85 protein-coding genes, 3 tRNA genes and 2 pseudogenes (2 of these 90 cut by a window edge) are annotated in these 115343 nt (G+C 52.3%); 44 read left to right on the forward strand and 46 right to left on the reverse strand.

Annotated features, from left to right (window positions below):
• On the reverse strand, positions 1 to 63 hold the start of the coding sequence (locus tag F1728_RS20905; RefSeq protein WP_155365706.1) for a hypothetical protein. It extends 402 nt beyond the left edge of the window; 63 of the gene's 465 nt are visible here — the first part of the coding sequence; it begins with the start codon at positions 61 to 63; the stop codon falls past the left edge of the window.
• Positions 64 to 254: 191 nt separating this feature from the next.
• Between F1728_RS20905 and F1728_RS20910 the strand changes: the two genes are divergently transcribed.
• Complete coding sequence (locus F1728_RS20910; RefSeq protein ID WP_155365707.1) at positions 255 to 683, forward strand: hypothetical protein; 429 nt, start codon at positions 255 to 257, stop codon at positions 681 to 683.
• 119 nt (positions 684 to 802) lie between these two features.
• Here the strand turns inward: F1728_RS20910 and F1728_RS20915 are convergent, their stop codons facing one another.
• From F1728_RS20915 to F1728_RS20930, 4 genes are all read right to left on the reverse strand, one after another.
• Positions 803 to 1501, reverse strand: a complete 699-nt coding sequence (locus tag F1728_RS20915) for a hypothetical protein (protein WP_155365708.1) — start codon at positions 1499 to 1501, stop codon at positions 803 to 805.
• Positions 1502 to 1628: 127 nt separating this feature from the next.
• A tRNA-Asp gene (locus F1728_RS20920) sits at positions 1629 to 1702 on the reverse strand.
• Between the two features lie 268 nt (positions 1703 to 1970).
• Positions 1971 to 3170, reverse strand: coding sequence for a pyridoxal-phosphate-dependent aminotransferase family protein (locus F1728_RS20925; protein ID WP_145043255.1), 1200 nt, complete (start codon positions 3168 to 3170; stop codon positions 1971 to 1973).
• Positions 3171 to 3235: 65 nt separating this feature from the next.
• Positions 3236 to 3820 (reverse strand): hydrolase, encoded by a 585-nt coding sequence (locus F1728_RS20930; RefSeq protein ID WP_155365709.1) that lies wholly within the window; start codon positions 3818 to 3820, stop codon positions 3236 to 3238.
• 151 nt (positions 3821 to 3971) lie between these two features.
• On the opposite strand from F1728_RS20930, the gene F1728_RS20935 reads away from it, so the two are divergent.
• Both F1728_RS20935 and F1728_RS20940 read left to right on the forward strand, forming a co-directional pair.
• Complete coding sequence (locus F1728_RS20935) at positions 3972 to 5111, forward strand: formylglycine-generating enzyme family protein (protein WP_228030265.1); 1140 nt, start codon at positions 3972 to 3974, stop codon at positions 5109 to 5111.
• Positions 5112 to 5294: 183 nt separating this feature from the next.
• Complete coding sequence (locus tag F1728_RS20940) at positions 5295 to 6995, forward strand: 30S ribosomal protein S1 (protein WP_155365710.1); 1701 nt, start codon at positions 5295 to 5297, stop codon at positions 6993 to 6995.
• Positions 6996 to 7109: 114 nt separating this feature from the next.
• On the opposite strand, the gene F1728_RS20945 is transcribed toward F1728_RS20940, so the two are convergent.
• On the reverse strand, positions 7110 to 7856 hold the full coding sequence (locus tag F1728_RS20945; protein ID WP_228030266.1) for a sugar phosphate isomerase/epimerase family protein: 747 nt from the start codon (positions 7854 to 7856) through the stop codon (positions 7110 to 7112).
• A 409-nt stretch (positions 7857 to 8265) separates the two neighbouring features.
• Between F1728_RS20945 and F1728_RS20950 the strand changes: the two genes are divergently transcribed.
• Both F1728_RS20950 and F1728_RS20955 read left to right on the forward strand, forming a co-directional pair.
• Positions 8266 to 8670 carry a hypothetical protein gene (locus tag F1728_RS20950; protein ID WP_145043247.1) on the forward strand — a complete coding sequence of 135 codons (405 nt, stop codon included), beginning with the start codon at positions 8266 to 8268 and terminating at the stop codon, positions 8668 to 8670.
• Positions 8671 to 8857: 187 nt separating this feature from the next.
• Positions 8858 to 9367, forward strand: a complete 510-nt coding sequence (locus F1728_RS20955; protein WP_155365712.1) for a hypothetical protein — start codon at positions 8858 to 8860, stop codon at positions 9365 to 9367.
• Between the two features lie 10 nt (positions 9368 to 9377).
• Here F1728_RS20955 and F1728_RS20960 read toward each other — a convergent pair whose 3' ends face one another.
• Complete coding sequence (locus F1728_RS20960; RefSeq protein WP_155365713.1) at positions 9378 to 10805, reverse strand: sulfatase family protein; 1428 nt, start codon at positions 10803 to 10805, stop codon at positions 9378 to 9380.
• 254 nt (positions 10806 to 11059) lie between these two features.
• Between F1728_RS20960 and F1728_RS20965 the strand changes: the two genes are divergently transcribed.
• The 8 genes and pseudogenes from F1728_RS20965 (at position 11060) to F1728_RS21000 (ending at position 23678) form a co-directional block, all read left to right on the forward strand.
• Positions 11060 to 11632: a MarR family winged helix-turn-helix transcriptional regulator gene (locus F1728_RS20965; protein ID WP_155365714.1), complete on the forward strand. Its 573-nt coding sequence runs from the start codon at positions 11060 to 11062 to the stop codon at positions 11630 to 11632.
• Positions 11633 to 11699: 67 nt separating this feature from the next.
• Positions 11700 to 14477, forward strand: coding sequence for a TolC family protein (locus F1728_RS20970; RefSeq protein ID WP_155365715.1), 2778 nt, complete (start codon positions 11700 to 11702; stop codon positions 14475 to 14477).
• Entirely contained in the window at positions 14434 to 16326 is a 1893-nt protein-coding gene (locus tag F1728_RS20975; protein WP_194242460.1) for an efflux RND transporter periplasmic adaptor subunit, read from the forward strand. The genes F1728_RS20970 and F1728_RS20975 overlap by 44 nt, the downstream gene beginning before the upstream one ends.
• A pseudogene (locus tag F1728_RS32650) lies at positions 16323 to 17035 on the forward strand (ABC transporter ATP-binding protein). The gene F1728_RS20975 and the pseudogene F1728_RS32650 overlap by 4 nt, the downstream one beginning before the upstream one ends.
• Positions 17036 to 17081: 46 nt before the next feature.
• On the forward strand, positions 17082 to 18422 hold the full coding sequence (locus F1728_RS20985) for an ABC transporter permease (protein WP_155365717.1): 1341 nt from the start codon (positions 17082 to 17084) through the stop codon (positions 18420 to 18422).
• Positions 18423 to 18793: 371 nt separating this feature from the next.
• Positions 18794 to 20716 (forward strand): thioredoxin-like domain-containing protein, encoded by a 1923-nt coding sequence (locus tag F1728_RS20990; protein WP_228030267.1) that lies wholly within the window; start codon positions 18794 to 18796, stop codon positions 20714 to 20716.
• Positions 20717 to 20976: 260 nt separating this feature from the next.
• Complete coding sequence (locus tag F1728_RS20995; RefSeq protein ID WP_145043232.1) at positions 20977 to 21249, forward strand: 2TM domain-containing protein; 273 nt, start codon at positions 20977 to 20979, stop codon at positions 21247 to 21249.
• Between the two features lie 29 nt (positions 21250 to 21278).
• Entirely contained in the window at positions 21279 to 23678 is a 2400-nt protein-coding gene (locus F1728_RS21000) for a heavy metal translocating P-type ATPase (RefSeq protein ID WP_155365718.1), read from the forward strand.
• Between the two features lies 1 nt (position 23679).
• Here F1728_RS21000 and F1728_RS21005 read toward each other — a convergent pair whose 3' ends face one another.
• On the reverse strand, positions 23680 to 24546 hold the full coding sequence (locus F1728_RS21005) for an alpha/beta hydrolase (protein WP_155365719.1): 867 nt from the start codon (positions 24544 to 24546) through the stop codon (positions 23680 to 23682).
• A 250-nt stretch (positions 24547 to 24796) separates the two neighbouring features.
• On the opposite strand from F1728_RS21005, the gene F1728_RS21010 reads away from it, so the two are divergent.
• The 6 genes from F1728_RS21010 to F1728_RS21030 all read left to right on the forward strand — a co-directional run bounded on the left by F1728_RS21010 (position 24797) and on the right by F1728_RS21030 (position 30946).
• On the forward strand, positions 24797 to 26569 hold the full coding sequence (locus F1728_RS21010; RefSeq protein WP_155365720.1) for a carbamoyltransferase family protein: 1773 nt from the start codon (positions 24797 to 24799) through the stop codon (positions 26567 to 26569).
• A 102-nt stretch (positions 26570 to 26671) separates the two neighbouring features.
• Positions 26672 to 27013 (forward strand): SxtJ family membrane protein, encoded by a 342-nt coding sequence (locus F1728_RS32655; RefSeq protein ID WP_228030268.1) that lies wholly within the window; start codon positions 26672 to 26674, stop codon positions 27011 to 27013.
• A 26-nt stretch (positions 27014 to 27039) separates the two neighbouring features.
• Complete coding sequence (locus F1728_RS21015; protein ID WP_155365721.1) at positions 27040 to 27264, forward strand: DUF5989 family protein; 225 nt, start codon at positions 27040 to 27042, stop codon at positions 27262 to 27264.
• 273 nt (positions 27265 to 27537) lie between these two features.
• Positions 27538 to 28083, forward strand: a complete 546-nt coding sequence (locus tag F1728_RS21020) for a sulfatase-like hydrolase/transferase (protein ID WP_155365722.1) — start codon at positions 27538 to 27540, stop codon at positions 28081 to 28083.
• Positions 28080 to 29318, forward strand: a complete 1239-nt coding sequence (locus F1728_RS21025; RefSeq protein WP_155365723.1) for a sulfatase-like hydrolase/transferase — start codon at positions 28080 to 28082, stop codon at positions 29316 to 29318. The genes F1728_RS21020 and F1728_RS21025 overlap by 4 nt, the downstream gene beginning before the upstream one ends.
• A gap of 320 nt (positions 29319 to 29638) precedes the next feature.
• Complete coding sequence (locus F1728_RS21030) at positions 29639 to 30946, forward strand: Gfo/Idh/MocA family oxidoreductase (RefSeq protein WP_155365724.1); 1308 nt, start codon at positions 29639 to 29641, stop codon at positions 30944 to 30946.
• Between the two features lie 68 nt (positions 30947 to 31014).
• Here the strand turns inward: F1728_RS21030 and F1728_RS21035 are convergent, their stop codons facing one another.
• The 9 genes from F1728_RS21035 to F1728_RS21075 all read right to left on the reverse strand — a co-directional run bounded on the left by F1728_RS21035 (position 31015) and on the right by F1728_RS21075 (position 39169).
• Entirely contained in the window at positions 31015 to 32148 is a 1134-nt protein-coding gene (locus F1728_RS21035) for a leucine-rich repeat domain-containing protein (RefSeq protein WP_155365725.1), read from the reverse strand.
• 148 nt (positions 32149 to 32296) lie between these two features.
• Positions 32297 to 33715 carry a glycoside hydrolase family protein gene (locus F1728_RS21040; protein ID WP_155365726.1) on the reverse strand — a complete coding sequence of 473 codons (1419 nt, stop codon included), beginning with the start codon at positions 33713 to 33715 and terminating at the stop codon, positions 32297 to 32299.
• 37 nt (positions 33716 to 33752) lie between these two features.
• Positions 33753 to 34520 carry a FadR/GntR family transcriptional regulator gene (locus F1728_RS21045; protein ID WP_155365727.1) on the reverse strand — a complete coding sequence of 256 codons (768 nt, stop codon included), beginning with the start codon at positions 34518 to 34520 and terminating at the stop codon, positions 33753 to 33755.
• A 163-nt stretch (positions 34521 to 34683) separates the two neighbouring features.
• Positions 34684 to 36033: a glutamine synthetase family protein gene (locus F1728_RS21050; RefSeq protein WP_155365728.1), complete on the reverse strand. Its 1350-nt coding sequence runs from the start codon at positions 36031 to 36033 to the stop codon at positions 34684 to 34686.
• A gap of 55 nt (positions 36034 to 36088) precedes the next feature.
• Positions 36089 to 36544, reverse strand: coding sequence for a hypothetical protein (locus F1728_RS21055; protein WP_228030269.1), 456 nt, complete (start codon positions 36542 to 36544; stop codon positions 36089 to 36091).
• Between the two features lie 170 nt (positions 36545 to 36714).
• A complete protein-coding gene (locus F1728_RS21060; RefSeq protein WP_155365729.1) occupies positions 36715 to 37137 on the reverse strand; it encodes a cupin domain-containing protein in 423 nt (140 codons plus the stop codon).
• A 161-nt stretch (positions 37138 to 37298) separates the two neighbouring features.
• Positions 37299 to 38306 carry a Gfo/Idh/MocA family protein gene (locus F1728_RS21065; protein ID WP_155365730.1) on the reverse strand — a complete coding sequence of 336 codons (1008 nt, stop codon included), beginning with the start codon at positions 38304 to 38306 and terminating at the stop codon, positions 37299 to 37301.
• 33 nt (positions 38307 to 38339) lie between these two features.
• Positions 38340 to 38747 carry an HIT domain-containing protein gene (locus F1728_RS21070; protein ID WP_228030270.1) on the reverse strand — a complete coding sequence of 136 codons (408 nt, stop codon included), beginning with the start codon at positions 38745 to 38747 and terminating at the stop codon, positions 38340 to 38342.
• A 35-nt stretch (positions 38748 to 38782) separates the two neighbouring features.
• Positions 38783 to 39169 (reverse strand): globin domain-containing protein, encoded by a 387-nt coding sequence (locus F1728_RS21075; protein ID WP_155365732.1) that lies wholly within the window; start codon positions 39167 to 39169, stop codon positions 38783 to 38785.
• Positions 39170 to 39343: 174 nt separating this feature from the next.
• Between F1728_RS21075 and F1728_RS21080 the strand changes: the two genes are divergently transcribed.
• On the forward strand, positions 39344 to 40381 hold the full coding sequence (locus tag F1728_RS21080; protein ID WP_155365733.1) for a hypothetical protein: 1038 nt from the start codon (positions 39344 to 39346) through the stop codon (positions 40379 to 40381).
• Here the strand turns inward: F1728_RS21080 and F1728_RS21085 are convergent.
• The 3 genes from F1728_RS21085 to F1728_RS21095 all read right to left on the reverse strand — a co-directional run bounded on the left by F1728_RS21085 (position 40378) and on the right by F1728_RS21095 (position 42454).
• Entirely contained in the window at positions 40378 to 40869 is a 492-nt protein-coding gene (locus F1728_RS21085; protein ID WP_155365734.1) for a DinB family protein, read from the reverse strand. The two genes, F1728_RS21080 and F1728_RS21085, sit on opposite strands and share 4 nt — an antisense overlap.
• 68 nt (positions 40870 to 40937) lie before the next feature.
• Entirely contained in the window at positions 40938 to 41633 is a 696-nt protein-coding gene (locus F1728_RS21090) for a PIG-L deacetylase family protein (protein WP_194242461.1), read from the reverse strand.
• Positions 41634 to 41854: 221 nt separating this feature from the next.
• Positions 41855 to 42454 (reverse strand): response regulator, encoded by a 600-nt coding sequence (locus tag F1728_RS21095; RefSeq protein WP_145190201.1) that lies wholly within the window; start codon positions 42452 to 42454, stop codon positions 41855 to 41857.
• A 664-nt stretch (positions 42455 to 43118) separates the two neighbouring features.
• Here F1728_RS21095 and F1728_RS21100 point away from each other — a divergent pair.
• Complete coding sequence (locus F1728_RS21100) at positions 43119 to 44417, forward strand: Gfo/Idh/MocA family protein (RefSeq protein ID WP_149344271.1); 1299 nt, start codon at positions 43119 to 43121, stop codon at positions 44415 to 44417.
• Between the two features lie 589 nt (positions 44418 to 45006).
• Here F1728_RS21100 and ppk1 read toward each other — a convergent pair.
• The 3 genes from ppk1 to F1728_RS21115 all read right to left on the reverse strand — a co-directional run bounded on the left by ppk1 (position 45007) and on the right by F1728_RS21115 (position 49841).
• The gene (gene ppk1 / locus F1728_RS21105) at positions 45007 to 47127 is read right to left on the reverse strand and encodes a polyphosphate kinase 1 (RefSeq protein ID WP_155365736.1); all 2121 of its coding nucleotides are present in this window, start codon (positions 47125 to 47127) and stop codon (positions 45007 to 45009) included.
• A 75-nt stretch (positions 47128 to 47202) separates the two neighbouring features.
• A complete protein-coding gene (locus F1728_RS21110) occupies positions 47203 to 48762 on the reverse strand; it encodes a Ppx/GppA phosphatase family protein (RefSeq protein ID WP_228030271.1) in 1560 nt (519 codons plus the stop codon).
• Between the two features lie 56 nt (positions 48763 to 48818).
• The gene (locus F1728_RS21115; RefSeq protein WP_155365738.1) at positions 48819 to 49841 is read right to left on the reverse strand and encodes an ROK family protein; all 1023 of its coding nucleotides are present in this window, start codon (positions 49839 to 49841) and stop codon (positions 48819 to 48821) included.
• 372 nt (positions 49842 to 50213) lie between these two features.
• Between F1728_RS21115 and F1728_RS21120 the strand changes: the two genes are divergently transcribed.
• Both F1728_RS21120 and F1728_RS21125 read left to right on the forward strand, forming a co-directional pair.
• Entirely contained in the window at positions 50214 to 51674 is a 1461-nt protein-coding gene (locus F1728_RS21120) for a MotA/TolQ/ExbB proton channel family protein (protein WP_155365739.1), read from the forward strand.
• Between the two features lies 1 nt (position 51675).
• Complete coding sequence (locus tag F1728_RS21125) at positions 51676 to 52470, forward strand: hypothetical protein (protein WP_145442482.1); 795 nt, start codon at positions 51676 to 51678, stop codon at positions 52468 to 52470.
• Between the two features lie 116 nt (positions 52471 to 52586).
• Here the strand turns inward: F1728_RS21125 and F1728_RS21130 are convergent, their stop codons facing one another.
• The 7 genes from F1728_RS21130 to aroB all read right to left on the reverse strand — a co-directional run bounded on the left by F1728_RS21130 (position 52587) and on the right by aroB (position 58434).
• Positions 52587 to 53897, reverse strand: coding sequence for a PQQ-binding-like beta-propeller repeat protein (locus F1728_RS21130; RefSeq protein ID WP_228030272.1), 1311 nt, complete (start codon positions 53895 to 53897; stop codon positions 52587 to 52589).
• Between the two features lie 238 nt (positions 53898 to 54135).
• Positions 54136 to 54450: a DUF167 domain-containing protein gene (locus tag F1728_RS21135; RefSeq protein ID WP_194242462.1), complete on the reverse strand. Its 315-nt coding sequence runs from the start codon at positions 54448 to 54450 to the stop codon at positions 54136 to 54138.
• A 16-nt stretch (positions 54451 to 54466) separates the two neighbouring features.
• Entirely contained in the window at positions 54467 to 55177 is a 711-nt protein-coding gene (locus F1728_RS21140) for a YggS family pyridoxal phosphate-dependent enzyme (RefSeq protein ID WP_155365741.1), read from the reverse strand.
• Positions 55178 to 55301: 124 nt separating this feature from the next.
• Positions 55302 to 55703: a PilZ domain-containing protein gene (locus F1728_RS21145; RefSeq protein WP_149344283.1), complete on the reverse strand. Its 402-nt coding sequence runs from the start codon at positions 55701 to 55703 to the stop codon at positions 55302 to 55304.
• A gap of 197 nt (positions 55704 to 55900) precedes the next feature.
• Positions 55901 to 56494, reverse strand: a complete 594-nt coding sequence (locus F1728_RS21150; RefSeq protein ID WP_155365742.1) for a response regulator — start codon at positions 56492 to 56494, stop codon at positions 55901 to 55903.
• A 45-nt stretch (positions 56495 to 56539) separates the two neighbouring features.
• Positions 56540 to 56929: an Hpt domain-containing protein gene (locus F1728_RS21155; RefSeq protein ID WP_145190175.1), complete on the reverse strand. Its 390-nt coding sequence runs from the start codon at positions 56927 to 56929 to the stop codon at positions 56540 to 56542.
• Positions 56930 to 57261: 332 nt separating this feature from the next.
• Positions 57262 to 58434: a 3-dehydroquinate synthase gene (gene aroB / locus F1728_RS21160; protein ID WP_155365743.1), complete on the reverse strand. Its 1173-nt coding sequence runs from the start codon at positions 58432 to 58434 to the stop codon at positions 57262 to 57264.
• A gap of 209 nt (positions 58435 to 58643) precedes the next feature.
• On the opposite strand from aroB, the gene mfd reads away from it, so the two are divergent.
• The 4 genes from mfd (at position 58644) to F1728_RS21180 (ending at position 69776) form a co-directional block, all read left to right on the forward strand.
• Complete coding sequence (gene mfd, locus F1728_RS21165) at positions 58644 to 61979, forward strand: transcription-repair coupling factor (RefSeq protein WP_155365744.1); 3336 nt, start codon at positions 58644 to 58646, stop codon at positions 61977 to 61979.
• A gap of 187 nt (positions 61980 to 62166) precedes the next feature.
• The gene (locus F1728_RS21170; protein ID WP_194242463.1) at positions 62167 to 63438 is read left to right on the forward strand and encodes a peptidylprolyl isomerase; all 1272 of its coding nucleotides are present in this window, start codon (positions 62167 to 62169) and stop codon (positions 63436 to 63438) included.
• A 400-nt stretch (positions 63439 to 63838) separates the two neighbouring features.
• The gene (locus tag F1728_RS21175) at positions 63839 to 68860 is read left to right on the forward strand and encodes a hypothetical protein (RefSeq protein ID WP_155365746.1); all 5022 of its coding nucleotides are present in this window, start codon (positions 63839 to 63841) and stop codon (positions 68858 to 68860) included.
• Between the two features lie 289 nt (positions 68861 to 69149).
• Positions 69150 to 69776 (forward strand): peptidylprolyl isomerase, encoded by a 627-nt coding sequence (locus F1728_RS21180; RefSeq protein WP_228030273.1) that lies wholly within the window; start codon positions 69150 to 69152, stop codon positions 69774 to 69776.
• Positions 69777 to 69784: 8 nt separating this feature from the next.
• On the opposite strand, the gene F1728_RS21185 is transcribed toward F1728_RS21180, so the two are convergent.
• Positions 69785 to 70207: a GNAT family N-acetyltransferase gene (locus F1728_RS21185; RefSeq protein ID WP_145442472.1), complete on the reverse strand. Its 423-nt coding sequence runs from the start codon at positions 70205 to 70207 to the stop codon at positions 69785 to 69787.
• Between the two features lie 279 nt (positions 70208 to 70486).
• Here F1728_RS21185 and F1728_RS21190 point away from each other — a divergent pair, with 279 nt between their 5' ends.
• Both F1728_RS21190 and F1728_RS21195 read left to right on the forward strand, forming a co-directional pair.
• Positions 70487 to 70999, forward strand: coding sequence for an FKBP-type peptidyl-prolyl cis-trans isomerase (locus F1728_RS21190; protein ID WP_155365747.1), 513 nt, complete (start codon positions 70487 to 70489; stop codon positions 70997 to 70999).
• 62 nt (positions 71000 to 71061) lie between these two features.
• A complete protein-coding gene (locus tag F1728_RS21195) occupies positions 71062 to 71604 on the forward strand; it encodes an inorganic diphosphatase (RefSeq protein WP_145043160.1) in 543 nt (180 codons plus the stop codon).
• 93 nt (positions 71605 to 71697) lie between these two features.
• Here F1728_RS21195 and F1728_RS21200 read toward each other — a convergent pair whose 3' ends face one another.
• From F1728_RS21200 to F1728_RS21220, 5 genes are all read right to left on the reverse strand, one after another.
• Positions 71698 to 72894: a PDZ domain-containing protein gene (locus F1728_RS21200; protein ID WP_155365748.1), complete on the reverse strand. Its 1197-nt coding sequence runs from the start codon at positions 72892 to 72894 to the stop codon at positions 71698 to 71700.
• Between the two features lie 142 nt (positions 72895 to 73036).
• Positions 73037 to 73699, reverse strand: coding sequence for a hypothetical protein (locus tag F1728_RS21205; protein WP_155365749.1), 663 nt, complete (start codon positions 73697 to 73699; stop codon positions 73037 to 73039).
• Positions 73686 to 74216, reverse strand: a complete 531-nt coding sequence (locus tag F1728_RS21210) for an RNA polymerase sigma factor (protein ID WP_155365750.1) — start codon at positions 74214 to 74216, stop codon at positions 73686 to 73688. Before F1728_RS21210 ends, F1728_RS21205 begins: the two co-directional genes overlap by 14 nt.
• 393 nt (positions 74217 to 74609) lie before the next feature.
• On the reverse strand, positions 74610 to 75404 hold the full coding sequence (locus F1728_RS21215; protein WP_155365751.1) for an NIPSNAP family protein: 795 nt from the start codon (positions 75402 to 75404) through the stop codon (positions 74610 to 74612).
• 85 nt (positions 75405 to 75489) lie between these two features.
• A complete protein-coding gene (locus F1728_RS21220) occupies positions 75490 to 77160 on the reverse strand; it encodes a CocE/NonD family hydrolase (protein ID WP_228030274.1) in 1671 nt (556 codons plus the stop codon).
• A 375-nt stretch (positions 77161 to 77535) separates the two neighbouring features.
• Between F1728_RS21220 and F1728_RS21225 the strand changes: the two genes are divergently transcribed.
• Positions 77536 to 77608: transfer RNA gene (locus F1728_RS21225), tRNA-Thr, on the forward strand.
• Between the two features lie 51 nt (positions 77609 to 77659).
• Here F1728_RS21225 and F1728_RS21230 read toward each other — a convergent pair.
• The 3 genes from F1728_RS21230 to F1728_RS21240 all read right to left on the reverse strand — a co-directional run bounded on the left by F1728_RS21230 (position 77660) and on the right by F1728_RS21240 (position 85224).
• The gene (locus F1728_RS21230) at positions 77660 to 80182 is read right to left on the reverse strand and encodes a hypothetical protein (RefSeq protein WP_155365752.1); all 2523 of its coding nucleotides are present in this window, start codon (positions 80180 to 80182) and stop codon (positions 77660 to 77662) included.
• A gap of 249 nt (positions 80183 to 80431) precedes the next feature.
• Positions 80432 to 81823, reverse strand: coding sequence for a magnesium transporter (gene mgtE, locus F1728_RS21235; protein ID WP_155365753.1), 1392 nt, complete (start codon positions 81821 to 81823; stop codon positions 80432 to 80434).
• 296 nt (positions 81824 to 82119) lie between these two features.
• Positions 82120 to 85224, reverse strand: coding sequence for a TlpA disulfide reductase family protein (locus F1728_RS21240; RefSeq protein WP_155365754.1), 3105 nt, complete (start codon positions 85222 to 85224; stop codon positions 82120 to 82122).
• 256 nt (positions 85225 to 85480) lie between these two features.
• Here F1728_RS21240 and F1728_RS31795 point away from each other — a divergent pair.
• A pseudogene (locus tag F1728_RS31795) lies at positions 85481 to 85621 on the forward strand (H-X9-DG-CTERM domain-containing protein); the annotation flags it as partial.
• A gap of 122 nt (positions 85622 to 85743) precedes the next feature.
• Here F1728_RS31795 and F1728_RS21250 read toward each other — a convergent pair.
• Positions 85744 to 88422, reverse strand: coding sequence for a cation-translocating P-type ATPase (locus tag F1728_RS21250; RefSeq protein ID WP_155365755.1), 2679 nt, complete (start codon positions 88420 to 88422; stop codon positions 85744 to 85746).
• A gap of 373 nt (positions 88423 to 88795) precedes the next feature.
• Between F1728_RS21250 and F1728_RS21255 the strand changes: the two genes are divergently transcribed.
• The 4 genes from F1728_RS21255 (at position 88796) to F1728_RS21270 (ending at position 95092) form a co-directional block, all read left to right on the forward strand.
• The gene (locus tag F1728_RS21255) at positions 88796 to 90262 is read left to right on the forward strand and encodes a neutral/alkaline non-lysosomal ceramidase N-terminal domain-containing protein (protein WP_155365756.1); all 1467 of its coding nucleotides are present in this window, start codon (positions 88796 to 88798) and stop codon (positions 90260 to 90262) included.
• Between the two features lie 144 nt (positions 90263 to 90406).
• Positions 90407 to 92842: a PSD1 and planctomycete cytochrome C domain-containing protein gene (locus tag F1728_RS21260; protein ID WP_194242464.1), complete on the forward strand. Its 2436-nt coding sequence runs from the start codon at positions 90407 to 90409 to the stop codon at positions 92840 to 92842.
• 2 nt (positions 92843 to 92844) lie between these two features.
• Positions 92845 to 94308 carry a DUF1501 domain-containing protein gene (locus tag F1728_RS21265; RefSeq protein ID WP_155365758.1) on the forward strand — a complete coding sequence of 488 codons (1464 nt, stop codon included), beginning with the start codon at positions 92845 to 92847 and terminating at the stop codon, positions 94306 to 94308.
• A 349-nt stretch (positions 94309 to 94657) separates the two neighbouring features.
• Positions 94658 to 95092, forward strand: coding sequence for a hypothetical protein (locus F1728_RS21270; protein ID WP_155365759.1), 435 nt, complete (start codon positions 94658 to 94660; stop codon positions 95090 to 95092).
• A 620-nt stretch (positions 95093 to 95712) separates the two neighbouring features.
• Here F1728_RS21270 and F1728_RS21275 read toward each other — a convergent pair.
• Positions 95713 to 95786: transfer RNA gene (locus F1728_RS21275), tRNA-Val, on the reverse strand.
• Positions 95787 to 95971: 185 nt separating this feature from the next.
• Here F1728_RS21275 and F1728_RS21280 point away from each other — a divergent pair.
• The 5 genes from F1728_RS21280 to F1728_RS21300 all read left to right on the forward strand — a co-directional run bounded on the left by F1728_RS21280 (position 95972) and on the right by F1728_RS21300 (position 104406).
• Positions 95972 to 96949, forward strand: a complete 978-nt coding sequence (locus tag F1728_RS21280; RefSeq protein ID WP_155365760.1) for an NAD-dependent epimerase/dehydratase family protein — start codon at positions 95972 to 95974, stop codon at positions 96947 to 96949.
• Positions 96950 to 97222: 273 nt separating this feature from the next.
• Positions 97223 to 97432 (forward strand): hypothetical protein, encoded by a 210-nt coding sequence (locus F1728_RS21285; protein WP_145043124.1) that lies wholly within the window; start codon positions 97223 to 97225, stop codon positions 97430 to 97432.
• Positions 97433 to 97706: 274 nt separating this feature from the next.
• A complete protein-coding gene (locus F1728_RS21290) occupies positions 97707 to 99452 on the forward strand; it encodes an amidohydrolase (RefSeq protein ID WP_155365761.1) in 1746 nt (581 codons plus the stop codon).
• 227 nt (positions 99453 to 99679) lie between these two features.
• A complete protein-coding gene (serS, locus tag F1728_RS21295; RefSeq protein WP_145190109.1) occupies positions 99680 to 100960 on the forward strand; it encodes a serine--tRNA ligase in 1281 nt (426 codons plus the stop codon).
• Positions 100961 to 101268: 308 nt separating this feature from the next.
• Positions 101269 to 104406: a tetratricopeptide repeat protein gene (locus F1728_RS21300; RefSeq protein ID WP_155365762.1), complete on the forward strand. Its 3138-nt coding sequence runs from the start codon at positions 101269 to 101271 to the stop codon at positions 104404 to 104406.
• A gap of 6 nt (positions 104407 to 104412) precedes the next feature.
• Here the strand turns inward: F1728_RS21300 and F1728_RS21305 are convergent, their stop codons facing one another.
• The 3 genes from F1728_RS21305 to F1728_RS21315 are packed head-to-tail and all read right to left on the reverse strand — an operon-like array spanning position 104413 to position 108909.
• Positions 104413 to 104721 (reverse strand): putative quinol monooxygenase, encoded by a 309-nt coding sequence (locus tag F1728_RS21305; RefSeq protein WP_155365763.1) that lies wholly within the window; start codon positions 104719 to 104721, stop codon positions 104413 to 104415.
• 21 nt (positions 104722 to 104742) lie between these two features.
• Positions 104743 to 105138 carry a thioesterase family protein gene (locus tag F1728_RS21310; RefSeq protein ID WP_155365764.1) on the reverse strand — a complete coding sequence of 132 codons (396 nt, stop codon included), beginning with the start codon at positions 105136 to 105138 and terminating at the stop codon, positions 104743 to 104745.
• Positions 105139 to 105180: 42 nt separating this feature from the next.
• Entirely contained in the window at positions 105181 to 108909 is a 3729-nt protein-coding gene (locus F1728_RS21315; protein WP_155365765.1) for a S8 family serine peptidase, read from the reverse strand.
• A 370-nt stretch (positions 108910 to 109279) separates the two neighbouring features.
• On the opposite strand from F1728_RS21315, the gene F1728_RS21320 reads away from it, so the two are divergent.
• The 4 genes from F1728_RS21320 to F1728_RS21335 all read left to right on the forward strand — a co-directional run bounded on the left by F1728_RS21320 (position 109280) and on the right by F1728_RS21335 (position 113657).
• Positions 109280 to 109585 (forward strand): hypothetical protein, encoded by a 306-nt coding sequence (locus F1728_RS21320; protein WP_155365766.1) that lies wholly within the window; start codon positions 109280 to 109282, stop codon positions 109583 to 109585.
• Positions 109586 to 109781: 196 nt separating this feature from the next.
• A complete protein-coding gene (locus tag F1728_RS21325) occupies positions 109782 to 111521 on the forward strand; it encodes a SulP family inorganic anion transporter (RefSeq protein ID WP_155365767.1) in 1740 nt (579 codons plus the stop codon).
• The gene (locus F1728_RS21330; RefSeq protein WP_155365768.1) at positions 111521 to 112636 is read left to right on the forward strand and encodes a tRNA-queuosine alpha-mannosyltransferase domain-containing protein; all 1116 of its coding nucleotides are present in this window, start codon (positions 111521 to 111523) and stop codon (positions 112634 to 112636) included. The genes F1728_RS21325 and F1728_RS21330 overlap by 1 nt, the downstream gene beginning before the upstream one ends.
• A gap of 376 nt (positions 112637 to 113012) precedes the next feature.
• Positions 113013 to 113657 carry a hypothetical protein gene (locus F1728_RS21335; RefSeq protein WP_145043104.1) on the forward strand — a complete coding sequence of 215 codons (645 nt, stop codon included), beginning with the start codon at positions 113013 to 113015 and terminating at the stop codon, positions 113655 to 113657.
• Between the two features lie 44 nt (positions 113658 to 113701).
• Here the strand turns inward: F1728_RS21335 and F1728_RS21340 are convergent, their stop codons facing one another.
• On the reverse strand, positions 113702 to 115042 hold the full coding sequence (locus F1728_RS21340; RefSeq protein WP_155365769.1) for a replication-associated recombination protein A: 1341 nt from the start codon (positions 115040 to 115042) through the stop codon (positions 113702 to 113704).
• A gap of 280 nt (positions 115043 to 115322) precedes the next feature.
• Positions 115323 to 115343, reverse strand: the 3' portion of a protein-coding gene (locus F1728_RS21345) for a PVC-type heme-binding CxxCH protein (RefSeq protein WP_155365770.1). It continues 3327 nt past the right edge of the window; 21 of the gene's 3348 nt are visible here — the last part of the coding sequence; its start codon lies beyond the right edge, outside the window; the stop codon is at positions 115323 to 115325.

The raw sequence follows: 115343 nt of genomic DNA on the forward strand, positions 1-115343 counted from the left end.
GGACAGGGAGACGATCGCCCATCCATGGTTTCGTAGCTCATAAGAGATTATAACTTGCATCATCGTTATCCGGATACAGGATTTACCTCAGACTGATTTAACTTACAAACTTAACAGGGTTTATCCAACTGGATTGCTTACGCTCAACATCCCTCTCCAGAAAAACACGACATTCTCCTTGAATGAGCAGGCTGATGAGTTAGGATCACAAGCGTGATTCTTGAAAGCAGGCACATTCTTTCTGGAGAATGATGATGGATAGAATCGCCTTGAGTCTCATCGCCGTTCTGTTGATTGGTTTCGCCATTCTGATGGTAACTCCTCAGGATCAGAAATCAGCCAGCACGCAGACCGTGAAACTCCAGCGGCATACGATCAAACTGGAACGAGTAGAAAATGTACGCGTCACGCCAAACGGGACCCTGCGCTTTTCGCACAATAACGGAATCCACCTCCAGCAGACCCAGTACTTCATCAATCTCTACGCTGGTAATGTGACAGTGGTCCAGGACGCTGAGTTCGCCCGGGATCGAATTCAACTCACCGATACCCTTGTCGGCGGCCTGCAGATTACCCTGTCCCGTTCTCACGCATTGGATTTGGAAGAGTACACCGCCTCCGAAGATGATCTGGTTCACACAATCAGTAAGTCTGTGATTGAAACGTCTGCGGAAAATCGTTGAGCACCTGACGGGTAACGCAGAATTTGTTATTCTTGCACGATGGGTTTAGTGATAGAGCTCTCTAGAGTCGCTTGCAGGCTAATGATGCCTGCTGCAGCTTTTTATACCTGCAATTCACTTCATCCCTTGACCAGGCCCAGCGAACGCAATCCTCGTTTGAGGGGCCGTACCCATTGCGAGATGAAGTAAAACTTGAGTGCCCCTTTGAGATTGTAACGCCAGACCAGTTCTTCCTCATCCAGGAAATAAGCGTCTGAGTGTTTGACGAGTTGTTCGGCCTGTTTTTTTCGGATTTCAAAATAGCCAGCCACAGGATTGTCCGCCTCGAAAGGCTCGATCGCAATTTCCTCCAGCCGCGCCTGGTGTTTCTGATACAGGGCCTCGAACTCGTAGTTGGACCAGGTCGACTGTTCTACCACGCCGGAAATGTCCTGCGACCCAATCTCGTTGGTGGTAGCCAGTACGCGTCCATCGGTTGACTTAGTGAAGAACCAGATCGCTTTGTTCGGTATATTCAGGATCGTGCCACCACTGACAGTGGCGATCGTTGAGCAGTCGGGTGTGGTCCAGAAGTCAAAACGCACTTTATACATCTGGGCTTTGCCAAAATGACAGAGGCAGCCATGATCAAAGCCGAGCCGGAAGGCTTCGCTATTCGCTTTGGTTGCAGCATGGACGGGGGGATATTCCTGACCCGGATCTGGAAAGTAGAAGGGTTGGATCGACTGCTTCTCCCAGAGGCAGACCCCCACGATCATAATGAAAAAGCCACCCAGCAGGATGCCGATTGCGGCCAGCGTTAACAGAAAGTCGTCCATCACCCTCGCTCCCCGGAATGAACCAGTCATTGTTCAGCAACAGCTTATACCGTTGCAGACTGGTATCAAATGAAAAAAGGACATCGAATCAATGATTCGATGTCCTTTTACAGTTTTAACCAAAAAGCGAGGCCGACGGGACTTGAACCCGCAACCCCCGGATCGACAGTCCGGTACTCTAACCAATTGAGCTACGGCCCCTTTCAGGTGGTCGGAAATGATAGGCGATCATTTTGGTGATTGCCACTCATTCGACACAAAATTCGTGAGAATGTTCGAAAATTTTCTCACAAAACTGAAATGCAAACTTTCTGAGTCAGCTTTCAGGTTCGTCTCAATATAACGCGACTTTTGGTGGTCGGCAAGTCTCATGAGAGTCGTATCTTAGGAATCGGAATTCTTACCCGCACGCATCACAAAATCCTGCCGGGAATCGACCAGAATCTGAAAGTTCCAGCCCACCGGAAGGTCAGCCTGTGATAGTTGTGCGGTAAAAATCATTTGCAGCGGCAACGCTGGCCCCGGGGGTCAGCTCGTAACCCGCCTGCAGCAGACAGAGTTCCAGAGCCGAGAGGAACTGCAGCACGTTCGTATTACAGCTGCTTTCGCCCATCAGACCAATCCGCCATGTTTTGCCCTTCATGGGGCCCAGGCCTCCACCGATCTCAATTCCGAACCATTTCAGCAGTTGACCGCGGATGGTCGCATCGTCGATGCCATCCGGAATTTTGACGGCGTTCAGCATCGGTAACTGGTGATCTTCCGCAACGGCGAATTCAACTCCGATCGCCTTCAGACCTGCTTTGAGGGCACAGTGATTGGAGTAATGCCGCGAAAAGCGGTTTTCGAGGCCTTCTTCGAGGACGAGCCGCAGCGCCTGATGCAGGCCGTAATTCATGTTAATCGGTGCAGTATGGTGATAGGCTCGCGAATCTCCCCAGTAAGAACGAACCATCGACATATCCAGGTACCAGCTGGAGACCTTGGTCTTGCGGGCATCCATGGCGGCGACGGCACGTGAGCTGAAGGTCACCGGTGCCAGTCCGGGAGGACAGCTCAGACATTTCTGAGTGCCGCTGTAGGCAGCGTCGATGTTCCATTCATCCACTTTGACGGGCATCCCTCCGAGTGAGGTCACACAGTCGACCAGCAACAGAGCATCGGCTTCGTGGACTGCTTCCGAAATCTCTTTCAGCGGCTGAGCCGCTCCCGTGGATGTTTCCGCATGGACGATTCCCAGGACCTTCGGCTTTTCTTTCTCCAGAACTTCTTTGATCTCTTCGACTGAAAAGACTTCTCCGAACGGGCGTTCGATCTGAACAACTTCAGCTCCAATCCGCCCCGCCACATCCGCCATACGTCCGCCGAAGACGCCGTTGGTGCAGACCACGATCTTGTCGCCCGCTTCGAGCAGGTTCACCACACAGGCTTCCATCCCGGAGCTGCCGGTCCCGCTGACTGCGAGCGTCAGTTCGTTCCGCGTCTGGAAGATTTCCCGCAGCATGTCCTGCACTTCGTCCATGACTTTCAGGAAGTAGGGATCCAGGTGGCCCACAGTCGGTGCGCCCAGTGCGGCCAGCACACTGGCAGAAACATCACTGGGGCCAGGGCCCATCAGAGTGCGACGGGGAGGATGGACGGGAGGATGCTGGTGATGTTCGATACTCATGATTGGTACTCGTTCTGGTTAAATGGAACGCGGTCAGGTCTCTTAACGACGATACTCCAGGTGACTCATTTTTTTCCAGTCACCAGGCGACTTATCTGTTTAAATTCATCGGTGCCTGCCACCTCGCACCATTCAAACAGAATTGATTCAGTGGTAGTAATGCTGGCTCCCGAATTCTCCATCCGCTTGAGGGCAATTTCCCAGTCGAGCTGATTCCGGCTCGCGACTGCATCGACGGGGATTGTCACGCGATATCCCAGCGCGAGCAGATCGAGGGCCGTCTGCTGCACACAGATATGTGCCTCAATGCCGGTCAGCACGACTTTGGTTCTGCTGTCAGCCATGTTGGCAGCAGCGCTCCAGCCCAGACACTCGCTGGCACTGAAATGGAGTTTTTCCTGCGGAGCAGGCAGCATCTCTGCCAGCTCGGGAACCGTCGGTCCCAGCCCCTTGGGATATTGCTCACTGCAGCTTAATGGTATCTCAAACAGCCGGGCTGCCTGGATCAGTTGCTGAATGCGTGCCACCAGTTGATCCCCCTGGGGAATGACGGGCAGCAGTTTTTCCTGAACGTCCACGACGACCAGACGGCATTCCTGATGCGATAGCAGATCGATACTGCGGGGAAAAGAACGGGCTGATTCTGTCATGAACGGACCTGACTGGCGTTAAACAGGCGGAGCAGAAATTGGAAAGCCAGCCGGTAGAAATCCCGACTCCACTTTCGGATCAAGTCCTGCGCTGGTAAAATTCAGAGTTGAAAAGTGTACCCTAACAAAATCCCGATCTGTAGTGAAGCATATGACTCATCAGAAATCGTTCACGTCGATTGTCCCCAGTCAGGTCTGCCTGTCAGTTGTCTTGATGCTGCTGTTAAGTGTCAGTTCTCACGTGGTCATCGCCCAGCAACAACAGCAGCGGAAATCGAAAAAAACCTCAGGTGTCGTGGCCAGTTCAGACCTGGGGGAATTTGGAGACGTTCAGATTTTTAAGCGGAGTAAGGTGATCTTACCGGCAAATCTTTCCGGAACGATGCTGGATCGCGTACATCAGGGCTTTGTTCCCGGCAAGAAATCAATTTGGATGCAGGATCGGCTGGCAGAAATCGAACAGGCCCAGAAGGAGAAGGAAAAGCAAGCGGAAGAAGCAGCACAGATACGCTTGTTGAAACAGTTCGTGGATGAACTCGTGTTGATCACACCAGGCAAGGGGAAGTTTCCGAAATCTTTCAAGATGGGCTCTGAGAATGGAGAGCCATCTGAAAAGCCTGTACATGAAGTGACCTTCACCGAAGATTTCTGGATTTCAAAATACGAAGTTCCTCAGAATCTATATGAAGCCATCATGGGCCGTAATCCGAGTCGCTGGAAAGGCCCCCGCAATTCCGCGGAAATGTTCGACTGGAAGACCGCCAATGTGTTCTGTGATCAGCTGACACTTCAGCTCCGTAAGCATAGACTGATCAGGAAAGATCAAATGATCCGCCTGCCCACCGAAGCAGAGTGGGAATACTGCTGTCGGGCCGGCACCGACACTGCCTACAGCTTCGGAGATCAGGCTCAAAAACCGGGTGAAATGGGAAAAGAAGCCAGTCTACTCGATCCCTATGCCTGGCATACCGGAAATGCAGCCGGCAATGATCCTCCCGTCGGGGCACTCAAACCAAATCCCTGGGGGCTGTACGACATGCACGGCTATCTCTGGGAGTTCGTTGCCGATCCCTGGCACGATGATTATCAGGATGCGCCCACGGATGGCAGCGTGTGGGATACGATGCAAGAGAATCCACACCGCATTGCCCGGGGCGGCGCCTGGACAGATCGCTATGACCGGCTGCGATCCGCTTATCGGGCGAAGATCACACCCGAAACAATCAGTCCTGCACTCGGTTTACGCTGCGTAAAAGCCAGAAATGCAAAAGTGAAAAAATTGGAAAACTAGTCCCTGCGAATTGCAGGGGCACTGCAGCGGTGATACCCTTTTAATTAATTCAGATAGCAGGCAAAGAAGAAAATCGAAGTTTTGCTTCAGGGCAGGTTCCTGCCTGGGTCTGGTCCGGCGGTCCGTATCCATTCGTTTCTGTAATTTTAGAAGTAAGTAATTAGGCGAGAAAGTTGATCTCCCATGAGTTCAGAACAACCTTCAACTGAAGAAATCAAAACCAGCGAAGCGTCTGCAGAAATTCAGGCCTCTTCCGAACAGCAGCAGCCAGCCGAAAGCCAGCCTGCTGAACAGCAGGAAACAGAGTCTGCATCTGCAGGACAGGCTTCCGCTTCAGCAGAACCTGCTGCTGCGGAAAGCGAAGCCGCCAAGCCGGAACGCAAAGTTCAGTTGAATCCAAAAGTGGATCCCGCGCAGTTCAAAGCCATTCCTTCAGCTGGCGCCACACCAAGTGCACCCGTTAAAAAAGACGATGCTGAAGCTCAAGCTGAAGAAGAAGTCGAAGTGACTCAGGAACAGCTCCAGGAAGCAGCCATGATGCAGATTGCAGAATCTGCTAAACCGGTCGATATTCCGGATGACGTCGATGACCTCGGCGATGATCTGGAAGCGGAACTGGCAGCAGCCCTCTCCGGTCAGGGCGCACAGGAACTTCCCAAGTCATACAGCGAAGAAGAAGCTGCCGCAGACGCCGCCGTTGAAAAACCTGCCACAACTTCAGGCAGTTCGGAAGAAGGACTGGCGGAAGGCGATCGACTCAAGGGAATTGTGGAATCGATTAACAACGACGATGTCTTCATCGATCTGGGAAGCCGGGCACTCGGAACTCCCGGCATTGTTCCCCTGCGACAGTTCGGCGATAAAACCCCCGAAATCGGACAGGAAGTCGAAGTCAAAGTCACCGCAGTCAAAGAAGCTGAAGGCCTGATTCAACTCTCCCTGCCTCGCGGACATCACAAACCTGCCGGAGACTGGGATGCTGTCGCCGTCGGACAGGTGGTGGAATGCGTCGTCAACAAATCGAACAAAGGCGGCCTGGAAGTCAATGTCGGCAGCCTGCGAGGATTTTTGCCCGCCAGCCAGGCCGATCTGTATTTCGTGGGCGACCTCGAACCGTTTGTAGGTCAGAAGCTGACCGTGCAGATCACCGAAGTGAATCCCAAGAAACGCAACCTGGTAGTCAGCCGTCGCAAGTATCTCGAATCAGAACGCGAAGAAATTCAGAAGGAACTCTGGGAGAAACTGGCCATTGGTCAGGAGCTGACCGGAACCGTGAAGAATATCAAGGACTACGGTGCTTTCGTCGATCTGGGGGGCATCGATGGCTTCCTGCACATCGGCGAGATCAGCTGGAATCGCATCAAGCATCCCAAAGATGCGCTCAGCGAAATGCAGAAGATCAATGTCAAGATCCTCAAGATTGATAAGGAAAAGAACCGCATCAGTCTGGGCATGAAACAACTCCAGCAGGATCCCTGGCAACTGGCTGAAGATCGCTATGCCACTGGTTCAACAGTTACCGGTAAAGTAACACGTACGACAGATTTTGGTGCTTTCGTCGAACTGGAACCGGGACTCGAAGGGCTCGTTCACATCAGTGAGCTCGACCATCGTCGGGTCAAACGCGTTACCGAAGTGCTGACGACAGGCCAGGAGACGTCCGCGAAAGTGCTGGAAGTCGATCCGAACCGCAAGCGGATCAGCCTTTCACTGAAAGCGTTGACCGAGAAACCGGAAGACGCTGTTGAAGCACGGGCAGAAGAATCACAGCCTGCCTACGAGCGGAAACGCAAAGGTCCGCTGCTGGGAGGCAATGCCGACGAAACTAATTCTGGTTCAGGCGGCGGTGGTGGCCTGTTCGGTAATCCGGATGACTATAAATAAGTCATTCCCGCAAAGTTAAGTCAAATGAAAACGCCGTCTGGTCTTTAATCGAACAGACGGCGTTTTTTGTTTCAAATGACTTCGGCTCGATTTGAAGCGTTGAGTCGATGTCGCTCAGATCACGACTGATTCGAGCAGCATTCGCAGCTTGCGCAGTTCCAGAGCACGATCCACACCATTCAGAAGTGAGGGCAGCAGTTCTACTGACAGGAACTGGTTATAGTTTTGACGCTCCAGCATGCTGATCATTCTGCTGTAGTCAATTTCTCCCAGTCCCACCGGGACCTGTACCTGATCGCTGGTGGAGTCTCGCAGGTGCACATGGCAGACATAGGGGAACACCATGTCGTAGGATGTATTGCTATAGGGACCGCAGGTGTAATAGCTGGGGTCCAGAGTCAGACCCAGGCCTTTGACGGACTGGCAGAGTTCTGTTGCCGTGCGCGGGTCTTCTGTAAGTTGACCGGTTTTGGTTTTGATAGACAGTCTGATACCGTCACGACTGGCGATCTTCAACAGCGCTTTCAGACGATCAATTTCCGAGTTGAAAGGCGTCCCCAGCGGAGAAGCGGGGATTGTGATCTGTGCGATCCGCAGTTGTTTGGCGGCTTTGCACAACGACTGGAAGGCCGTCGGTTCGATATCGTTTTCCAGACAGAAGGCGATCGGCGTTAAGCGGGTCGCTTCCCGGAAACGTGAATAAAAATCCTCTGGCGATCGAGAGACCTCTGATGGTTTCAGGTGATCACTCTCTTCGTCCATCCAGATCTCGATCTTATCGTATTCCAGATCCGTCAGACGTTCACAACTGACTTCAAACGATTCATCTGAAAAACAACGTGATGATGCAGCTACAAACACGCCGAACACTCCCTTGTTGGCAAAGAACAAAGCGAAATGAGCACTCCGTCACTGACGATGGTCTTGCCTGAAAACTCAAACTTGTAAATGACCCAGACTCTCTATCTTCCATAGGGGCTGATAGAGAGTAGGAAACTGTGATAATTTATCCCGGTTTTGACGATTCTGCAAGGTCGATCAGATTTGAATATTACACTGGTTTTCCAATTCTTGGGGATTTTAACTATTGTTTGGCACACGTTGGCCGATAAAAGAAGTAAGTCATTTGCTGGCGCATATCCTGTATCTCTCTCTCAGGTCGCCGGCAGCAGCTTTCGCAGCAGGTAACAAATTGATCATAGACTGAGTGAAAATTGAGTTTCGCTCAAAACAGGAAACCAGGGGGGAAAGGAAGCCAATGAAGCCTCACATGTTATGTAAAATGGCCGCTTGTCTGATTCTGCCACTGTTTGTGGGATGTTCGAATAGTCAGGTCATTCGGGGTCAGTCGGCTGATGGAGAATTCCTGATGCAGCAACAGGCTCAGATGATGCAGCATCAACAGGCAATGCACCAGCAGTACGCCGGCCAGCAGGCTCCAATTCAGCAGATGGGACATCGTCGGCACGGTGGATACTGCCCTCCCGGCTACGGTAATGGCGGCTGGAAAACCGGTCACAAAAATACCTACCATTACAACAAACGCCCTAAACATTACCAGACCTATAAGTACGTTCCACCCGCGGCTGTCTATCCTCAGCAGAACCAGCCACTGGGAATCGTCCAGTATCCTTACTACACCCACAAAGGACCGGATGACTTCTTCCTGAAATAAAAACAGGCTGAACGAAAACCAGAATCATCAGAGCTGATCGAGTGCAAACCCGGTCAGCTCTTTTGCATTTCAGGGGAAATTGGGAATGAACCAGTTTGCCGGTTTGGGATATAATCTGTCTGACGCAGGCTGACTGCTGCATGGAAATGTGAATCCCGGTAACACCAGATTGTGAACAGCTCCGAATATGAATACTGAGAAACCCCAGAGTGCTGATGTTGTAAGAGCAATTGAATCACTGGCCCCGGATGATTACGGCCGGATGGCAATCCCTTGTGAGGTCGACGAAGAGCTACACGAACAGATTAAACGGGCATTGATCTGTGAACCCCGAACTAAACTGCTGCTGAACCAGTTTGGTTTTGACAGCCTCCTGCGGTTTATCGAACGCAAGTCCTCTGAATGTTTGCGTGATCCCGAATTCGACCATTGTCGGCAAGCTGCACAGGCGCTGGAAGTTCTCCTGTTTCAGCCGGACTACGACGAACATGTGGTCGAAGTAGCCCTGGCGCTGATTCAGGATTCCTATCAGCGACTGGAACCACCCCGCGCGGGGTTTGAGCCGGGCGAACTGCCCCTGTTCTGTGCCGCCTGGGATCGTCTGGGATCACAGCCGCATAGCGAAAATCACAGCGCGGAACACCATTTCCGGGTCGGCGAAGACCAGGATGGACCGCGGTATATCTGCTACTGGTAAGCCGGGCCGCTCACTTTTGAGTGAGCGGAATTTCCAGCTGTGAAGGCACCGGTTTTACCGTTTTGCGATGCTTCTCCGCAGCCGCTTTCAGTTCTTTGATAACCTCGGGATGATCCTTGGCGACGTCGTACTTTTCGGAAGGATCATGCTCCAGGTGGTATAGTACCGGCGGATCATGTTCCTTAAACGGTTCCCGGCCGTAAGCGGGTTTGGTGATGAAATGTGCTTTCCACGGTCCTTTGCGGATCGCCATCAGTTTTGTGCCGCGATAATAAACCATTTCATCGCGCGGGCCGGGACCACTCTGCGTCAGAACCGGAGTGAGGTCTACACCATCAACAACGCGATCTGTGGGGACAGCACCACCTGCCAGCTTGATTGAGGTCGTGTAGATGTCCATCGTGCTCCCCTGCTCCTGGGAAACCGTTCCCGCGGGAATATGACCGGGCCACCAGGCCAGTGTCGGCTCACGCATGCCCCCTTCCCAGGTGCTGCCTTTACCATCGCGTAACAGGCCAGCTGAGCCTCCCTGGGCGTCAAAGATGAGCCAGGGCCCGTTGTCGCTGGAAAACCAGACGATCGTATTCTGGTCTAAGCCCTCATCGCGCAGTGTCTGCAGTACCTGACCGACGCTCCAGTCAATCTCCTCGATGACATCGCCATACAGGCCCCGCAGACTTTTGTCTGCAAATGCCGGAGAGCGGAATAGCGGCACATGCGGCATATTGTGGGCCAGGTACAGGAAGAACGGCTGCTTCTGATCCTGTTTGATAAACTTGATCGCTTCTTCGGTATAGCGTTTGGTGATTGTGGTCTGATCGGCGGGTTGTTCGACGATATCCGTGTCCCGCATTAGGGGGACGTTCCAGTATTTGACCTTCGGATCGAGGAAGATCTTTCGACCCATCTTACGGTCAGCAACCCGGTCCATATCGTTGGAATAGGGAATGCCGAAATAGCTGTCAAATCCATTGCTGGTCGGCAGGAACTGAGGCAGATGACCCAGGTGCCATTTACCGACACACGCTGTACGATATCCGGCTGATTTCATCGCTTCTGCCAGTGTGACTTCACTGGCCGGAATGCCGCCCCCTGAATCGGGAAACAGCACTCGGCGTTTATCACTGCACATCCCTGAACGAATGGGATAGCGCCCCGTTAATAAAGCGGCTCGACTGGGAGTACAGACCGGAGCTGCTGAGTAAAACTGGGTGAATTTCATTCCCTCCTCCGCCATCTGATCCAGATGGGGAGTCTTAATTGTAGGGTGCCCGAAGCAGGCCAGATCCCCATATCCCAGGTCATCCGCATAGATCACAACCACATTCGGCTTTGATTCTGCATGGGCAGCATTGATGTGCATGAATGCGGCGAGCAGGGTGAATAGGGGGAATGAAAAGATAAGGTTCATTCGACGACTGAGTGCGCTTCGTGTCATGTAACTGGCTCTCCCGGAAGGGTTTCTGAATGCAAAGTGTAGTAGCGGATTTACTCGATTGTTCACTCCTGAGAGGGAAAGTGCAACCAGAAATCGGGCATTACTTATGTAAAACTTTGCGGGTTATGCCGATAACTCCTTCAGATACTAATACTTCATGTCCGAAATATGAAGAAGGGGTTTCGCGCCTCCCGGTGGAAAATAGCTACAGGCTCACTCATCAGACGCATATACAGAATTGAGGCTGACTCGATATGGAACAGGATCACCAACCAGCGACCATCTCTCCCACAAGCGAGAAAGACTGGAGATCACTGCAGCACCAGGAATTTGTCGAACAGGTCGATCTTTTGATCCGCACCGCTCACATGATCCGCACGGCATTGAATAACAGTTTTGCCCATCTGGAGATTAACGAAGTCCGGTATGCTGCCTTGAAGGTGATTGACGCCATTCGCGAATCCGGCTGCTCCCAGTCGGAACTGGCACGCAAACTGGGCCAGTCTGAATCCAACATCTGCACACTGATCGAGCGGATGGAAAGTGATCAACTGGTCGTACGCCGACAGTCTCAGCAGGATCGTCGAAAACGTGTCCTGCAGGTGACAGAAGAAGGCTATCTGATTCTGGAACGGGTGAAAGAGTACCACGGCAACGTTTCGCAACGTCTGCTGGCCGCACTCACTCCGGATCAGCGCCGTCAATTAACCGGGATGCTACAGACATTACTCAAAGCAGCCCAGGTTCAACGTTCGCAACGGGAAACAGTACGAACCGTTGCCGACTCCCCTTCCCCTTATGCCTTACGTGATATTCCTGCCGCCTGAATGGAAAGAGGAACTTTCCTCTCAGGACCACGGCTTTTGATAAACTCAGTGTCATGGATGCTCTTAAATGAGTCGCGCAAAATTCAATCCCCAATGTGAATCACTCAGAACAGCCCTGGCGGTAGCGCTACTGGCGGGGCTGTCACTGATTCAGGTCGGCTGCTCACCCACATTCTGGGCTGATCAGGCCAATGCGGATTCGTATGAAATTCTGGCAGAAAAAGCCGACGACCCAGCCTGGGAACTTCCCCGCTACGACGTCGAGCCCGATCCGCGTAGTCGTTTCTATGATCCCTATGATCCCAATCACGAACCGCTGCCTCCCGATGACCCTGCCGCCAATGTCTACATGCACTGGTTACAGTGCAAAAAGGGTTACAAAAGCTGGCACAAATTTGGTCGCGCACTCAGTATCGAAAACCCGGACTGGCTCGTGCAGTACGGTATCTCTCCCGAATTAAGTGCAGAAATGGCAGCGGCCGGGAATTCGCTGCCAGGTACGGAACTCCCTGCGCTCGAAGAAGTCACGCTGCAGGAAGCCATCGACATCGCGAACATTAACAGTCGCGAATATCAGTTCCAGATTGAAAACCTCTTCCTGTCTGCTCTCGATCTGACATTCGGGCGATTCCAGTTTGACGTGAAGTATCTGGGAGTCGGAGGACAGAATCCACAGGTCGATCTCAACCGGCGTCGCCTGTCTAACGGAACGCAGGAACTCGACCTCTCCAGTCGCATGGGGGTGAACCAGGTTTTGCCCAGTGGTGCCCAGTGGGCAGTCGAACTGGCAAACAATACGCTCTGGCTGTTCTCTGGATCGAATCAGACCACTTCCGTGAGTGTGCTTTCTTACTCGCTCGTTCAGCCGCTGTTGCTGGGAGCGGGCAGAAAGGTGGTCCTCAACAATCTGACTCAGGATGAACGTAACGTGCTCTATCAGACACGTACCCTGGCTCGCTTCCGAAAAATATTTTTCACCGATACCGTAGGCGGCGGCAATGGCTTCCTGCAATTGCTGCAGCAATTGCAGGTGATCTATAACGAACGTGGTAACATCAAACGACTCGAACGCCAGGTGGAAATTCTTCGCGCCCTGTCATCACAGAAACCCAAAGTGCAGCAGGAACGCCTGGAAGAACTGCCAGAGAACTGGATCATTCCTCCGGCACTCGTTGAGAAAATGGAATATGATGATGAAAGTCGGATGCTTTCCTGGAAAGGAGAGATGAGTGCTGAGGAAGAAAAAATGCTGCTGGCACTCAGTGATGCAGATTCTTATCAGGCAACCGTCAATGAACTCATCTCACGAATTCGAACCGAAGTCGTCACGCTGGATGTTGCTCAGCTGGAAACGCGATTGGCACAATCTGTTAATCGTTTGCGTTCCATCGAACGTCAGTTCCAGGATTCACTGGGCAGCTTCAAAATCTTCATGGGCCTGCCACCCGATATGCCTATGAGTATCGATGAATCACTTCTGAAACCATTCCAGTTGATCGATCCACTCCTGCCGGAAATTGAACAGGAAATTTACGATTACGTCGCGGTCTGGGCGAGTGTCTATGTTGAAGACTGGGAAGATCCCAACTTAGTTCCTCCCACAACAGCAGACATGCTGAAAGTCGTTGATGGTCTGGAGAAACTGATCAAAAAATTGCAGACCGATGCCCTGGTAACTCTCGAACAGGATATCGCGAACATTGACATGCTGCTCGGACAGAATACCGAGGGTGTTTCTGAAGACATTCTGGCACTACGAAAGCGTCGCTTCGAGACTGATGAAGACCGGGTGCGTGTCCGCCAGAGTTCCGCGAATGATATACGCTTGTATTCAGGCGTGCGGAAAGAGATCCGTGAATTGCAGAGTCGCCTGGATGGCCTGAGAGGCTTTCTGAGCGAAGATAATCTTACGAATGACCAGAAAAAGAAAATAATTCTGGAAATGGCCAACCTGCGGGAAGACATGCTCAGAATTTCACAGGGCTTGCAGGTGATTGAGATTGGACTGCGTGTGGAACTCATTACTCTGGAACCATTTAACATGGATATTGAGGAAGCGGTTCGCATCGGTCTGGATAACCGTCTGGACCTGATGAATGAGCGTGCTTTCGTGATGGATACCAGAAGATTGATGGAAGTGCGGTCTAATGAGCTCGAAGCGGTGTTAAATGTTGTAGTCGATGGAGACGTAAGTACTCCGCTCGGTAAAAACCGGCCTCTGGACTTCCGCGGTAGTCAGGCCAGTTTGCGGGCAGGGGTGGAATTTACGGCTCCATTGTCATTAGTACAGCAGAGAAATGCCTATCGGGAATCTCAAATCAATTACCAGCGACAACGTCGTGCCTTTATGGAGGCCCAGGATAATATCAAGTTTGACATCAGGCGCAGCTGGCGACAGCTGAATGTGTTGCGTCAGAACTTCGAAACATCTCGGGTCCAGATCCGCCTGGCTGCATTACAGTATGACAGTGCGGTGGAGGCTACTTCTGATCCTGCTCAGGCGGGGCGAAACCAGGGGTTAAACCTGTTAAATGCGTTATCATCAGTACTCGATGCACAAAACAGTTTAATCAGTAACTGGGTAAATTATGAACAAAACCGACTTAACATCTATCGAGATATGGGTATTATGGAGATAGATGCCAACGGCATTTGGGAAGATGATTTCTATCAACACCGCGCGGGAACGATAAGACCTACCAATGAGCACCGCCAACTCCCCCCAGAACCAACAGACTCAACAGGAATCACTGGAACAGAAGACATCCAACCAGTCGTCTTCCGACCAGCATCAGAACTCAATGCACTCTCCAAAGAAAACAAAACGACAGCGCAAGCTCCCTAATAAGGGAACGCTTTTCCTCCTCACAATTCTGATCGCGGGAGCTGTGGTACTACTGGTACCTGCAGTCCGCAGACCACTGTTCTCTGCCTTTTCCAGCGGACAGAAAAAGAACACCACGTATATCACCGATCAGGCGACACGCGGTTCATTCCGTGTGTCGGTTACGGAACGCGGTCAGCTCGACAGTCTGAATAACGTGACCCTGTCCAGTAAAGTCAAAGGCTTCACCACCATCATCAGCATTGTTCCGGAAGGAACGATGGTCAAAGCCGGTGAACTGGTGTGTGAACTCGATTCATCCACGCTGGTCGACAAGGAAAAACAGCAGCAGATTCAGGTGACGCAGGCCGAGGCGGAACTCAAACAGGCGGAAGAAAATGTCGCGATTCAAAAGACACAAAACGAAAGTGATGTCTCCGCAGCGCAGCTGGCACTCGATCTGGCGAAGCTCGATCTGGAAAAATTCCAGAAGGGGGAATCGCAGCGCGATCTGAATGTCAAAGAAGGTGCCGTCACCAAAGCACGTGAAGATCTGCAGCGGGCGGAAGAGAACTTCGAGTTTTCCAAACGCATCGCCAAGAAAGGCTATAAGAACCAGAATGATGTGGAAGCCGACCGGATCACCGTGGTCAAGGCCGAGATCGACCTGGAAATCGCCAAAGAAGATCTCAATGTGGAAAAAGAGTACGTTCAGCGGCGAAAAGAGAAAGAACTGATTGCAGACGTTGATGAAAAGAAACTGAATCTGGAACGCGTGAAAAGACAGGGCGTCGCCGCACTGGCCCAGTTCGATGCCCGACTTAAAGCCAGCCAGCTGACTTATGAAGTCGAACGCAGTGAACTGGACCGGATTCGGGAACAGATCGAGGCCTGCAAAATGATCGCTCCTCAGAACGGTCAGGTTGTTTACGCGAATCAGAACAGTGGCCGCCGCGGTAGCGGTGAAGACGTCATCGAAGAAGGGACGGAAGTCCGCGAGCGTCAGGCAATCATTCAACTGCCCGACTTCTCCAAGATGAAAGTCGACGCCCGGATTCACGAATCGAAGATCAGCATGATCGAAGAAGGCCAGGATGTCGATATCCGCGTGGATGCCTTCCCAGAACAACGTTACGCAGGCACTGTAGATCAGGTCTCTTCCGTGCCGATCTCCTCCAACTGGATGCGTCCCGACCTCAAAGAATACAAGGCGACAATTAAAATCGTTCCCAATGGTGCCGACATTTCTAAACTCAAACCGGGCCTCACAGCAGAAATTGAAATCCGTATTGAAGAGCGGGATAACGTGCTGCAGGTTCCCGTACAGTCGGTCATCACCATCGGCGAACAGCGTTATATCTTCGTCCTGACCCCCGGTAACACTCCTGTCCGACGTGAGATTCTGATCGGCCAGGCCAGTGATACCATGATCGAAGTGAAGGACGGCGTAACAGCCGGCGAGGAAGTCATTCTCAATCCGCGAACTCACTTCGCTGATGAGTTGATCGAACTCGAAGAGAAACTGGCAATGGAAAAGAAGAAAGCACAGAAAGAAGGCAGCGCTGCTGGGGCTGCTGCAGCCGGTGCGGGTAAAGGTCCCGCTGCCGGAAAATCGTCAGGTGCTGCAGGAGCCAGCAAGAAACCAGCCGGCGGTGGTCCAGCCAGTGGTGGTTTCCTGCAACGCTTCGACAAAGATTCAGACGGAAAAGTCTCTAAAGAAGAAGCCCCTGATCGTCTTAAGGAACGCTTTGACTCACTTGATACCAACAAGGATGGTTTCCTTGATGCCGGCGAGATCAGCAAGCTGCGTCCCCCCTCTGGTGGTGGCGGAGGTGGTGGACCTCGACCCGGGGGAGATCAGCGATCATGAGGCTGGCTGCTCAAGTTGTCGACCTCACCAAGTTTTATGATCTGGGCTCCGTAGTGGTGAAAGCGTTAAGAGGAGTCTCGACCGATTTTCCCGAAGGTGACTTCGTCGCCATCATGGGATCCTCGGGGAGTGGTAAAAGTACGCTGCTCAACCTGCTGGGTGCACTCGACCGCCCTACCAGCGGACAGTACTTCCTGGGAGGACGCGATGTCTCCACACTGGACGACGATGAACTTTCGCTGATGCGCAACGACATGATCGGCTTCATCTTCCAGTCCTTCAACCTGATTGCTCAGTATACGGTGCTGGAAAATATTGAAGTCCCCCTGCTCTACCGGGCCGGTTATCCCGCCATCGGACGTGAAGAACGCGAGTGGTGCACCGAACTCGCTCGCATGGTCGGGTTGGGAGATCGCCTCGATCACCGACCCTTCCAGCTCTCCGGGGGCAGCAGCAGCGTGTCTCGATTGCCCGGGCACTCGTGAATGACCCGCAGATTGTTCTCGCTGACGAACCCACGGGTAACCTGGATTCCGCCACCGAAGCAGAAATTATGGAGATTCTCCATAATCTGAATGGCCAGGGACGTACCATTATTATGGTGACTCATGAGCCCACAGTCGCCAGACAGGCCAAACGGCAGATCATGATGAAGGATGGTCTCATCGAAAGTGAGACGATTCAGGAACCCGTATTCTCCACCCACTAATCCCACATACCTTCGACCTCGTTTCCAATTACTTCAGGCCGCTCGCATGACCCGTATCATTCGCATTGTCAGACTCGCTATGAAAAGCCTGCTGCTGCATAAGCTGCGGTCCGGCCTGACCATGCTCGGGATTGTGTTCGGCGTCTTCTCTGTGATCGCCATGCTGGCCATTGGAGAAGGTGCCAGTGCCCAGGCGCAGAAACAGGTACTCGAACTGGGGGCAACCAACGTCATCGTCCGCAGTATCAAACCACCGGACGAAGTCGCACAGACATCCAGCAGCGCCCGTGTTCTGCAATATGGCCTGTTGCGATCTGATTACAAAATTCTGACAGAAACCCTGCCCACGATTGTCAACGCAGCCCCCATCCGGGAAGTCGATCGGGAAGTTCGTTATCTCAAGGAAGCCATGAATGCCCGCGTCGTAGGTTGCACCGCTGACTATATGGCGATGAATCATCTCGACCTGGCTGCAGGTCGTTTTCTGACCGCCAGTGATCAGAACAAACTGCTCAATGTCGCAGTGGTTGCCAACGAAGTTGCTAACAAACTCTTCAAGTATGAAAACCCGCTTGGACAATCGATTCGCATCGGTCCCATGTTCTACACCGTTGTGGGAGTGACGAAGGACCGCACCGCTTCTGCAGCCATCGGAGGCAGCCTCTCCGGGCAGGACTACAACAAAGACGTCTATATCCCCATCAAAACGCTGCAGGCGCGTGAAGGCGACCTCGATATCAAACGGCAGGCAGGGAGTATGACGGCCGAGCATATCGAATTGAATCAGATCACACTGCGTGTAAATGACAAAGACACGGTTCTTCCCACCGCGCAGGCGATTCGGGAAACGCTGGAGCAGTCACATCCCCGCAATAAAGATTATGCGGTTGTCGTACCGCTGGAACTGCTCAAGCAGGCAGAACAGATTCGTATGATCTTTAACGTCGTGCTCGGGTCTATTGCCGCCATCAGTCTGGTGGTGGGCGGCATCGGTATTATGAATATCATGCTGGCCACCGTGACCGAACGCACCCGTGAAATTGGTGTCCGCCGTGCACTGGGAGCCCGTCAACGAGACATCATCGAACAGTTCCTCACCGAGACGATCGTACTTGCAGGATCAGGCGGTCTGATTGGCGTTGCATTTGGTCTGCTGACCCCCGTCACCTTTCTGGGCATCCAGTGGTTCGTGCAGAACTTCGTGATGGAAGGAGGCACTGCAGGTTCGGATGTGGGCCGCATGTTCTTCGACCTGCAGCCACAGATCGCCTTCTGGAGTCTGCCGGTTGCCTTTGGTATCTCGGTGACTATCGGAATTCTCTCGGGAATTTACCCTGCAATCTCCGCTGCCAAACTCGATCCGATCGAAGCACTCCGTCACGAGTAATTCGGTGTCCTGGTCGCAACATAATCCGTGTCAGTGGGTTATGATCAATAAGCGAATCTGGATTGGTCCGTGAAATTTGTGAGCTGGGCTGTTCCCCTCACTGTCTGGGTCTCTACAATAAGAGAGTGCGCCTCGCGCAAGCTGATATCAGAATTGATAGACCCACCTCATAGACGCCAACCTAAACAGGAGAATCAGGCATGCCAGGAAAGCAGGCTTTTCTGAAACAATTCTACCTCCTCACCGTACTTCTTGTAGCATGGATGACTGTCTGCGGATCAGGATTGTCGGCAGTCCACGCAGATGAGAAGTCGCCCGCCCCAGCCAAAAAACAGACAGAAGAAAAAACAGATACAGAGTCCGGGCCGGTAATGAAGAATCCGTTCCCGAATCGTCCGCCGGCACCCAGCCTCGACGGCGGTACGGAATGGTTGAATTCTGCTGGTGAGATCACCCTCAAAGATCTGCGGGGAAAAGTCGTTCTCATCGACTTCTGGACCTACTGCTGCATCAACTGCATGCACGTTCTGCCCGATCTGGCTTACCTGGAAAAGAAATATCCGAACGAACTGGTCGTTATCGGCTGTCATTCTGCAAAATTCGATAACGAAAAAGAGACCGATAACATCCGCCGGGCCATTCAGCGTTATGAAATCAAGCATCCTGTGATCAATGATTCCAATATGACCGTCTGGCGCAAGTATGGCGTGCGTGCCTGGCCTTCGATGGTACTCATTGATCCGGAAGGTAATTACTGCGGTCACATTTCAGGAGAAGGTAATCGCGAACTGCTCGACAAAGTTCTGGAGCAGGTCATAGCCTATCATCGTGCCAAGGGAACGCTCGATGAAACTCCCGTGCACTTCGAACTGGAATCGACCAAGCTGAAACCGACGCCTCTGAAATTCCCAGGCAAACTGCTGGCTGACGAAGCGCACAACAGACTCTTTATCTCAGACAGTAATCACAACCGCATTGTCGTCTCTTCCCTCGATGGGAAACTGCTGGATGTGATCGGTTCCGGCCAGATCGGCAATAAAGACGGTGATTATAAAACCGCGGCCTTTGATCATCCCCAGGGCATGGCACTCGTCGGCAATACTCTCTATGTCGCCGATACCGAAAATCACCTGCTTCGCAAAATTGATCTCGATCAAAAACAGGTATCGACTCTGGCGGGCACCGGGGAACAGGCCCGTACCCGTAAGCCCGGTGGTAAACTGCGAACGACCGCGCTCAACAGTCCCTGGGCACTGGCCGAGATTGATGGCACGCTCTATATCTGTATGGCGGGCCCGCATCAGATCTGGTCGCACAAACTCGGCTCAGATGAAATCGGCGTCTACGCCGGCTCTGGTCGAGAAGATATCACCAACGGCCCTCTCGATACGTCTGCTTTTGCACAGACATCAGGTATCGCCGTTGATGGAGACATCTTCTATGTCGTCGACAGTGAAGGCTCTGCAGTACGCAAAGTGGACACAAAGCAGGGGACCGTCAGTACCATCGCCGGAACTTCCGACCTGGAACGTGGTCGTTCCCTGTTTGAGTTCGGGGACAAGGATGGCATCGGCGATAAGGCCCGTCTGCAGCATCCCCTGGGAGTTCTGTTTGATAACGGTCGCTTGTTTATTGCAGATACTTACAATCACAAATTGAAGACCATCGATCTCAAGACGAATGAAGTCAAAACATTTCTGGGAACCGGCAAAGATGGCAAGAGTCTGAAGCCTGCCGAATTTTCTGAACCGTCAGGCCTGGCCAAAGTCGGAAACCGTCTGTTCGTTGCAGATACTAACAATCACCGGATCTGTGTTGTCAATCTTGATAATGATCAGGTCAGTGAATTCAAAGTGCAGGGACTGACGCCTCCGGAATTACCAAAGACTTCTGGAGACAACTTTGCAGCCACATCGGCAGCTGCGCTCAACGCCTCCGCACAAACCGTCGCGGCAGGAAAGCCTATCAAGGTGACTGTCACTCCTAAACTCCCCACAGATTATAAACTTTCTCCATTGGCCCCCATTAAGTTTTCCTTGAAAGCGGCAGATGCTTCCGGAAAAACAGTCGTCTCAGGGAAGGGGACCGTCAAAGGAGATCAACTGGTTCTGGAGCTTCCGGCTCTGAATGCTGCCTCTGGAGCTTATCTACTGAATCTGCGCTTCGGCTACTGTCGCGATGGCGTAGGGGGCTTATGCAAACAGCATTCGACGCAGTGGAAGCTTCCGCTGCAGATACAGCAGGCAGGTAAAAACAGCCAGATCAGTCTCTCGCTGGATCTCTCCCAGGATTAAAGATCTGCAATTTTAAGTGACGACTGATAACGGTTGCTGAGCCTGCGTTGTGGCGGATCAGCAACCGTTTTTTATTGAGGGTAGGTGGTATTTCAAAAAAAAACTGTTCGAGTAAAGCTTTTGAATCAACGGAATCTGGACAGCCTCGGGTTGGCATGGGACTTGCATTTCAAAACAGGTGCAGGGATACCGCCCTTGGTCCGAGCTGTTTTTTTACGACAGACTGCGGTATAAATTCAGAGACTGACAGGAGAAGAATCATGTCTGAACAAGATGAAAATTACCAACTGGCAAAGGAACGGGTCGAGAAGAAAATGGGGTTCGCAATTCACGCCGGAGTCTACGTCCTCGTGAATGCTGGTCTGATCACCTTGAACCTGACTCGCTCTCCCGACAACTACTGGTTTATCTGGCCTCTGGGAGGTTGGGGGATCGGTCTGGTATTTCATGCCTTCAAGGTGTTTGGACCTGCCGGCTCAACAAGCCTGAAAGAGAAGATGATTCAAAAGGAACAGGCCCGACTCAAACAATGAGGTAAGCAGTCACAGAAAGCAGGTATTTAATGACGGCCACTGATCCGATTTGTCACATGCAGGTCGACGAATCGACCGCTCTCAACGCGACCGTGGACGACCAGACCTGGTACTTCTGCAGCCAGGGCTGCCGTGATAAATTTCTGGCGCAACATCAACATGGAGATGCTCCCGCCAAAGAGGAGTGCCACCACGAGCAGCAGTCCGAACCTCCACAGAAATCGGGCTGTTGTCATCATGAAGAGCACGGCGACGGCGATCATCAGCACCACGGGCAGCATCAGAAAGCCTCTGCAGAGGTTCCCGCTGGCACGATCTATTCCTGTCCCATGCACCCGGAGATTGAACAGGAAGGGCCAGGTAGTTGTCCTATCTGTGGCATGGATCTGGAGCCGATCATGCCGCAACAGGAAGACTCGGCTGAAGAGGTTGCCGAATATGAGCTGATGTCCCGCCGCTTCTGGGGTGGTCTGATCCTGGGACTTCCCGTCTTTCTGCTGGCCATGCTCCCCATGCTGGGGGTTCCCGTTCATGATTGGATATCCGCGAAAGCGTCAGGCTGGATCCAGTTTCTGCTCAGTACCCCGGTCGTGTTCTGGGCCGGCTGGCCCCTTTATCAGCGGGCTTATAAATCGATTGTGAGCATGAACCTGAATATGTTCACGCTCATCGGCATCGGAACGGGCACCGCTTACATTTACAGTGTGATCGCATTACTGGCGCCCGGGATCTTCCCCGAGTCGTTTCGACAACATGGCTCGGTCGAATTGTACTTCGAGGCGACCGTAGTGATTACGGTTCTCGTACTGCTGGGACAGATGCTGGAACTGCGGGCACGGAAACGCACAAATTCCGCGATCCGGGAACTGCTGGCTCTCGCACCTCCCACCGCGCATCTGATCGTCGATGGTGAGGAACGGGATATCCCCCTGGAAGAAGTCGAAGCGGGAAATCTGCTTCGCGTACGTCCCGGCGAAAAGGTGCCCGTGGATGGCGTCGTCGAAGAAGGTAAGAGCCTGATCGATGAATCAATGATTACTGGCGAACCGGTTCCCGTCTCGAAGGAGCAGGGGGCCGATGTCATCGGGGGAACGGTGAACCAGACTGGATCCTTTCTGATGAAAGCCGAAAAAGTGGGCGGGGAGACTCTGCTCTCACAGATCATTCAGATGGTCTCCACTGCGCAGCGCAGTCGGGCTCCCATTCAACGGGTCGTTGATTCCGTCGCTGCGGTCTTCGTACCGGTGGTGCTGGGTACGGCAGTTGTTACTTTTCTGCTCTGGAACTGGCTGGGACCTGAACCCAGGCTGGCGTATGCGCTCATTAACGCTGTGGCTGTGTTGATCATCGCCTGTCCGTGTGCACTGGGGTTGGCAACTCCAATGTCGATCATGGTAGGCGTCGGCCGTGGGGCGAAGCAGGGGATTCTGATCAAAAATGCAGAAGTTTTGGAGACACTTCAGAAAGTCGATACTATCGTGGTCGATAAAACAGGGACATTGACCGAAGGCCAGCCACGCTTAACTCAATGTGTGCCCGCGGGAGATCTGAGCGAAGATGAGTTGTTAAAGTGGTCCGCCGCCGTGGAACAGCATAGCGAACATCCTCTTTCGCAGGCCGTAGTGCAGGCTGCGAAAGAGCGAGAGATTCAGCTCGATGAAGTTCAGGAATTCGATTCCGTAACGGGAGCCGGCGTAAAAGGCGACGTCCAGGGGAAGCTTGTGTTGATTGGTAGTGCCGCGATGCTGGAAGACAATTCTATTAGTATCGATGACGCTTTGATGTCGCAGGCGAACGAACTCCGCGAGCAGGGGCAGGGGGTTATCTTTGTTGCCATTGATGGTACGTTTGCTGGCTTTCTTTCGGTCTCAGACCCGATCAAGGAAACCACCGAACCAGCGATTCGCAAGCTGCATGAACTCGGACTTTCGATTGTGATGGTCACCGGTGACAACGAGAAGACCGCCCGGGCAGTCGCCCGACAATTGAACATCGACGATGTCGAAGCCGGCGTCAAACCGCAGGACAAGTATGAAAAGATCAAAGCCCTGCGCGAAAAAGGTCACAAAGTCGCGATGGCCGGTGACGGAATCAACGATGCACCGGCACTCGCGGAAGCCGATGTGGGGATCGCCATGGGAACCGGCACCGATGTCGCCATCGAAAGTGCCGAGGTGACCCTGGTCAAAGGCGATCTGCGGGGCGTGGTCGATGCCATCGATCTGAGTCGGCTCGTGATGCGGAACATTCATCAGAACCTGGTCTTCGCCTTCGGCTACAATGCGCTCGGTATTCCGATTGCCGCAGGGATCCTGGTTCCCTTCTTCGGTATCCACGCACTGCTCAGTCCGATGATTGCGGCTGCCGCGATGAGCTTCAGTTCGATCTCCGTGATCAGTAACGCACTCCGACTGCGTGCCCGGCGCTGATTTATTTCTGTGCTGCGTCCTGTTTGCGCGCCTTGACGATGCGCCTGATCTCTTTCAACGCGAGCAGATGTCCGGGCTCCACCATCGTGCCATGCGTGAATCCATCCAGTTCAAACAGCTGCGTCTCTTTGTGGCCGATGACCTTCATCAGGCTGTTGAGATAAGCGTTTTCTTCATAACGCGTCGGAAATTCCAGTTCCCGGTCTCCTGTGATCAACAGGATCGGCGGTGCATCTTTGCGGGCATGGTATAGCGGTGCCATGTCATCAATAACGGGCTGGTCACGGCCTATGCCCATTTCTTCCCGGACTGTCATATGGGTGATGCAGTGTCCGCTGTAAGGGATCAGTCCCGCGATCTGATTGGCATCAATCTCGTGTGCCGCCAGCCAGCGTCGATCGAGGCCGAGCATACTGGTCAGATAGCCGCCCGCAGAATGTCCGGCCACGAAAATCAGGTTGGGATCACCACCATAGTTCTTGATGTTCTCAAAGGTCCAGGCAACCGCTGCGGCCGCATCTTCGAGGTACGCCGGCTTCTTCGCTTTGGGGAATAATCGATAGTTGACACCCACAACGGCAATCCCCTGATCCCGCAGCGCTTTGGGAATCTGCTTTCCGCCCCCTTTCAAACCCCCTCCATGAAACCAGACGACCGTGGGAAAGTTTTTAATCGTCGTGGGATAGTACAGGTCAAGTTTGCAGCGTTCACGCATGTATTCATCCTGCGCGGTGTCTGCCTCAGTCCGATAAGAAATATCAGCAATCGTTTTGTATTTCGACTCGCTCTCCTGCGCTGGTGCAGGGCGGGTTCCACAGATAACCAGGAGTAGAAGCAGCAGGGGGAGAGAAAATCGCAAGTGTCGCATATCGAAACCTCAAATGATTGTTGTCTCAGTGAGAAGCTGGGGGATGTCTGTCGAGGTTAAATTATAGATTACGTGCAGCCCTGATGACAGGCTGGTAGAGCTAGTCTCATCCGTGTTGTTGAGCCATTCCATCTTCAATTCCCCTCCGATCAGAGCATTCAGTCTTGCAGCTCGTTTGAGGTATGTAATACTGGAGCTTACTATTTTCTTCGCAGGGACTTTGTGTTCTGGCTCCAATCAGGCAGTTTTTATGACCGCTATTCTGGGCATTTCAGCATTCTATCACGACTCGGCAGCAGCGCTGATTGTCAATGGAGAAATTATTGCCGCGGCCCAGGAGGAGCGCTTTACCCGCGTTAAGCAGGATGCTTCGTTTCCCTCACAGGCGATTGAATATTGTCTACGGGAAGCCGGTCTTTCCGCAGATGAAATCGACTATGCAGGCTTCTATGAAAAACCGTTTCTGAAATTTGAGCGGCTGCTCGAAACCACGCTGGCTTTCGCTCCTTTTGGTTTTCGCGCGTTTCTGAATACGATTCCCAGCTGGCTACAGACCAAATTACATCTGCCCCGCATCATCAAATGGGAACTGCAGGGCAAATATCAGAAACGCATCGTCTTTTGTGAGCATCACGAATCTCACGCCGCCAGTGCGTTTTTCCCTTCTCCTTTTGAAGAAGCAGCGATCCTGACTGTCGACGGTGTGGGAGAGTGGGCTACCGCCGCTTATGGAGTTGGTAGGGGTAATCGAATCAAGATACAGAGTGAGTTGCATTATCCGCACTCACCTGGCTTACTGTATTCTGCATTCACTTATTACTGTGGCTTTCGCGTCAATTCTGGTGAATATAAGCTGATGGGGCTGGCGCCTTATGGAGAGCCGCGATTTGCTGATCTGATCCGGGAGAAGCTGGTCGACATCAAAGCCGACGGTTCGATCCGCCTGGATCTCTCTTACTTCAACTTCTGTCATGGGCTGACAATGACCTCCACCCGGTTTCACAAACTGTTTGGTGGTCCTCCCCGTCAACCAGAAACGGAGATCACACAACGACACAAAGATCTGGCGGCTTCAATTCAGGTTGTACTCGAAGAAATCCTCCTCAGGATGGTTCAACACCTGCATGCGAAGACGCAGCAGACGCGGCTCTGTATGGCTGGTGGTGTTGCTTTGAACTGTGTCGCGAATGGCAGGATCCTGCGGGAAGGGCCGTTTGATGAAGTCTGGATTCAACCAGCGGCCGGTGATGCGGGAGGCGCACTCGGAGTGGCTCAATTGATCTGGCATCAGCTCTTAAATCAGTCGCGAATTACTCACGCAACGGACCAGCAGCGCGGCAGTTTTCTGGGGCCACGCTTTGATGATGCAGAAATTCAGCAGTTTCTGGATCAGCAGCAGATTACTTACCATTGTCTCTCTGACGACCAGCAACTTTGTCAAGAAGTTGCCAGATTACTGGCGGAAGAAAAAGTCGTCGGTTGGTTCCAGGGGCGTATGGAATTTGGTCCCCGGGCTCTGGGCGGACGCAGTATTCTCGCCGATCCACGTAGTGCGCAGATGCAGTCGATGTTGAACCAGAAAATCAAATATCGCGAATCGTTTCGGCCCTTTGCTCCTGCAGTCTTGCGAGAACGTGTTACCGACTACTTCGATTTTCCCGAGCTATGCGAGAGCCCGTATATGCTGCAACTGGCGCAGGTTCAGCCACAAGCAAATATCCCCGCGGTCACTCACGTCGATGGTTCGTCTCGCCTGCAGACCGTCGATACCGAGCGGCATGGTCTCTTCTATCCGTTGATCTCTGAGTATGAAAAACTGACTGGAGTCCCCTTACTGATCAACACCAGTTTCAACGTACGCGGTGAACCTCCTGTGTGCACTCCCCAAGACGCGTGGCACTGCTTTATGTCGACCGATCTGGATGTACTGGTTCTCGAACATTTTGTGGTTATGAAATCGGAACAGTCAGCAGAACAGATGCAGGCAGCCCGAAAACAGCCAGTGGGCATGACACTCGACTGAAGACAACTCTGGAATGAATATAGACCGTATGACGCTCATCGAAATCAACTGGAATCCCCACAGACGCGAACTGCGCATGTTTGCAGTTGCGCTGACCTGTCTGTGTGTTCTGGGGGCGCCTTCAGTCTTCAGCGTGGGGTATCTGGTCTTCTCTCGAACACATTGTTCGGCGTTGCACTGGTTGTATTATGTGTCGCCTGGCTGACACCGCACTCGATGCGGCCCGTGTATCTCTTGTGGATGCTCCTGTTTTATCCACTCCGCTGGCTGGTTTCCTGCCTGTTAATCGCTGTGGTATATTATCTCGTGATCACACCTGTGGGGTTAATCATCAGACTGTCAGGTCGAAAGTTGATCGAGAAACAATTCGATTCCGAAACCAGCACGCACTGGAAACCCAAAACAGAAACACGGTCGCCCGAAGATTATTTTCGGCAGTTTTAATCGCGCTCAAATACTCAGGTCAGCAGATGACAGATTCAGACTCAACAGAACACGCAGCCGATGAGAAAACGCAGGCGGAATTTCAGACGCAGTCCAAACAGCCCGCGCCCGGAATTGTCGTCGAGTTCTGGGACTTTCTCTGTCACAACAAAAAGTGGTGGCTTGCGCCGATCATCATCGCACTGCTGTTGATTGGACTGCTGGTCTTCATCAGCGGCAGCGGACTGGCACCGTTCATCTATCCGATTTAAATCGAGCTTCGGTGAGGTGACCAGCGAAACGACTGCAGAACATCAGTCAGTAAGAGCGCGGCTGGTGCATGTTCATTCTCGCGGTGTTAAGGGGTTTCAGATCTCTCCTGATCTAAGGATGATTCCCATAAACTGTTTGCAGTGGGTAGACCAAAAGCATAGACTTGAGATTATACCAGGCGCCTCTTCCCGGGGATATTCTGTATCCCGATATCAGGGGGGCCTGCGTCCGGACTCTGCATCCCTTTTTTCCTTGCCTCTGGATTTAACAACATGAGAACTTTCTACGCTCGCTGTCTGGCAAGACTGCTGCTGGCACTCTGCCTCGGTTCCCCTGCTGCTCTGTCTGCCGCTCAGCATACCAACGTGATTCTGATCATGACCGATGATCAGGGGGGCTGGGACTATGGATTTCTGGGAAATAAAATTCTCAATACTCCTAATCTCGATAAGATGGCAGCCGGCGGCGCGCGGATGAGCCGTTTTTATGTGAGTCCCGTCTGTACGCCGACTCGGGCCAACCTGATGACGGGCCGCTATAACTATCGCACCCGTGCTATCGATACTTACATCGGACGAGCCATGATGGAGCCGGAAGAGGTCACCATCGCCGAGGTATTGAAACCCGCAGGCTACCGAACCGGAATTTTTGGGAAATGGCATCTGGGAGACAGCTATCCCATGCGTCCCCAGGACCAGGGCTTCCAGGAAGTGCTCGTCCATCGTGGCGGAGGTATTGGTCAGCCCAGCGATCCACCTGAAGGAGCTGGCAAATACACCGATCCGGTTCTGTTTCATAACGGCGAAAAAAACAGATGAAAGGTTATTGCACCGATATCTATTTCGACCATGCCATGAAATTCATCGAGCAGAACGAGGCGGATAACAGGCCCACTTTTATCTATCTGGCTACCAACGCGCCCCACGGACCCTTCGATGACGTTCCCGAGGAACTGCGAGAGAAGTACAAAGCGATGGATCTCAAAGACGCGTACGGTTATACCCTGAATCCCAAACGGAAAAATGAAAAGCTGTTCGATAAAACGTCACGCGTTTTCTCGATGATCGAAAATATCGACCAGAATATCGGACGCCTGTTTGCCCGTTTGAAGGAGATCGGCGCCTATGACAATACACTGGTGTTGTTCCTGAACGATAACGGTCCCAACGGTCCACGGTATGTGGGTCCGCACCAGGGGGCGAAAGGAAGTGTCAATGAAGGGGGCATACGCTCTCCACTGCTGGCACACTGGCCCGCTCAACTCACGCCGGGAACCGTCAATGGTCGGATTGCAGCCCACTACGACATCTTCCCCACAATTCTGGCAGCAACTGGCGTTTCCAAACCGGAAGCGTTGAAACTGGACGGAAGAAACATTCTCCCGCTGCTCAAAAATGAAGCCGAAAACTGGCCAGAGCGAGCGTTGTTCCTGCAGTGGCATCGAGGCGATGAACCGACACCGCGGACGAATGCCGCGGTCGTGACACAGAATTACAAGATGACTTTTTCCAAACCGGATGTACCCGGCAAACTGTTTCAGCTGAGCGACGATCCGGGCGAGCGTCAAGATCTGGCACAGACGAAACCAGCAGTCGCCAAACGGCTGACAAAACAATATGACCAGTGGTTTGCCGATGTGAGTCATACCCGGCCCGATAATTACGCTCCGCCGCGCATTCATGTCGGTAATCCCAAAGAAACGACAACGGTTCTGACGCGTCAGGACTGGCGTTACTCCGGCCCCAAAGGGAAAGGCTGGACGCGCGATGCCCGTGGGGTCTGGCTGATTACAGTGGAGGAAGATGGCACCTATGACCTCAAGGTGCAGTTCTCGAAGTCACAGCCACCCATGCAGGCCGAGCTGACGATGAAGGTCGGGAACGACCTCTTTCATTCGGTTGTCTCCGCAGACCAGTCCGAACATGTTTTCAAAAATGTCACCTTGCATAAAGGGGATCAGACGGTCGATGTCAAAATCGTCGAGGGGGATGTCGAACGCGGTCCTATGATGGTCTACCTCATCCAGAAACCGACAGGAAATGCTGCACAGTAACAGGTTCAGAGTGCTGTTTCAGAAGCGTCAGTACAGGCACCTGGATTCTCCCGGAAACTGTAAAAGATTGCTCAACTGGAATGGTCTTGAGTCAGGATACCATTTACTATAAATAAGGAATCTTAAATTATAGATGCGCTGCTCCAGAGTGAATCGAAGTAGAATAAACGGCTGAAATCTCCAGCGGATTCAAGCCAGAAGCGTAAGATGTCTGGGGCAGACCTGGTGCGAACCGGGAGAATTGACTTTTGAACGTCAATTAATCATCACTCCACAGGCCGAGACGAACCGCGGCCTTCCTCTGTTTATGGGACTGATTAATGCAAAAGAATTCAAACTTTAGCCGTCGTGAGTTTCTGAAAAGCACGACTGCCGGCGCCGCCGCAATTTCTACGGGACTCTGGACGGGGCTGGCTCCCGCTGCTTCGAAGTCCGCGAATGAAAAACTGAATATTGCCTGTATCGGGACTGCGAACCGCGCTGCAGCCGATGTCGCGGGTGTCAAAAGTGAGAACATCGTCGCCCTGGTAGACGTTGACCAGAATTACCTGGATCGTGCAGGATCGAGCTTACCGGATGCGCGTCGCTATGCAGACTACCGCGAGATGCTGGAAAGCGAAGATGGTAAGATTGACGCCGTCGTCATCGGCACCACCGACCATCATCACGCACCCGCCACGATTCGCGCTATTCGCAAAGGGCTCCATGTTTACTGTGAAAAACCGCTGACCCACACCGTTCAGGAAGCACGTATCATTGCTGAAGAGGCGAAGAAGCACGGCGTTGCCACACAGCTGGGAACTCAGATTCACGCCGGCGACAATTACCGTCGCGTTGTTGAGATTGTTCGATCTGGAGTTCTGGGCGATATCGGTGAAGTTCACGTCTGGGTAGGAAAAGGCTGGGGCGGCGGCGATCTGCCGACTGAAACTCAGGATCCTCCGAAGAACCTGAACTGGGATCTCTGGCTCGGTCCTGCACCTGAGCGTCCTTATGCCGCCGGTCGTTATCATCCCGCACAGTGGCGTCGCTGGTGGCAGTTCGGCCAGGGAACACTGGGTGATATGGCCTGCCATTACATGGACCTCCCCTTCTGGGCACTCGACCTGCGTCATCCGACGCACTGTGAAGCCGAAGGCCCCGAAGTCCATCCCGAAGCCTGTCCACACGGTTTGACCGTTCGTTACCAGTTCCCCAAACGGGGCAGCCTGGTACCCGTCAACCTGACCTGGTACGACGGAAACATGATTCCCAAGAAAGTCGCCGGTCAGCGTGTACCGGGAAGTGGTGTGATGTTTGTCGGTACTGAGGGATCCATGTTTGCCAACTACGGCAGCTATAAACTGTTCCCGAAAGAAAAGTTCGGCGACTTCAAACCACCAAAAGAGTCCATTCCGAATTCAATCGGTCATCACGCCGAATGGATCAAGGCCTGCAAGGATGGTTCTCCCACCACCTGCAACTTTGATTACTCTGGTGCCCTGACTGAAGCGGTTTTGCTGGGCAATGTGGCTTATCGTTCGCAGTGTGCCCTGGATTGGGATGCAGCGAACCTCAAAGCAACGAACTGTCCTACAGCCGACAAGTTCATCTCGAAAGAATACCGCGACGGCTGGGAAGTCGTTTAATCCCGCGGTCAGCGCAAAGACAGGCCCGGCTTCCAAATTGGGAAGCCGGGCTTTTTTTACAGATTAAATTACTCGCCGGGAATGTATTTCAGCTGAATCCTGGTATTCGGCAGTTTCTTTTTCAGCTCTTTGACGCCTGCTTCAGAGACCGCCGTCCGTGTGACCGTCAGCTCTTTGAGGCTGGTCAGTCCCTCCAGTGCCGGTAATCCCGCATCAGACACGGGGGTGGAACCCAGGTGCAGAAATTCGAGCTGATGCATGTCTTTGAGGTATTTCAGCCCGGCATCGGTGACCTGTGTGTTATCCAGGTTGAGCCATTTCATTTTGGTCAGCCCCTGTAACGGCTTGATGCCCTCGTCGGTCAGCGCGACGCGCCAGAGATTCAGTTTCTGCATTTCCTTCAGTCCCGAGAGGTGCTGCATACCGGGGTCGGAGAGCAGGCTGTTCTCGCTCAGGTCAAGTTCAACCAACTGTGGAATTTTCGCGAGGGCCGCCAGTCCTTCGTTGGAGATCTGATTTTGTGCCAGGCGGATTTTTTTCAGCTTGGGAAACGTGGTCAGTGTCTGCAACGCTTTGTCATCAATCAGTGTTTTCGCGAGGTAGATTTCTTCCAGTTTCTGAAGATCTTTCAACTGAGTCAGACCATCGTCGCTGACCCAGAGGAAGTCGAGCATCAGCGCTTTGAGGTTGGTCAGCTTGTTGATGTTCGGCATGGCTTCATCATCGATGTCTTCATTACCCGACAGACGCAGTGCCTTGAGCTTGGAGAGCCCCGTCAGGTAAGTGATCGACTTATTGGCTAATGAGCAGTCACGTGCATCCAGATTCTCCAATGATTTGACCTGCCCCACGAGTTCGAGGACCGCATCATTCAACGGTGTTTCATTGAACAGCAGCGATCGCAGTCGCGTTAACTGGGTGATCGCCTCGAGTGTTTTGGCATCATCGATTACGGTGCCGCGCAGATTGACTTCGATGACATAGCCGTCTTTATCCAGTTTCAGTTTCGCACCAGCGGCTTTGAGGGATTCAGCCGCTTTGAGCTCACTCTCGGGCACGCTGGCTTCCGGTGTCTCTTGAGTCGCCTGTTCGGTTGGTGCTGTTTCTTGGGAGGCCGGCTTCTCAACTTCTCCCTGTTTCGCACAACCGTTGATCAGGGTAAGGCAGCAAACGAGAATCATCGCTTCTCGAATTGGTTTCATGGTTTGATCCTTCAAGCATAAGTAGCAAAAAAAGTCTTCTGACCCTAAGCATACCGACTCTCGGGAAGACTCAAAACCGATGGCAAGACTGCATTTCCGTTTTTTGTACAAATCTGGCGTAAGTACAAGACTTTGGTGGGGCTTCACGCTACCGGGCGGGATTGAATTTCAAAGCATAGAGGTCGGCATCGTGCATCACAAAACGCAGACGGACCGGCTTTCCCGAGAGTGAGGAAACATCAGTCCCATCCTTCCAACGCACGGTACGGGCAATATGGTCGCCGTAAATCGGTTCGCAGTCGGCCAGCGTGAAGCCGGGCAGGGGATTTCCTTCAACATCCTGAATTTCCACTTGAATCTGTCCGGCAGCACTAGTTGAATAATTGATCTCCAGTTCGTTGCCGGTGAAGGTCAGCAGTTTGGTGATCAGCGTTCCCCCTTCCAGCGGGGCATTGACGGAGGCGACACCGTCCAGTCTGAGTGTATAACGTCGGCCCCCTGTCAGGAACAGTGACATTTCTGCAGGGCCCGTCTGATGAATGCCGATTGCGGCGTAGTTCGCACGGTTCGCCCAGCCATCCTGACCAATCCCGGGGCGAATGAATGACTGGGTGAATTCCCGATCAAAGGGAGCTGCACCGCGGGCACTCATAAACAGAATGTCGGTTGCAGAACCCCGCTTGGCCATGAAGCGGGTGGGGAGCGCGAAGTAGATGTGCGGCGCACGAAAGTAAGGCTGAGTACAGGCGGTATAGAGATGCTCGTTGGGAAGATTGGCGTGCATTTCCTGGAAGGGAGTCCAGTGGATGAAATCCTGCGATGTCGTGCGGGCAATACCACGATAACCTTTGATGAACCGTCTGAAATAACAGACGTATGCATGCTCACTTTCAGACCAGAATGCGTAGTTCTGTGAATCGAAGTACTTGCCCCACGCCTCCGGGATCACCGGATCCGCCTGCAGCGGTTTCCAGTGAATCCCATCCGGGGAGACAAACGCTTTCAGGCCTCCCGGTCCCCGGCGTTTGCGGACTTCGAGATGCTGATTCGGCTGATAAGCGAGCCCACCCAGCGCCTTATATTTTTCGGTCTCAGGTACACCGGGTCGGGTATCGATGAAAGGAGTGAAGTTGTGATTCACCAGAAATTCATTCATCAGGACCACGTTACCTGCAGGGAAGGTGGGATGGTCCGGGTAGATTCCCAGGTCTGGCAGGGTCCAGTGAATCCCATCCTTACTTTCCGCATACAGGGTGACTTCGCCGTCATGATATTGTTCCCAGCCTTTTTTCCAGTGATTGCCCGGCTGGGTATCGCCCCGATAATAAAATTGAAATTGATCATCTGCTTTGAGAACCGTGGCATAATGGCCGTGCGGACGTGGCGGATCAACTGCCGGCATGAGCTGAGGTGTGTGCAGCTTGAGTTCTGTGTCGATCAACTCACCGACCAGAAAGCGATCGACAAACAGTTCCCGGCGGGAACCAATCTCGCGAACCGGCTCTTCAGCGAAAACAACTGACCAGGCAGGAAGCAGCAAAACAGCACACAGGCAGAGGATCTTCATGGTGGCGGACCTCGTCTCTGGTTGGGGCAGAATGAATTTATTCGAAGGAATCGTCAGACGGGGATGTATCTGAAACTTCGAATGTATTCAGCATCGAATGAATCGGTTTCAGATGCGCTGTCAGACTTTGGATGGCTATATTGCAGTCGCGATCTCGGAGCGCATCAACGACGGCCTGGTGTTCGTCTACCATCTGGAATGTCGGTAACGGGAAGAAGTCGATTCCCTGTTGAAAATACTTCATCAATACCTGGTGGAACTGTGTGATCAGTTCCTGGTTGGCAGCCTGCAGGAGGGCTTCGTGGAACAGCAGATCTTTTTCGACAAACTTTTTCAGGAGCAGTCCGTCTGACAGCTGATCGTTCTCCAGCAGCAGATGTTGCTCGTCAACGATCTCCTGCAGTCGATCCAGTTGCAAGTCCGTGATGTTCTGAATTACCATCGGAATGGAACCGAGCTCGATCACCACGCGCAACTGGGCCACTTCCCGCCAGCCTTTTTCACACGTTGTCTGGGGAACCAGAACTTTGCGCAAGACTGATTGAATATCTCCCTCTGCCACAGAAAGGCCCACTTTGGGGCGACCGGTGATGACTCCCAGTCCGCGTAAGTTTCCGACAGCTTCACGAATCACTGAGCGAGACACCCCGAATTCTTCAGTCAGCTTTTCGACAGTTCCCAGATAACTGCCGGGCACCAGCTTCTCTCTCTGGATGCGGAGGCAGATCTGTTCTGCGATTTCTGAGCTTTTGGGAAAAGAGGTTGCCCAGCTATCAGAGTTCAATAGGTCGGTCGGATCTGGCATGTTTCACTTCTCAAGTTTCAACGGGGAGTGAAAGGCTCTGGTGGGGCACAGTTGAGTGAGCTTCATCGAGTAATCATATGCTGATGAGAATTTAATAGAAAATCAACACAACCGCGAAAAAAGTCTGCGGAGGTAGTGGTTATCGATACAGGCATGTGAGTGGTTAAAAGCGGAAGAGATAGGCTGTCTGTTCCGCGGCGTGTTCCAGAGAATTGATCATTTCAATCTCCGCACGCTTCATTGTGAGGTAGTCTTGAATCCGTGATTCACCGAAGTGACGTTGAAACAGGGAGTCTGCTTCCAGGGCAGACAATGCTACCGATAGATCAGAGGGATAGCGCGTCATGCCGCGCGATTCTCGTTCCGCTTCGCTCAATAATGCCGGATCGGTCATGACAGGTTCACCGGGAGAAGCACCCCGGTCGATTCCATCCAGACCGGCACTGAGCAATGCTGAGAGCGCCAGGTAAGGATTGCATGTCGGGTCAGAAGGTTTGAATTCTACATTAACAGTGGCGGATTCCTGCCCCAGAAAGCCGGAGGCCGCACGGAGTGTTGCTTCGCGATTGTCTGGCCCCCAGGAGGCATAACAGGAACTCCAGCAACGTTCGACGAATCGACTATAGGAATTGGTAGTTGGTGCTGTAAACGCCATGACTGCTGGCAGGTGATTCAGAACTCCTGCTGTGAACTGCAGAGCCAGTTCTGAAAGTCCAAAAGCGGCATTGGGATCATAAAACAGATTCTGTTCGCTCTCTTTATCCCAGAGGCTGAAATGGATATGACAGCCATTTCCGGCTGAATCAGGCGACGCTTTAGGCATGAAGGAAATCCGGAAGTCATTCGCCAGGGCGACACCGCGCACGGTTTCTTTGAAAATGACCTGCTGGTCCGCGGAAAGCATGCCGGCCTGATGGCGAATGGGGATTTCATGCTGACCATGGCCCGCTTCCGGGTAATACTTCTCAACCTGCACGCCCTGCTGTTCCAGTGCAGAGAGGATTGGCAGAATGTAGGGGCTGGCCATATCCATGGCTGCGGAACTGAAGCAGTTCGTCTGATCGAGGGGCTCCCAGATGCCATTCACATTGCGATAGATAGTAAACTCGTTTTCAAAAGCCGCCCTGAGGACCAGTCCGCGTTCAGAAAGTCTGTCGAGAAACGTCTGCAATAAATGTCGCGGACAGAGTTCCCAGGGATCTCCCTGGATCGTATTCAGGTTAGAGATCATCCGCGCATGGCCTGGCAGGTAAGGGAGTACCTGAAAGGTATTGATGTCAGGACAAATCCGTACTTCACCCACGGGTTGAAACTGGCTTTCCGGAGGCAGGTGATCGAAGACCGTTACCGAAGCCTGGGCCTGTGTCAGGCCCAGGCCGTGTGCGAGCACATCATCGATACTACCGGGCAGAAACGCTTTGCCCCGCGCGATACCATCGGGGCCGACATAAATCGCCCGCACCAGTTCCACGTTGTATTCCCGCAGCTGTTTTTCCAGTAGATCGCGCTGCATCTGCGTCTCTCTGTTGTCTGAAGTGATAGTAGAGTGAAAAGAGTGATGTCCTGAGTTAGCGCATCACGACTGCCGTCTTTTTAATCTGTTTATGGCAGGCGATGCAGGTCATCGTCAGATGCAGATAGCTGAGCGAGACTCCATCAATATTTTTCTTTTTCGCATAATCCTGCAGCTCTTTAGCCGCACTGCGAAATTCGGCACTCTGTTGCGCAAAAACCGGACCTTCCACGACTTGCCACTGAGTCGCGTTACTCATATCAATCAGCTTTTGCGCGCCTTTCTGGATCTGTTGGAAGTCCTCTGTCATCATGCCTTCCAGAACCTGTTTGGAACTATCCAGTTTGGCCTGCATGAATTGAGACACTTTTTCCTGCGCAGGAATTTTCTTCTGATTTTTCGCAGCTACGGGAGCCAACTCAGTGGCGTTGGCGGGAGAAAGAGTTGAGTGGCGATCTCCACTGCTGGTGACCAGAACTCCACAGACGAGAATAAACAGGGTATTGCGCATAGCTGCTCCTCCAATGGTGCCTCAGGAAAGAAAGGTACCTGCGGTGTTTCAAAACAGATCACAGGCCCTGACTGAATTCTAAAAGATTCATTCAGATTCTGGAAAGGTGAATCAGTGAATTTTCACAATCCACTTCTCAAGGCTCCAATGTGAGCAGCACGGCCTGGGGATCAGATTCTCTTACCTGCGTTCCAGGCGGGAGGGTCACTCGCTGGAAAGGATTCATCTGCCGCCTCATCAATGGCATTCATGGGACGCTTGCCTGATATGTCGGAGATGATCGTCAACAGCAGCGACGCGGATTCCAGACATTCAACTGCATGTGGTTCAGCGTGAGGTAGATGCAATAACTTGCCTGCGGTCAGCTCATGTGATTCACCCAGGCAGTTGAATTTTACGCGGCCTTCGAGGCATTGAATTGTGATAATGCCGGGCGCTGTGTGCTCAGGCAAAGATTTTCCAGACTGTAAAACCAGGCGAATGACCTGGAACTCTTCCGTTTTGACCAGCGTGGTTGTTTTAGCTGACTCCAGATCCGCCCCCAGCGGGCTTACGTCAACCACTTCACCCGCTTTGGCATGTGAAAGTGTCATGACTGCTATCCTTCTGTTAGAGTCTATGGCTTCTTCAGTAATCCAGTAGTGATTACCAAATCAGGCACGCGAACTGTAAAGCTGGCGGGTGCCTGTATTCATTGTAAGGCTCCAGACGCGTACAGAAAAGGGGCGATTGCCAAAAGGGGCCGAGAAGCCGTTTAACTTTGCTGCATCTGCTGCACACCCCTCTCCAGAATCTGCTGCGCTGACAGGCTGATCTTGGGATCACACAATTCCCAGGGGGTTTCGCCGGTCCGGATACAATGTGCAAAATGTTCCGTCGCTGTCTGCAGGGTAAGCACTGGACACTCGACTTTCACCTCTGTTCCCAGAGGTTCGTCTTCGGTAGCCAGCATCAGTCTTCCTTTTTTATGCGGTTCGACAATCAAGGTTCCCTGGGTGCCATAGATCGCGGTTGCGTAAGCTGTCAGTTTACCGACTTGTGACCAGGACCCTTCCGCGGTTGCAATCCCGTGCGGGTACTGCATGACGATCAGCGCATTGTCTTCTACACCAAGCGGGGCAGGGCGGTACTGTCCTCCCAGGCCGGTGACTGAATCCGGTTCTCCCAGCAGATTACTGGCCAGGACACAGCCGTAACAGCAGTAATCCATCATGGCGCCGGCACCATTCAGCTCTGCATCAAAGAGCCATTCACAGAAATAATCGCTGCAGCCCAGTTCTTTAGGGCCGGCATGGGCGGCCCGGTATTTCACCTGCCAGAGGTCTCCGATGCCACCCGCTTTGGCAAAGGCAATCGCATGTTGCATCTGGGGCCACCAGGCGAAAGGCCAGTTGACCATCAGGCACAGATCTTTTGCTTGAGCTGCAGTCAGCATCGCTTCAGCCTGCGCGAGACTCGCAGCCATCGGCTTTTCGATCATCACGTGCAGCCCCCGTTCCAAGGCCAGTAGTGTCAGTTCCGCCCCGGCTTTGTTACTGCTGAAAATGAAGACGCCATCCAGCTCCTGTTCGCTCAATAGTTCTTCAGGTGTTTCATAAACGGGGCATCCAAATTCGCTCTGAATGCGTTCCCGCAAGGCCTGATTGGTATCAAAGGCTCCCACGAGTTCCGCATTTGCAGAATGCGTCAACTGGGGCAGATGATCCCAGACGTGGTCATGAATTAAGCCGAGAACTCCGATGCGTACTGGTGATTGTGACATGCTGTAGCTCTATATTTAAAGGAGAAGGATGAGTTATTGATTTTCCTGCTGAAAGAATTCGGTGAAACTCTGTCTGATCTGTTCGATTTGCGTTTCCGTATAGTCGAGTCGTTCTGCCTTTCCCCAGACGGGAGCCGGCCAGTAAGGATCAGTATGTTTCCGCCCAATCACATGAATGTGCAACTGGCTGACCACATTGCCCAGCGTGGCGATATTTAATTTATCCGGTTCACAGTGTTGTTGCAGGTAACGGGCAACCAGATTCACCTCGCTCAGAATTGCGGTCTGCTGTGCGAAGGGGAGTCGCGTCAGCTCAATATCCTCGCAGTGGGGAACCAGAATGAACCAGTCGACCAGCGCATTGTTCATCAACAACAGTCGCGATTCCGTCAGCTCAGAGATGGGGTGGCAGTCTGCCTGCAGGCGTGCGTCCAGTTCCATGGGAATTCCTTTTTCATGAACCATGTTTTACTTGTTTAACCGGCCCGGTTAATCAGAAAGGTCGCCATCTGGTCGAAAAACATTTCCAGAGTCTGGCGAATTTCCGCGGGAACTTCTGTCTCAGTCATGGCGGCAGTCATCAGCTCCATCCAGCGATCTCGGGCACTCTGGTTGATCGCAAACGGCGCGTGACGCATACGGAGAGCAGGATGTCCCCGCTCCTTTAGATAACGCTGTGGGCCACCGAGTCGATATACCAGAAATTCTTTCAGGCGATATTCTGCGCCATCCAGATCATCTTGCGGGTACATGGGGTTCAGAATGTCGTCCGTTTTCACTCGACGATAAAAGGCAGCGATCAGCTGCTCCAGTTGGACTTCCCCCAGATGGTCAAAGATTTCTTCCAGTGCGATCTGATTCATCGAGCTTCGCGTTTCCTCTATGGTGCCGTATATTTCTCTCTGTACTTAAAATTTGGCAGAACGTAGTAGGGCCTGCCGTTGAATTGGTGTATCTTAGGTTTTACAGGTTCAGATTCCTACCCTCCCGTAGTTCTGAGCTGGATGCACTCTTAAAGTCATTTCAATGGAGAAGTGATGTACTCCCGAATCTGTTGTCTGTTGACTCTCCTTGTTTTAACGTGCCACTCTGAACTGGGAGCGGGAGAACCTGTCTGGAAGAACTTCACTGCCAGCCCCTGGTTTGAAGAGCAGATCTCGTATCAGCATCTTGAACCCGATGTGCGTGCCATCATCGTCGCTCCGCTTCCCCGTCGCATTGCAGTCGAGAAGCCGACTCGCGTTGTGTTCTTCGCGACTCCCAATGGAAATACGATCGAACAGACACTGGGGTGTCAAAAACAGGAAGGACGCGACTGGCATTTTCAGATCCAGCAGATTGCCGCTCAGCACCGCCAGTGGCAGGCCTGGAATCCCCGGGAGAATCTGATCCTGGTCTGTCTGGAAGCCGAAGGTCTCAGCTGGCCACGCTGGCGGGCGCGTCACTCGGACAACCCTGTATTAATTCAGAACATCATTCGCAGCATTCTGTCTGAGATTCCGCTGAAAACACCACGGCTCACGCTGGCCTGTCACAGTGGGGGTGGCAGTTTTATGTGGGGATTTCTCAATGGCGCAGAACAGATTTCAGAACAGGTCGATCGGTTTCTCTTTCTGGATGCGAACTACTCTTTCAGTGTCGCGGATCAGCATGGTCAGAAGTTTCTGAACTGGCTCCAGGGGGATGAGAAACGCTGCCTGATTGTGATCTGTTATGATGACCGCAACGTACTCTTCCAGGGCAAGAAGGTCATCGGCCCGACGGGAGGCACTTACCGCGCGACGGGCCGCATGCGCGATCGGTTTGCCCGCGAGTTGAAGTTCCAGGAAACTCACTCGGGAGATTTACAGATCGCATCTGCCCTCAACGGCCGGTTGACTCTGATCACGCACCTTAATCCGCAGAATCGAATTCTGCATACCGCGCTGGTAGGCGACATGAACGGATACCTTTACGGTATGACAGTAAATACTCCACCCGGCCAGCAGATCAAATTACCGCAGGGACCCCGTCAGTATGTCCTCTGGATCCAACCGGAACCCTTCAAGGAACCGGTAGTGGAGAAGGCCGATTAAAACAGTGGCGCTTTCCCCAACTGGCGACGTATGACCGCCCACTGGCCGGCATGCATCATCCAGTGAGTCGCTTCTCCTGCAAAAATACAACCAACTGTTGGTCCCAGGTAGTTCACTTTTTCCGGCGCTGGTTGAGACAGCTGCTCATCACTCAGTGTCGCCAGCAGCTTTGAACTGGCTTCGCGCTGCTCGTGCATCAGCTGGAGATATTCGGCTTTACTCAGGAAGTCTCCCGGCTCATCACTGGCAGCGGTTTCTCTGGTGTGTCGTTCCGCAAATCCTGCGGGCAGCGCAGGCATCGCATCGGGGGCGACTTCCGATACATGCATGTGCTCACTCTGAATCAGGTGCCCCAGCTGCCAGGCGATGTGGTTCATGTTCTCTGCGGGTCTCACCAGCAATTCTGCGTCGGTCAGATCATCCAGGTACATGTTGACGACTGTGGTCGGAAGTTGCAGGGCTGCGGTAATGTGTTCTGCCAGGCTCATTATATGGCTCTCACTATCAAACAGGGATGATTCAGATTCGAGTAAATGCGATTATTGAAAAGCGACGGTTAGAGAATTTCCACGGGTTGTTTGCGCGGCGCCCAGAGCGCTTCGGCAAACTTGACACGACAGGTCTGACCGCGGTAGCGGGCCAGGTTCTCTTTTCCCTGCAGGGCTCCGTTGGATTGTGCGGGATCGTACTCGACGTTGCGTTGTAATGCCATATAACGTCCCAGCCATTCCTGAGATTTCTCCCAGTAATCCGTCACATCCACGAATGTGTCGGGTTCAAACCCAATGGTATGGCCCGGACCGTTATCGTAGTGATAAATCTTGCGCGGTCCTCTGAACCGATCCTCGTTCAGAACCCGTCCTCCATGATTCAAGGCGATTTTACTCAGCTGGGAGGCCACTGTGTGGTCGTGATGATGATCAAATTCCCAGAGCTGCAATGCGATGTCGGGTTTGATGTCGAGTACCGCGGCAGCCACTTTTTCTTTGGTTGCCTGATTGGTGTCATACCGGTGTGAGGCAAAATCCAGATAACGGGTTTCAATGCCGTAGTCCCGGGCAATGCGGACGACCCCCTCTTTAAATTCCGCTTCCCGCCCCTTGGTCGGGGGCCAGTTACTGTAGTCGCCGATCAGAATCAGCTGTACCACACGGTAGTTCTTGGCAACCGCCTGCAGCATGATCCCGGGGACGCCGTAAGCGCAGTCATCAAAGTGGGCTCCGATGGCGAGTAGTGTTTTCTGATCAGCCATGTCCGATATACTCCCTTCGAAGGAATCGTTTAAAATACAGAACCGCATCCGTTTGAATGTCGTATCTGATCATACCTGAGCAGGGCTGTGGTCGCTATGAATATGGGGCGGGATAGAAAAAGAAGGAGCCCGACCAGAAACATTGTTCTGGCCGGGCCTGGTTGATCAGAGTGCGCCTGATCGAGTAGTTTAGGCAGGACGTTTTTTAAGCGGGCGGGAGGTTATGCCAGTTCCGCGCGTTTGCTGGAACTGTTAATGAAAAACTCAAGGTATTCGGACTGGGCAATGATCAGGTCAAACAGTTCCTCAGCTGCCTCGAGGTTTTTGGTTTCAATAATATCTTTGACTGCTTCACACAAGTTTTGCGCGGGAGTGTAAATGTCGACCGGTGTTGCTTCCGACAGCTCACCCAGGGCACTCTTCAGATTATGAGCGAATGCCTGTTTGAGCTCTTCCCGGTCACGGGTTTTATATATGACCCCGGTGATCCCGAGTTTCTTTGCCAGTTCCAGTCGTTCCTGTTGTCGATTCTGAGTCTGGTTACCGGGCTGGATCGATGTCATCAGGAAATACATGGGGGCTTCAAGTTGGCCATCGTCGTTATAACGCTCCTGTTTCTGTACCTTGAGGAACAGATCCAGGCCGTCCAGCTCACGCATTACCAGTTCCGAGAACACGATTTTGATCTCGCTGTCCTGTTCCAGGATGGAAAGGGCTTCAAAACCGGAAGAGGCACAGATGACTTCATAACCCAACTCTTCCAGTAACCTGGTATGCACGTAGCAGGTATATCCAACATCATCAACAACTAATACTTTCATAGGCGCAATTCTCGATCAGGGGTGAATTCGTTTTTTTTCGGTACATCCACTTTAAAAAAACTGAAACTGTCATTCCTTTCGCAGTGAATTCTTTCTACTTGCTCGCACTCTGCGAAAAAAAGGGGGGAAACTCCATGAAAAAACACTCGACTCTGGTGAGAGGGAGTGTTCACTCGCAAATCACAACTTCGCAGCCAGCCTGCAGGCCGCTTGCGGTGTTTTTTGAAGTCGAACAGTTTGTGATTTAAAGTGTTTTGCATGATGTGTCCGTAAAAACTATATCACATATTTCTCTGCGTAAGCCTGATTTCGGTTCTCGTTCCAGCTTCCGAATCACCTGAAAATGCCACATTACCTGTTCATTTCCTTTCCTGTTTGAAGCCCTATTGCAACATTCACTCTGTCTGTTTACCGGACCTGTCAAAATGTGCCTGAAATCAGCGATTTTCTACTGCTGCGGAAATGTTGCTTTGGGACAACATCAGACCGCAGAATACTCCCCACTTTTTTCCGAAAATTCTGGGAGGTGATTGCCCGCCGAAGCGGGACTCAGTCTGGACTTTGCCAGAGGGGGGGCTTACGATTATAGGTTGAACAATTTTACCTCTGAAGCGGATCTGAATCTGTCTCAAATGCGTTTCATCAAACAGATAAGGGAATACAAATGAGTGAAGTCACACGTCGCAGTTTTCTGCAAACCAGCGCCGGTGCAGTGGCAGCAACTTCGCTGCTGAGCAATACCGCCCGTGCCGATGTGAATGGAAAAATCCGAGTCGCCGTACTGGGAGTCAACGGTCGCGGACGTACACACATCAAAGCCGTCGGCGATGTCGAAGGAGCCGATGTTGTTCTGCTCTGCGACCCCGATGAACAGGTTCTCGCGAAACGGGCCGCTGAATTCGAAAAGAAATACGGTCGCAAAGTGGAAACAGAGACCGATATGCGAAAGGTCTTTGATCGCGACGACATTGATGTCGTGACGGTAGCGACTCCCAATCACTGGCACTCTCTCGCCACCATCTGGGCCTGTCAGGCTGGTAAAGATGTTTATGTCGAAAAACCGGGTTCGCATAACCTGTTCGAAGGTCGCAAGATGATTGAAGCGGCTGACAAATATAAACGCATCGTCCAGCACGGCGTTCAGTTACGCAGCCAGCCTGCGATTCAGGAAGCGGTCGAACATCTCCGTAAAGGGACGATTGGAGATGTCTACATGGCGCGTGGCCTGGTCTTCCGCTGGCGTCCTTCGATCGGTAAAAAACCGAATGAAAAGGCACCTTCCTACCTCGACTGGAATCTCTGGCAGGGACCTGCTCAGGAAACCGATTTCTCCCGCCGTTATGTGCACTACAACTGGCACTGGACCTGGGATTACGGTAACGGCGATGTCGGAAACCAGGGCGTTCACGAAACCGACATGTGTCTCTGGGGACTGGACGTCAAACTACCTTCGCAGATCACTGCCATGGGCGGCAAGTTTCTCTGGGACGATGATAAAGTCACCCCGGAACTGCTGACGACGAACTACTTCTATCCGGAAGAGAACAAAATGATTCAGTTCGAAGTTCGTCCCTGGTGCACGAACACGGAAGATGGTGCCACCGTTGGTAATATCTTCTACGGTTCAGAAGGCTACATGGTCATCAAAGGTTATCAATCCTATGAGACCTATCTCGGCCAGAAACGGGAACCCGGTCCGAAGAACAGCGGCGACGATCCTGTCGTAGCTCACTTCACCAACTTCCTGGACGCCGTCCGTTCACGGAAAGCAGAAACGCTGAATGGTCCGGTTGAAACTGCTCACACGAGCTCCGGAATTGCTCACCTCGGTAACATCGCTTACCGTCTGGGACGGCAGCTGAACTTCGATCCGAAGACAGAACAGTTTGTAAACGATCCGGAAGCAGACAAGTATCTGACCCGTCAGTATCGCAAACCGTTTGTCGTACCCAACGAAGTCTAATCTACGACAAATACAGTTTATTGAATCGATCAACAGCACTGGAGCCCGGCTTCAGTGCTGTTTTTTATGCGCACTGTGAAAGAATTCACCAGGCAAAAAAATAGAGGCTGATCCGCGTTGCCGCAGATCAGCCTCCGGTTCAATTTCGTTTGGATCGAGGTGATCCTCACGAGTGGTGGTTGCCGATGACAACCCGCCAGTAGTCGCTAAGAACAACCACCTTTCTGGCTACAACAATAACTGTCCACTCAATCACCTCCTATTCTTTGTAAAACTCCCTGTTTCATCATCGGTCTGTAGCTCCAATTAGAATACAGGCTTCAGTCCTGTCGCACTGCGTGGGTGCGACACAGTCTACAATCATATTTTTGCAAATACTCGAGATCTGGCAATACCGATTTCTTGTCCTCTCGCGGAATTTCTCAAGAACAGGAATTACCTCAAAACCTAACTTATTCACCTTGAATGAGATAAGGATTTTGTATCTCGCCAGTATTTCAAACGAGGTCAGAATCGACTCTGCAGACCCGCGTCGAAAATACTGTTTTCCTGTGTACTGACACTCCTCCAGCAGGATGAGTTCGGAATTTTATTTTTGTTCTTCCGGTGCCATATGAGGTTCGAACACGGTCCGACTGGCCACCTCTGCCTGGCGGATGGCGGTGACGGCTTCGTCATACAATACTTCCTGACAACGCACCAGGTGCTTTTCCTTATTGGGCGTGATCCGCTCATAGACACCGTCAGCATTCAGTACCCGGGCCTTGGCGTTGTCTTCAAAATAACAGTTCAGAATTTTGATCAGTTTGTTCCGGCAGTTTTCTTCTTCAACGGGAACCAGCAGTTCCACCCGACGGTCGAGATTGCGTGGCATCCAGTCTGCACTGGAGATGAATACCCGCTCATCGCCTCCATGATAAAAATACAGAATCCGGGCATGTTCCAGGAAACGATCGATGATACTCACGACTTCGATATTTTTACTCAGCTTGGCAACTCCCGGGCGCAGGCAGCAGATGCCGCGAATATTTAGTTTGACTTTCACGCCGGCTTCGGAAGCCTCATACAGGGCATCAATGATTTCCGGGTCGACCAGAGAATTGATTTTGGCCACGATCCGCGCTTTCTGTCCCTGTTTCTTTCGCTCTGTTTCGTGATGGATCATATCCAGCAGTTTGTCGCGTAGACTGATCGGAGCCGCTTCCAGCTTCTGATATTTCTGGGGAATCGAATAACCGGTGATCGAATTGAAGAAGTTGATCGCATCGGAGGCGAGAACTTCGTCAGACGTGAAGTAACTGATGTCGCTGTAGATCTTGGCGGTAGCATCGTTATAGTTGCCGGTCCCGAAATGCATGTAGCGTTGAATTCCGTGAGGCTCGCGACGAATGATGCAGCAGATTTTGGCGTGGGTCTTGAGTCCTTTCACTCCATAGATCACCTGCACCCCTGCATGTTCAAGGTTTTTAGCCCATTCGATATTGCGGGCTTCGTCAAAGCGGGCCTTGAGTTCCACGATCACGGTGACATGCTTACCCTGCTCGGCAGCGCGAATCAGGGCTGCCACAATCGGGCTGTGTTTACTGGTACGATACAGAATCTGTTTGATGGCGAGCACATCCGGATCGATGGCTGCTTCTTCTACCAGCCGGACCACAGGCTCAAAGCTCTCGTAAGGATGGCAGAGCAGAATGTCCTGACGGGTAATGTTTTCAAACATACTGATTCGCGGATTCACTTCCGGAGAAGGCTGGGGAGGCCAGTTAGCATCCTTCTGGCTGTCGAAGCCGGAAATGTCGGTCAGTCGCATGAACGCAGTCAGATCCAGGGGGCCGGGAATGCGATAGACGTTCTCATCCAGTACCCCCAGACCACGCTCCAGAAATTCCAGGGTTTCAACGGAAACCGATTCGGCAATCTCCAGGCGAATGCAGTCGCCCTGCTTACGCTGATCGAGCATGTCTTCCATCTGGTGCAGCAGGTCTGAAGCGAATTCATCCTGCAGACTGACATCGGCGTTTTTTGTCACGCGAAAAGGAATGCATTCCAGAACTTCTTCGCCCCGGAAAAAATGTTCAATAAACAGACAGACGGCATCTTCCATCGGCAGATACTGATAGCCGCCTTCCGAAGGGAGCGTGATGAAACGAAAATCGGTGCGACCGAAGGGGATGATGGCAAACCGGTCCCGGGGCTTTTTACTTTTTTCATCGGGGCTCAGTCGTACCACAATGTTGAGCGTGTGATTGACCAGGTAAGGAAAATCCATATGCGGCGTCACGGCCATCGGTGTCAGGACCGGATAGATCTCATCCCGAAAGACGTGTTCTACGATTCTGCGTTGTGAGTCTGAAAGTTCGAGGGGATTGACGCGTTGAAAGCCGGCCTCTGCCAGCGGTGGTTCAATCTCTTTCAACAGACACTGATACTGATCCACCATCATTTGATGAGCGCGCAGGCTGACGGCTTCCAGTGTTTCTTTAGCGGTCATCCCAGAGGGATCTGTACTCGTATTACCACTGGCCTGCAGCAGGTGTAAGCCGCCCACGCGGACCATAAAGAACTCATCCAGATTGGAACTGGTGATGGCCAGAAATTTCAATCGTTCCAGTAAGGGAATACTCGGATCGTGGGCTTCATCCAGAACGCGTTGATTGAATTCCAGCCAGCTTAATTCACGGTTCAGGTAATTCGCAGTATTCGAAGCCATGGGCAAACTGATGTCCTGTTGGATATGGATGATGACTCAATCGGCAGTGATATCGAGTCCGCTGCCGGATGTTCCTTATTGTTTTTTTCTCAAATGGACTTTCATTCCGAAGACTTCTTCGAACAATGGTCCTTTTTCCACAAGCGCGATCTGTTCCAGAGAAACGTCTTCCACGTGGGGAATGGAAATAATTAACTGTCCCTGAGTAATTTCACATTCAATTTCCTGCACGCGTTGCGAGTAGGAATAATCCAGTGCGTCGGCAACGCGAAGAATAGCCGCCATCTTGGCGATCGCGATGCGACTGAAACGGTCTAAAGTGGAATACCCCTGGTGAGTCGCTTTGGGAGAAGCTCTCCGGTGGTAACGGGCAATCAGCGCCACCAGCAGCAGATCGACCTGACCGAGACCAAACAGGTTCCCGTTGCTGATCAGGTACATGGAATGTTTGTGGTAGCCGCGCTGGTTGACGTAAATGCCGATCTCGTGCAGCAGCGATGCGGTATAAAGCAGCAGTCGGTTTTTGGCGTCCAGCTTATGCTCGTTGTGCAATGACTGAAACAGCGTGTCGGCCAGAAACGCAACATGCCGGGCATGGGCCTCGTCGAAGTCGAACCGTTTCCCAAAGTCGATTGAGGAGCGGATTACCTGCTGATTGAACTCGTCAGTCCAGTTGTTCTGGTCAGCCATTTCTTTCAGCAGACCATCGCGGAAGTTCGCTTTGGTGACGTAGATGTGTTTCTGCTGGTAAGCCTCGGCCAGCTTGGTATAGGCCAGCAAGGCAGGCCCCAGAGTCTCTGCATCGGTAAAGGAGAGGTGGTAAGTCTGTGCCAGCTCATCCTCGCTCTGCTGAAGAATCCGATCAGTGAACTTGCTCAATTCCGAGACTTTGAGGCGATCCAGTTCGTCAGGTGAATTGCCAGGGTCCGGAATTTCATCATCGGGACGCAGCTGTGCGAGGGCAAATCGGACGTCGCCTCCCAGCACCACCAGTTTGATCGATTTATCCCCGGGGACTTCGTGGGTGATCTGCTGAATCACGCGTTCGATCTGGTTTTCCATGATCGTTCGCTCTTTGGAAAGAGGCACCCGGTATCCTTTGAGCATCTCCCGCAGACGGAGTGCTCCCAGCCGGTAGTTACTGGAGAACAGCACGTTCCCTTCCTGGACCAGCAGCAGTTCTGTCGTTCCGCCTCCGATTTCGGTGACGATTGTCTGAGCTTCATCCAGATTGGGTTTCGCTGTCAGGTAGGGACGGATCCCCTGGTAGGTGATGCGGTTGACCTCCGCTTCATCCAGTGGTGAGACTTCAAACCCGGTGGCGATGAAAATCCGGTCGGTAAACGCCAGGCGGTTGTCTGCTTCACGGACCGCACTGGTAGCGACCACGCGAATCTGGTCGTCACGGGTGATCTGATATTCATCCAGACGGCGGCGATAGCTTTTAAGAATACGAACGCATTCTTCCATCGTCGACTTCTGAATGTTTCGCGTCTGAAAAGTATCCTTCCCCAGCGTGACCGCCTGAGAGAGACGCTCCAGAGCATAGACCGTACCGTCTTCCTTGATCTCGGCAATCGCCATACGGATGGCACCGGTGCCGATATCGATCACAGCAATTAAACGATTGGGCATGGATTCCAGTCGGCTGGATCCACCACTCGCCTCAGCTGGAGGGGAATCTTTTGTGTTCATACCTGTGTTTTAATTCTCGAGGATGACTGTTCCTGAATGACTTTCTGAGCCCAGGCGGCTACTCCCATGACGCTGGAATCATCTCCCAGCTGGGCAGCGACGACTTTAAATGAATCTTTGAATGTCGGCATGACATTGTGCCGCGTGGCTTCCGAGACCGCTTCGACGAACAGGTCGGGCATCGCTTCCACAAGTCCCCCTCCCAGTACGATGACTTCGGGGGAAAGGGTGTGGACCATGTTACCTGCTGCAATTCCGATGTACTCGGCAGCCCGCAGAATAATTTTTCGTACACTTTCATCGCCCCCTTTAATCGAGGAAGCGAGAATGCCGCTGCGGATATCAGACAAGTCTGTGCCTGCCAGCGAGCGGAGCTTGGGAGCGTCACCACGGTAAGCTGCCTGAGCTGCAGCGGCGGAGATCGCCAGTCGACTGGCCAGCGCCTCCAGACAGCCATACTGTCCACACCCGCACTCGGGACCTCCCGGAAGGACTTTGATATGCCCGATTTCCATACAGGAGCTCTTACTGCCCTGAATCAACTGTCCTCGATAGACGGCTCCTCCGCCGATCCCCGTTCCCGGGAAGATGCCCAGCGTCGAACTCGCCCCCCGAGCGGCGCCGAAACGATATTCGCCATAGACACCCGCATCGACATCATTACAGAGGATCACAGGGCAACCGAACTCTTTCTCCAGTACCTGCTTAACCGGGGCATTGTACCAGCCGAGATTGGGGGCCTCGAAGATGATGCCCTGTTCGAGGTCCAGCGGTCCCGGACAACCCACGCCGATCCCAGCCAGTTCGGCAGGTGTGAGACCTGCTTCTTCCAGTGCCTGATGAATTGTCTGAGCCATCCGCTCGAGACCGAGTTCCACCCCTGCGTGCCCCTTGGTTTTTCGGCGCTTCTTTCCCAGGGTTTTATATTGTGCATCAAAGATCTTGGCGAGCATCTTCGTGCCCCCCAGATCGAAACCTGCCCAGTAGCCGCTCTTTGGTTGAACCGAATCAGTAGACATCTTCCAGTTTTCTATCTCAAGGATTTTGCTCTGCTGGTGTGTCAGCGTTAGAAGCGGCTCACCACTTCTCGACTGAACTCATTTTATTATAGCGAAAAGTTCTTATCTCGTGAATTCTGACGGTTTTAGAACTCGAGAAGCAAGATGGAGCATGAAATTTATACGATTCTTTACCAAATGGAGTCGATGATGCGGGATTTGAGCGGGAACAGTCCCCATTTATCGAGGATTCAGCCTCGGATATGAATCCAGTTCGCTGTTGACTTTAGTGTCTGCGTCAACTTGGATAAACTAATCGAAATGTAAGTGAAGCGAATTTCTCTGGAAAGGCGCTGTGTACGTAAGTCTATAAGTCCTTAGGGTTCCCGAGTAATGTATTTCCAGTTTCCTTGTGAAAAGTGTTCCAAAAAACTCAAAGTCCGCGATGAGAACGTTGGTAAGAAAGTCCGCTGTCCTTATTGCCATCATACGATGACAGTCAAAAAGCCTGAAACGCCCATCATCGATACGTCGGTTGATGTCAGCAGTTCCTCAGCGAGCAAATCGACAACCAGTAGTCGGGAAACCAAAAAACACGTATCCAGCGGCTGGGCTGACGGGACTGAAGTCAGTCTTTCCAAGAGTGGTCTGATTGCCGTTGGTATCTCCATCGCCTATCTCGCACTGATGTTTCCCATTCGGAATTACTATTTCGGGGAACTCTTCCTGGACCGCGGCATGGTGCCTTATGCTCTGGTCTTTCTGATGAGCTGGTCCGGCACCATCCTCGTTCTGAAATACTTCAAGCTGGTCAAGCAGAAGGAATCGATGCTGTTTGACACGCTGCCCACGGATATTTCGGAGGATATCTCTGAGAAAACCGTTCCTAAATTTATCGATCACGTGAGAAATCTCCCCGTCGATCCCCGTGAAAGCTTTCTGGTGAACCGGGTTTTGCGAGGTCTCGAACACTTCCGGGTTCTGAAAAGCAGTTCTGAAGTTTCCAACCGACTGCAGTCGCAATCGGAAATCGATGCGACCGCCGTTGATTCCAGTTATACGATTCTGAAGGTCTTCATCTGGGCTATTCCGATTCTCGGGTTCATCGGAACCGTGATCGGGATTAGTGCCGCGGTGGGGGGCTTCTCAGGCGGTATGGATAAAGCCCAGGACATTTCCGCTCTGAAAGAGTCGCTGGGAAGCGTGACCGGTGGTTTGTCGACCGCGTTCGATACGACGCTGGTCGCGCTCGTGATGAGTATGCTGGTGATGTTCCCCAGCAGTTCCATGCAGAAATCGGAAGAAGACCTGCTGAACTGGGTTGATGAATACTGTAATGAAAACCTGCTGAAGCGACTCAAGGAAAGTGATCATGGCGGCGGCGGAGGAGACGAGAAAGACCATCGACGCCTCATACAGCGAACCATCGATAAAGCGATGGCCAACCACCATGCCGAGTTACAGACGTGGATAGAAAAGCTGGAGGGCATCGGCGAAACCCTGTCTCAATCGGTGATGAAATCCTGGGGCAAGATCGACGAAAAAATTCGTGCACAGCAGGAAGAGCAGATTTCGCAGGTGCAGGAGGTCGTCAAGCAACTGGAAACGGTTGAGGAGAAGATGACCGAGCTGCAGGCAGCACACACGTCTCATCTGGAGAAGATGAATGGTGAAGCAACTGAAATGGCCGAAGCCGCCGGTGTGCTGACCCAGTCTTTCAATGGCGTTCAGCAGGGACTGAATGGACTGAATACCGTGCTGACCAACCTGGGAGAGAAACAGGTTCTGATTCAGCAGGTAGAAGCCCCCCGCAAGCGTTGGGGACTGTTTGGGAATTCAAGGAAAGTGCGATAACGTGGCGCGACGAAAGAAAAATGATGAAGAAACGGTCTCTCTCTTCCCGTTTCTGAGTATTCTTGCCTGCGTGATTGGTGTGCTGACGCTGATGATTACCGCCATGGCGCTCAGCCAGATGGATCAGCAGGATGACTCCTGGAAACGCGTAGAAGAATACGAAGAGAACATTAAGGAGATCAAAGAGAAAGAGCAGGAGCTGGAAGAGGTCGAGACTGAGGTCGCAGATTTATCGAAACTGAATCGCCAGTTGATGCTGGCCCTGGAAGAGTTGAAGAAGCTCAAACAGGAAAAACAGAAACTGCCTTCTGACATCAAGCCGGAAGAGAAAGTAAAGCTGCTGGCCGAAGCCAATCGTCTGGAAAAGCGGATCGAAGAAATTAAGGACGATCCCAAGAAGCTCCAGGAAGAAATTGACAAGCTCAAGAAGGAACTGGATAAACGGGAAAACCCGGTCGCTGCCGAAGTCAGGATTCAGCCGGGCGGGAGCGGCGTTGATCTGAACCCGACCTTTATCGAATGTACGAAAAACGGAATCGTTGTCCTGGACGGTCCCTCCAAGGATCTGCATGTCCGTCGTGACGACCTCCGCAAAAGCCTGCCGTTCGTGGAGATGCTCGATAAAATCGGTGCTCAGCCGAAAGGGACCGTGATCTTCCTGATTCGTCAGGATGCCGTCTACACTTACAATATTGCTTCCAGCGTGGCCCGTTCACGTTATTGTCCCAACGGGAAGCTGCCCGTCGAAGGGAACGGTAAAATCGATCTGAGTAAGTTCAAAAACAGTTCAGGTTGACCGCTGTCACTTCGAAGCTGGTTTTCGGGCGATGATCTGGATGCCCTGTATTGATATGAAAAAAGCTCTGCCAGTTTGATCTGACAGAGCTTTTCTTATTTAGTTGACTGACGAACTCAGTTCTGTTTTCTCAGGTCGTAGCACATCAGCACATCCTGATCCCGCAGGTAGAGTTTGCCGCCACAGACGACCGGGTGTGCCCAGGCTTTGCCCAGCACCTGATCCGCCTTGAAGCTCCCTTTGAGAATATATTCTTTGGGATTGGCTTCAATCAGGGCGACTTCACCACTCTGGTAGCGATAGATCAAATTGCCATCAGCGAAGACCACTGCAGCGGATCCGGAACCTTCACCCCGGATTTTGCCACCCCAGGCAACTTTGCCGGTTTTCAGGTCGAGGCAGAGGGGGAAGCCATTGTTGTGACCGTGGCCACAATAAATATGATCCTTGTAGAGGACCATACCACCATGGTGATTTTGCAGAGTCTTGGGATCCAGGAAGTAAACTTCTTCCGCTTTGATACCATCTCCCTCTTTGGAGAGCTTGAGCAGAGCACTGCCTGTACCATAACCGGTGGAACAGAATACATAATCGCCGGAAACGATGGGAGTTGGAATGTTGGCGACACCGTTGGCAACCGGATTGTAGTTCCAGAGCAGTTTGCCGTCGCTGGCACGTACGCCAATCACACCGCGACCGGTGAGCTGCACATACTGTTTGACGCCACCAGCGTTGGAGATCACGATGGAAGAGTAGCCGGCTCCATCTTTCCCTTTTTGGCCCAGATCGGAAACAGATGTCCGCCAGATTTCCCGCCCCGTCGTTTTATCCAGGGCAACCATCATGGCGTCTTTTCCGCCCGGTGTGCAGAGGACCCAGTCCCCGTCGACCAGGGGGGATTCAGAGAACCCCCATTTAGACATCATTTTGCCATCCCATTCGTCCTCGAAGTTTTTCGTCCAGATGACTTCGCCGTCAGCGACGCTCAGGCAGGAAATGGCTCCATTGGAGGTGATGGCATACAGACGATCGCCATCGATGGCAGGAGTGCAACGGGCTCCCGGATAACCGTGTTCCGGATTCAGCTCGAGCAGATTGGTTTTCCAGAGAATTTTACCGTCATCAATATTAACGGCGATGACGGCCTGACCCTCGGGCAGGTTTCCTGTGGTAAACAGGCGGTTGTCCTTAATGGAAACTCCGGCATACCCCTTGCCCAGACCAGTCGCGGTCCAGGTCAGTCTGGGGGGCGTTGCATTCCAGTCCTGCAGGAGACCGGTGTCCGACGAATGGTTCTGGCGATTCGGACCGCGCCACTGCTCCCAGGAGTCAGAGAGTTTGGTCGGTTCCAGAGCATGGGCAGACATGGTCAGTCCGCCAACGAGTAAAGCTCCCAGGAACAGACGAATGGGCATCGAGAAGCTCATAGTCAATTAATCCTTTTGTGTGATCTTAAAGACAAAGGGGGGAAATTAGTCTGAGGCAATCCCGGCTTTCCGGGTGTGGGTGGTTCGGGCAAGCGGGACGCAGGTATTCAGGTAAGACACGTAAGCTCCTGCTGATTATATGTGCCGGTTCCATCGGCTGCAATCAATGGTTTCCAATTCCGATTGAGCGGGGGGAATTCTTTCAGACGGGCAGGGTGAACAATAAAGAGTTCCAGTCTCAGTCGGAGATTCCCAAAGCGGTATCAATCCTGTGCTGAAGCTCTGTGGGAGTCAGGTCGGAGATACGAAAGACCTTCAACCCGGCGGTGTCTCCTTTGATGAGCTCAATCTGAGAGCGTTTCAGTTGGAGTCCATTCTGTAGCACTTTGAGCAGGGCTTTATTCGCTTTACCCTTTTCCGGAGCCTGTGTAACGCTGACTTTAAGCCGACCGTCGTGTACGCCTTCGATCTGATTCCGGCTGGCTTTCGGTTGTGCCCGAACCGGCAGCAGTACTGCAGAGCCGTCAGATTCCAGGTTCAGGGATGCTGTCACGATGAACACTCATTCTTTAATCAGAGGACTCCAGCCCTTCGTACAGGGCGCTGCCGACTCGTACCAGGGTTGCACCTTCTTCGATGCCCGTTTCAAAATCGCCACTCATGCCCATCGAAAGTTCCTGGAGCGAAACATGCTCCGGTGAACATTGCTGCAACTCGTCGCGGAGTTCGCGTAACTCACGAAAGACCGGACGAGCCAGTTCCCGATCTTCGACATGCGGAGCCATCGTCATCAGCCCTGCAATCTTTACATGCGAGACCTGACAGAGAGACTCCCACTCTGCCGTCAGAGATTCCCGGGAAAACCCTTTTTTGCTGGCTTCCCCTGCGAGATTGACTTCGATCAGAACTTCCGGCTTAAACTCCGACTCACCAGCAATACGATCAATGGCTTGCAGCAACTTCAGTGAATCAACCGAATGAATCAGGTTACAGTGCGCAATCGTACGTCTGACCTTATTGCGCTGTAACGGGCCAATGAAGTGCCAGCGTAGTTCGGGAGAGAGCAGGGTAGCCCGCTCTTCCAGTTGGGGAGTCCGGCTTTCACCCAGATCCAGGCATCCCAGTTCCACCAGTGCCTGAACCCACTCTAATCGGGCGTATTTGGTGACAGCTACCAGTCGGACGGACTGCGGATCACGCTGTGCGCGTTGGCAAGCCGCATCGATGCGGTTTTGTATGCGGGTGTAATTATCATGAATGATCACATTCAGGTCGTCCATTACCGGCCTGTCCTCATGCTGTTCTCAGTAGACGAGAGCGGTGCCCGTAAGCTCTCGGGCTCAGACAATTATCATACTGGTAGAGAATGCGAATTCAACAGTGTCAGATCTGCCGGGAATATACTCAGGCAATGACTTTGCCCAGGAAGCGGACGCCGTATTCCCAAAAGTGCTCTTCTTCAACTTCCTTCTGGCGAACGATTTCAGCTCGGAACCAGGTGACCTGATCAGCGCCCACGGGAACACCAACGCGAATCTGGGTCTCATAGATGCGCATCGGGTAGATAAACGAGAGTCCCGACTGGGAGATAGAGCGGGACCAGACTTTGGTCATTGCCTGGTCGAATTCCTGGGTGCCATCCGGAATCGACAACCAGACCAACCCGCGGAAATTCTTGCGTTCGTGCGCCCGCTTTTCTGAATAATGAGCGCTGGTTCGCGCGTCAAGGCGATCCAGGGTGTCCAGAACACGATTGATGGCACGGTTCTGTTTTTCACTATATTGTTCAAGGCTTATCAGACTCATCACTCACACTCACTAGGGAAAATCTTACGACTGAGGGGACATTCATAAAGTTCTGAATTTCAGTCAGCTTGATGAAAAGTGTTTGTATACGCCTTCACTCTTTTAGAACTATAGGTCCAATTCGAATACAGTCAAATCCCTCCTGAAACAAATCGATACCTTTTGATGTGTGGGTTGAAGAGTCAGATGGTAACTCTCTATGTATCAACGGTTTGCAGGTCCGAAAGAAAATCTTTCAATGAGGAGACTTCTTCGTTGAGGCATTCCATGAACTGCTCAGCAGCGCCGGAATTACGGGAGTTGATAATCCCCTGTACCACGTTTTTGACGCTCTGGGTGGGAGTATAGAGGTCGATCGCTTTATCTGAGGACGAAATCTGGGGCACGCCCATTGCCATTTCGTGTAAAGACTGTTTGAGTTCTTCCTGATCAAGTGGCTTAAACATGATTCTGGATATCCCCAGTTCGTCAGCCAGCTTAAGACGCATGACATCTTTATCCTGCGAATTCTTTTCCATACGGAGTGCCGTCATCAGGATGAACTGTGGAGGATCGAGGGGGCCTTCATCGGTGAACCGTTCCAGATGCTGGGCCTCCATATAAAGATCGACACCGTCCATGCCGCGCATCATCAGATCGGTAATTACAATATTTATATCGTTATCCATTTTCAGCATTTTTAATGCTTCGAACCCCGATGTGGCAGAACAGACTGAGTATCCGAACTGTTCAATCAAACGGGTATGGAAGTGACACGTGTATCCAACGTCGTCAACGACTAAAACTTTCATGGCGGTACACCCTTCTAGGTGGGTTTGGTCTCAACTGAAATTCTATTACAGGGACTGATTGACCTCAGTTTTTAAGGTCTCTAATTCGGTCAGCAGGGCATTGATCTCTTGTTCCAGTGTTTGAAACTTGCTCTGGCTCGCCTGGAGGTCTGCCGATTTGCCGTCATTTTCCAGTGACTGCAGCAGTGGATAAGGTCCGGTTTGAGTGTAGTTTCCGACAGTTCCCTTGTAGGCGTGGGCGACTTCCGCGAGCAGACCTGCATCATTACTGTCAATCGCCCGACGGATGTCCTGCATCTGTTCCGGAGCCAGGGCCACAAACAGATCAATCAGTTCGGTCAGGAATTCAACATCGTTGATTGCCATATCCAGAACCTGTTCTGGTTGGATCAAACGCCAGGTGCCTGTAGATTCAGCTGAACTTGAATTCGTCATTTTGGAGAGATCCTTGCCGGGACGGGGGTTTTAAATGCCCCTGCAGAAGATTTCTGAAGAGGTAAAAAGCTCGAGAACCGGTTGAAATGAAAAATAAACTGGTCTAATTTCAAACCTAGTTCTTGATTTTCAGGATCAGCGTGGATTATTCGAAATGCGTAGAAACACGGAGCGTTTCTGTGATGATTTTGTCGGCTATGCAGGTTGCTGACTGATAAATCGGATAGATATATCAAAAAGTATCAGTTCACAAACGGATAGAGAAGAGCCGTGTTTTACACTGTGAGGTAAATCACTGCAGGTGGATTCTCTCTGACAGAATCTTCTCTCGATTAAATCTGAAAATCATCTGTCGCTGTAGCTGAGTGCTCCAGTTCGGCGAGGACTTCGCGCACAAGTGCTTCCTGGATCTCTTTGAAGACTTCTACGCGCCCCAGGCAGGTGGGCAATACAAATCGCAGTTTGCCACCGACCGTTTTTTTATCGAGTTTCATTCGATCAATGATGTCATCAGCACTCAGGGAAACTCCCTCAGGAAGTTGCACGGGCAATCCCAGAGCTGAGAGCAGGTGAATCTGACGTTCCGTATCATGCTTCGAAATCAGATCCAGTTTTTCCGCAAGGGTGCTGGCGTAGATCATGCCGATTGCCACTGCCTCGCCATGCATGAGCTCACCATAGCCGCATAACGCTTCGAAGGCGTGAGCAAACGTATGTCCGTAATTCAAAATGGCTCTCAAACCTGTACGTTCATGCTCATCCTGCTCTACGACCTCTGCCTTGAGTTCGCAACTGCGGGCAATGATATTTCTCAATACTTCCGGATCTCGTTCATTAAGACCGGCGACATTCTCTTCCAGGTATTGAAAGAATTTGGCATCCAGGATGACACCATACTTGACCACCTCAGCCAGTCCACTGCGATAATCGCGTTCCGGCAGAGTTTCGAGCGTAGACGTATCGATAAAGACTCCCACAGGCTGGTAGAAGGCACCAATCAGGTTTTTGGCCTGCGAATGATTGACGCCTACTTTTCCACCTACGGAACTGTCCACATGAGCCAGCAATGATGTCGGCACCTGCACGAAAGGCAGACCTCGGACGTAAGTCGCTGCGACAAATCCACCCGCATCTCCAGTGACGCCTCCCCCGACAGCAATCAGCACGGTCTGGCGATCAGCTTTCATTGCCACCAGACGGTCGTACAGTTCAGAAATCACGGGCAGTGACTTCGATTTTTCACCCGGTTCGATGATCGCGGTTTCCCATTTCCAGCCTTGGGCAGTCAGACTTTTTTCGATATGGGTAGTATGGAGTTTCGAGAGGTTCCGATCCGTGACAATAAATGCCGTCTTATGCCCTTCCTGAATCGCATTATGATAGGCTGGACTCTGGCTCATCCAGGTTTCCAGTGTCTCTGCAAACCGGTCAAACTGATGGCTGACCACCGAAATATGATAACTGCGGGGGCCCAGAGCAACGTTAACATCTAAGCTTTCTGACACGGTAATTCCTTCATCCAGAATCGAATCAAGACGACAGCCCCTGAATTGTCTATTGATTTGATCACGACCGGGCTGATCTGAAAAGCGATTCTATCCTAACTCTGACGGAGTTTGAAGTCATCCGCCTACAGACGGAAATCCAGTGCCGAGCGTGTTTTTCAGGGGCCGCACGTGACAATCTGCTCCGGCCTGCTAAAATAACTGCGAATATGATCAAACCAGTCGACAGTCCGATTCAGTCGATGCAGGATCTGGTCCCGATACTGGCACGCAGTGATGGATTTTCTGCTGTCATGGAGGCTCTCAAGGCCGGCCAGAGCGGGACAATTGACGGAGCCTGGGGGGGATCGTGCGCGCTGACCACCGCAGCGGTCGCCACATCATTAAAATCACCATTGCTGGTCGTGTTGCCCCGCCTCGCAGAAATAGATGAATTCACAGGAGATCTGGCCAGTTTTCTGGGGGCAGTGCCGGATATCTTTCCTGCCTGGGAGACACTCCCCGACGAACATGATGTGGCTGATGCCGTTTTCGGGGCCCGCCTGAGGGTTCTCAGTCAGTTGCTGCAACTGGAATCTGCTACTGAAGATCGGCAGCAGGTGTTTGTTACCTCCTTTCCAGCCCTGTTACAGCCGGTTCCCAGTCGTAAAGCACGTGAAGCTGCCACGCGGACCCTCCGTGTGGGAGACGAAATCGAGACCGAGTCGTTCATGAGCTGGCTCATGGAACGGGGCTTCGAGCGTACCACGGCGATCGAACTGCCCGGCGAATTCAGTATGCATGGCGGGATCCTGGATATTTATTCTCCCGACGCTCAACTACCGATCCGAATTGAACTGTTCGGGGACGAAATCGACTCGATCCGACAGTTTGATGTAGAGACACAGCGGACCGTCGAGACCTGTCAGCAGATCGATCTCACCCTGATTGCACCTGACAGCGGGCAGACAACCTCACGACGTACGGAAGCGCGGGACTCGGCGGAAACAGCGTCCGAGAGCCTGCTGGATAATCTTCCTCAAGATACCTGTATCGTGCTGATCGAACTCCCCGAATTGATCGAAGAAGGAAAACGGTACCTGGATCGGCTGGACAATCCCCGTGGTCTGTTTAGCGTTCCGGCGACCATGTCCCGTTGTACCGACTTTCCGACTGTCACGATCGCCCCGATCTCTGCAGAATCGATGGAAGTCTCCTGTCATTTACAGATTGAATCGATTGAACGCTTCACGCGCGCGAAATCGGAAATGATCGAAGAACTGGCTTCGATAACCGGTCCACAGGACCGAATTGTGGTCTGCTGTCATAACCAGGGAGAACAGGACCGACTGCGGGAGTTGCTGAATGAGTCAGACCTGGATATCTCTGAGCGGGTCACCACCAGCATTGGTAATCTGGCTCTGGGATTTCGGATCGTCCCAGAACATCTCGTTGTACTGAGTGACCATGAACTGTTTGGTCGCGCCGATATCCGCCATAAACCCCGCAAACGCAAGGTGGAAAGCCGGGCCATCGACAGCTTTCTGGATCTGAATTTAGGCGATTATGTCGTGCATTTGACGCACGGGATTGCACGCTTCAAAGGACTGGAACTGCTGGAAAAAGATGGTTGCCGCGAAGAGCATCTCTCGCTGGAATTTCGTGAAAAAGTCCAGATGTATGTGCCTGTTTCGCTGGTCCATCTCGTACAGAAATATATCGGCGGTGGAAAACATGTTCCCCAACTCTCCAAACTGGGAACGCGCGGCTGGGCCAGCAAGAAAGAAAAAGCTGCCCAGGCTGTGCGGGATATGGCCAGCGACATGCTCCGGCTGCAGGCAATGCGTTCGGCGCAGCCGGGCATTGCTTATCCACCGGACAGTCACTGGCAGAAAGAGTTCGAAGCATCTTTCCCCTATAACGAAACCAGCGATCAGCTGCATGCGATCAGCGATGTGCGACACGACATGGAACGTCCTCAACCCATGGACCGCTTGATTTGCGGGGACGTCGGTTATGGGAAAACTGAAGTTGCTATTCGTGCCGCTTTTAAAGCCATTGATGCCGGCCGACAGGTGGCGATGCTGGTCCCCACCACGGTGCTTGCCGAACAGCATACGCGTACTTTCAGTGAGCGCATGGCGGATTATCCGATTACAGTCGCGGGGCTCTCACGGTTCAAAACCAAAGCAGAGCAGCGGGCAATTCTGGAAGGGATGGCCAGTGGCAGTGTCGACCTGGTGATCGGCACGCATCGCTTGATTCAGAAAGATATCAAGTTCAAAGATTTGGGGTTGCTGATCATCGATGAAGAGCAGCGGTTCGGTGTGGAAGCGAAGGAGATGCTCAAGCATCTGCGATTGCAGATTGACGTTTTGACTTTGAGCGCAACACCTGTTCCGCGGACCCTGCATATGTCGTTGTTGGGGATTCGGGATATCTCCAATCTGACCACAGCACCACGGGATCGGGTTCCCATTGAAACCCGTATTTCCCGCTTCGATGAAGAGCTTCTTCGGCATGCGATTGTACGGGAATTAAACCGTAACGGGCAGGTTTATTTCGTACATAACCGGGTTCATGATTTGCAGAAATACGCGGATCGGCTTCAGCAGATTGTTCCGGAAGCGAGTATCGGAATCGGCCATGGTCAGATGAAAGAATCAGAGCTGGAAGCAGCCATGCTCAATTTCGTGTCTGGCCGAGTCGACATTTTTGTCTGCACCACAATTGTGGAAAGTGGACTGGATATTCCCAATGCCAATACCATCTTTATCCATGATGCAGGAAACTATGGCCTGTCTGACCTGCATCAGTTGCGGGGACGCGTCGGTCGCTCGCACCATCGCGCTTACTGTTACCTGCTGCTGCGTGATGGTCAGATTCTGACGCCCATAGCTGCCAAGCGGTTAAAGGCGATTGAAGAATACAGCGAGTTGGGAGCAGGGTTTAAAATTGCCATGCGCGACCTTGAGATTCGAGGGGCAGGCAATATCCTGGGAACGGAGCAGAGCGGACATATTGCCGCCGTCGGTTACGAACTTTATTGCCAGCTTCTGGAAAAAGCCTGCAAAAAACTCAAAAATGAGCCCCTCCGCGAGCATCATCACGTCGCCATCGATCTACCTGTGACAGCTTATCTGCCCTCCGATTACATCCCTCCCGGGCGAATTAAGATTGAGTTTTACCGCAAGCTTTCCGCGGTCCGAAGTCTGGAAGAACTGGCTGCGCTGGAAGAGGAAATGCAGGATCGCTTTGGAGCTATCCCCGAACCAGTACACACTTTAGTTGCGTTGAAAGAAATACAGATTTTGTGTCAGCGCTGGCAGATCGACAGTATTCATCTGGAAGATCACTTCGCCGTTCTGGGGTATCGCGATAAAAATCATATTCTCGCTCTGGCGAAAAGTAATAAGAAACGCATCCCGGTGAGAATCGTGGATCATAAATCTGCCTACATCCCGCTGCCGGCACAGGCAGATGCCGTTGAGTCTATAATGCTAGAGCTCAAATCGGTATTGCAACAAAGTTTCGATCCGGCATATAATCTCGCCTCGTCGTCCTGAATGGTTTCAGAATTGGGCAATCGAGAAGCTCAATTCCAGCCACAGAGGGATGATTAAGATGGTGTCGAAGTCCAATCTCCCTTCCTTACATTTCCCATGTAAACCGGGCTGCTGACAACATCAGAAACTACGTTGTCTCTCAAATTCCCAATTAATTAGTTCGTTCATCAACTGCAGGATGCTCTTGATGCGCCACGCGCAAATCTATTTTCTGATACTGGCATTGCCTGGCTTATTCGGGTGTGAAACTACTCCCAAAGTAGATAACCCCGTGCTGGGACCACCACCGCCGCGCCTGGAGTCCGCTCTGAAGCAGCAGAAACTCGAAGAGACTGCCGTTGCCCGGCACACCCAGGAACGAAATGAACTGATCGAAGGTGATTTTTCAGAATCCGATAACCCCTTCGAAACACCGATCGTCACCGCGTCGACTACCTCCGAGGAAATCTCCATCAGCCCAGCCGGGGATGATGTAGAAGAACTTCGCGACAGTACGGTTGTGGCCATCGTCAACGGATTACCCCTGTTCGTATCTGATATTCTGGGAGTCTACGAATTCCAGTTGCTGCAGGCTGAACAGCGGATGGATTCGGAAGATTACAAAAAACTACGGCAGGCACTCGTCAAGCGTGACTTGAAAGGCCATGTCGAACGGTTACTCCTGCTGCACGAAATGAAAAGCACGCTCAAGAAAGAGCAACTCGATCAGCTGAATCAGCACCTGGAAACGGCGTTTGACGATCAGCGAGTCCCTGAACTTCAGAAGCAGATGGGTGTCAACTCTCCACAGGAGCTGGAAGAAAAACTTAATTCTCAAGGCCGCAGCCTGATTTTTGAAAAAGACCTGTTCATGAAACAGCAGGCTGCTGTGCAGTTCATGGCTGTCAAAGCCAAAGCGAAAGATCAATTCAGCCGGGAAGAAGTTCTGGCCCGGTATCGATCCAGAATCAAAGACTACGAAGTCCCCGCCAAAGTGCAGTGGCAGCGAATCCGGATTACTTACTCCAAACACGGTGGCAAGGATAAAGCCATCGCTGTGCTGGATGAAGTCATTCACAAACTGCAGTCCGGTGCCGACTTTGGGGAGATCGCAAAACAATACTCTGATGGAACCCGTTCCGATAAGAACGGATCCTGGGGCTGGACCCGGCGTGGCAGCCTGGCAGAGGCAGAAATTGAAGAAGCGCTGTTTTCACTCCCCGTGGGTGAAGTCAGCCAGGTATTCGAAACAGAAAGCTCTTTTCAAATCGTAAAGGTCAATGGTCGTAAAGAAGCAGGGCATGTCCCCTTTGCTGATGTCCAGGGAAAACTGGAACAAACCATGATTACAGAATCCCGAATGAAAGCCACCAAAGACATTCTGGATAAGCTGTATGCCAAAGCCATTATCGAATCGAAGTTTGAAATTGAACGCGAAGACGATGTAAAACCTGCAAATGCAACATCGGATTCAAACTGAAATATGAACTTCTGATGAAGACAAAAGTCATGAAATACAGACTCAAAAACTTTTTTGAAAACCGTACAAACTTTTTTGCAAATATTGTCATAAACATATTGACCTGATCTGCGGAAATAGATTATTACCCGCACACACTTCTCTCTACTCTCAAAAAATCAAATCACGATTCATCTCAACTACAGTCGTTTGTTTTCAGATTGCCTCCGGGCACACCTTTCATAACAAAACGTATTTCTGTTAATAAAATCCCAGAATTGATGTACGAAATTCGTATGGTACGAAATTCGTATTTCGGACTAAAATCCTACCCACATTAGATAGCGAGTTGGAAGTCATGATGACTCCTCAAAACAATCATAATCAAAGTTGGTGTTCTGGCTTGAAGGAGGGACCTACATTGGGCAAGGCATTTGGAGTACTGGCCTGTACGACGTTGATTGCAGCGTCGATGTGGCTGGCCAATCTTGGCAACACGACCAGGAAGGTCGCTGCTGATGTCGAGAGTAACGGTCAGTCGGTTTCTGGGCGTCAACAACGCTCAGCTCGTTACTATCTGAGTCTGGGGACTCAATACTATGAGCGGGGACAATTCTCCGAGGCGGTAGAAGCTCTTGAAAAAGCTTCTGTCTCTCCCGGACGTTTGTCTCAGGCAGAGTTTCGCAAAATGAACGAGTACCTGGGAAGGGCCCGTTCACGAGCTGCCGCTCCTCAACGCAAACAGGTAGTCCGGGCACAGTCTCCTGCTCCTGATTCCGAATTTTCCACAGGCTATTCGAATGCCGATGGGAAATCCCTGGAAGAAAAGAAGCAGCTGGCCCGCCAGTTACTACAGTCTGCTCGTGAAGACCTCAAGTTAAACGAGTTTGCCAAGGCCCGACGTAAAGCCGGCCAGGCAGCGGCTCTGAAACTGGAGTACGGTCCGTTCGATCCACGTCCTGAACAGGTTCTGGCCGATATTGCTCGCGCAGAACAGCGATTGCAGAAAGGCTCACCAATCCAGCAGGCCGGCGGTTTTACCGAAACCGGTTCTGGTGTGATGCAGGTGGCTGCAGTAGAAGAAGCTGCTGAAAGCAATCCCTTCGGTAACCCGGGGGCCAACCCGTTCGATGGAACACAGACTCGCAAACTGTCCGAAAAAGAACAGGCTATTGTGCTGCTGAAACAGGCACGCTCAGCTTTGAACTCCGGAAACTATGATGATGCCCGCACACTTGCCCTGCAGGCTCAAGATTATGATGTTGCTTATAAACTGTTTGAAGAACGCCCCCAACATATCCTGGCTGAAATCGAACGTAAGACGGGTGCGAAAATCTTCGCAGGTCAGTCTAAACCTTCGATGCAGGTCGCTCAGTCTGAATCTGGTTCCTCCAGCAAAGATCAGGCAACTCGACTGCTTAAACAGGCTCGGGCCGAACTTAACTCAGGTAATCTGAATTCCGCTCGCGAACTGGCCCAGCAGGCCAGCCAGCTGGATGTTGCCTATCGTCTGTTTGATGAACGTCCTGAACTCATCCTGGATGAGATCAAGCGTGCACAGTCTGCAGGACAGCTGGCTTCTACCGAAGACAACCGTGCTCAGATGGCTGCTGCCAATGCAGGACAGGGTGACTCGAAAGCTCAGGCTAATGAACTGCTGAGACAGGCTCGTCTGGATATCAAGAAACGGGACTTCGCTGGTGCACGCCAGAAAGTAGCTCAGGTCGAGCAGATGAAAGTTTCTTATGACCTGTTTGATGACCGTCCGGAACTGGTACTGGCAGCCATCGATCGGATTTCCGATGAGGCAGCGACCATCTCTGGTATGAAAGGTCTGCAACAGAATCAGGACGCTGTTCGTCCCCGGGTAAACCGTCTGATGGAACAGGCTAAACTGGCTCTGCAGCAGGGAGACAAAGATGAAGCCCTGATGCTGGCGTCATCTGCTCAGAAACTTGCTCAGACCCTGGACCTGAAGTTCACACCTGAAACCGAATCTCCTGAAGACTTTATCCGCCGCGTCGGAACTGCTTCCGATACCCGTCTCAATCCTGGAAACACCAGTGCTGACGGAAAAGCGAATGGAGAATACGCTCGTCGTCTGCTCTCATCCGCACGCGAAGACCTGGCCAAAGGTCGGGTGCAGGATGCTCGTCAGAAGGCGGAAGCAGCACAGGAAATTGATACAGCTTACAGCCTGTTCGAAGATCGTCCCGAACAGGTCCTGGCAGACATCCGTAAAATGGCTGGACAGCCTGGCGGACTCTCACAGGAAGAAATGTACGCTGCAGAACAGGAACGTAAAAAACAGTTCTCACAGAAACTGGTGGCTCAGGCTCGCACAGACCTGAAAGCCGGTCGATTTGACTCTGCCCGCATGAACGCTCAGGAAGCTCTGAGAGTGGGAGCCGAGTTCAAACCGGGTGAGGATAGTCCTCAGACCATTCTGCGTGATCTGGAAACCAGCATGAGCACTCAAACAGCTCAGGCTTCCCCCAAGAAGAATGTCGCCAGCGAAATCGCTGTGATTCATCCTGGTGCCTCTGCTCTGGAACTCTACAACCTTGGTATGCAGCGACTGTCTGAAGGCGACCGTGGTGCCGCTTATCAGGCATTCCTGGCTGCTTACCAGTCTGGTGAAAAACTTGACACTCATCGTGCACAGCAGTTGCAGGATGCAGTCCGAGAACTGGCTCCTTCACGAACTGACAAGATTCGTCAGGTTGCCAGCCAGACCTCAACCGATGCACCGGGAGCCGCCTCTGATCAGCCCAGTAACATTGACCTGGTTGAACAGAAACAGGCGATCGAATTCAGCCGACTTCGTTCAGAAGTTCTGAATGCCATCTTCAAAGCTGAAAGAATGCGGGAATCTGCTCCGACCGAAGCACTGGGGATTATCGACCAGACTATGGCCAAAGTCGAAAGCTCCAGCCTGAATCAGAAATCGACTCAGGCACTGATCGGCTCGCTGCAGCGTACTCGTACTTCAATCGATTCTTTCCGCAAGCAGGTTGCTCCGCTGGAAGAACTGAAGAAGAAGAACGAAGAAGTTGAAGAGTATATCAACCGACGTATCAAAAATAAGATTCGCGTCGAACAGGAACTGGCCGACCTGGTAGAGAAGTTCAACGAACTGATCGATCAGCGACGCTACGCGGAAGCAGAAGTGGTTGCTAAACAGGCCAAAGATCTGGATCCGCAAAACCCTGTCACCGTCACCATGGAATGGAAATCTCGCTTCCTGCGTCGCGAAGAATCCAACAACTCCATGCGTGATCGTAAAGAACAGAATGTCTGGAATCAGCTGAACGATGTAGAAGAAGCACTGGCTGATGCCTACACTCCCGATATCAAGTTTGGAAAGGATGCCAAAGAGTGGGCTGAATTAACCAAACGTCGTGAAAAATATCACGCTAAGAATCACAACCAGAAAACGGAACGCGAAATTCAGATCGAGGAGAGCCTGGATCGTCCAGTGAACCTCGCATTCGAAGGCGAACCGCTGTCGAACGTGATGAATAAGATTCAGGCACTGACCGGGATTAACATCTTCCTGGACAGCCTGGGACTGGAAGAGGAAGGGGTAACCACCGACGCACCCGTCACGATCAATGTGAACGGCATCAAACTGCGGAGTGCCCTGAACCTGCTCCTGGAACCACTGAACCTGTCTTACACAATTGATAACGAAGTATTGAAGATCACCAGCCGTATTCGTCAGCAGGGTACATTGAAAACAATGACCTACCCTGTGGCTGACCTGGTGGTTCCGATTCCTAACTTCGCTGCAAACGGCAGCATGGCCAGCAACCCTTACAGCCAGATGGGTGCAGTCAGCTTTGGATCCGGTATCGGCGGTAACCAGTCGACTCCCGGTAACTTCCAGGTTGCTGATCCACTGATTGGTGGCGTTCCCGGTGCCAATCCCTGGGCCGGTAATGCTCCGACTTCGAAGGTTGCCGGCGGTGGATCAAACATTGACTTCGATTCACTGACCGAACTGATTGTCTCCACTGTCGAGCCCGATTCCTGGGAAGAAATCGGTGGTGCAGGCAGCGTGCGTCCGTTTGAAACAACTCTGAGTCTGGTGATTCGTCAGACACAGAAAGTACACGATGAAATCGCCAACCTGCTGGAACAGCTGCGACGTCTGCAGGACCTGCAGGTCACCATTGAAGTCCGCTTTGTAACCGTCTCCGATCGCTTCTTCGAGCGAATTGGTGTCGACTTTGACTTCAACGTAGCTGATACCGTCGGCGGTCCAACCGTTGACAACAACGGCAACCCGGTTCCCGCCTTCGGTCAGGTCGACCTGCTGGGTGGAAACCAGAACGGCGGTGGCGGCGGTGGTAACAATAATAACCAGGGCGGCCAGGGTGGTCAGCAGGGACAGACTACGACGAGTGGTCAGACCGGTGGCCAGGGTGTTGCACCTTTCAGTAACCCACCTTCACGAACCCTGCTCAACTTCGACAACTGGCCCAAGAAAGGTACGATTGTCGGTATGGACTCTCCGGAATCCTTTACTCCAGACCTGGATGTGCAGTTCCGTCAGGGATCATTCGAAATTGGTGTACCTGAGTTCGGCAGCTTCAATGCGAACGCTGGTGTGAACGTGGGTCTGGCAATTCTGAGTGACATCGAAGCCTTCTTCTTCATCAACGCCGCTCAGGCAGATGAACGATCGAACCTGATGTTCGCTCCGAAAGTGACATTGTTCAACGGTCAGGTCGCCTTTGTGACCAGTAACGTATCGCGACCCTTCGTGATCAGTCTGGTGCCCACCGTGGGTAACTTCTCAGTCGGATTCACGCCGATCATCGCGAACATTCCTGAAGGGGTCTCACTGACTGTGTCAGCTGTGATCTCCGCAGACCGCCGTTATGTGCGACTTTCGGTGAACCCGAACTTCACCAACGTGACCGACGTCTTTACCTTCTCCTTCCAGGGTGGAACCACTGGTGGCCAGCAGGGCCAGCAGGGGCAACAAGGGCAGGGTGGTCAGCTCGGTCAGCAGGGTGGTGGTAACTTCGGAAACGGGGTTGGTGCCGGCCTGGGTGGTATCGGTGGTATCGGCGGCGGTGGTGGTGCCGGCGGTGGCGGGCAGGTGGGTCAGCAGGGCCAACAGGGTCAGCAAGGCCAGCAGGGCCAACAGGGTGGTGGTCTGGGGACCACAACCATTCAGCAGCCTGTGGTGGAACAGGTGACTGTCACCACGACTGTGAGTGTGCCCGATGGTGGTACTGTTCTCCTGGGTGGCGTCAAACGACTCCGCGAAGGACGCAGCATGGCTGGTGTCCCGATCCTGAACAAGCTGCCGTATGTCAGCCGACTGTTCAAGAACACCGGGGTTGGTCGTGAAACCGAAAGCCTGATGATGATGGTCACACCACGAATCATCATTCAGGAAGAAGAAGAGGAAGCTCTCCTCGGATATTAAAAGGAAATAGGAATCGCCTGAGAAATCGGGCGATTCCTGGAAATTGCAGATCGCGGGATCTGCAGAGGGGCTGATCGTCAGCAGCCCCGGGCTCTGGCCGTCGCGAATTCTCCCCCCCTGATTCGCGGCGGCTTTTTTCTATTAATCGCAGTTCAACTCCAGTACTTGTGTTGGAAGCTGCCTTTCGAAACCCTCTTGTGAAATCTGCGGTAAATGGATTAGACTGAACGCTTCAATGAGGCGTGAGAGACCCTGCAATTTCACAGAGACAAGCAAGAGGGATGTTGCGATGAAAAGCTTATTCACATTGGTCTGGATGATGGCAGCTACGGTGATGCTGGATGCTTCCAGTTGCCTGGCAGAGGCACCAGCGACTTATCAGGTGAAGATGGAGACCACCAAAGGGACATTTTACATCGACGTGCAACGCAGGTGGAGTCCTCACGGCGCAGACCGTTTCTATGAACTGGTAAACTCAGGCTTTTACAACCAGTGTGCTTTCTTCAGAGTCATTGAAGGCTTTATGGCCCAGGTGGGTATCAACGGCGATCCTGATACACAGGCCAAGTGGCGGGATCAGACCATTCAGGATGATCCTGTTGCGAAATCTAATTTGCGGGGCTATGTGACTTTCGCGAAAACGGGAGCCCCCAATTCCAGAACCACTCAGCTCTTCATTAATTTTCAGGATAACCGGCGACTTGATCAGATGGGGTTCGCTCCTTTTGGTTATATTTCCCCGGAAGGTATGCGCGTTGTGGATACCCTGTATAACGGCTACGGTGAGGCTGCGCCTCGAGGACGCGGTCCCTCGCAGGCACGACTTCAGCTTGAGGGTAATGCCTACCTGAAACGCGAATTCCCTCGACTGGATTACATTGTCAAAGCTTCAGTCGTGAAAAACGGGAAACGCTGATCGGGGATTTATTCTGTCAGATGCGGCTGGATGAACAGCGCTTTTTTCTCACCAGGCAATGTGAAATCAAAGCCGCAGCTTCGGAAGAATACGTCTGAAGACGTCACTGCCATCACTTCCAGGATATTCCGCTGTCGTGCGCGATCAACACATGCGGAGACCAGCTTTTTCCCTACTCCAATTCCCTGGCGGTGATCTGCGACTACCAGACTGCGGATTTCGGCCAGTTTGCGAGAATAGATTTCCAGGGATGCAAATCCAACTATCTCAGTACCTGCTTCGATCGCCACAAATCCGGTTTCAACCAGTTCGTCCAGTTCTTCTGAGGTCCGTGGCAGAATCTTGCCTTGCTCTACGAAAGGGACAATGAATTCGGAGAGCGGGGTGATATCCTCATGTTTAGCAGGGCGAATCTCTATCTGGTCAATCATCTTCTAAGGTTTTCGTGCTGAAATGGTGGTCTTTTACGGGGAATGACCTGCCAGAAACGTATGAGAACGCGGGCGCAGGATCGATTTCGCCTGCAACTCCTGAATCAGTGCCCGGACTGCCGGCAGACATCAGAATCCCATAATCTTTTCTTAAGTCCACTAAACTAGGACAGCTTGGTGGTGCAACCGATAGTCCTATCCGTTATGTTATCGCTCAGAGGCAATTCTGTGAATAGGCCCGCAGTATTATTATTTGCCTGATACAAAGGTAATCAACCTATGAAAAAAACACGATTTTTATTGGGATGCAGTCTGATCTGCCTGACAGCCACTGGCTGTAGTAACTATGTTCGCCAGGGAGAACAGGTTGATCCCCCGGCAGCCTCAGCGCAAGTCAGTCCAGCAGACAATCAGCAAACAGAAATGGAAGTAGCCGTGGCAGACGAAGCAAACCCCGGATATTCAACAACCGCCTCCGGACTCAAGTATCGTATCGTGCGTGAGGGAAATGACACCAAGCCCGGTCCGCAGGATCAGGTGACCGTTCATTACCGGGGCACTCTGGAAGATGGTACCGAATTTGACAGCTCCTACAAACGGGGCGAGACAATTTCATTCCCTCTCAACGGTGTGATTCCCGGTTGGACCGAAGGTCTTCAACTCATCGGTGAAGGGGGAGAGGTCGAACTGGTCATTCCGCCGGAACTGGGCTATGGTGCCGCTGGTGCTCCACCAGTGATTCCCGGTAATGCCACTCTTCATTTCAAAGTGGAACTCTTTAAAGTGAATTAGTTGATGCAGCGCAACTTCAGCTGATTCTTGATACTATTCAGCCATCATTCAGGAGAATAGCAGTGACCCACTGTTGGCACGATGTGACTCCCGGGCAGAACCTGCCTCGCGATTTCACGGCCGTTATCGAAATTCCTACTTTTTCCAAAGTGAAATATGAGTTAGACAAAGGCACGGGCCTGCTCAGGCTGGACCGAATGCTCTACTCAGCAGTCCATTATCCCGCCAACTATGGGTTCATTCCCCAGACTCTGGCTGAAGACGACGACCCTTTGGACGTTCTGGTACTCTGTCAGGAACCGGTAGACCCCCTGACAATTCTGGATGCCCGGGCTATCGGGGTGATGACCATGATCGACAGCGGCAAACCAGACCATAAAATTCTGGCGGTCGCCGTGAATGATCCGGAATACAATCCCTACACTGATGCTTCTGAACTACCACCACATCGTCTGGCCATGCTCAGACGCTTCTTCCAGGATTACAAAATGCTGGAAGGCAAGACGGTTGAGGTCGAAGAATTTCAGGCAGCTTCTGAAGCGTTTCCGATCATCGAAGATTCACTGCAGCGATACAGCAGCCAGCGACGTCGCGGTTTTCTATAAGATCAACTGTGACTATGAACAATCAAAAACAGGCAGCCGGTTCCCGATGGAATCAGCTGCCTGGATTGTCAGTTCGTACGGTCTTTAAGCCGCTTAGATCGGGCTGTCTGCATGGACCCGGATGGTTGGAATCCGAATGCGATGCAGCATGGTGCGAATCTGTTCCTGGATCGCGGGTGTCAGCTGTTCCAGTTCATTCGTAAAGACCTGATTCCCCAGAATCTGATTGACATTCAGATTCGGTCTATTTCCCAGCGGATGGTCGAGCTCAACCATGCGAACAGACTTCTCTTTGGTAGCCCGGCTCAACAGCACGCGGGTAAAGCGATCTTTCCCCTGCATGTGTGGTTTGATCTGCAACCGAAAACTGGCTTTGCCCTGGAGTGCCAGCTTCAACTCTTTGAGTCGCTCATTGATGATTAACTGCACGTTATCGGGCAGGTCGACGATCTGTTCGGTGATTTCCCGGGGATTGCCAGCGAAGTGATATGACTGCAGGGTCTCGGTCTCATCCTGATAATTGACTTCGACAGAATAATCCCCTTTGGCTTTGCCTACAAACAGCAGACAAAGGTTGTGGGTGTTGATCGTGGTTGGCGAGTTAAAGTTCAGTGGTTCTTTTCTTCCAAGGGGATCCGTTTCCGTTGAACGGGCTGCAATGGGTGCATCTTTGCCGGTATCTGGTTTTTTCGGTTTGTCCTTTTGGTTATTGTCCGCCAGTTGCGGTTTCTGACCGAGTGGAGTGACCTGAAACTTGTAGTAGCGAAACAGTTTCTGGGTCAGGGTCAGTTCAATCGTCTGTTTTCGGGACGCGCGGATGACTTCCAACTGGATGGTCTCACCCTTGTCTGAATCGAGGACAAACTTCCTTAGAATATCAGATGAGGTGATGGCTTTGCCGTTATAGCTGGTCAGCACGTCAAATGGTTTGAGACCTGCCTGTTGGGCAGGAGAGTCTGGCACCACCATCTTGATACCGATTCCCTGTCCTGCTGTCAGTATGTCGTGCAGCTGGGCTTCCAGATAAGCTGGGATCGGTTCCGTGACGACACCCACGAAGTTCCGCATTTCGGTCTCGCCGGTTGAGCGCGTAGTAACCCGGAACTTTCCCTGCGGGCCAGCGGCGTCTGTCGACGAAGACGGCGCTGGATTGAGGGTGGGGTTTTGCTGGAGAGACTGAGGTTGCCCTGGTTTTGGTGCCTGCAGGGGACTCTCGTCAGCAACTGACGTCTGAATGGCAATCAGAGACGTAATCAGCCCGCTCAATAAGAACCATTGAAACTGTTTCATTGTACTGCCTTGGATGTGATTCAAAAAAGACCTTCCCCGCGTCGGAAAATACTAATATTCCGGCCTGGCTGCGAACATCCTTTTTGTGGCCCGTTAAATTCCTACTTATTCCGCTTTATCGGCTCATTGATTGCAACAGTTGTTACTGTTGCTCGTGGCTCTCAATTTCATCACCAATCAGTGATAGACCGGCTTTGTTGACAGGCACAAAATCAATGGTGAGCTCAGGCATTGACATCTTGACGTGAGAACCAGTCTCCGGATTTTCAACGGTGATGTTTGTCCAGGACAATTCAGTTCGCTGTTCTACCGGACCCAGTTCCGTATTATAAAGTGTGATATCAATCGATTCTTTAATGTTGTCATTTATTTCAGGGGTCAACTCCAGAGGAGTCTCTCCCTGATCCAGAACTGCCAGCGTATCCGGCTCAATCTCTGGAATAGTCGCGACGACCGGTTTTTCAATTTCGGGTTGCTTGGTCAGTTCAGCAGTCGGCTGATTTGTCAGTCCGGACTCATCGGGAGTCCTCTGCATAAAGAGGCTGGCCAGTCCCGCCATGAGGCAAATCGAGAGAGCAGATACCAGCAGTCCCAACTGAAAGCCCCGACGAGAAGCAGGTTCCTGAGCCACGGGGACAGAGTTTTCTTCTGCGCGCAACTTTTGGTAGTGAGCTTCAAATTCCTCGTCAGTGAGCTCAGATAACTCCTGCAATTCAGGAGGCATTTCCTGCTGGAAATATTCGCGCAGAACACTCTCCAGCTCATCTTCATTCTCGAGCATTCCTGAAGTGTCATACGGTTTCATGATCAATCCCCACTTTTTCCAACTCTTCACAAAGACGCTTTCTGGCGCGAGAAAGCCTCATGTCGATTGCTGAAGTCGATGTATTCAGAGCAATTGACATTCGTTTTGATGACCATCCTAGTGCATAACGAAGTACGAGAACCTCGCGGTCCTCGGATCGAAGTTGTTGAAGTGCTTGCCGGATTCGGCTGTTAGTCTCGTTTCTCTGCAGATCCTCTGATGGATCAGCAGGTTTTCCCACAATGTTGTCCAAAAAATCTGCGGGCTTAGCTGCATGATTCTGCCTTCGTGCATAGTCACGCAACCAGTTTTGAGCAACAGTCAAAACCCAGGCCCGGATATTTCGAATTGACTCTACTTCTTGGCTTTGTAAACGTACGAACGCTTCCTGCAGCGCGTCATATGCGCGATCCGAGTCGGAACACTGGGCATATAACAAAGCCCAAAGTTCTCGTCCTTCACGCAAATAGACCGCCTCGATCTCTGCCGACCAGTTATTGGCCTGCTTATCAGGCATGCAAATTCCAATACGTTAGAAGAGGGATTATCTAAGTCGATTGGAGAGTGTTAATGGACTGGCATCTCTTGCCAGATTAACCACACTCGACTAACTCACATGCACTAGAATAGACGGAATCTGAACCAGAATCTAACGTCGTTTCAGCATATTTACGGTTTCCATTTTAAATTGGTGATCCCAGCCCCCGGGTTTGACCAGGTTGACAGGGATGTTCATGGTTCAAACTTATACTATCACCATATAGATAAACAACTTATAACGATTATAGCGACGACGGCCTGGACGACCAGATGCGATGCGTCATTTTGACTGAATTCGAAAATCAGCCTACCTCTGTCGATGGCTGTCAGTTGGGATCTGATAGTCAAGCGGACACTGTCAGGCACACGCTTACTGAATCTCAGAGTAAGGCAGTGGTTCCAGATACCAGTTTGTGATCTTGGATACAGTCCCCTTGTATTTGTCCATCTTTTTCATGCGGTCCCACTCGGGATGCTTGCGGAATCCTTCCCAGTGTTTTTCATGTGCCTCCCGGTTGGGGGCGGAAAGCATGTAGGTCAGGTTGGGAACATCGTCACCGATCAGCATCTCGCCATAGAACACGGGAGCAAGCAGCACGTCACGCATGATGTCAATCTCGCCCGAGTTGAACATGTCCACTTTCAGGCGGGCCAGATTGGCATTGTGACTTTCGTAGGTCCGCAGTTCGAACAGGTTGGGGCCTTTTCCTTTCGGGGTTTCCAGAATCGGCATCCCCTTGAAGGCTTTCATCAGACGACTTTCAATCCGACTGTAGGGGGCGTCTTTTTTAGGGATGGCGAAGTAGGATGCGGCTGCTGCGTGATATGCTTTGTCCGCTTCCAGTTTATCATTCAGACTGGACAGCTGATTCAGCGATTGGAAGGGAATCAGCATGTAGAGGGAATAGTCATCCTTGGCATCGATTTCTTTGAACACGCCCACTTTCTTGATTCCCGCGCGATTCAGCGCCGGCAACAGGGCCTGTTCCAGGTAGTCGCTGACCACCTTCTGATTCTGCTCTTTCGTGATGCGGTAGGTCCGCAGTTCATAATATTCCTGACTCTGCTGCTCTGCCGCGGGCACGGGTTGTCCCAGTCCCAGAGCAGCAACGGCTCCCAGAATACCTGCCAGCAGGCTGCGTCGGTTAATTCGATTCTGTTGCATGATTACCTCACTTTTATCCTGAACTGATTTTTGATTCAGAGTTGGTTCAAAACGGTTGAAGACGGCCGTGTGCTGCCACAACAGCTCAAGGTTTCACAGGCGCCAGAATACGGGATGCCTGGCCGCTGCTGTGATGAATTTTATTTTTGGCGACGACCACTTTCTCGGGAAACTCGATTGTAATCGGCTCTCCCGTATTGGGATTGGGTTCGTAGAATGGGGCTCCTGTCGAACAGACGGTTACCCGAATTTTATGCCCTTTGTTGAAGATCTGGCTCAGCCAGCCCACATTGAAGCCGACCTTGTAAACCTCTCCCGGTTCCATGAATTTCTGCTGTTCGAAACCATCCCGGTAGCGGGCGCGACGGATCATATCAATGATCAGAATCGAACGCCCGTCCGGATAGACATCGCTGACGCGGACAATGAAGTCGGTATCTTTGGCCGAGGATGAGACCAGCAGCTCGGCCTTCACATTTCCCGTCCATTCGACCGCTTCAGTCAGTGTGTCGGTCGTGAAGGTCAGTACGTTTTCCTGTTCTTCGACAACGCGGGCATCGCGGGCACCGGGGAAGCCCCGGCCTTCAATTTTCTCCGGGTTCAATGGGTCTGCAATCAACTCGGTGAACGAGTCTGCTGCAGTCGGCTTAGAGGTCGACAGTTTGCCATCTTGTTGCAGGTAGTAGGGGGTTTCCTCAACTGGTACCGGCCAGTCGTTGGTTGCCCGCCAGACATTACCTGGTGCCCCCGGTTCACCAACCGCTCCCATCACGTAGTAACGGACATTGGGATCAATTTCGATCTCGTTCCGCTTTCCCTTCAGGTAGTGATCGAACCAGCGGATCATCTCGGCCATCATGTCGAAGTTCGCATTCTCTGGATAGAGCATGTCACCGACTTTATTGACCTTATTAAACCGGCCGTGCAACCAAGGCCCGATATACAGTTTCTGATGACCGCGGGAATTCGGTCCCCCTTTGTGCTGGCGTCCGATATAGCTCTGGATCGAGCCGACGCACATAAAGTCGTACCAGCTTCCCACGGTAAAGCAGGGCACGTTCATCTTATCAAAATGCAGGGTACAGTCTTCTGCCTGCCAGTATTCATCGTAATCGGGGTGCGAAAACCATTCTTCCATCAGAGCCCGGTTGTGGGCAGCCACGCGGCAGACAGCATCCATTCCCTTGAATCGATTCGGTTTCGCTGCACCACCAATGAAATAGCCCTCATGATACAGGCTGAGCCCCGTATCGATCATGAACTGACAGACCAGGTGGGGTGGTTGTGTCACTGCCAGATAGTTCTGCGCATAGCCCCCCTGGGAGCTGCCGAACGTGCCGATCTTGCCAGTCGACCAGGGCTGTTTAGCCAGCCATTCAACGACATCGTAACCATCCTGCTTTTCCCCCCATTGCAGGTCCCTGTAGCCGACCCAAGTGCCTTCTGACTGCTGGGAACCCCGGTAGTTGACGGCACAGACCACATAATCATGTCCGGCCATCTCTGCGAATGAAAGCCGCGAACCCTTGCCTCGCAGGCTGGCGTAGCGCTGTTCCATCAGAACCGGCCAGGGGCCTTTACCCTGAGGAATATAGAGGTAGGCGGAGAGCTTGACGCCATCCCGCATGGGGATCATGACATGTTTTTCGGTGACCCCTTTTTCAAATTTGAGTGGCGGGGCTTCCTGCGCGAACAAGGCAGGACAGAAAACGAGGCATAAAATCATCCACAGGCAGGCAGGGGCCAGTTTTCGCATGGGCTATCTCCGGTTGGATTTTCAGGGCAGGTATTTCTTCTTCGATTGTGGTCAACCATTGTCAATTCAGCAAGCATAAACGCCGGTAGATCTGAAGAGTCTCCGGAACCCGCACAACAGTCAGAAGCGACATCCCCCCTGTTTTCGTCAGTGCAGCAGAAATTCTTACCCTTGATTCAGCAGTCAGACAGAGGCGGGAAATCGATTTTTCAGCGCTGAAATCGGGGCAGAATCCTTTCACCAGCCATAAAAAGGGGGTATGCTACCGCAGAGCAGCAGTGGGAGTTTTCTTCAACTGACTGCTGAATCGATTCCCGCCGGGCGAACCTGATGGACGCCTGATGTATCCAGATGCATAAGCACCGGGAACAAAACGCCGCCGTAGCTCAGTTGGCAGAGCAACGCATTCGTAATGCGTAGGTCAGGAGTTCGACTCTCCTCGGCGGCTCTTCTTTTTTCTGCCAGTCTCTCTGACTTGTGTCCTGCTTCTGCGATCGATTCAGAACTGCGGAACCTGCTTCAAATCGGTGATCTTTTTCAAAGCCGCATCCACTTCGCCATCCTCGGGGTAAAACTGTTTCAGTTTCTGATAACTGGCTTCCGCTTCGGGGAGCAGATGATAAAACAGCTGCAGTTCTGCCAGACGCTGAAGAATCGATTGATCAGCGGGCATCAACCCATGGGCTTTGCTCAGAAGAGTGATCGCTTTGCCGGGAATTCCCTCTGACTGGTAAAGTGAAGCCAGTCTCAAAACCGCCTTTTGCTTCTCTGGTTTCAGTTCGGCCAGCATATTCTCCAGCTCAAGTCGCTCGGATAAGCTCTGGTATTCCTTGTCTTCACGATTCTGAATCTGTTTGAGTTGTGCGGAAGCCTGCTCTGGATGTCCGTTGATCAGGTCAAACTGTGCCAGAATAAGACGTGCCTTGTCACTCGTTTGCTCATCGGCGTTCTGAGACTCAAGCACTTTCTGGGCGTACCGCTGCGCTTTTCGATAAAACGTCAACTTCCAGAATGCCTGGGCGATCTGCAGATTTCGCTGGGGAGTCTCCGCTGAATTCTGTTTTGTATTCGCGGCTTTATTCGACAGTTGTTGTTCACAGAGTTTTATGCCGCGCTGAATACTGCCGCGTAGCGCGATGTGGCCTGGCATCTGGCTGGCTTTGGTGAATTCTGTCAGTGCCTGCTGGAACTGACGATCTCCTACATAGGCCCAGCCCAGATAGTTCGTCAGGTGAACGTCCTGCACGGTTCCCAGTTGCTTCACAAAATCAATGCCCTCTTTATATTGCTCCGCTTCGAGTAACTGTTTGAGATAAGAAACCTGCGCTGACAATCGCTGCGGAAATTTTTCCAGAATCGTTCGGGCCCGATTAAGCCCTGCGTTTTCCTGCCAGTAGCCCTCACGAATGGTTCCCTCATAATTAGGTTCGATTTTTATTATGACGACTCCCAATTCATCATAAACGGGAGTCAGACGATAAACCAGATCGTCGTTCAACAGATGCCGGGGAAACCCGTCGATGGTATTTTCGTCGAAACAGACCATATATTGCGCGCCCAGCGATTGAATCTGCTCATGCAACTGTTCCGGGCTGGTCTTTTCAAAATAGACGAGTTTCTGGAAGCGGTGTCCCGATGTTGCGAGATCGTTGCGTCTGGTCAGAATTCTGGTTTCCGGCGGCGTTTGTTCCCTGATCCAGTTTCCGGCGGCAACAAAATTACTGAAGTGGCTCGAGGGATACTGCGTCTGATAAAACGTTTCGCCGTTGCGCAGCAACTGCACATTGGTTGTTACCAGCCGCGCATCGGTCATCGCTTGAACGCAGAGCAGGGCTATCGCAGGAACTGAAAGCAAACAGACCAGCGTCTTTCGAGTACTAGATTTGGGATTACCCAGCCGACTGCCGAGCGTTCTCAGTCCTGCAGGCACAAAGGCGAGGATGACGGGTAACAATGGGAGCACAAAGCGGGGCTGCATCCAGGGCCAGACAGAGAGAATCACAAAAGTAAAGATCAGGTACAGCAGGCAGAGCAGGCCGCCCCGATCTTTTAACTGGAGCATTCCATAGATGGAGACGGCCAGCACCAGCAGGCTTACTAATGAGTAAAACCATAGCGGTCCAGGCAGAAACGTCAGCCCATCCAGCAGGTAGCGTTCGTACGCGGGAGTTGCCCCCGGCATATTCGGGATCAATGTTTCGCACAGACTTTGAAAGTGCGTCAGGCTGCGATTGATCATAGAAGTCACAGTACCAACGGGACCGGCGGAACGCAGATTATTCAGAATCAGGGAACTGTAAAGATCAGAGTTCAACGAGCGATTCCGCAGCATCCAGAGCCCCAGAGTGACCAGAGAACCAGTAATCGGAATCAGATAGCGCCAGCGCTGCCGACTGGTGATTGCCCAGGTCCCGAGTGCCAGTGTCAGTGCGATACCAACGGTTCGCAGCAGGGGGAGAAACAGGAACAGACCGGTTAACAGGATCAGATTACGTTTGCGATTCCCTTCGTTCTCGCTGGCGATTAAATAGAGGATTCCGAGGCTCAATGCCATGAAAGGGACTTCGCTCATGATAAGCGTCGAGAAGAGCAGGAAGTACGGGTTGTTCGCCAGGAGCAGCACCATGCACAACACTGGCCAGCGACGCGTGGGTTGCTCTGCGTCTGTTGACGAACCTGTACTATCCTCAAGCTTGCAGAGGTAAGCGTAGAACAGGATCAGCAGCAGAATTCCGAACAGAATGACCGTCACTTTTGCGAGGATCGCCTGATAAGGAGCGATTAACGCAGCGGGGATCAACAGCAATGACATGCCGGGGGGACGCAGGGTGAATGGCGGCGAGCCGGGAAAATCAAACTGCTCGTAAGCCAGATGGTTCACCAGTCCCCGCGCCATCAGGACATAGTCGGCACTGTCCGGATAAAAGAAGTAGAGCTGATTCAAGCGGGCCGCTGCCAGGCCTGCAAAACAGAACAGGATGACGACCAGCGCGTAGCGGGCGCCCCGATTCTTTGTTAGCACTTCGTTGTTCATGGCATTACAGGTTAGAAAGAGCAGGACAGGCCGGGAGCCTTATCTCAATCGGAAAACACAGCGACAGCAATTGTGGTGTAAGAACTCGATCATAAACCGGCAGTGGGGGCGCAGGCGAAATGAAACTGTGGAAATTCCTCTGAATGCAGGCCGGGATATACCAGATAAAGCGATTCTACTGATTATGAAGCAGCCTGTTGTTTCCCGGCTTTTGAAGTTGTAGGCGTGCGCGGGTTATCACGTTAGCAAGGGCAGAAATGCCTGAGCTAATGAGAGCACCAGGAAGAATCCGCACATGTCGGTGATGGTGGTCAGGATCGGACCTGAGGCCAGGGCGGGGTCGAGTTTGAATCCTTTGAGAACCATCGGGATCAGAGCACCCAGACAGACCGCCATCAGGGTATTCGCGGCCAGGGCGCCACCGATCACCAGGCCCAGGTAACCATTGCCTTTCCAGATATAGGCGACGATGCCCAGCAGAAACCCGAGGGCCAGACCGTTAACCATGCCTAACGCAAATTCTTTTTTGAATACGTATACCCAGTCGCGCGGTCGAATCACACCCAGGACCAGTTCCCGCGTACTCACCGCGATCGCCTGGTTACCTGTGCAACCACTCATGTCGGAAACAATCGGCAGGAAAACTGCCAGAGCGATGACGCTGGAAAGCGTATCTTCATACATGGCAATCACACTGGCGGCAACAATATTCAGCACAATGTTGATGCTCAACCAGGACAGACGCCGGGCGCTGCGAATTTTGAGAGGTAGACTGCGGAGTTCTTCCCCGCCCATAATCCCTGCAAATCGCAGAAAGGTCTTGCCAGCCTGTTCTTCTCCAGCTTCTTCGACATCTTCGCGACGGACGACGCCGACCAGTACATTGGCTTCGTCGACAACCGGCAGGCCGAACAGCGGGTGTGAATCAAAGAAGTGCTGTAACTCCTGCAGGCTCGTGGAGTCAGGCACACAGAGTGGGCTGGGAATCATCAGGTTGGAAAGACGCTTGCCGGGAGGCGCCATCAGCAGGTCCCGCAAACGCAGAACACCGACCAGTTGCAGATCCTGATTGATGACATAAATATACTGCACGTTATATTCAGCGTATTGTTCGGCGTTCTGACGGAGGTCGGATACCACATCGTCAACCGTTTGCGACTCTTCAAAGGAGAGCAGCTCTGTGATCATCAGACCGCCGGCACAGAGTCTGGTGTATTTCGAAAGGAAGCGGACGTTTTCCGCTTCTTCTGGATCCATGACTTCCAGAATCTTTTCCGACTGTTCCTCGGGTAGTTGATCCAGGAGGTCGGCCTGCTCGTCACTGTTCATTTCATCAACAATGTGAGCGGCCTGTTCGGGAGACAGAGACGAGAGCAGCGCCGCTGCCTGCAGGTCCGGCAGCGCTTCCATCAGCCAGGCGGCATGCTCGCCATCCAGCAGGTTCAAAAACGCCTGCTGCTCATCGATGGAGAGCTGTGCCAGAATTCGCGCTTCTTCCCCGGGGGGGAGCGCATTCAGGAAGTTGATCGCCGCTTCGGATTCACCAGCTTTGACGATCTCATCCAGTTGATCCCAGACATCAGGCAGTTCGATATGTGTCGATTCGCTGAGTGGCTGTGAGTCGTTCATTTATCCCTCTCCCTTCCTGGAACAGGCTGAGCCGGTTCAGGTTGGATCTGTCTGTCTTAGTTGAATTCTTAGGTGAAAGCCTGTGGAACGCGTGACTATTGATTTTATAGTCAAACCGCGTAAAAAATGAAGCCCATTCGACTTACGTTTACGACTCAATTCAGGCAAAAACGGACATTCGGTCTAAAATCAGGTCTACTGAGAGGGAGCGTTTGAACAGAAGACGAAGAGAAACTGTGAGCACAGAATATCCATGTGCGCAATGGAGATAGTGATGCAGGGGGGGGATTATGGTGTCACTTTTTCTCTTTCAACAGGCGATCGACTGTCTTCAAAGCTTCACTGAAGTACCCCACGTGCGCCACGTTTCCCTGTTGATCGATGACGGCTGCCGAGGGAATGCCACGTACGTTGAAATTGCGAATAGTTTCACCAAAGAATCCTTTGCGGGTCGAAGGACGATCGATGGCCAACTGGAAGTCGAGCTCTTCTTTTTGTGCGAACTCCTGCAGTTCTGCAACGCTGGTATGGCTGTCGTGCATGCCGATCAACACGAACGGCTGGTCTGCGTAATAGCGGGCGGCGGTCCGGACTTCCGGCAGTTGTGAGATGCAGGGAGCACAGTGTGTGCCCCAGAATTCAATCAGCACGACCTTGCCTTTCGTATCCGGCGGAGCGGAGACACCTTCGCGCGTCATCCAGCTGACAGGTTTGATTTCAGGAGCTGGCCTGCCGTAGTGCACCTGCTGTTCGACCTTCGGGGTGTGCCGGGGATGACGCTGCAGATACGCAGCGAAATCTGTGACAGGACCTCTTAGCGTCGTCGTGTAGGGGCGACCTGGTCTGGTCCTGGAAGCCTCTGGAGAAAGGTGGCGGGAGTCGACGAAAACCGCTCCCGGAGGTATCGCTACGGCAAATGCATCGGGGGGCAACTGATCGAAGAGTTCGACTTTTTCAATTTCAAAGATTCGAACTAAATTCAGTCTGCCCCGGTAGCGTTGCCAGCTCATATAGAAGCGAGGCAGGAGCAGGCCGTTCTCCTGCTTCTGAGGGGCGAAAGCGAGGGAAACACGCTCTACATCAAATTTTGGTTCTTCCAGATTACTTTCAAAAATGAAACCGGTATCCCGGTCAAAAACACGTCTTTGGAGATACGTTAATTTCTGACCCTGGCTTTCCGAATCCGTCTGAGTGGTGTAGATCGTGCGTCGCCCTGACTGTTCGATTTTCACTTCGGGCCGGGGCCGGTCTTCAGGAGCTGGACGCTGGAAACGCAGGGTAGGCCAGTTCGTGAAGTCATTAGGAGTATGGATATGTAAAAAATTTCTCCGGTATACTGAGGCCTGATTATTGGAAGCATCATACGTTAATGTCTCCCAGCCATCCCGGAATGAAATACTGTCGGGCAGAAGTCGCCTCTGTGCATCATGGAGATGATTGCGCCATTCATACAGGCGTTCTTCTTTGTGGAATTGACCGGTCGAAGTCATGATCGTTCGGCCTCCCCGTTTGATTTCTCCGCCGTGTTTTTTAAGCAGCGCGTCGATATCAGGTATCTGGTAGGGATCCAGCGCACGCAGGTCTTTGAGCAGGCCTTTCGTATCCAGGCCGGGTTGTCGTCCCAGCGTCAATTGCGCCGTCACCCGCATTGCGGAACCTCGCAGCAGTTCGGACTGCCTGTGCCATTTCAGCTGTAGTTCGGGTGGATAGATCGAATCGGGATTCGGTTTGACCTCCTCTCTGAATGTTTCGGCATCCACGAATTGCGGCTGGCTTAATTTGAATTCGAATGTGGTCACTTCGCCTGCGGGGAGTTTGATTAATTCGCCCCGGCTCCCCTCAGCCTGTGCCAGTGTTAATGGCTCTGCTACGACGAACCGCCGCTGGCCGGGTGCCATGAAAGCCTGGATTTCCCCGGCAGTGTTTGTTTTTGGATAATCCACATAGACCGACTGAGTGGAAACAGGCCGGGGATCGCTGGAATCGTGTGATTCATAGTTAAACCGCACTCCGGGAATCGGCTGACCGGTCTGCGCATCGACGGCTTTTAAGATCACAGTCGCCGCTGGTCTCAATTTAACCGTATGCTGAACAGGACCGTGCTGCTCTTTAACGAAAAACTGTTCACTCTGAAAATAAAATGGCTGATTCGGTTGGGGCTCAGTGATTAATTTGTATTCGCCGGGCACCAGTTGCAGATGGGCATTTCCCCGACTGTCCGAGCGGGCTTGAATCCCGGCGCGACGAATGGGACCGATAGACCGCGCTGTCACCCGCACGCCTGCGACCGGCTGCTCAGTCTGCTCTTGCACTACTTGTACTGTTACATTGCGGGGCGCGAAAAATTCCCGGTTCAATTCTCCCGCGTAACCCACCACTGCCTGACGTTTGTTGTTTGCCTTCTCAGCAGGAGAGGTGACGACAGTGGATTGCCAGGGGGCAAAAGTGGGGCCAGGGTCGATACGGGCAAGATAACTGGTATTACGACGGAGTCGTTTGAATTCATAGAAACCTTCTGCATCGGTGTGTGTTTCCCTGAATTCTTCGGGCAGAACATGGATGCTGGAGAAACTGACTGGATCTTTGATCGGCTGGTTTTTATTTCCCAGAAATCGACACGAGAGTATGCCCCAGCCTGCAGGGTTTCGTTGACTGTCAACACGCCCCAGTTGCACTTTAGCATTGGCGAGTGGGTGCCCCTGTTTGTCGGTGATGCGGCCCTTGAGCAGAGCAGGGAGGTCAAACATCAGATCGACAATCAACGGTTCATCGAGATAAAACGCATTCTCGGTAGCACGCGCATTTTTATCGCCCAGTTCGGTTCCCTGGGGGCGCGTATCGGGACGGTAATAACAGGTCTCATGCCAGGTGAAACCGTATCCATCGCAGGTACCGAAAATTTCAAATCTGCCTTCTGCAGGTTTCGGAATCGGATTGGGACGTTCGCGATTTACGAGGAGTTGAATGTCTTTCAGCTCGTAATGACCCGTTTCGTCAGTTCGCGTCTGGCCGCGCAACATTTCAAAACCGCCCGGCATGCGTCTGGCCGCCGACCCCACATAAATGGTTGCATTTTTCAGTGGAGTACCGTCAAAAGTGCGTGCGGTTCCCGAAATACTGACCCGATGCAGTTCTGCTCCATGGCCCCCACCATCCTCTACAGTCTGCAGAATTTCTACTTGGGGAGGCCGTTTATTCTCCGACTGCTCTCTGGGCTTCTTAGTTGAATCCTGATCTGGTTTCAGCGCCAGTTGGACGGGAGGATTTCCCTGTCTGCTTTGTGGTTCTGCTGACTGTAAGGCAGATCCAGAGAGGGATAAAACTACGATCGCGAAGAGTGAATTTAGTGATCGCGTTGATATGAATTGTGACCCCTTGCCGGTAACCCTGAACAGACTCATTCCCGTGCTCCTTACAGTAATTGCCTCAGCGAACGACACACGCTAGCCGCGTGTTCATCCGGGGTGGTTCTGTCAGTATACACAAGTGAACTGGGAATGCAAATTGGCACTTACATTATAGTGGTTCACAAAGCAGGAGAATCAGCGCTCAGGCTGAAACAGTCACCTAATCCTGCAGATCAAATTTGAGATCGGTGATTTCGTTACCGTCTTCGACAATGACGGTCAGGCAGAACGTTGTGCGTTTAATACAATTCTGCCTCTCAATGCACCTTCTTGTGCAGAAGGAACCAATGTTAACGCCGATTCCACTCACGCTGCATTGGCACCTTCCAGTATGCACACAGGTGGCGTATACGCGCTGATGGCCGATGGTGCGGTGCGTTTCATCTCTTCCAACATCGATACCGGCAACTTAAGCACTGCCACTCCCAGCCCGAGTGCCCTGTCACCTAGCCCTTATGGTGTCTGGGGTGCCCTGGGAACCAAAGAGGGCTTTTTCTTTCTCTATGTACTATTTCAGAGCGAGTTCTTTTTTCGCTTGAACGTTTTTTCTACTTCGACTGCGATGAACACAATTGAAGAGAGCGCGAGCGTGATGGCCAACTCAGCCGCCGTCAAGGGAGCGGTCTTAAAGACCTCGTTCAAAATCGGAATATAAATCGTGCCCATTTGCAAAATGAATGTCAGCAGTACGGCACCAAACAGGGGCTTGTTCGATAAGGGTCCCTGCGAAAAGAACGACTCCCGTTCTGAGCGAATTGCCAGCACATGGCCCATCTGACTTAAGCAGAGGACGGTAAAAACCATTGTCTGCCAGTGTTCCTGACTGCGATCGATAAACCAGGCCTGCGTAAACAGTGAAACCGCTCCCATCAATAATCCAACCCAGATGATATGCGTGCCCAGTCCGTGGGCAAAAATGCTTTCCTGGGGATGACGGGGTGACCGTTGCATCAGATTTTTTTCACCAGGCTCTGCCGTCAAGGCCAGGCCGGGAACACCATCGGTGACGAGGTTGATCCATAGAATATGAATCGGCAACAACGGAATCGGCAAGCCGAGCAGGGGAGCCAGAAAGATCGTCCAGATTTCACCCAGGTTGCTGGTCATCGTGTACTTGATAAATTTGCGAATGTTGTCAAAGATCCGCCGTCCTTCTCTGACCGTTTTGACGATCGTCGAAAAATTATCGTCCAGCAGAATCATGTGGGCTGCTTCCTTGGAGACATCTGTGCCGGTGATGCCCATCGCCACTCCGATGTCGGCGCGTTTCAAGGCCGGTGCATCATTAACGCCGTCTCCAGTCATGGCTACAAAATGGCCGCGATTCTGTAAGGCCTGCACGATCTTCAGTTTCTGTTGCGGTGAAACGCGTGCATAAACCCGAATTTTCTCCACCCGTGCTTCCAGCTCTTCAAGTGTAAGCGGTTGAAGTTCCTTTCCGGTGATGACCGATTCCGTTTCCTCTTCATCAATGATTCCCACCCGTCGGGCGATGACTGCTGCGGTCAGCGGGTGGTCTCCGGTAATCATCACGGGATGGATGCCTGCTGTCCGACAGAGGGCGACCGACTCGGCTGCTTCCGGACGGGGAGGATCCAGCATGCCGACCAGCCCCACTAATGCCAGGTCTGCTTCAATCTCTTCCGGAATCAGTGACTCTGGAACAGCGTCCCAGATCCGCAAAGCGAAGCCAAGTGTTCTCAATCCCTCGCCGGCGATCTGTTCGGTGTGCTGCATCACCTGACTCTGGTCGATGTCAGTCGGTCCCTCTTTCGCATGCAGATGAGTCGCACGCACAACGATCTCTTCAGCAGCCCCTTTGGTGATCGATACGACTTTCCCTTCGTTCCAGGGATGGAAAGTCGTCATCAGTTTGCGTTCCGCGTCGAAAGGAATTTCAGCCAGGCGGGGAAAAGCGGATTCCAGCGCATCCCGCAGGAAACCTTTTTCCCGGGCGAGTTCAAAGAGTGCCGTTTCTGTTGGATCGCCAACGACTTCATCATCTCCGTCCAGGCGTGTGTCGTTACAGAGTGACAGGGCAGAGAGCAGTAATTCCGCGTGCGGTTTGTCAGCGAGACTTTGACTGGTCGTAGAACCTGATTCTGTTTCAGGGAGTTCATTTGTGGAACGAATCTGATTGTCAAAGTAAACCTGCTCAACCGTCATGCGGTTCTGGGTGAGGGTTCCGGTCTTGTCGGTGCAGATATACGAGACTGATCCCAGGGTCTCTACCGCGGGGAGTTTGCGAATCAGTGCCTGCTGCTTAACCAGCTTGCGGGCACCCAGTGCCAGGGAAATCGTGATCACCGCAGGCAGTGCTTCGGGAATGGCGGCGACTGCCAGCGAGATTGCCGTCAGCAGCATCAGCAAAGGTGGTTCACCGCGTAACAGACCTGCGACAAACACGATGATACAGATCGCGAAAATGGCATAAGCCAGTTTCTGACCGAACGTGGCCAGTCGTTTCTGGAGTGGTGTTCGTCCCTGTTCCTGGTCCTGCAGTAGTGCTGCGATCTGTCCCAGTTGGGTCCGCATGCCCGTCTCAGTGACGATTCCCTGGCCGTGACCTTTGGTAATCAGTGTTCCTTTAAAAGCAAGATTTTTACGATCACCGAGAGGAAGCTCCTCTTCTGTAATCTGCCTGGTCTGCTTCTCTACCGCCAGCGATTCCCCTGTCAAAGCTGCTTCATCAATCTGCAGTTGGACCGCCTCCGTCAGCCTCATATCTGCAGGAACAATGTTCCCCGCTTCGAGCATGACGCGGTCGCCGGGAACCAGTTGATTCACTGGCAGCGTTGTGACTTTTCCTCCGCGCAGCACATTGGCGGAAGGGGCGGCCATCTTCTTCAGTGCTGCCATCGCTTTTTCGGCCCGGTATTCCTGCACGAACCCCAGGATGGCATTCAGTAATACAATTACGGTGATGGCGATCGTGTCGGCTGGCTCGCCGATGATCCCGGAAACGACCGCAGCTGCGATCAGAACCAGAATCATGAAATCTTTAAACTGGTCCAGAAACATCATCCAGACCGATTTACGTTGTTTTTCAACGAGTTCATTCAGACCATACTCAGCCTGACGGGATTCGACCTCCGCGGAAGTCAATCCTTGCTCAGGGGAGTGCAGTCGGTCTGACGCAGTATTGACATCAAGCAGATACCAGGCGGGTGAGGTGTGGTCTGCAGAGTTCATCAGGCAACACTCCTCTCGGTTGCAGAGCAGTTGCTGGCTAGTGACAGGTAAACCTGAAAACCAGGGATCACGTCAGGAACTCGCAGTATTGATTTCATGGGCTTTCAAATCTTTGGTCGAGGCGTATGTTCCGATTCGGAACCGGTCCTGGATTGGAACGCATATTCGATTCTAACGGATCAAAACCATTTCAGCTATGGCTTGTACAAGGAGTGGTCTTTGTCAAAAACAGTTCAGCCGGTGACTGACTCATGTTTGAACTGGTGTTCCTTCTGGCATCAATGCTGGTTGATGGTTAGAATAAAATCAGTCTGCAGTGGAGTCTGCAGAGAGTGTCGCATCTGAAGAATTGAATCCGAGAGGAAGTCTGGACATGTTATCGAACCTGTATCGCATCTTGCCAATAACAATCTGTATTACCCTGGCGCTGACTTTGTGTGTTAAAACGCAGGCCGAAGAGAAACAGCCTGTCTTACTGGCAGGAGCGGCCACCAGTAATATCACTCCCCCCTTAGGCGAACTGATTGTCGGAGGCTGGAAACCGATTCCCGCCAAGCGCATTCACGACGAACTGCACGCCCGCTGCATTGTGCTCGATAACGGTAAAGTCAAGCTGGCGATCGTGCTCTGCGATAACGTCGGGATTCCGGAATCAGTCTTTGATCTGGCGAAAGAGCAGGTTCATCAACATACCAGCATTCCCAAATCACATCTGCTGATGGCTTCAACGCACACGCATTCCGCCACCACAGCCCGTGGACCTTCCAAGGTGCTGCGGGAAACCGAATTCACCGAATATCAGAAATTCCTGGCCAGCCGGATTTCCGACGGCGTGCGTCGCGCCCTGTACCAACTGGAGCCGGCACGAATTGGCTGGGGACAGGTCGATGAGCCCTCAGAAGTCTTTAACCGTCGCTGGTATGTGAATGACACTTCCCTGTTGACCAACCCCTTTGGAGGCCTGGATCGCGTCCGCATGAATCCGCCGCGAGGTAATAAAGCCCTCGATCGTCCGGCTGGTCCGACCGACCCGCAGGTCAGCTTCATTTCGATCCAAAGTCAAAAGGGACGTCCCATCGCCCTGCTGGCAAATTACTCGCTGCACTATGTAGGCGGCGTGCAGTCCGGTGATGTCTCGGCTGATTACTTCGGCTACTTTGCGAAATACATTGAGCAGAAACTGGGGGCTCAGGATCAGTCGCCACCTTTTGTCGGTATTTTATCCAACGGCACCAGTGGTGATGTCAACAACATCAATTTCACCGAGAAGGGGGGCAAGCGTTATCAGCGTTATGAAAAAATGCAGGAAGTCGCAGAGAAAGTGGCCAGCCGCGTCTATGAAGCACAGCAGACTATCAAGTATCACAACTGGGTCCCGCTGGGGGCCGCTGCTGCGAAACTGCCTCTGAAACTCCGCAAACCAACGCTGGAGATGCTGGCACACTTCGAGAAAATCAAAGCCGAAGCTGGGGACGGGAACCGGGCAAAGCATCGACGGGAAGAAATCTATGCAGACCGGATTGCCAAAATCATGGAAGCACCGGATCAGATAGAAGTCCCGCTGCAGGTGATACGGATCGGCTCACTGGGGATCTGTGCGATTCCCTTTGAAACATTTACCGAAACCGGTCTGGAACTCAAAGAACGCAGTCCCTTCCAGCCCACATTTACTATTGAGCTGGCCAATGGTTCGTTCGGTTATCTGCCCACGCCCGAGCAGCATCGGCTGGGGGGGTATGAAACCTGGCTGGGTACTAACTACGTACAAAAAGACGCGAGTACCAAAATTGTGAACACGTTGCTCGAACTGTTTGCCCAGTTGAAAAAAGAAGACTCGTAACCATCAGTCTGTCAGCCTATGGAACGCAGCCCATAAGGGGGTTGTTTCAGGTGAGAGACTCGGGTTAGAATGGTCTCTCACCGATGTGTTTATCCTGCCTCACGATCCCAGCCTCCCGCGAGCAACCCGAAAGATCGTCGATTTATGACTGATTCGAGAATTCGGACCACACTGATCATTCTCCTGAGTGGCCTGTGCCTGATGGCTGGCAATCAGTTCTGCGCTGCAGAGCCGGTTGACTTTCGTCGTGATGTGGCACCGATCCTGGAACAGCATTGTCTGGTCTGCCATAACAGACGGGTTCGACAGGGCGAACTTTCGCTGCATTCCCTGGAGGCAACTTTACACGGGGGCGAGAGTGGGGAGATCGTGGATCCCGGAGATCCGGACGCGAGCTACCTGCTGGATCTGATCACTCCCAGTAACGGAGTTGCAGAGATGCCCCGCGAGGCACCTCCACTCTCGGAACAGGAGCAGTCAATCCTCCGTCGCTGGATTAAAGAGGGCGCTGTCTGGCCGGAAAAACTGGAGCTGGAAGCACCACTCTTATGGTCACTCGCGCCGCTGAGTCAACCAGCGGTTCCCGTGGATGTACAATCGACGGATCATTTCCCGCTCCGCAACCCGATAGATGCGTTTATTGCCTCGCGACTGCAAGCGGCCGGTGTTCAGCCAGCTCCGCCTGCAGATCGACGGACGTTGATCCGCCGTCTGTATCTGGATCTGGTGGGACTGCTCCCTGCGCCAGACGAAGTCGAAGCATTCGTGGCCGATGCCGATCCTCAAAGCTACGAAAAACTCGTCGACAAACTGCTGGCCTCACCCCATTTTGGCGAACGCTGGGGACGCTACTGGCTGGACATGGCTCGCTATGCGGACAGTTCCGGTTACCTGGGCGACAGCATACGACCACACGTCTGGGTTTATCGGGAGTGGGTCATCGATGCGATCAATCAGGATCTACCCTTCGATCAGTTTTCAAAAGAACAGTTAGCCGGTGATTTGTTTGAGAAGCCGACCGTTTCGCAAAAGGTGGCGACCGGCTTTCATCGTAATACCCTGAAAAACACAGAAGCCGGCGTCGATCTCGAACTCTATCGGACTAAAGAGATCGTCGACCGTGTCAATACGACCGGCATGGTCTGGCTGGGACTGACATTCGGCTGTGCCGAGTGTCACGATCACAAACACGATCCCATTTCCCAGAACGAATTTTACCAGCTGTATTCTTTCTTTAACAACGCGGATGAGACTACGGTGAAGGTCACGCGGGACTGGGAAGAACAGGAATACCAGCAGGCCCTCGCTGACTGGCAACCCGATTACGATCGCTGTCAACAGGAAATTAAGACTTACGAAATTGCAGACCTTACCGATAAACAGCGCACGGAGATCGATAAGATTCTGAAGGGCTACAAACGTTCGTCTGATTTGAAAAAGCTGGAACCGTTTTATCAGACAAAAAAAGAGGGGTGGGACAAACTCTCAGCCAGGCTGGGGAAACTCCTCTCCTCCCGGCCGCAGGCTCCCTCTACGCGTGCCCCGATTTTCACGGAACGGACCAAAGACCGTCGCGAAACGTTCGTGCATGTCCGCGGCGTTTATAATCGGCCGGGAGATAAGGTCAGTCCGGGGACGCCCTCTGTACTGCCGGATCTGCAGTCGCGTCAGCCCGCACCCGATCGACTCGATCTGGCCAACTGGCTCTTCCGGGAAGAGAACCCGTTAACCGCACGCGTGGCGGTGAATCGCATCTGGCAGCATCTGTTCGGACGGGGCATCGTCTCGACGCCGAACGACTTTGGCACTAAAGGAGCCACTCCCACACATCCGCTTTTATTAGACTGGCTTGCTTCAGAATACAGACAACGCGACTGGAGCCGCAAAGCGATGATCAAACTGATCGTGATGTCTTCAGCCTATCAGATGTCGTCCGCCGCCAATGCACGCGATGTTCCCCAGGATGTCAACAATCTGCTCTTCTGGAGACAGAACAGTTTTCGCGTCGAAGCGGAAATCGTCCGTGATATTCATCTGACCGCCAGTGGTCTGTTAGATAGAACCATCGGTCGTAAGGGAATTCGTCCACCGCTGCCTGCCTTCGTGACCGATGTGGGGCGGAGCGTCAAATGGCCCGCTACCCAGGGGAGTGCCCGTTATCGACGGGGGATGTATATTGTTTTCAAACGAACGGTGCCGTTTCCGATGCTGATGACGTTCGATGCACCCGATGCGACCGTCTCCTGCAGTCGACGCGAACGTTCCAATACACCGCTGCAGGCTTTGACTTTACTTAATAGTCCCATGTTTTACGAATGTGCAGAAGTACTGGGAAAACAGATGCAGGAGAAACACGACGACAACATTTCCGCAGCGATTCAGGAAATGTATCTGCGCTGTCTGTCGCGACCTGCCGGTGAGCCGGAAGCGGTCGCCCTGCAGTCTGCCTGGAGCGATCTGCTGCATCTGGCGGAAGCGAAACAAACTGATACAAAGCCACCACAGAAACCAGCAGAGACCGCGATGGTTCAGCTGGCACGCATCATTATGAACCTGGATGAATTTGTTACGAGAGACTGATCATGCTGTTTCCACCACAGTCACATTCTGAGCAGACGCTGCTGAATCGGCGGCGGTTCTTCGCCACCGGTGCCAGTGGTCTGGGAACGCTGGCACTGGCTTCACTGCTGAAAGAGGAAGGCCTGCTCGCTTCTGAGACTTCCGCGCCTCAGGCCCACTTCGCCCCGAAGGCCAAACGCTGCATCTATCTGTTCATGGAAGGGGGGCCGAGCCAGATGGATCTGTTCGACCCGAAGCCGAAGCTGAATGAACTCGATGGTCAGCCGATGCCCGAGTCGATGCTCAAAGACATCAAGTTTGCTTTCATTCAGAAAGAGGCAGCCCGCCTGATGGGGAGCCCGCGGACCTTCAAACGTTATGGTGAGTGTGGCATGGAGCTTTCCGATCTGCTGCCCCACCTGAGTACCTGCGTGGACGACATCGCCATGATCCGTTCCATGCACTGTGAGCAGTTCAATCACCTGCCCGGCCAGCTGATGATGCTCACGGGATCCGATCTGCAGGGGCGCCCTACACTGGGCTCGTGGCTCAACTATGGACTGGGGAGCGAATCCTCAAACCTGCCGGGCTACGTGGTGCTGGCGACATTGGGACGCGGCCTGCCTGGCGGTGCTTCCAGCTGGTCCAGCGGTTTTCTTCCCTCGCAATACGCGGGCACACTCTTTCGAAATCAGGGGAGCCCGGTTCTGAATCTGGAGACACCTCAACAGGTTTCTTCCGCGGCACAGATGCGGAGCCTGCAGGCGATCAATGAATTAAACGGTCTGCGGTTCGAGCAGGTGGGGAATCCGGAAATTGCCAGCCGGATCAATGCATACGAGCTCGCGTTCCGCATGCAGCAGACCGCACCGGAGCTGCTCGATCTTTCGGGCGAGACGAAAGCGACACTCGAAGAGTACGGTGTGACTCGTGACGAGGCTTCGAAGAGCGGCACAGCCGGTTTCCTTGGTTCGTATGCCCGCAACTGTCTGCTGGCACGACGGATGGTCGAACGTGGCGTGCGTTTCGTGACGCTGTTCCTCTCCACCTGGGATCATCACAGTTCACTCGACAGCGGGTTGGAGCGTTATACTCAAATCTCCGATCAGCCAGTTGCAGCTCTGCTCAAGGATCTCAAACGCCGTGGTCTTCTGGACGACACCCTCGTCGTCTGGGGAGGCGAATTCGGCCGCACGCCGTTGGGAGAAAACCGGGTCAATTTCAAGAAAGTCACCGGCCGCGACCATCACCCCTATTCCTTCAGTATGTGGATGGCGGGGGGCGGCATCAAAGGGGGCCAGACGATCGGCGAAACTGACGAAATCGGCTGGGGCGTCGCCAAAGATCCAATTCACGTCCACGATCTGCACGCTACGATTCTGCATCTGTTCGGCCTGAATCACGAAGAACTGACCTACCGCTTCCAGGGCCGCGACTTCCGGTTGACCGACGTGGAAGGGACGGTTGTGCAACGATTGCTGGCTTGAGAATTCAACATTTAATGGTTCGAGATTTTCAGCTTGAGTTGACCGTAGAATAAAACTTGGATGGACTCATTCAGGACCTTCCGAATGGAATGGAGTGCACAGGTTCGAAATTTAAGCGCATCATTTGATTCTGGCATTCGGTGGACAGGCTGGGCTTGATGAAGAATGCCGAACATTCAAGGACGTCAATAATGAAATTGAAGTTAGTCACCTTCAGCTTTGAGAGTGCAGAGAACAAAAAACAATTAATCGTACTATCAACGCAGCCCTGACCCGGCTGCATTTTTTTATTTACGATTGATATTTGTACATATATTCGCTTAAATAGGTTCTTTAATTGGAGGACCTTATGAAGAAGAAACTTAGTATCACCCTCATTGTTTGTGCTTTACTGGTGGTGTCATTAATAGTGTATGCCTCTGTTCAGAATGCAAGGCAGAAGCGACTGGATGCGGAAAGGGTTGCAGCAGAGGCGAGGCAGGAAGAGATAGATAAAAGGCGTGAAGAGGAAGCGGAAAAAAAGCGTATACAGGAGAAGATCGATGAAATTGAAATATCCCTGGAACGTGAACTGAAGCGTCGCAAGGCAGAGCGAGAGACGGCGGCACTGAAGCGTCGAGTTGACTTTACAATCAGCGACGACAGCCAGGACCCTCTAAAAGTTGCTGAATTCAAGAGTAACGAGGCATTTCTCAAGGTAAAAGCTGCTGAAGCTGACCTTGAACTCGTGAATAAGGCAGCTGATATGAAAGAGAAGATACTCGCCGGCCAATCTGAAAAATAAAACCTACCTCGATGCCTGGATTCACTTCCGCAACTCATAGGGTGTATCTCAACACTTTTTGAATCTAGTTACATTATGCGCGCATATCAGCCGGCTACTCTAAATAAGATTCTATAGCTGCGATTGATGGGCTCTCTGAAGCTTTAAACCGTGTCTTACTGGAAGCGGTCCATGCTTTGATGGACAGGTTTTTGGAAATGACAGCAGCAGCACTGGGAAAGATCTTCGAGAAGACACATATCTGTCATTTGGTCTTCCGGGATCTAAAAGATCACGACGGAAACGATCTTGATATCAGAGGTGAAGTACTGTCGCGCATCAAAAAAAATTTTAAGACCAGCTGCTTCACAACGTCACCTGTTGCGAACCAGGCGATCAGAAAGAGGGCTCGTCCTCTCATGATGAGTCAGGCGAACTTGATTTCGACAAGCTTCTCATAGGCGAGAGAGAGGCTGATAATTATTGCGAGAATGAGCTGAACCCTTAATCGGAGCCAGTGTTTGATTTACTGATCATGATTCTGGTCGACAAGTGGGGCCTGTAAGTGAACACGCGAAAATAAAAAACCCCTGAAAAGCAGGGAGTTCCTGCAAGTCAGGGGTGAACGGCAAATGCCTAAGTGGGCGATGAGGGACTCGAACCCCCGACCCTCTCGGTGTAAACGAGATGCTCTAGCCAACTGAGCTAATCGCCCGGATTTTCAATATACATCGGAAAATCCGATGTTTTTGTTGCGTCATTCTTAATGACACGCTCGTATTATGGCAGGTTCGTAGCGAAATGCAACTCTAGCGTGTAAACTGTTTTAAGCCTTCGCTGACATTGGCCCGAATTTATCCGTTCTGCGGTTTTTTCCTTATCTCGAGAAAGAAGTTCGTTATGTCTCATTGCCTCGTTACCGGTGGGGCCGGCTTTATTGGCAGTCACCTCTGTGAACAATTAATTCAGCAGGGACAACAGGTTACAGCCGTAGATGATCTCTCGACCGGGTTCTTGAAAAACCTGGATGCGATTATCGACCATCCTCAGTTTACCTTCAGGACCGGGTCGATTACCGACCCCGTGCTGATGGCAGAAATGGTGCAGGGCGTTGACACAATTTATCACATGGCGGCAGCCGTCGGGGTGAAACTGGTCGCAGATAACCCGGTACGTACGATTGAGACCAATATTTATCCCACTGAAGTGCTGCTGCGACACGCCGTGCAGGGAAAACAGAAATTTTTCCTGGCTTCCACCAGTGAAGTTTACGGCAAAAACCCCAAAGAACGCTGGACCGAAGAAGACGATCTGCAGTTCGGACCGACGACGCGCCCCCGCTGGGCTTATGGAGCCTCGAAGGCCATCGACGAATTTCTGGCACTGGCCTATCACCAGAAATACGGTCTGGATGTGCGGATCGGCCGCTTTTTCAACGTGGTGGGTCCCCGACAGGTGGGACAATATGGGATGGTGATTCCCCGTTTCATCGATCAGGCTCTGGACGGCGGTCCGGTAGTCGTATTTGATGATGGATCCCAGATCCGCTGCTTTGGACACGTTTCCGAAATCGTGGATTGCGTGGTCGATCTGACCAATCTGGATTCTGCTTCCGGACAGGTTTATAACATTGGCGGTGATGAGCCGGTTTCGATCAAAGGACTGGCCGAAGCGATTATCGCTAAGGTCAACCCGAGTGTTAAAGTCGATTACCTGCCTTATAACAAGGCCTATAATGAAGACTTCGAAGATGTCCAGCGCCGGATTCCCGACCTGGGTCGGCTGGAGCAGACACTGGGACGCAAACCAAGCGTGAAGCTGGATGCGATCCTGGATGACATCATCGCGTTCAAAAAACAGGTCCGCGGCCTGGCCTGAGCGTCAGGAATAACCGTTAAAACTGGAATCATCCGTAGAATTCGAGTGGGAAATCCGCTCTGAATTCGATCCCGGCTGCACGCTCTCATCTCGCCCGCGCTCCTGATCCGATGAGTAGTATGGCGAATATTGCAGTTATCCTGGCAACATGCGGTCCAATGGATGGGAGAGATGATGAACGGATTCCAGAAAAAATTATTTGTATCAGCAGTTCTACTGGGGATTTGGGGAACAGGTCTTTCTGTCCAGAGCGCCCAGGCAGGCGGGGGGCGGATGTTTCTCTCGTTTTGTGAACTATGCCAGGAAACCAGCCGGGGAAAACAGGCCAAAGGCAGTACGTATCCCTGGCCCCTCTATTCTTACCATCAGTACCGGGGTAAGCATTGCAACAACGAATATCAGCCCGGGCTGTATCGACGATATGAATATGCACGCTACCACGTGAAAAGCCCGCAGCCCTTCCCGGGACAGATCAATCCCTGATCTGAGGACAGAACGCTCAGGCAACTCGCATTTATTCTCAGTTATATCTCTCCTGCAGTGACGTTTGCAGATGGTTCCCATCATCTCGAACAGCACTCGCAGGAGATTGTTTTTTTACAGACTGACATGGTGTGTGGGATTACGCTGAAAACCGTTCCCGGATTGTTGCTCCTTATGCGCGAGGCCGGTTACACTGTATAGATCAGTCTCCATTGATGGAATGGAGACTGGACCTTGCTGGTAGCCCGCCTGATCTCATCCCGCTGGAGTGCTTATGTCTGTCCTGTTCCGGAATTGCTTTCGTCCCACCTGCCTGGTTCTGTTTGTCTGCCTGATTACATCGATGGTCTCCGCTGAGACAGCGACGTTGATCTTCAAAAACGGGAAGGTCATCACACTCGACTCCAAATCAAAGATCGCAGAAGCGATTGCCATACGCGACGGAAAAATCCTGGCGGTGGGCAGTAATGCTGAGATGAAGCCTTTTCAGAGGGAACAGACAAAGGTGGTCTCCCTGGACGGTAAGACTGTGATTCCCGGATTGATTGAGTCGCACGTTCATGCTCTACGGGCGGCCCGCGGAGAGTTGATTCAGCCGCATCAGGAACTGAATTCCGTTGCAGAGATTCAGACCTGGATCCGGGAAAAAGTCAAAGAGGTGCCCCCGGGACGCTGGATCACCGTTCCCCGCACCGATATTACGCGGCTGAAGGAACGTCGACGTCCCACCCCGGCTGAACTGGATGCGGCCTCTAGTACGCACCCGGTCTATATGAATATCGCCCGTAAGAATGTGTTAAACACCCGCGGGTTTGAAATGATCGGCATTCGAAAAGAGGGAGATAAACTTGCGGGGGCTAAGGTGATTTTTGATGAAGCAGGCAAACCTTTAATGATGGAAGGGGGCGGCGGTGCGATCAGCAAGCTGATTCCGCGGGAAACCGTTCCCCCCGAAGCGACGCGGGAAGCCTTAAAGAAACTGCATGCGATTTATAATTCAGTCGGGATTACCAGTATCCTGGAGCGGGGCTCGCGCGTCGACGAGTATCGGGAATATGAGTTGTTGAAGGAGCAGAATGAGCTGACCGTGCGGATGACGATGACGATTCGCGAACAGCTGCGGAGCGCCGAGGCGGTGCGGGAGTTCACAAAGAAACTGGGACTGATTACCGGAGACGGAGACGATTGGGTTCGCGTAGGTCCGCTGAAGATCTCCGTAGATGGCGGGATTCATTGGGGGAGTACCCGGCTTTCTGAACCTTACGGAGAAAAGCGAATCAAGTTTTATGTACTCGAAGATCCCGACTATCGGGGAGACCTGGCTTATTCGCGTGAGCTGATGGCGGAAATCTTTGAAGAGGGACAGAAACTGGGCTGGCAGATGTGTTGTCACGCGACCGGGGATGGGAGTGTGAATGAAATTCTCTCTGCTCTGGAAGAGGTGAATCAGCGGCTGCCCGTCAAGGGGCGTCGGTTCTGTATCACGCATGCCTACTTCCCCTCAGACGAGTCAGTCAAGCGTTCGAGCAATCTCGGGGTCTGTTACGATACGCAGACCTACCTGTTCTATCGCGATGCCGATGCCATCAATCAGATTTATGGTCCGTCGTGGGTGAACCGTTTCATGGGTCTCAAAATGTTTGTGGATGCCGGTGTGCCTGTGGCGATCAACAGCGATCACATGAACGGCTTTGATCCGGATCATTCGATGAACGCCTTCAATCCGTTTCTGGCGTTGTATATCGCGGTCAGTCGTCGAGATATCTACGGGGACGTGTACGGTCCTCAGCAGAAACTGGGCCGGGAAGAGGCCCTCCGCTGCATGACCAGCGATGCAGCCTTCATCAGTTTTGAAGAGGATAAAAAGGGGACGCTGGAACCGGGCAAGCTGGCTGACCTGGTCGTACTGGATCGGGACTATCTGACCTGTCCTGAGGAAGAGATCAAGCAGATCAAACCCCTGCTGACGGTTCTGGACGGAAAAGTCGTCTACGATGCAGCGCAAGACAGTGGAACCTGATTTGTCAGGGAATGCTCTCTGAAACCGCTACAACGGGTATATTCGTTCTGAGATGTCCTGATGACTGACCGTAAATCGGGCTGAATCTTCATTTTTCGGATCGAAAAAGCGTTACCCTTGGACATTAAAATTGTCATGAGATATGATGCGATCTCTATTTCAGGAGAGAGACCGTACGTATCGGAATTTGACTCATTTCAGGACTCTGACGGGGTAATTGATTTCTTATGTTGGATTTGCAGTTCATCTGCGAGAATCAGGAAGCGATTCTTGAGAATTGTCGTAATCGGGGAATTGAAGTCGATCTGGCACGGCTGACCGAACTGGATCAGCGTCGCCGGGAGCTGATTGTTCAAGGCGATCAGGTTCGTCAGGAGCAGAAATCGGTCTCTTCCCAGATTCCGAAAGCCGCAGACAACGATGAGAAGCAGTCTTTGATTGCCAAGGGCAAAGAGCTCCGAGAGCAGGTATCTGCCATCGATATCGAACTGCGGGAAGTCGAAACCGAACTGCGAACCGAGCAGGCGCGGGTACCCAACCTGGCCCATCCGGATGTCCCGATTGGGAAAGAGGACAAGGCGAACACCGTTGTGCGATTGTGGGGTGAGAAGCCCGCCTTCGACTTTACCCCCCTGGATCACGTGGCCCTGGCTGAAAAACATGATCTGATCGATTTCGAAGCCGGTACGCGGGTGGCGGGACATGGCTTCTACTACCTGAAAAATGAGGCGGTTCTGCTGGAAATGGCCCTCTGCCAGTATGCCATGCAGAAGCTGGTGCAGGAAGGATTCATTCTGCACAGCACGCCGGACCTGGCGCGGAAAGAGATTCTGGAAGGGATTGGTTTTAATCCCCGCGGCGATGAAACCCAGATTTACTCTGTCGAAAACACCGACCTCAGCCTGGTTGCGACTGCAGAGATTACTCTGGGGGGATCGCAAAAAGATCAGATTCTGGATCGGGAAACGTTGCCCCGCAAAGTCGCAGGGCTGTCACACTGTTTCCGTACTGAAGCGGGCGCACACGGTAAAGCGACACGTGGTATCTATCGCGTGCACCAGTTTACCAAGGTCGAAATGTTTGCTTTCACCGAGCCCACTAATGCAGCTTCTGATGCGATGCACGAAGAAATCGTCCGGATCGAAGAAGAGATCTTCCAGGGACTGGGCCTGCATTATCGCGTGGTCGATACCTGCACCGGAGACCTGGGAGCACCCGCTTATCGTAAATACGACCTGGAAGCCTGGATGCCCGGTCGAGGCGATGCCGGCGACTACGGCGAAGTGACTTCCGCCTCTAACTGTACCGACTACCAGTCTCGCCGACTCGGGACCCGCTGCAAATCCAGCGGCCAGAAAGGGACCGAATTCGTTCACACGCTGAACGGGACCGCAGTTTCAATCGCCCGGGCGATTATCGCAGTGCTGGAAAACAACCAACAGGCAGACGGCTCCATTCTGATTCCGGAAGTACTCCGTCCGTGGGTCGGAAAAGAGCGGATCGGTTAAATCTTCCACTTTGGAACAAACGCGGTCAGTTCAGAACTCGTAGTAAAGCAGGGTGACTTTGCAAACGGACAAGGTCTCCCTGCAGAGGGGCGGACCTGATTTAGATCCTGATTATTACTGGATTTAGACCGATTTCGGGTTTATTTGTCAGGAATACAGGGTAAGTTAGACCGAGTACATGACTCCATCATCGGACAGGATTATCGTGCTGTCCGAAACGGTCTGGATCTGTACAGACCCGCCCCATCTGATCTCGGCGTGTGGTTCGCTGTTTGTTTCTATTCCCGTTTCAGATCCAGAGAATTTACGTGAACGATCAACCAGACAAAGATTTGCCTGAAGACAATACTCCCGACGCTTCCGAGCACGCTGCTGATCAGAATCAGGGCCCCGAGGATTCGGAAGAAACACCCGCCGGGGAGGCTGGTCAGACTGATGAGGAAAATTCCCAGGATCCTGTGGAAGAAGGTCTGCCCGAATGGGAACCATTGACCCCGGAACTGGTCGAAGACGAAGCGATCCGAGGCGACTTCATGTTGCGTTGGGCCGCGATTCTGTTGGCCTGTCTGTTTGCAGCAACCTATATCACGGATACCCAGACCCTGGTGCATGTCAAAACGGGACAGTACCTGGCCAGCCACGGCTTCTGGCCACCCGCGAATGATGTTTTCTCCTATACGGCCACCGATCGTCCCTGGCACAACAACGGCTGGTTGTTTGACCTGTCACTCTCCGCCGTCTATGGCGTACTGGGGGGGGCTGGTTTAACGCTCCTGAAAGTCCTGTTAGTCGGAGTGACGTTTTATTTCATTGTCCGGCAGAGTGAGCGGGAGATTTCCACGTGGTGGGGCTCGATACTCGCGGTGCTGGCTCTGATTGCCTGTTTTCCACAACTCACGGTCACGCCCGAGATCATTACGATACTGGGCGTTGTGTTGACCCTGTATTGTCTATCGGCGTGGCAGAAGCAGAATTCTCCCCGCGCACTCTGGGCTCTGGTCCCGCTGTTTCTTGTCTGGGCTAATATGGATTCACGAGTGGTGCTGGGGATTGCGCTACTGTTGTTATATGCCTTGGGTGAAACCGTGGCAGCGATGCTGGATCGCTCAGTGCTCAATGATGATACCGATTATAAAGCCTTGTGGATGGTGCTGGGAGGCAGTCTCGTTGCGACACTGTTGAATCCGACCGGCTGGCATGCTCTGACGGCAGGTCTGAGTTATTACACAGTCGATTATCCCATCATGCAGTCCATGTTCCAGGGCCAGTTGCGACCGGAAGAGCTGGGGTATTTTCCGATGACCTCTCCCCAGTTCTGGAGCTCGCTGAATCATTATGCCGTCGCAGCGTTTATTCTAATGCTGCTGACACTGGTGAGTTTCGTGTTGAATCAGTCGCGCATGAGCTGGGGGCAGTTGTTTGTCTTTGTGGGCTTCTGCGGATTCTCTGTCCTGGCCAGTCACGAACTGGTGGTCACAAGTGTGTTGTGTGCCATCTTTGCAAACCGTAATTTTCAGTTGTGGTATCGCGATAACTTCCGGCAGACCTACAGTGTCGAGACTTCGGAGCTGTTGTTTTCACGGGGTGGACGCGCCCTGACTGTGCTGACATTTTTCGCCCTGGCCTATCTGGTCGTCTGCGGACGTTTCCAAGGACAGGGAGTGACCCGGCACGCCATCGGTTTGGGCTTGAGCCCTTCACTCAGTCGGACGATTGATGGCTATCGTGCCGCCCTGGAAGAGTCTCTTGATGATCGTCCTTTCCATTTTGTACTGGAGCAGGGCGACCTGTTGATCTGGCTGGATCAGAAATCCTTCGTCGATAATCGTCTGGCTCTGTTTACTGGAACCGGGGAATCCGACCTGATCGCGTTACACGACACAACGCGCCGGGCGCTCCGCTCTGAGCGTAAGGAGCAGCAGGGAAGCGGTAAGCCTGAGATCTGGAAGTCCACTTTTAATCATTATCATGTGACCCATGTGTTGCCGCGACTCTCGGGAATGAACCCGGACTACCGCACCTTCTTCGATTTACTGACCACGCCGGACTGGCAATTGACCAGCCTTAATGCGGCAACAGCCGTCTTTTATCGCACCGATACCGAAAATGAAAAGACAGTCGAATTTCTGGCATCCCATAAGCTGAATTTCAAAGAGCTCGCATTTCAGCAACAGAAAGACTTTCCTGAAATTCGCAGTGACTGGGCACGTCCGCAGTCGATTTATAGTCGCTACCTGCTGCCTCAAACAGTCAGTCTGGAGAACGATGTGCAGACCGCACGTCATTATCTGGGACTCATGTCGCAGGCAGGTGGGAACCATGAATTAACCTCCAGCTTTGCGATTCTGGCGATCCAACTGGCCAATCGTGGGTTGATCGAAAATCCAAACAGTGCGGAAGCCTACCGCATCCTGGGAAGTGCCTACAGCTATCTGGCGCGACTGGAAGCACAACTGCTGATTCCCCCTGACGCCAATGGTCAGCAACGACAGCAGGTCGGAATTGACCGCATGCGTTACTTCCAGATCCTGCATGCCTACCACCAGTCGTTGATTATTGAACCCGACTTTGCTCCCACTCATATGCTGCTGTTTGAGATCTATTCCAATATGCGGAAAGTCGATCTGGCACATCGGGAACTGAAAGCCTACCTGGAAATGGTAGAAGGTCAGGAACAGATGGACGACGAAGCCTTTGCCCGTCTGCGTGCCTATTCAGAACACGTTGAGAAACTGCAGGGGCAGATCAATCAGATTTCTGAGGAACTGGCGCAGCTGGAAGAAAAAGGCGGTGATCGGCTGCAGCTGGCAAGCCAGGCTTACCAGAACGGGTTTGTCCTGCTGGCACAGCATTACCTGGATGACCCGGTCTATGTGAAGCAGAATCCCCTCGCGCAGAATCTGCAGGCGACGATTCTGATGGAAGTCGGTCAGTCTGAAGCAGCGGCGAATCAGGTAGCGCAGTTGCAGCGTGATGCACAGAATCAGCCCCAGATTCCCTGGCGGGCGCAAGCCGCATTTACCAGTCTGGGGAATGGTAATTACCGTGGTTGCTTTGATCTCTGGCGACAGGAGATTCGAGAGCACGAAGAGGCCCGGATTGCAGGTGTGCTACAGACACTGCCTCTGGTTCAACCTCCCACCAACAGCTTCTGGCCTACTCAGCATGCGGTTTCGGTAATCAACTATCAGTATGGACTGGCCCAGCAGCAGACGCCGTTGAAGTTGAACATGGCCCGCTGTGAAATTGAAGCGGGTCAACCGGAGCAGGCAAGGGCTTTGTTTCAGGAGATCATTGATGACGCGCCGGACACGCCGTATCGACCTATGATCCGCTTTTACCTGTATCAGCTGACGGGAACGTTGATTCCGGAACAACCGGAAGCACCGGCGGGGCAGACAGAGCCAGAGGAAGTAGAACTACCCCTCGTAGCTCCGAAACCCTGAGTGTGATTAAGCCGGTTTCAAGACTTTGATCGTGGTCCCTTTGACCAGGTCTGCGACCTGTTCGCGGTAGGTCAGCATGTGGGGGGCCGCGAGATGAGCCTTGAGGGCATCGACGCTTTCCCATTTCTCCATGACGGTCACAATCTGGCTGCCGTTTTTCACCTGAACCGGGATGTCGGTATCTTCATCCACGGCCGGTCCGTATTCGATGCAACCATCTTCCGCGTGGACCAGGGGAACCAGCTTGTGGAAGGCTTCCAGGAAGGCGGCCTGTTTGCCTTCCGCGATTTCGATATCTGCGATCACAAAAATCATGTTACTGCTTTCTGGAGGGAGTTATTGTTTTCGTAAGCGTTTTGCCAACTGGCTCAGACGTACGATGCGGCGGGAATGCAGGCCGCTGGCGATCTTGTCACCACCTGCAAACGCTTCTACATTGAAGCGATACACCGGACCGTCCTGATAGATGAGCCGTGCGGTGCACTGCACCTGCTCGCCTGGAGGAGTGGGAGCCAGATGCTCGATATCCACATGGGTGCCGATGCTCAAAGAGTCCGCTTCCAGCCAGGGCTCCAGAAATTGTAACGCAGCCTGCTCCAGAAACCAAATCAGCGACGGGGTGGAGAGTACGGAAATTTCTGTATCTCCACCGCCGAAGGTGATCGTCAATTCGGGAGTGACTTCAAAGGTGATTGACTTGCTCTCACCGATTTTGGGACGCTGCCCCTGCATGCTGCTGCCTGTCTTTCTCAATTCTCGTTTTGGTTCAGCAGACTACTGCGAGATTTCAATCGGTATGTAATCTGAGATCCGATCATCACTGGTCGAGACACTGATGTAAGAGCGAATGATCTGTTTCGCCAGAGTCGATTTGACATCCGGGGTCACTGTCACAGGCAGGGTCACTTTGATCTTGGAGATACCATTGATTTTGGTGGGAATCTCCAGTGTCGCCTGTGAGGAACTGCTGGGATCCGTTTTGGCAGCAGAGGCATCAATCAGTTTCTGGGGACCTGTGACCTTGAGGATGTAAACATCAGGGCGTCCGACAGTCAGGATGTTGAGATTGATTGATCCTTCCATTTTGACAGGGATACTCGGGAAGAGAGCTTCCAGGGTAATGGTGCCTTGGCTGTCCTTTAATCCTTCGTCGTAGGGAACCGTGAAGTAGGTGTCCACAGCGGCATACAGCGTTTCGTAGGGTTTGCCCGGTTCGGGACGGGGAATATTGTTGAAGGATTTTCCGCGTCCGTAGAACGAACCTTTATAGGCTTCGACCAGTTTCCCGTCCGCACCTTTTTTATACAGTCGGTGATCGATACGGCCACTGAAGCCCTTTGTTTTTTTATCGTCGGAGGGGAAGGTCAGCCGAACCGTTGTGGTCTGGCTCTCACCGCTCTCCGGTCTCCACTCGGGAATGTCCAGTTTACGGAACGTCCGGTAGTTGGCCATGATCGGAAAATGATCCTGGGGAACGACACGCGTCAGGCTGCCCAGGCTGGCGGACATGCTGCGTACCTGATTGGACGAGTTGGAGTAGGTAATCAGTTTCTCTGATTCTTTGCCGGAATCGACGGTCGACAGAGAGAGTTCGTCGGACGAGGCGCGGAATCGTTGTGCTTCGATGAGCAGATCGTATTTGGATTCGTTCAACCAGTTACCACTGAAGGTACTCACGAGCACCTCGTGGATGCCTTCTTCCTTGGTTGAGACAGTCAGGGTGGCGTTAGAACGGTCTCCCCCCAGCTGCGAGGTCTGTTGAATCACACGGTAGCCGATCTCATCTCCATCCGGATTGAATACGCTGACGAGCAGACGTCCTGAGCTGTTGGCTTCAAAACCCAGCATGACGGTCAGACTGCTGTCCCGTCGGGTGACTGCAATCGGGTAGCGGTGATAGGCACCTGCAGTAATGGTTTTCTGAGGAACGACAAACGCTGCCTGGCGATCGGAGTCACGCAGGCCCAGTCCAGGCAGGCTGACTTCGGTTTCGAGGTCCGAGAGTTCGATCGGTTTGTGAACCACATCCAGGAAGCTGAATTCCCGTTCGCCATGCTGAGTGACGGTGTAGTAAGCCAGGTAGGTTTTTCCACGCTCCATCAGGTGGCGTTTACGGGTACTGTAGAAAAATGATTTGCTGCTGTTGGAAAGGACCAGGGTGATCTGGTTCCCCAGTGCCTCTTCCTTACCGGGCAGGGCAATTGAGAACGGGATTTTTTCTTTGTCCTTTTTGACATCCAGAGTCACGACGGAGCCGTCGATATCCTGGATTTCAACTTTTTCCAGCTTCACGATGGCGGGAGTGTTCTTCAGTAACAGGCTTCCCTGATCGGAAACTTCCCCGTCAATATTCAGGTCCAGGTCGACCCGCTTGTGAGCGGCGATGTTATTGGCCCGGTCGTACAGACGGTTGAATTTGGAATAATGATTGATACTGAATTCCGCAGACTGTTTCTTGGGATCCAGGGTCTCTTTCGCCAGTCGCAGGAATTCGGTGTAGGCTTTATCGATATCGATCAAACCCGCTCCCTGCTGAGCATAAGTAAATCCGGTCATCCGCTGCGCTGTATTTTCCAGTGCGATACGCATACTCAACGCAAGCGAAGTCAGGGAATAGCGACTGTCAGACGATTTCTTACGGATAGACTCAATTTTCTTCTGCTGTCGTTCCAGCACCTCCGCATATTCTTTGTCAGCCTTGATCAGGGAGAGCATGGCAGCAGCGGCACCGGCGGCAATCGGAGACGACATACTGGTTCCGTTAAACATGCTGGAACCATCCGAGTTCAACGGAGTCGAAGACAGAGCTGAACCAGGGGCTACGACGTTAGGTCGCATTTCACCTGTGTAGGAAGGTCCTAACGAGGAAAAGTAAAGCAGCCCGTGTTCCGGGGCTTTGACCCCTTCGGCCAGGCGGTAGTGTTCCATCAGAGTATTGGCCGACACATGGGCACCCACAAATACGGCAGGGCTGGAACCTCCCAACCCGTTGATTGTACGATAGCCGGGGCCATCATTTGAGGCGGAGACGAAGAAGGTGGTTCCGAATTTCGCCGAGAGGTCCTGCAACAGGATGCTCAAGGGACGCTTCAGATAACCTTCATGACTACCCAGGGAAATGTTGACCACATCGGGGACATAGCCTTGTGGATTAAAGAAGGCCGAGATGATGCCCCGCAGGATTGCCTGGTCGGTACAACTGCGTCCCGAACAGACCTTGATTGCCATCAGTTCTGCTTTCGGGGCGGCTCCTTCGATCTGGAGTCCACTACCGGCAACGATACCGGCCACATGGGTTCCGTGTGACTGCTGATCGAAGGCCACGGTAATTTCGGTGATCTGCTTTTTGGAATCAGGACGGAACAACAGCGGATAGGCGATCCGTTTCGTACGTGACGGAAATTCCAGCATGCTCTGATAAGGCACTTTCAACCCGTCTTTCTGCATTTTACGGGCTGTGTTGAAATCAATAATTGCTGTTTTTGCTTCTTCCCCAGTAAATTTGCCGTCCATGTCCACGTCGACGAACGCCAGTGCATACTCTTTGGGAAGATCATGGATAGTCGGATCCGGCTTGCGGGCGACTGCGGGGGCTTCGGGATCTTTGGCTCGTTCTTCTGCTTCTGCCTTCTTTTCTTCTTCGATTTTTTTCAGGATCGGGTTAGGAATCAGCCCGACCGCAACCAGAAGTTTGTCATCTTTGGTGCCGTTACGGTTGATATCAACCCCTTCACGACCCAGGGTTGTCCAGAGGTCTCCCTGCTGAAAACCGAGTTTCTTTTCATCGATATAACCGAAGAAGACCGTTTCGTTTTCTTTGATCAGTTCCGGCAGGGCGACAAATTTCCGATCTTCAATTTCGATTTTGCCATCCAGTTGACGGACGCGGGTCAGGGGAGAACGACCTTCGCGGGTGGCATCATCCCAGAAGATTACGCGATCCTGAAAGACGGGGTGGCTCGTATCGATGCCGGTATCAATGATCGCTACAATCGTACCCTCGCCCAGACCTTTACCGGCGACGCGTTTCCGCAGTGCGGGGACTTTGATGTCGTCCAGCGGGACGTAGAGGGAATCGAAGTCGGCTTCAGGGACATCCTGCAGTTCAGGAACTTTTGGCTGTTCCGGCGTTGGTTCCAGTACACCCTGAGGTGTGTTTTTGTGAGGCAAAATCTCTTCCATGACTCCCGAGGGGAGCTTCAGAGAATCAATAAACTTCTTGTCGTTCAATTTGCTCGGGGGGAGGTTGACCACGAGGAAGGGAATATCATTACCGATTCCCAGGTTAGGGTCGTAAACAATTTTTCCACCCGCTTTCTTGACCAGGTCCGCGGTGCGACGGACGTCGTTTACCCGCAGCAGCACGGTCAACTCTGGCGAGCAGTCGCAGAGTTCTTCTTTCAACTGGGCGTCAGCCGGGGCAGCAAACTGGTTGAAACCAGCGGCCATGATGGTCAGGATCAGGGTGTATTTCGACAAGCGAGATAAATTGAAAAAGTTCATCCGTCCCTCAAGCTTTCGAGCATCAGGACACTAGGTCCTGTAAAATGATTATGTTTTGGAATTCAGCAGGCAGGTGGGTCGTGTCGAGTTATCGGGCTCCTGGATCACACTTGATAAAGCATGATCGTTAAGCTTTCTCTATAAGACCACACTTTAATATAGGTTACATTTTGTTGAAGTTATTCATATTCTCACATGATGAGAGGTGAATGTGAATACCACAGACCGAGGAAAATATGATTTAATCATGACTCGCAAAGCACTTAGGGTTAAATTCTGAACTTTATTACCCTGCGGGGGCTTCCCTGAATTCAGATAAATTTGTCAAGAAATAATTGACAAATCGAATCGGGTAAAATACCTTTTATGAATGTTTCAGACTGCCCGCCATGCCCTGATGTTTCTCTGCTGTGCCATTGTTGCACTCGACATCGTATTGTTTCTGGGCGGACCTGCTCTTGTGCAGTCTGAAGGTGAGAGTCAGGACTGGTTCTTCTCTGAATTTGAGTTTGAAGAAAACGAAGAATCCGGTGAAGAAGAGCCGCTGATCCAGGATGTGGAACTGCTCATTGAAGTTTCCCACCTAAGCTCACCCCTCTTTGATGTTGAATATCACATCAACGAATCCGATCGAGACGAAACCCATGTTTCTCGGGGGCCGCCAGCGCTTAGCTGAGTTCACGCCTGTTTTTTCGATATTCTCCGTCGCGCTCACTAAAGTTACTCCTGTGTCCCACTGTTGAGTCTGCTGCGCGATCAATTCTGTGTTGGTGCATGACCAGTCTGGTCGTTGTTACCGGGATAGAGGATATCTTCAAGTTCACCCCGCCTGAGCTTAACTGATTCAGGTCCATCGATCATGGATTCTTTCAATGTCGCAAAATCAATTCGATCAACCCAGGTTCAACCTCAAAAGCTATCTCAACGAATTTAATCCCTGGCACAATATTAAAATCATGCATACCAACGTCCCCAACGATATTCTGGCGGGGATCACGGTGGCTGTCATCGCGATGCCGCTGGCACTGGCATTCGGGGTCGCTTCCGGTCTGGGAGCGGAAGCCGGGATGTGGGCCGCCATCTGCGGCGGGATTCTGGTCGGTATCTTCGGTGGATCCAACACCGGAGTCAGTGGGCCAACGGGGCCCAAAGTCGTTCAGTTGGCTGCGATTATTGCGGCAACCAAACTGGCCAGTGGAGAACCCGATATTGTCTTTGCGATGTCGATGGTCTTTCTCAGTGGGCTGATCTGTATCGTCCTGGCACTGATGAAGATTGGACGGTTTATTTATTACACCCCTTATTCGGTTGTCTCCGGATTCATGTGCGGGATCGGCGTGATCATCATCCTGCTTGAAATCCCACCCATGCTCGGATTTGCTACTCCCAATTCCGTGATGAGTGCCATCAAACAGATTCCGTATGACATCATGCACGAAAAGCCGCATGCCCTGATTGTGTCCCTGGCGACATTTGCGACGATTCTCATCTGGCCGCGACTGACTAAGAAACAGTGGTTGCCTGCCCCGTTGATGGGGCTGATCGTGGGAACCAGCCTTGCGCATCTGCTGCAGTTCAGGGATATTGAATATATCGCTTCGATGCCGGTAGGCGTGCCCCACCTTTACTGGCCGGACTTTTCCCGCTTTGGCGATATGGTCGGCGGTGCGTTCGCTCTGGCCGGACTGTGTATTTTTGACTCGCTGCTGACCTGTCTGGTGGCAGATAATATGACCAACGAACGGCATAACAGCGACCGGGAAATCTTCGGTCAGGGAATTGCCAACATGGGCTGCGGGATTGTCGGGGGCGTGACCACTGCAACTGCCACCATGCGGACCGTGGCGAATATCAAGTGTGGCGGAAAGACCGGCCTGGCTTCGATCACGCATGGCCTGGTACTGCTGGCACTCATGCTCGGGCTGGCTCCTTATGCCAGTTACATCCCCATGGCCTGTCTGGCAGGAATCCTGTTGAAAGTCGGCATGGATATCATTGACTACCGGGTTCTGCCGGTCCTGCATCGCATGCCGTTTATGGATTCAATCTGCTTCTGGGCAGTTTTAATTCTGACGATCTCGGTCGACCTGCTCGTGGCGATGGGAGTCGGTATTACGATCGCCTTTGTACGGATTGTGCAGGAACTGGGGCAGGCTTATGAACAGAATGTGGTCAATCTGAATGAAATCAGCCGGCCGTTGCCCGCTGATGTATCCATGCCGGAGGACCTCAAGGAAAAAGTTCTCAAACTGCGACTGGAAGGTCCGCTGTTCTTTGGAGTTTCTGATACAATCTACCGGACATCCTCAGCGCTGGTCGATTACAAGTATCTGATCATCCGCATGGCCCGTGTGCCCATGGTGGATATGTCGGGGGCGTATCTCCTGGAAGATATCATCGACAAGGCGCATGAGCAGGGAGCAACCGTGTTCTTTACCGGTTTGCGCCCTCAGGTGGAGCGAACCTTGACTCGCTTGAAGATTATTGAGAAGGTGACTGAAGAGAACTGCCTGGCGACCTTCAATGACGCCATTCTGCGGATTCAGGAACTGGAAAGCCGGCAGTCTGACACAGAACATCAGGTTGAGTACGAAGACGTAAGCAGGGTTTAATGCGAATACTGGCAATCAATGCGTATCATGGTGGGAGTCATCGTGATTTCCTGCAGCATTGGGTCTCGCATAGTTGCCATGAATTCACTGTCCTGACATTACCTCCGCGGCACTGGAAGTGGAGAATGCAGCACGCTGCTTTAACCCTCGCTACCGAGGTTGAGCAGCGATTTGTATCCGGCGACCGCTGGGATGTGCTGTTTGTGACCGACATGTTCGATCTGACGACGTTTCTGGGGCTGGTCCGTAAAGAGATGATGGACTTGCCCCGTGTCGTCTATTTTCATGAGAACCAGTGGACGTATCCGGTTCCTGAAAACGAAGTTCGTGATCTGACCTACGGATTTATCAATCTGAAATCCGCTATTTCCGCGGACGCACTCTGGTTCAATTCCGATTTTCATCGGCTGGATTTTTTTCAGGGCTCCGCTGAGTTCCTGCAACGTATGCCGGACTATGCTTCTGTAGACTTACTGAAACCACTGCAGCATAAGTCGTCTGTGCGACCTCCGGGAATTCCATCTTTTGAAGGAATGCATCAAGAACAGAAGTCCGGGCCAATTCAGATTCTATGGGTGGCTCGCTGGGAATATGATAAGAATCCGGAACAGTTCTGTGACGCGGTGGCGCAACTGGATGCGCAAGGTGTTGATTTCCGACTGAGCGTGCTGGGCCAGTCCACCCCGGAAATCCCCGACTGCTTTCTGGAATTGAAATCACAATTTGCAGACCGGATTGATCATTGGGGGTTTCTCGAAAGTCGATCCGACTATCAGCGTGCCCTGCAGGCGTCGGATATTGTGATCTCAACCGCCTGGCATGAATTCTTCGGGATTTCGATCCTGGAAGCGGTCGAAGCCGGTTGTCTGCCAGTATTGCCGAACCGACTCTCTTACCCTGAGATATTTGCTGAGGCTCCCGAATGTTTCTATAACGGATCGACTGAGGCACTGGTTACGAAGGTCATGGAGTATTCACAACTACTGCAATCGGACCAGGTAACCACGGATGTGCGGGAGCGGCTGAAAAAAATATGTCTCCACTACCATTGGGAGCGAGTTGCCGAGGCGCTGGATGAAGGTGTTACAGAGTGCTGCCACAGGCCTCGTCACTGAATCACATCTGAAGTAATAACCGGCATAAACCCGCTTCAGAATTGTGCTGATATGTATAACTGGTAGCCGTTCCAGAGGACTGTAACGGTTATAACAATCGGAGACAGAATACCGGTTACGCGAGATGCATGAAATCTGGCTTGATGAGTAATTTGGGCCCTGTTTTATAGTACTGACAGAGAGTCATGCACTTGAATCAATCCAGTGTTTTTCGCTGTAAATTGAAAACTTTTTTATTGTGTTTGGGATACTGCTCTGGCAAAGTAATACCTGTCAGTGACCGCGTGTTTCTGATTTCATGACGGTCTCACCAACTTTGATTAAAGACTGTATGAAGCATCTGAGATCTACCCACTTTTGCCAAGCGATTATCATCATGCTTACAATTTCAAAAGACATCCTGCCACAGACTTTTCTGAGCTACATCGCCTTCCGGATTGCATTCATGGACACTCTGGAACGCATTGCTCTGGCAAAGCAGGTTGGAGACGATCCGTTCGAATCATTCGGATATCTGACTGAGGTCCCGTTCCTGAGAAGTGTGCCGCCACACGTGCAACTGGATCTGCTGTCAGTCACCTGGGCCAAGCATCTGGCCAGTGAAAACGTGGAAGGCGACCTCGTTGATGAAAGCGTTGTATACGCAGTCTGTGAAACGGCTGCCCGCATCATCGACGAACAACCTGACGAAGCACGTCGTTACCTTGAGGGGGGACCACTTGACGTGCATATCGCCATTGATCATTTCCTGTCATCGGAAGTTCGCAATCTGCACCTGAATCTGTCTAACGAAGGCGATTTTCTGCTGATCAGCCAGTTCCAGGATATGTCTCCTGAAGAGGCTCTGCCGATGAAAGAAGAATTTGGGATTCAAGAAGAGGAAATTGAACCCATGTTCGACGTGTTGATGCAATGGTACATGTCGGTTGACTTCATGCCCAACCTGGAAGGGTTGCTGCAGGAACGGGAAGTCGCCCGGGCGATCACAATCGTCGGTCTGAAACAGCAGCCATTGTGCTGAATCAGCACAGTCAGGCTTTGACTGACGAGATGCAAAGAGGGGGATCAGGAACGGTTGTTATCATCCGTTCCTGATTTTTTTTCGCGCCGTTCCTTGAAGACCTCCAGTCGCTTGCGGATTGTGGCTTCGAAACCGCGCTCGACGGGGCGGTAGTATTCACGTTCCACGCCCAGGTAATCCTGGTCGACCCAACCCTCCTCTGACGCATGGGCGTACTGGTAACCTTCGCCGTGTCCCAGTTGACTGGCCCCGCGGTAATGCGTGTCCTTTAAATGCACGGGGACAGGCAGCAGGGACTTGTTTCGCACGTCAGAGAGTGCTTCATCAATGGCAACGTAGGAAGCGTTCGATTTCGGCGCGGTGGCGATATAGGTCACCGCCTGTGCCAGCAGGATCCGACCTTCGGGCATACCGATCTTCTCGACCGCCGCAAAGGCGGAATTCGCGATCAGGAGTGCCATCGGGTCTGCATTGCCTACGTCTTCTGAGGCTGCGATCACGATGCGGCGGGCCAGGAAACGCGGGTCTTCGCCCGCTTCAATCATACGGGCCAGCCAGTACAGGGCGGCGTCCGGATCACTGCCGCGCATGCTTTTAATCAAGGCGGAGGCGGAATCGTAGTGAGCATCGCCATCCTGGTCGTATTGAATCGCTTTTTTCTGAATCGATTCCTGGGCGACTTCCAGATCGAATACCCGGTCTTGTCCGTAGAGGGAGAGGACCCCGATTTCCAGTGCATTCAGAGAGCGTCGGGCATCTCCATCACAGACTTCAATCAGAAAGTCGAGTGCCTCGTCTTCGACTTCAACGTTGTAGCGGGCCAGTCCCCGTTTTTCATCCTGCAGGGCCCGGTGCATCAGCGTACGGATTTCGTCTGCCGTCAGTGCCTGGAATTCGAAGATCTGGCTGCGACTGATGAGAGCCGAGACGAGCGAAAAAAACGGGTTCGAAGTCGTTGCACCGATCAGGGAGACAACCCCCGATTCCACATCAGGCAACAAGACGTCCTGCTGAACTTTGCTGAAGTGATGCAGCTCATCAATGAAGAGAATGGTCTGCTTGCCACCCGAGGCCAGTTCGTCGCGGGCCCGGTCCAGGGCGGCGCGGACTTCTTTGATTCCGGCGGAGGCGGCATTGAGTGCTTCAAAGCGGCGATTAGATTGACGAGCAATCAGTTCTGCCAGAGAGGTTTTACCGGTGCCGGGGGAGCCGAAGAAGATGAGCGAGCCAATCCGGTCGGCGGCGAGGATGCGTCGCAGAAGCTTCCCCTCGCCCAGAAAATGCTGCTGTCCGACAAACTCTTCCAGGGAACGCGGACGCATGCGGGCTGCCAGCGGTTTCGCCTTTTCGAGGTGCTGCGATTCCTGCTGATCGAACAAGCCCATGTAAAAAACCTCCGCCAAGTGATTCGTTCGCGGGTGTTATTAGAACCCGTGATTGCAAAGTGGGAACCTGATAACTCGGGTTGTGTGAGCCGGATATACCGGATTTACACGCGGCCGAATCTCGTGGGTCCCCCTAGAAATATTTGTAGGGTCAACTCACGATTTTGAATCAACATGACAGAGGCTTGTTTCTCTGTTTCGTATGTTCTCATTTTAACCGGCAACCCTTCGTAAAACAAGGAGCTGATTTTAGAAATAATATTCTTCAAAAACAACCAGATCAGCCTTCGTGCTTAGCCGA

The sequence above is a fragment of the Gimesia benthica genome (assembly GCF_009720525.1).
Classification (GTDB): domain Bacteria; phylum Planctomycetota; class Planctomycetia; order Planctomycetales; family Planctomycetaceae; genus Gimesia; species Gimesia benthica.

What these genes read in the sequence shown, in the direction of transcription:
- F1728_RS20930 (WP_155365709.1), bottom strand. Translation starts at nt 3,820, where the DNA reads ATGACAGAATCAGCCCGTTCTTTTCCCCGCAGTATCGATCTGCTATCG.
- F1728_RS21115 (WP_155365738.1), bottom strand. Translation starts at nt 49,841, where the DNA reads ATGTCTACTGATTCGGTTCAACCAAAGAGCGGCTACTGGGCAGGTTTC.
- F1728_RS21085 (WP_155365734.1), bottom strand. Translation starts at nt 40,869, where the DNA reads ATGAGCCTGGCAGAACACATTACCGCAGCCCTGCAACTTCCGACCACA.
- F1728_RS21020 (WP_155365722.1), top strand. Translation starts at nt 27,538, where the DNA reads ATGAGAACTTTCTACGCTCGCTGTCTGGCAAGACTGCTGCTGGCACTC.
- F1728_RS20975 (WP_194242460.1), top strand. Translation starts at nt 14,434, where the DNA reads ATGCACTCTCCAAAGAAAACAAAACGACAGCGCAAGCTCCCTAATAAG.
- F1728_RS20950 (WP_145043247.1), top strand. Translation starts at nt 8,266, where the DNA reads ATGTTATGTAAAATGGCCGCTTGTCTGATTCTGCCACTGTTTGTGGGA.
- F1728_RS21000 (WP_155365718.1), top strand. Translation starts at nt 21,279, where the DNA reads ATGACGGCCACTGATCCGATTTGTCACATGCAGGTCGACGAATCGACC.
- ppk1 (WP_155365736.1), bottom strand. Translation starts at nt 47,127, where the DNA reads ATGGCTTCGAATACTGCGAATTACCTGAACCGTGAATTAAGCTGGCTG.
- F1728_RS21190 (WP_155365747.1), top strand. Translation starts at nt 70,487, where the DNA reads ATGAAAAAAACACGATTTTTATTGGGATGCAGTCTGATCTGCCTGACA.
- F1728_RS20970 (WP_155365715.1), top strand. Translation starts at nt 11,700, where the DNA reads ATGAGTCGCGCAAAATTCAATCCCCAATGTGAATCACTCAGAACAGCC.
- F1728_RS21080 (WP_155365733.1), top strand. Translation starts at nt 39,344, where the DNA reads ATGTACTCCCGAATCTGTTGTCTGTTGACTCTCCTTGTTTTAACGTGC.
- F1728_RS21045 (WP_155365727.1), bottom strand. Translation starts at nt 34,520, where the DNA reads ATGCCAGATCCGACCGACCTATTGAACTCTGATAGCTGGGCAACCTCT.
- F1728_RS20965 (WP_155365714.1), top strand. Translation starts at nt 11,060, where the DNA reads ATGGAACAGGATCACCAACCAGCGACCATCTCTCCCACAAGCGAGAAA.
- F1728_RS21330 (WP_155365768.1), top strand. Translation starts at nt 111,521, where the DNA reads ATGCGAATACTGGCAATCAATGCGTATCATGGTGGGAGTCATCGTGAT.
- F1728_RS20915 (WP_155365708.1), bottom strand. Translation starts at nt 1,501, where the DNA reads ATGGACGACTTTCTGTTAACGCTGGCCGCAATCGGCATCCTGCTGGGT.
- F1728_RS21150 (WP_155365742.1), bottom strand. Translation starts at nt 56,494, where the DNA reads ATGAAAGTTTTAGTCGTTGACGACGTTGGATACACGTGTCACTTCCAT.
- F1728_RS21110 (WP_228030271.1), bottom strand. Translation starts at nt 48,762, where the DNA reads ATGCCCAATCGTTTAATTGCTGTGATCGATATCGGCACCGGTGCCATC.
- F1728_RS20990 (WP_228030267.1), top strand. Translation starts at nt 18,794, where the DNA reads ATGAAGAATCCGTTCCCGAATCGTCCGCCGGCACCCAGCCTCGACGGC.
- F1728_RS21055 (WP_228030269.1), bottom strand. Translation starts at nt 36,544, where the DNA reads ATGCGCAATACCCTGTTTATTCTCGTCTGTGGAGTTCTGGTCACCAGC.
- F1728_RS20955 (WP_155365712.1), top strand. Translation starts at nt 8,858, where the DNA reads ATGAATACTGAGAAACCCCAGAGTGCTGATGTTGTAAGAGCAATTGAA.
- F1728_RS21185 (WP_145442472.1), bottom strand. Translation starts at nt 70,207, where the DNA reads ATGATTGACCAGATAGAGATTCGCCCTGCTAAACATGAGGATATCACC.
- F1728_RS21250 (WP_155365755.1), bottom strand. Translation starts at nt 88,422, where the DNA reads ATGAACTCTGCAGACCACACCTCACCCGCCTGGTATCTGCTTGATGTC.
- F1728_RS21090 (WP_194242461.1), bottom strand. Translation starts at nt 41,633, where the DNA reads ATGGCTGATCAGAAAACACTACTCGCCATCGGAGCCCACTTTGATGAC.
- F1728_RS21205 (WP_155365749.1), bottom strand. Translation starts at nt 73,699, where the DNA reads ATGAAACCGTATGACACTTCAGGAATGCTCGAGAATGAAGATGAGCTG.
- F1728_RS21255 (WP_155365756.1), top strand. Translation starts at nt 88,796, where the DNA reads ATGTTATCGAACCTGTATCGCATCTTGCCAATAACAATCTGTATTACC.
- F1728_RS21065 (WP_155365730.1), bottom strand. Translation starts at nt 38,306, where the DNA reads ATGTCACAATCACCAGTACGCATCGGAGTTCTCGGCTTAATTCATGAC.
- F1728_RS21010 (WP_155365720.1), top strand. Translation starts at nt 24,797, where the DNA reads ATGACCGCTATTCTGGGCATTTCAGCATTCTATCACGACTCGGCAGCA.
- F1728_RS21200 (WP_155365748.1), bottom strand. Translation starts at nt 72,894, where the DNA reads ATGAAACAGTTTCAATGGTTCTTATTGAGCGGGCTGATTACGTCTCTG.
- F1728_RS21005 (WP_155365719.1), bottom strand. Translation starts at nt 24,546, where the DNA reads ATGCGACACTTGCGATTTTCTCTCCCCCTGCTGCTTCTACTCCTGGTT.
- F1728_RS21075 (WP_155365732.1), bottom strand. Translation starts at nt 39,169, where the DNA reads ATGAATCAGATCGCACTGGAAGAAATCTTTGACCATCTGGGGGAAGTC.
- F1728_RS20910 (WP_155365707.1), top strand. Translation starts at nt 255, where the DNA reads ATGGATAGAATCGCCTTGAGTCTCATCGCCGTTCTGTTGATTGGTTTC.
- F1728_RS21095 (WP_145190201.1), bottom strand. Translation starts at nt 42,454, where the DNA reads ATGAAAGTATTAGTTGTTGATGATGTTGGATATACCTGCTACGTGCAT.
- F1728_RS21180 (WP_228030273.1), top strand. Translation starts at nt 69,150, where the DNA reads ATGAAAAGCTTATTCACATTGGTCTGGATGATGGCAGCTACGGTGATG.
- F1728_RS21155 (WP_145190175.1), bottom strand. Translation starts at nt 56,929, where the DNA reads ATGACGAATTCAAGTTCAGCTGAATCTACAGGCACCTGGCGTTTGATC.
- F1728_RS21305 (WP_155365763.1), bottom strand. Translation starts at nt 104,721, where the DNA reads ATGATTTTTGTGATCGCAGATATCGAAATCGCGGAAGGCAAACAGGCC.
- F1728_RS21030 (WP_155365724.1), top strand. Translation starts at nt 29,639, where the DNA reads ATGCAAAAGAATTCAAACTTTAGCCGTCGTGAGTTTCTGAAAAGCACG.
- F1728_RS20995 (WP_145043232.1), top strand. Translation starts at nt 20,977, where the DNA reads ATGTCTGAACAAGATGAAAATTACCAACTGGCAAAGGAACGGGTCGAG.
- F1728_RS21035 (WP_155365725.1), bottom strand. Translation starts at nt 32,148, where the DNA reads ATGAAACCAATTCGAGAAGCGATGATTCTCGTTTGCTGCCTTACCCTG.
- F1728_RS21060 (WP_155365729.1), bottom strand. Translation starts at nt 37,137, where the DNA reads ATGACACTTTCACATGCCAAAGCGGGTGAAGTGGTTGACGTAAGCCCG.
- F1728_RS21210 (WP_155365750.1), bottom strand. Translation starts at nt 74,216, where the DNA reads ATGCCTGATAAGCAGGCCAATAACTGGTCGGCAGAGATCGAGGCGGTC.
- F1728_RS21140 (WP_155365741.1), bottom strand. Translation starts at nt 55,177, where the DNA reads ATGGACGACCTGAATGTGATCATTCATGATAATTACACCCGCATACAA.
- F1728_RS20935 (WP_228030265.1), top strand. Translation starts at nt 3,972, where the DNA reads ATGACTCATCAGAAATCGTTCACGTCGATTGTCCCCAGTCAGGTCTGC.
- F1728_RS21310 (WP_155365764.1), bottom strand. Translation starts at nt 105,138, where the DNA reads ATGCAGGGGCAGCGTCCCAAAATCGGTGAGAGCAAGTCAATCACCTTT.
- F1728_RS21070 (WP_228030270.1), bottom strand. Translation starts at nt 38,747, where the DNA reads ATGGAACTGGACGCACGCCTGCAGGCAGACTGCCACCCCATCTCTGAG.
- serS (WP_145190109.1), top strand. Translation starts at nt 99,680, where the DNA reads ATGTTGGATTTGCAGTTCATCTGCGAGAATCAGGAAGCGATTCTTGAG.
- mgtE (WP_155365753.1), bottom strand. Translation starts at nt 81,823, where the DNA reads ATGAACGACTCACAGCCACTCAGCGAATCGACACATATCGAACTGCCT.
- F1728_RS21040 (WP_155365726.1), bottom strand. Translation starts at nt 33,715, where the DNA reads ATGAAGATCCTCTGCCTGTGTGCTGTTTTGCTGCTTCCTGCCTGGTCA.
- F1728_RS21025 (WP_155365723.1), top strand. Translation starts at nt 28,080, where the DNA reads ATGAAAGGTTATTGCACCGATATCTATTTCGACCATGCCATGAAATTC.
- F1728_RS21050 (WP_155365728.1), bottom strand. Translation starts at nt 36,033, where the DNA reads ATGCAGCGCGATCTACTGGAAAAACAGCTGCGGGAATACAACGTGGAA.
- F1728_RS21215 (WP_155365751.1), bottom strand. Translation starts at nt 75,404, where the DNA reads ATGCAACAGAATCGAATTAACCGACGCAGCCTGCTGGCAGGTATTCTG.
- F1728_RS21335 (WP_145043104.1), top strand. Translation starts at nt 113,013, where the DNA reads ATGCTTACAATTTCAAAAGACATCCTGCCACAGACTTTTCTGAGCTAC.
- F1728_RS21290 (WP_155365761.1), top strand. Translation starts at nt 97,707, where the DNA reads ATGTCTGTCCTGTTCCGGAATTGCTTTCGTCCCACCTGCCTGGTTCTG.
- F1728_RS20940 (WP_155365710.1), top strand. Translation starts at nt 5,295, where the DNA reads ATGAGTTCAGAACAACCTTCAACTGAAGAAATCAAAACCAGCGAAGCG.
- mfd (WP_155365744.1), top strand. Translation starts at nt 58,644, where the DNA reads ATGATCAAACCAGTCGACAGTCCGATTCAGTCGATGCAGGATCTGGTC.
- F1728_RS21325 (WP_155365767.1), top strand. Translation starts at nt 109,782, where the DNA reads ATGTCGCAAAATCAATTCGATCAACCCAGGTTCAACCTCAAAAGCTAT.
- F1728_RS21260 (WP_194242464.1), top strand. Translation starts at nt 90,407, where the DNA reads ATGACTGATTCGAGAATTCGGACCACACTGATCATTCTCCTGAGTGGC.
- F1728_RS21265 (WP_155365758.1), top strand. Translation starts at nt 92,845, where the DNA reads ATGCTGTTTCCACCACAGTCACATTCTGAGCAGACGCTGCTGAATCGG.
- F1728_RS21170 (WP_194242463.1), top strand. Translation starts at nt 62,167, where the DNA reads ATGCGCCACGCGCAAATCTATTTTCTGATACTGGCATTGCCTGGCTTA.
- F1728_RS21340 (WP_155365769.1), bottom strand. Translation starts at nt 115,042, where the DNA reads ATGGGCTTGTTCGATCAGCAGGAATCGCAGCACCTCGAAAAGGCGAAA.
- F1728_RS21285 (WP_145043124.1), top strand. Translation starts at nt 97,223, where the DNA reads ATGTTTCTCTCGTTTTGTGAACTATGCCAGGAAACCAGCCGGGGAAAA.
- F1728_RS21015 (WP_155365721.1), top strand. Translation starts at nt 27,040, where the DNA reads ATGACAGATTCAGACTCAACAGAACACGCAGCCGATGAGAAAACGCAG.
- F1728_RS20925 (WP_145043255.1), bottom strand. Translation starts at nt 3,170, where the DNA reads ATGAGTATCGAACATCACCAGCATCCTCCCGTCCATCCTCCCCGTCGC.
- F1728_RS21240 (WP_155365754.1), bottom strand. Translation starts at nt 85,224, where the DNA reads ATGAGTCTGTTCAGGGTTACCGGCAAGGGGTCACAATTCATATCAACG.
- F1728_RS21320 (WP_155365766.1), top strand. Translation starts at nt 109,280, where the DNA reads ATGTTTCAGACTGCCCGCCATGCCCTGATGTTTCTCTGCTGTGCCATT.
- F1728_RS20960 (WP_155365713.1), bottom strand. Translation starts at nt 10,805, where the DNA reads ATGACACGAAGCGCACTCAGTCGTCGAATGAACCTTATCTTTTCATTC.
- F1728_RS21220 (WP_228030274.1), bottom strand. Translation starts at nt 77,160, where the DNA reads ATGCGAAAACTGGCCCCTGCCTGCCTGTGGATGATTTTATGCCTCGTT.
- F1728_RS21280 (WP_155365760.1), top strand. Translation starts at nt 95,972, where the DNA reads ATGTCTCATTGCCTCGTTACCGGTGGGGCCGGCTTTATTGGCAGTCAC.
- F1728_RS21100 (WP_149344271.1), top strand. Translation starts at nt 43,119, where the DNA reads ATGAGTGAAGTCACACGTCGCAGTTTTCTGCAAACCAGCGCCGGTGCA.
- F1728_RS21145 (WP_149344283.1), bottom strand. Translation starts at nt 55,703, where the DNA reads ATGAGTCTGATAAGCCTTGAACAATATAGTGAAAAACAGAACCGTGCC.
- F1728_RS20985 (WP_155365717.1), top strand. Translation starts at nt 17,082, where the DNA reads ATGACCCGTATCATTCGCATTGTCAGACTCGCTATGAAAAGCCTGCTG.
- F1728_RS21315 (WP_155365765.1), bottom strand. Translation starts at nt 108,909, where the DNA reads ATGAACTTTTTCAATTTATCTCGCTTGTCGAAATACACCCTGATCCTG.
- F1728_RS21130 (WP_228030272.1), bottom strand. Translation starts at nt 53,897, where the DNA reads ATGAGCTTCTCGATGCCCATTCGTCTGTTCCTGGGAGCTTTACTCGTT.
- F1728_RS21120 (WP_155365739.1), top strand. Translation starts at nt 50,214, where the DNA reads ATGTATTTCCAGTTTCCTTGTGAAAAGTGTTCCAAAAAACTCAAAGTC.
- F1728_RS21270 (WP_155365759.1), top strand. Translation starts at nt 94,658, where the DNA reads ATGAAGAAGAAACTTAGTATCACCCTCATTGTTTGTGCTTTACTGGTG.